General features: G+C 63.9%; 109 protein-coding genes, 1 tRNA gene and 1 pseudogene (2 of these 111 only partly in view). 73 read left to right on the top strand and 38 right to left on the bottom strand.

Annotated features, from left to right (window positions below):
- Positions 1-579 carry the 3' portion of an HDOD domain-containing protein gene (locus tag GC162_04610; protein MBI1367918.1) on the top strand. 915 nt of this gene lie to the left of the window's left edge, so the window shows 579 of its 1,494 coding nt (coding positions 916-1,494); its start codon lies off the left edge, out of view; it ends in the stop codon at positions 577-579.
- 63 nt (positions 580-642) lie between these two features.
- A complete protein-coding gene (locus GC162_04605) occupies positions 643-1,080 on the top strand; it encodes a hypothetical protein (protein MBI1367917.1) in 438 nt (145 codons plus the stop codon).
- Here the strand turns inward: GC162_04605 and GC162_04600 are convergent.
- Positions 1,077-2,294, bottom strand: coding sequence for an insulinase family protein (locus GC162_04600; GenBank protein ID MBI1367916.1), 1,218 nt, complete (start codon positions 2,292-2,294; stop codon positions 1,077-1,079). The two genes, GC162_04605 and GC162_04600, sit on opposite strands and share 4 nt — an antisense overlap.
- A 96-nt stretch (positions 2,295-2,390) precedes the next feature.
- Positions 2,391-3,635, bottom strand: coding sequence for an insulinase family protein (locus tag GC162_04595; GenBank protein MBI1367915.1), 1,245 nt, complete (start codon positions 3,633-3,635; stop codon positions 2,391-2,393).
- Between the two features lie 162 nt (positions 3,636-3,797).
- On the opposite strand from GC162_04595, the gene GC162_04590 reads away from it, so the two are divergent.
- From GC162_04590 to GC162_04565, 6 genes are all read left to right on the top strand, one after another.
- Complete coding sequence (locus tag GC162_04590) at positions 3,798-4,409, top strand: hypothetical protein (protein MBI1367914.1); 612 nt, start codon at positions 3,798-3,800, stop codon at positions 4,407-4,409.
- A gap of 64 nt (positions 4,410-4,473) precedes the next feature.
- Entirely contained in the window at positions 4,474-5,376 is a 903-nt protein-coding gene (locus GC162_04585) for a TIM barrel protein (protein ID MBI1367913.1), read from the top strand.
- A 59-nt stretch (positions 5,377-5,435) separates the two neighbouring features.
- Complete coding sequence (locus GC162_04580; protein ID MBI1367912.1) at positions 5,436-6,221, top strand: PEP-CTERM sorting domain-containing protein; 786 nt, start codon at positions 5,436-5,438, stop codon at positions 6,219-6,221.
- A gap of 22 nt (positions 6,222-6,243) precedes the next feature.
- Positions 6,244-7,272, top strand: a complete 1,029-nt coding sequence (locus GC162_04575) for a PEP-CTERM sorting domain-containing protein (GenBank protein ID MBI1367911.1) — start codon at positions 6,244-6,246, stop codon at positions 7,270-7,272.
- 136 nt (positions 7,273-7,408) lie between these two features.
- Positions 7,409-8,620: an amidohydrolase gene (locus GC162_04570; GenBank protein ID MBI1367910.1), complete on the top strand. Its 1,212-nt coding sequence runs from the start codon at positions 7,409-7,411 to the stop codon at positions 8,618-8,620.
- Between the two features lie 29 nt (positions 8,621-8,649).
- The gene (locus GC162_04565; GenBank protein MBI1367909.1) at positions 8,650-9,801 is read left to right on the top strand and encodes a YbdK family carboxylate-amine ligase; all 1,152 of its coding nucleotides are present in this window, start codon (positions 8,650-8,652) and stop codon (positions 9,799-9,801) included.
- A gap of 3 nt (positions 9,802-9,804) precedes the next feature.
- On the opposite strand, the gene GC162_04560 is transcribed toward GC162_04565, so the two are convergent.
- On the bottom strand, positions 9,805-10,998 hold the full coding sequence (locus GC162_04560; protein ID MBI1367908.1) for a hypothetical protein: 1,194 nt from the start codon (positions 10,996-10,998) through the stop codon (positions 9,805-9,807).
- 28 nt (positions 10,999-11,026) lie between these two features.
- Complete coding sequence (locus tag GC162_04555; protein ID MBI1367907.1) at positions 11,027-11,731, bottom strand: RsmE family RNA methyltransferase; 705 nt, start codon at positions 11,729-11,731, stop codon at positions 11,027-11,029.
- 158 nt (positions 11,732-11,889) lie between these two features.
- Between GC162_04555 and GC162_04550 the strand changes: the two genes are divergently transcribed.
- Positions 11,890-12,960, top strand: a complete 1,071-nt coding sequence (locus GC162_04550; GenBank protein MBI1367906.1) for a hypothetical protein — start codon at positions 11,890-11,892, stop codon at positions 12,958-12,960.
- 17 nt (positions 12,961-12,977) lie between these two features.
- Complete coding sequence (trmB, locus tag GC162_04545; GenBank protein MBI1367905.1) at positions 12,978-13,649, top strand: tRNA (guanosine(46)-N7)-methyltransferase TrmB; 672 nt, start codon at positions 12,978-12,980, stop codon at positions 13,647-13,649.
- Between the two features lie 83 nt (positions 13,650-13,732).
- Here the strand turns inward: trmB and GC162_04540 are convergent, their stop codons facing one another.
- Positions 13,733-14,542: a hypothetical protein gene (locus GC162_04540; protein MBI1367904.1), complete on the bottom strand. Its 810-nt coding sequence runs from the start codon at positions 14,540-14,542 to the stop codon at positions 13,733-13,735.
- A 1,795-nt stretch (positions 14,543-16,337) separates the two neighbouring features.
- On the opposite strand from GC162_04540, the gene trxA (GC162_04535) reads away from it, so the two are divergent.
- From trxA (GC162_04535) to GC162_04520, 4 genes are all read left to right on the top strand, one after another.
- Complete coding sequence (gene trxA, locus GC162_04535; GenBank protein MBI1367903.1) at positions 16,338-16,748, top strand: thioredoxin; 411 nt, start codon at positions 16,338-16,340, stop codon at positions 16,746-16,748.
- A gap of 254 nt (positions 16,749-17,002) precedes the next feature.
- Complete coding sequence (gene folP, locus GC162_04530) at positions 17,003-17,860, top strand: dihydropteroate synthase (protein MBI1367902.1); 858 nt, start codon at positions 17,003-17,005, stop codon at positions 17,858-17,860.
- Positions 17,861-17,913: 53 nt separating this feature from the next.
- Positions 17,914-18,246, top strand: coding sequence for a thioredoxin (gene trxA / locus GC162_04525; GenBank protein ID MBI1367901.1), 333 nt, complete (start codon positions 17,914-17,916; stop codon positions 18,244-18,246).
- Positions 18,247-18,317: 71 nt separating this feature from the next.
- A complete protein-coding gene (locus GC162_04520; GenBank protein ID MBI1367900.1) occupies positions 18,318-19,412 on the top strand; it encodes a hypothetical protein in 1,095 nt (364 codons plus the stop codon).
- 34 nt (positions 19,413-19,446) lie between these two features.
- Here the strand turns inward: GC162_04520 and GC162_04515 are convergent, their stop codons facing one another.
- From GC162_04515 to GC162_04505, 3 genes are all read right to left on the bottom strand, one after another.
- The gene (locus GC162_04515; protein MBI1367899.1) at positions 19,447-19,755 is read right to left on the bottom strand and encodes a Rieske 2Fe-2S domain-containing protein; all 309 of its coding nucleotides are present in this window, start codon (positions 19,753-19,755) and stop codon (positions 19,447-19,449) included.
- Between the two features lie 280 nt (positions 19,756-20,035).
- Positions 20,036-21,034 carry an aldo/keto reductase gene (locus GC162_04510; protein MBI1367898.1) on the bottom strand — a complete coding sequence of 333 codons (999 nt, stop codon included), beginning with the start codon at positions 21,032-21,034 and terminating at the stop codon, positions 20,036-20,038.
- Positions 21,035-21,086: 52 nt separating this feature from the next.
- Positions 21,087-22,580, bottom strand: coding sequence for a hypothetical protein (locus GC162_04505; GenBank protein MBI1367897.1), 1,494 nt, complete (start codon positions 22,578-22,580; stop codon positions 21,087-21,089).
- Positions 22,581-22,744: 164 nt separating this feature from the next.
- Here GC162_04505 and cyoE point away from each other — a divergent pair, with 164 nt between their 5' ends.
- Positions 22,745-23,776, top strand: coding sequence for a protoheme IX farnesyltransferase (gene cyoE, locus GC162_04500; GenBank protein MBI1367896.1), 1,032 nt, complete (start codon positions 22,745-22,747; stop codon positions 23,774-23,776).
- 365 nt (positions 23,777-24,141) lie between these two features.
- Positions 24,142-24,864 (top strand): DUF3179 domain-containing protein, encoded by a 723-nt coding sequence (locus GC162_04495; GenBank protein MBI1367895.1) that lies wholly within the window; start codon positions 24,142-24,144, stop codon positions 24,862-24,864.
- A gap of 68 nt (positions 24,865-24,932) precedes the next feature.
- On the opposite strand, the gene GC162_04490 is transcribed toward GC162_04495, so the two are convergent.
- The 3 genes from GC162_04490 to GC162_04480 all read right to left on the bottom strand — a co-directional run bounded on the left by GC162_04490 (position 24,933) and on the right by GC162_04480 (position 28,009).
- Entirely contained in the window at positions 24,933-25,295 is a 363-nt protein-coding gene (locus tag GC162_04490; GenBank protein ID MBI1367894.1) for a nuclear transport factor 2 family protein, read from the bottom strand.
- Positions 25,296-25,489: 194 nt separating this feature from the next.
- Positions 25,490-26,335 (bottom strand): PEP-CTERM sorting domain-containing protein, encoded by an 846-nt coding sequence (locus tag GC162_04485; GenBank protein MBI1367893.1) that lies wholly within the window; start codon positions 26,333-26,335, stop codon positions 25,490-25,492.
- A gap of 363 nt (positions 26,336-26,698) precedes the next feature.
- Positions 26,699-28,009 carry a polysaccharide deacetylase family protein gene (locus GC162_04480; GenBank protein MBI1367892.1) on the bottom strand — a complete coding sequence of 437 codons (1,311 nt, stop codon included), beginning with the start codon at positions 28,007-28,009 and terminating at the stop codon, positions 26,699-26,701.
- Between GC162_04480 and GC162_04475 the strand changes: the two genes are divergently transcribed.
- Positions 27,954-28,748: a hypothetical protein gene (locus tag GC162_04475; GenBank protein ID MBI1367891.1), complete on the top strand. Its 795-nt coding sequence runs from the start codon at positions 27,954-27,956 to the stop codon at positions 28,746-28,748. The two genes, GC162_04480 and GC162_04475, sit on opposite strands and share 56 nt — an antisense overlap.
- A gap of 39 nt (positions 28,749-28,787) precedes the next feature.
- Positions 28,788-29,495 carry a DUF1080 domain-containing protein gene (locus GC162_04470; GenBank protein ID MBI1367890.1) on the top strand — a complete coding sequence of 236 codons (708 nt, stop codon included), beginning with the start codon at positions 28,788-28,790 and terminating at the stop codon, positions 29,493-29,495.
- Between the two features lie 471 nt (positions 29,496-29,966).
- Here the strand turns inward: GC162_04470 and GC162_04465 are convergent, their stop codons facing one another.
- A complete protein-coding gene (locus GC162_04465; GenBank protein MBI1367889.1) occupies positions 29,967-31,361 on the bottom strand; it encodes an MFS transporter in 1,395 nt (464 codons plus the stop codon).
- A gap of 2 nt (positions 31,362-31,363) precedes the next feature.
- On the opposite strand from GC162_04465, the gene GC162_04460 reads away from it, so the two are divergent.
- The 14 genes from GC162_04460 (at position 31,364) to GC162_04395 (ending at position 47,703) form a co-directional block, all read left to right on the top strand.
- The gene (locus tag GC162_04460) at positions 31,364-32,773 is read left to right on the top strand and encodes a phosphatase PAP2 family protein (GenBank protein MBI1367888.1); all 1,410 of its coding nucleotides are present in this window, start codon (positions 31,364-31,366) and stop codon (positions 32,771-32,773) included.
- A 371-nt stretch (positions 32,774-33,144) separates the two neighbouring features.
- Positions 33,145-33,855: a cytochrome C gene (locus tag GC162_04455; GenBank protein ID MBI1367887.1), complete on the top strand. Its 711-nt coding sequence runs from the start codon at positions 33,145-33,147 to the stop codon at positions 33,853-33,855.
- On the top strand, positions 33,843-36,953 hold the full coding sequence (locus tag GC162_04450; protein MBI1367886.1) for a 4Fe-4S dicluster domain-containing protein: 3,111 nt from the start codon (positions 33,843-33,845) through the stop codon (positions 36,951-36,953). The genes GC162_04455 and GC162_04450 overlap by 13 nt, the downstream gene beginning before the upstream one ends.
- Before the next feature lie 14 nt (positions 36,954-36,967).
- Entirely contained in the window at positions 36,968-38,449 is a 1,482-nt protein-coding gene (locus tag GC162_04445) for a hydrogenase (GenBank protein ID MBI1367885.1), read from the top strand.
- Positions 38,442-39,059, top strand: a complete 618-nt coding sequence (locus GC162_04440; GenBank protein ID MBI1367884.1) for a DUF3341 domain-containing protein — start codon at positions 38,442-38,444, stop codon at positions 39,057-39,059. Before GC162_04445 ends, GC162_04440 begins: the two co-directional genes overlap by 8 nt.
- A 2-nt stretch (positions 39,060-39,061) precedes the next feature.
- On the top strand, positions 39,062-40,231 hold the full coding sequence (locus GC162_04435; protein MBI1367883.1) for a c-type cytochrome: 1,170 nt from the start codon (positions 39,062-39,064) through the stop codon (positions 40,229-40,231).
- Positions 40,232-40,253: 22 nt separating this feature from the next.
- Positions 40,254-41,492 (top strand): quinol:cytochrome C oxidoreductase, encoded by a 1,239-nt coding sequence (locus tag GC162_04430; GenBank protein ID MBI1367882.1) that lies wholly within the window; start codon positions 40,254-40,256, stop codon positions 41,490-41,492.
- An 18-nt stretch (positions 41,493-41,510) separates the two neighbouring features.
- Positions 41,511-41,828 carry a hypothetical protein gene (locus tag GC162_04425; protein ID MBI1367881.1) on the top strand — a complete coding sequence of 106 codons (318 nt, stop codon included), beginning with the start codon at positions 41,511-41,513 and terminating at the stop codon, positions 41,826-41,828.
- 6 nt (positions 41,829-41,834) lie between these two features.
- Entirely contained in the window at positions 41,835-42,683 is an 849-nt protein-coding gene (locus GC162_04420; GenBank protein MBI1367880.1) for an SCO family protein, read from the top strand.
- Positions 42,664-43,881 carry a c-type cytochrome gene (locus tag GC162_04415; protein MBI1367879.1) on the top strand — a complete coding sequence of 406 codons (1,218 nt, stop codon included), beginning with the start codon at positions 42,664-42,666 and terminating at the stop codon, positions 43,879-43,881. Before GC162_04420 ends, GC162_04415 begins: the two co-directional genes overlap by 20 nt.
- A gap of 42 nt (positions 43,882-43,923) precedes the next feature.
- Complete coding sequence (locus GC162_04410) at positions 43,924-45,618, top strand: cytochrome c oxidase subunit I (GenBank protein MBI1367878.1); 1,695 nt, start codon at positions 43,924-43,926, stop codon at positions 45,616-45,618.
- Positions 45,619-45,918: 300 nt separating this feature from the next.
- Positions 45,919-46,548 (top strand): hypothetical protein, encoded by a 630-nt coding sequence (locus GC162_04405; protein ID MBI1367877.1) that lies wholly within the window; start codon positions 45,919-45,921, stop codon positions 46,546-46,548.
- Positions 46,549-46,561: 13 nt separating this feature from the next.
- On the top strand, positions 46,562-47,086 hold the full coding sequence (locus GC162_04400) for a hypothetical protein (GenBank protein ID MBI1367876.1): 525 nt from the start codon (positions 46,562-46,564) through the stop codon (positions 47,084-47,086).
- Entirely contained in the window at positions 47,086-47,703 is a 618-nt protein-coding gene (locus GC162_04395) for a hypothetical protein (protein ID MBI1367875.1), read from the top strand. The genes GC162_04400 and GC162_04395 overlap by 1 nt, the downstream gene beginning before the upstream one ends.
- Here the strand turns inward: GC162_04395 and GC162_04390 are convergent, their stop codons facing one another.
- Positions 47,704-48,264, bottom strand: a complete 561-nt coding sequence (locus GC162_04390) for a DUF1802 family protein (protein ID MBI1367874.1) — start codon at positions 48,262-48,264, stop codon at positions 47,704-47,706.
- Between GC162_04390 and metG the strand changes: the two genes are divergently transcribed.
- The 8 genes from metG (at position 48,136) to GC162_04350 (ending at position 54,923) form a co-directional block, all read left to right on the top strand.
- Positions 48,136-48,684 carry a methionine--tRNA ligase subunit beta gene (metG, locus tag GC162_04385; protein MBI1367873.1) on the top strand — a complete coding sequence of 183 codons (549 nt, stop codon included), beginning with the start codon at positions 48,136-48,138 and terminating at the stop codon, positions 48,682-48,684. The two genes, GC162_04390 and metG, sit on opposite strands and share 129 nt — an antisense overlap.
- Positions 48,685-48,708: 24 nt before the next feature.
- On the top strand, positions 48,709-49,302 hold the full coding sequence (locus GC162_04380) for a DUF1211 domain-containing protein (GenBank protein ID MBI1367872.1): 594 nt from the start codon (positions 48,709-48,711) through the stop codon (positions 49,300-49,302).
- A 45-nt stretch (positions 49,303-49,347) separates the two neighbouring features.
- Positions 49,348-49,746 carry a hypothetical protein gene (locus GC162_04375; protein MBI1367871.1) on the top strand — a complete coding sequence of 133 codons (399 nt, stop codon included), beginning with the start codon at positions 49,348-49,350 and terminating at the stop codon, positions 49,744-49,746.
- 165 nt (positions 49,747-49,911) lie between these two features.
- Complete coding sequence (locus tag GC162_04370) at positions 49,912-50,436, top strand: sigma-70 family RNA polymerase sigma factor (protein MBI1367870.1); 525 nt, start codon at positions 49,912-49,914, stop codon at positions 50,434-50,436.
- On the top strand, positions 50,433-51,806 hold the full coding sequence (locus tag GC162_04365; protein MBI1367869.1) for a hypothetical protein: 1,374 nt from the start codon (positions 50,433-50,435) through the stop codon (positions 51,804-51,806). The genes GC162_04370 and GC162_04365 overlap by 4 nt, the downstream gene beginning before the upstream one ends.
- Position 51,807: 1 nt before the next feature.
- Positions 51,808-52,491 carry a PTPA-CTERM sorting domain-containing protein gene (locus tag GC162_04360; protein MBI1367868.1) on the top strand — a complete coding sequence of 228 codons (684 nt, stop codon included), beginning with the start codon at positions 51,808-51,810 and terminating at the stop codon, positions 52,489-52,491.
- 60 nt (positions 52,492-52,551) lie between these two features.
- A complete protein-coding gene (locus tag GC162_04355) occupies positions 52,552-53,316 on the top strand; it encodes a prepilin-type N-terminal cleavage/methylation domain-containing protein (GenBank protein MBI1367867.1) in 765 nt (254 codons plus the stop codon).
- 128 nt (positions 53,317-53,444) lie between these two features.
- Positions 53,445-54,923, top strand: a complete 1,479-nt coding sequence (locus tag GC162_04350; GenBank protein ID MBI1367866.1) for a sulfatase-like hydrolase/transferase — start codon at positions 53,445-53,447, stop codon at positions 54,921-54,923.
- Between the two features lie 101 nt (positions 54,924-55,024).
- Here the strand turns inward: GC162_04350 and GC162_04345 are convergent.
- From GC162_04345 to GC162_04330, 4 genes are all read right to left on the bottom strand, one after another.
- Positions 55,025-55,097: transfer RNA gene (locus GC162_04345), tRNA-Gly, on the bottom strand.
- A gap of 85 nt (positions 55,098-55,182) precedes the next feature.
- On the bottom strand, positions 55,183-57,597 hold the full coding sequence (locus GC162_04340) for a hypothetical protein (protein ID MBI1367865.1): 2,415 nt from the start codon (positions 57,595-57,597) through the stop codon (positions 55,183-55,185).
- Between the two features lie 408 nt (positions 57,598-58,005).
- Complete coding sequence (locus GC162_04335) at positions 58,006-59,436, bottom strand: PEP-CTERM sorting domain-containing protein (GenBank protein MBI1367864.1); 1,431 nt, start codon at positions 59,434-59,436, stop codon at positions 58,006-58,008.
- Between the two features lie 418 nt (positions 59,437-59,854).
- The gene (locus GC162_04330; protein ID MBI1367863.1) at positions 59,855-60,706 is read right to left on the bottom strand and encodes a helix-turn-helix domain-containing protein; all 852 of its coding nucleotides are present in this window, start codon (positions 60,704-60,706) and stop codon (positions 59,855-59,857) included.
- Positions 60,707-60,869: 163 nt separating this feature from the next.
- Here GC162_04330 and GC162_04325 point away from each other — a divergent pair, with 163 nt between their 5' ends.
- Complete coding sequence (locus GC162_04325) at positions 60,870-61,967, top strand: gfo/Idh/MocA family oxidoreductase (protein MBI1367862.1); 1,098 nt, start codon at positions 60,870-60,872, stop codon at positions 61,965-61,967.
- The gene (locus GC162_04320) at positions 61,964-62,878 is read left to right on the top strand and encodes a TIM barrel protein (GenBank protein MBI1367861.1); all 915 of its coding nucleotides are present in this window, start codon (positions 61,964-61,966) and stop codon (positions 62,876-62,878) included. Before GC162_04325 ends, GC162_04320 begins: the two co-directional genes overlap by 4 nt.
- Before the next feature lie 140 nt (positions 62,879-63,018).
- Here the strand turns inward: GC162_04320 and GC162_04315 are convergent, their stop codons facing one another.
- From GC162_04315 to GC162_04305, 3 genes are read right to left on the bottom strand one after another with little or no spacing between them, the layout of a single operon-like run.
- The gene (locus GC162_04315; GenBank protein MBI1367860.1) at positions 63,019-64,143 is read right to left on the bottom strand and encodes a hypothetical protein; all 1,125 of its coding nucleotides are present in this window, start codon (positions 64,141-64,143) and stop codon (positions 63,019-63,021) included.
- Between the two features lie 3 nt (positions 64,144-64,146).
- On the bottom strand, positions 64,147-64,959 hold the full coding sequence (locus GC162_04310) for a hypothetical protein (GenBank protein ID MBI1367859.1): 813 nt from the start codon (positions 64,957-64,959) through the stop codon (positions 64,147-64,149).
- Between the two features lie 3 nt (positions 64,960-64,962).
- A complete protein-coding gene (locus GC162_04305; GenBank protein ID MBI1367858.1) occupies positions 64,963-66,663 on the bottom strand; it encodes a hypothetical protein in 1,701 nt (566 codons plus the stop codon).
- Between the two features lie 881 nt (positions 66,664-67,544).
- Between GC162_04305 and GC162_04300 the strand changes: the two genes are divergently transcribed.
- A complete protein-coding gene (locus GC162_04300) occupies positions 67,545-68,201 on the top strand; it encodes a hypothetical protein (GenBank protein ID MBI1367857.1) in 657 nt (218 codons plus the stop codon).
- Positions 68,202-68,293: 92 nt separating this feature from the next.
- Here the strand turns inward: GC162_04300 and GC162_04295 are convergent, their stop codons facing one another.
- From GC162_04295 to GC162_04285, 3 genes are read right to left on the bottom strand one after another with little or no spacing between them, the layout of a single operon-like run.
- Positions 68,294-68,812 (bottom strand): hypothetical protein, encoded by a 519-nt coding sequence (locus tag GC162_04295; protein ID MBI1367856.1) that lies wholly within the window; start codon positions 68,810-68,812, stop codon positions 68,294-68,296.
- Between the two features lie 48 nt (positions 68,813-68,860).
- Positions 68,861-68,998 carry an entericidin A/B family lipoprotein gene (locus tag GC162_04290; GenBank protein MBI1367855.1) on the bottom strand — a complete coding sequence of 46 codons (138 nt, stop codon included), beginning with the start codon at positions 68,996-68,998 and terminating at the stop codon, positions 68,861-68,863.
- A gap of 23 nt (positions 68,999-69,021) precedes the next feature.
- Positions 69,022-69,306, bottom strand: a complete 285-nt coding sequence (locus GC162_04285) for a hypothetical protein (GenBank protein ID MBI1367854.1) — start codon at positions 69,304-69,306, stop codon at positions 69,022-69,024.
- Between the two features lie 370 nt (positions 69,307-69,676).
- Here GC162_04285 and GC162_04280 point away from each other — a divergent pair, with 370 nt between their 5' ends.
- From GC162_04280 to GC162_04265, 4 genes are read left to right on the top strand one after another with little or no spacing between them, the layout of a single operon-like run.
- Complete coding sequence (locus tag GC162_04280; GenBank protein MBI1367853.1) at positions 69,677-69,841, top strand: DUF1328 domain-containing protein; 165 nt, start codon at positions 69,677-69,679, stop codon at positions 69,839-69,841.
- Between the two features lie 49 nt (positions 69,842-69,890).
- Positions 69,891-70,178 (top strand): DUF883 family protein, encoded by a 288-nt coding sequence (locus GC162_04275; GenBank protein MBI1367852.1) that lies wholly within the window; start codon positions 69,891-69,893, stop codon positions 70,176-70,178.
- Positions 70,179-70,182: 4 nt separating this feature from the next.
- Positions 70,183-70,503, top strand: coding sequence for a hypothetical protein (locus GC162_04270; GenBank protein ID MBI1367851.1), 321 nt, complete (start codon positions 70,183-70,185; stop codon positions 70,501-70,503).
- Positions 70,484-70,747: a hypothetical protein gene (locus GC162_04265; GenBank protein MBI1367850.1), complete on the top strand. Its 264-nt coding sequence runs from the start codon at positions 70,484-70,486 to the stop codon at positions 70,745-70,747. Before GC162_04270 ends, GC162_04265 begins: the two co-directional genes overlap by 20 nt.
- Here the strand turns inward: GC162_04265 and GC162_04260 are convergent.
- Positions 70,734-72,467, bottom strand: a complete 1,734-nt coding sequence (locus GC162_04260) for a peptidase M14 (GenBank protein MBI1367849.1) — start codon at positions 72,465-72,467, stop codon at positions 70,734-70,736. The two genes, GC162_04265 and GC162_04260, sit on opposite strands and share 14 nt — an antisense overlap.
- A complete protein-coding gene (locus tag GC162_04255) occupies positions 72,464-74,101 on the bottom strand; it encodes a hypothetical protein (protein MBI1367848.1) in 1,638 nt (545 codons plus the stop codon). The genes GC162_04260 and GC162_04255 overlap by 4 nt, the downstream gene beginning before the upstream one ends.
- 145 nt (positions 74,102-74,246) lie before the next feature.
- Between GC162_04255 and GC162_04250 the strand changes: the two genes are divergently transcribed.
- The 15 genes from GC162_04250 (at position 74,247) to GC162_04180 (ending at position 90,312) form a co-directional block, all read left to right on the top strand.
- Positions 74,247-76,103 carry a PAS domain-containing protein gene (locus GC162_04250; protein ID MBI1367847.1) on the top strand — a complete coding sequence of 619 codons (1,857 nt, stop codon included), beginning with the start codon at positions 74,247-74,249 and terminating at the stop codon, positions 76,101-76,103.
- A 143-nt stretch (positions 76,104-76,246) separates the two neighbouring features.
- On the top strand, positions 76,247-76,582 hold the full coding sequence (locus GC162_04245) for an anti-sigma factor antagonist (protein ID MBI1367846.1): 336 nt from the start codon (positions 76,247-76,249) through the stop codon (positions 76,580-76,582).
- Positions 76,579-78,357 (top strand): type II secretion system protein GspE, encoded by a 1,779-nt coding sequence (locus GC162_04240; protein MBI1367845.1) that lies wholly within the window; start codon positions 76,579-76,581, stop codon positions 78,355-78,357. Before GC162_04245 ends, GC162_04240 begins: the two co-directional genes overlap by 4 nt.
- The gene (locus GC162_04235; protein ID MBI1367844.1) at positions 78,354-79,595 is read left to right on the top strand and encodes a hypothetical protein; all 1,242 of its coding nucleotides are present in this window, start codon (positions 78,354-78,356) and stop codon (positions 79,593-79,595) included. Before GC162_04240 ends, GC162_04235 begins: the two co-directional genes overlap by 4 nt.
- A 2-nt stretch (positions 79,596-79,597) precedes the next feature.
- Positions 79,598-80,665, top strand: a complete 1,068-nt coding sequence (locus GC162_04230; protein MBI1367843.1) for a hypothetical protein — start codon at positions 79,598-79,600, stop codon at positions 80,663-80,665.
- On the top strand, positions 80,662-81,336 hold the full coding sequence (locus tag GC162_04225; GenBank protein MBI1367842.1) for a hypothetical protein: 675 nt from the start codon (positions 80,662-80,664) through the stop codon (positions 81,334-81,336). The genes GC162_04230 and GC162_04225 overlap by 4 nt, the downstream gene beginning before the upstream one ends.
- Positions 81,333-81,902, top strand: coding sequence for a type 4a pilus biogenesis protein PilO (gene pilO, locus GC162_04220; GenBank protein ID MBI1367841.1), 570 nt, complete (start codon positions 81,333-81,335; stop codon positions 81,900-81,902). Before GC162_04225 ends, pilO begins: the two co-directional genes overlap by 4 nt.
- Positions 81,903-82,050: 148 nt before the next feature.
- Positions 82,051-83,970 (top strand): DUF1549 domain-containing protein, encoded by a 1,920-nt coding sequence (locus GC162_04215; protein ID MBI1367840.1) that lies wholly within the window; start codon positions 82,051-82,053, stop codon positions 83,968-83,970.
- A gap of 24 nt (positions 83,971-83,994) precedes the next feature.
- A complete protein-coding gene (locus GC162_04210) occupies positions 83,995-85,296 on the top strand; it encodes a DUF1501 domain-containing protein (GenBank protein ID MBI1367839.1) in 1,302 nt (433 codons plus the stop codon).
- A 78-nt stretch (positions 85,297-85,374) separates the two neighbouring features.
- Positions 85,375-86,304 carry a DUF4886 domain-containing protein gene (locus GC162_04205; protein ID MBI1367838.1) on the top strand — a complete coding sequence of 310 codons (930 nt, stop codon included), beginning with the start codon at positions 85,375-85,377 and terminating at the stop codon, positions 86,302-86,304.
- Positions 86,305-86,377: 73 nt separating this feature from the next.
- Complete coding sequence (locus GC162_04200; protein ID MBI1367837.1) at positions 86,378-86,794, top strand: HIT domain-containing protein; 417 nt, start codon at positions 86,378-86,380, stop codon at positions 86,792-86,794.
- A 125-nt stretch (positions 86,795-86,919) separates the two neighbouring features.
- A complete protein-coding gene (locus tag GC162_04195) occupies positions 86,920-87,459 on the top strand; it encodes a sigma-70 family RNA polymerase sigma factor (protein MBI1367836.1) in 540 nt (179 codons plus the stop codon).
- Complete coding sequence (locus GC162_04190; GenBank protein MBI1367835.1) at positions 87,456-88,886, top strand: hypothetical protein; 1,431 nt, start codon at positions 87,456-87,458, stop codon at positions 88,884-88,886. Before GC162_04195 ends, GC162_04190 begins: the two co-directional genes overlap by 4 nt.
- Complete coding sequence (locus GC162_04185) at positions 88,883-89,548, top strand: hypothetical protein (protein MBI1367834.1); 666 nt, start codon at positions 88,883-88,885, stop codon at positions 89,546-89,548. Before GC162_04190 ends, GC162_04185 begins: the two co-directional genes overlap by 4 nt.
- Entirely contained in the window at positions 89,545-90,312 is a 768-nt protein-coding gene (locus GC162_04180) for a prepilin-type N-terminal cleavage/methylation domain-containing protein (protein ID MBI1367833.1), read from the top strand. Before GC162_04185 ends, GC162_04180 begins: the two co-directional genes overlap by 4 nt.
- A 39-nt stretch (positions 90,313-90,351) precedes the next feature.
- Here GC162_04180 and GC162_04175 read toward each other — a convergent pair whose 3' ends face one another.
- Complete coding sequence (locus GC162_04175; protein ID MBI1367832.1) at positions 90,352-91,170, bottom strand: hypothetical protein; 819 nt, start codon at positions 91,168-91,170, stop codon at positions 90,352-90,354.
- A gap of 265 nt (positions 91,171-91,435) precedes the next feature.
- Between GC162_04175 and GC162_04170 the strand changes: the two genes are divergently transcribed.
- From GC162_04170 to accC, 7 genes are all read left to right on the top strand, one after another.
- Positions 91,436-92,242: an ABC transporter substrate-binding protein gene (locus GC162_04170; GenBank protein MBI1367831.1), complete on the top strand. Its 807-nt coding sequence runs from the start codon at positions 91,436-91,438 to the stop codon at positions 92,240-92,242.
- On the top strand, positions 92,239-93,210 hold the full coding sequence (locus GC162_04165; protein ID MBI1367830.1) for an iron chelate uptake ABC transporter family permease subunit: 972 nt from the start codon (positions 92,239-92,241) through the stop codon (positions 93,208-93,210). The genes GC162_04170 and GC162_04165 overlap by 4 nt, the downstream gene beginning before the upstream one ends.
- Complete coding sequence (locus GC162_04160) at positions 93,207-94,013, top strand: ATP-binding cassette domain-containing protein (protein MBI1367829.1); 807 nt, start codon at positions 93,207-93,209, stop codon at positions 94,011-94,013. Before GC162_04165 ends, GC162_04160 begins: the two co-directional genes overlap by 4 nt.
- Positions 94,014-94,024: 11 nt before the next feature.
- Positions 94,025-94,762: a hypothetical protein gene (locus tag GC162_04155; protein ID MBI1367828.1), complete on the top strand. Its 738-nt coding sequence runs from the start codon at positions 94,025-94,027 to the stop codon at positions 94,760-94,762.
- A 50-nt stretch (positions 94,763-94,812) separates the two neighbouring features.
- Positions 94,813-95,937 carry a M24 family metallopeptidase gene (locus GC162_04150; GenBank protein ID MBI1367827.1) on the top strand — a complete coding sequence of 375 codons (1,125 nt, stop codon included), beginning with the start codon at positions 94,813-94,815 and terminating at the stop codon, positions 95,935-95,937.
- A 67-nt stretch (positions 95,938-96,004) separates the two neighbouring features.
- Positions 96,005-96,478 (top strand): acetyl-CoA carboxylase biotin carboxyl carrier protein, encoded by a 474-nt coding sequence (gene accB, locus GC162_04145; protein MBI1367826.1) that lies wholly within the window; start codon positions 96,005-96,007, stop codon positions 96,476-96,478.
- A gap of 131 nt (positions 96,479-96,609) precedes the next feature.
- Positions 96,610-97,956, top strand: a complete 1,347-nt coding sequence (gene accC / locus GC162_04140; protein MBI1367825.1) for an acetyl-CoA carboxylase biotin carboxylase subunit — start codon at positions 96,610-96,612, stop codon at positions 97,954-97,956.
- A 96-nt stretch (positions 97,957-98,052) separates the two neighbouring features.
- Here accC and GC162_04135 read toward each other — a convergent pair whose 3' ends face one another.
- From GC162_04135 to hisF, 4 genes are all read right to left on the bottom strand, one after another.
- Complete coding sequence (locus GC162_04135; protein ID MBI1367824.1) at positions 98,053-99,717, bottom strand: hypothetical protein; 1,665 nt, start codon at positions 99,715-99,717, stop codon at positions 98,053-98,055.
- A gap of 3 nt (positions 99,718-99,720) precedes the next feature.
- Positions 99,721-101,346: a hypothetical protein gene (locus GC162_04130; protein ID MBI1367823.1), complete on the bottom strand. Its 1,626-nt coding sequence runs from the start codon at positions 101,344-101,346 to the stop codon at positions 99,721-99,723.
- Positions 101,347-101,396: 50 nt separating this feature from the next.
- The gene (locus GC162_04125) at positions 101,397-102,512 is read right to left on the bottom strand and encodes a PilT/PilU family type 4a pilus ATPase (GenBank protein MBI1367822.1); all 1,116 of its coding nucleotides are present in this window, start codon (positions 102,510-102,512) and stop codon (positions 101,397-101,399) included.
- Between the two features lie 164 nt (positions 102,513-102,676).
- Positions 102,677-103,474: an imidazole glycerol phosphate synthase subunit HisF gene (gene hisF, locus GC162_04120; protein MBI1367821.1), complete on the bottom strand. Its 798-nt coding sequence runs from the start codon at positions 103,472-103,474 to the stop codon at positions 102,677-102,679.
- Between hisF and GC162_04115 the strand changes: the two genes are divergently transcribed.
- Positions 103,455-105,275, top strand: a complete 1,821-nt coding sequence (locus tag GC162_04115; protein MBI1367820.1) for a hypothetical protein — start codon at positions 103,455-103,457, stop codon at positions 105,273-105,275. The genes hisF and GC162_04115 overlap by 20 nt on opposite strands.
- 40 nt (positions 105,276-105,315) lie before the next feature.
- On the opposite strand, the gene GC162_04110 is transcribed toward GC162_04115, so the two are convergent.
- Entirely contained in the window at positions 105,316-105,570 is a 255-nt protein-coding gene (locus GC162_04110) for a hypothetical protein (GenBank protein ID MBI1367819.1), read from the bottom strand.
- A 135-nt stretch (positions 105,571-105,705) separates the two neighbouring features.
- Between GC162_04110 and GC162_04105 the strand changes: the two genes are divergently transcribed.
- On the top strand, positions 105,706-107,034 hold the full coding sequence (locus GC162_04105; protein MBI1367818.1) for a hypothetical protein: 1,329 nt from the start codon (positions 105,706-105,708) through the stop codon (positions 107,032-107,034).
- A gap of 33 nt (positions 107,035-107,067) precedes the next feature.
- Here GC162_04105 and GC162_04100 read toward each other — a convergent pair whose 3' ends face one another.
- Positions 107,068-107,505: a universal stress protein gene (locus GC162_04100; GenBank protein ID MBI1367817.1), complete on the bottom strand. Its 438-nt coding sequence runs from the start codon at positions 107,503-107,505 to the stop codon at positions 107,068-107,070.
- A 3-nt stretch (positions 107,506-107,508) separates the two neighbouring features.
- Positions 107,509-107,787, bottom strand: a complete 279-nt coding sequence (locus tag GC162_04095) for a hypothetical protein (GenBank protein ID MBI1367816.1) — start codon at positions 107,785-107,787, stop codon at positions 107,509-107,511.
- A 256-nt stretch (positions 107,788-108,043) separates the two neighbouring features.
- Between GC162_04095 and GC162_04090 the strand changes: the two genes are divergently transcribed.
- On the top strand, positions 108,044-109,396 hold the full coding sequence (locus GC162_04090; protein MBI1367815.1) for a PEP-CTERM sorting domain-containing protein: 1,353 nt from the start codon (positions 108,044-108,046) through the stop codon (positions 109,394-109,396).
- A gap of 22 nt (positions 109,397-109,418) precedes the next feature.
- Here the strand turns inward: GC162_04090 and GC162_04085 are convergent, their stop codons facing one another.
- From GC162_04085 to GC162_04070, 4 genes and pseudogenes are all read right to left on the bottom strand, one after another.
- Positions 109,419-109,709 carry a hypothetical protein gene (locus tag GC162_04085; protein ID MBI1367814.1) on the bottom strand — a complete coding sequence of 97 codons (291 nt, stop codon included), beginning with the start codon at positions 109,707-109,709 and terminating at the stop codon, positions 109,419-109,421.
- A gap of 968 nt (positions 109,710-110,677) precedes the next feature.
- On the bottom strand, positions 110,678-111,532 hold the full coding sequence (locus tag GC162_04080; GenBank protein MBI1367813.1) for a hypothetical protein: 855 nt from the start codon (positions 111,530-111,532) through the stop codon (positions 110,678-110,680).
- A 39-nt stretch (positions 111,533-111,571) separates the two neighbouring features.
- A complete protein-coding gene (gene dnaB, locus GC162_04075) occupies positions 111,572-112,999 on the bottom strand; it encodes a replicative DNA helicase (GenBank protein ID MBI1367812.1) in 1,428 nt (475 codons plus the stop codon).
- 97 nt (positions 113,000-113,096) lie between these two features.
- Positions 113,097-113,138, bottom strand: a pseudogene (locus GC162_04070) (hypothetical protein).
- 11 nt (positions 113,139-113,149) lie between these two features.
- Here GC162_04070 and GC162_04065 point away from each other — a divergent pair.
- Positions 113,150-114,835, top strand: a complete 1,686-nt coding sequence (locus GC162_04065; GenBank protein ID MBI1367811.1) for a hypothetical protein — start codon at positions 113,150-113,152, stop codon at positions 114,833-114,835.
- A 71-nt stretch (positions 114,836-114,906) separates the two neighbouring features.
- Here the strand turns inward: GC162_04065 and GC162_04060 are convergent, their stop codons facing one another.
- On the bottom strand, positions 114,907-115,343 hold the 3' portion of the coding sequence (locus GC162_04060; protein ID MBI1367810.1) for a hypothetical protein. The gene runs 109 nt beyond the window's last position; 437 of the gene's 546 nt are visible here — the last part of the coding sequence; the start codon falls outside the window, past its right edge; it ends in the stop codon at positions 114,907-114,909.

Raw genomic sequence — 115,343 nt, 5'->3', positions numbered from 1 at the left:
CAATCGCAGCATGACGTGGAGCAGTTGGCGGTGCAGAACAAGCAGCTTCACGAGAAGGCGACGCGCGACGCTTTGACCGGGGCGGCCAATCGCGGCTACTTCAACGAATTCCTCTGCCAGCAGTTCGAGCAGGCCACGCGACAGACCCAACCCGTCTCGCTGATCCTCCTCGATGGCGACCGGTTCAAGTCCGTCAACGACACGCACGGCCACCTCGCCGGCGACAAGGTGCTCATGGCCCTCGCCCGCACCCTACAGAACAACGCCCCCGAGCACGCCCTGGTCGCACGCTACGGCGGCGAGGAGTTCACCGTCATCCTGCCCAACACGACGCGCTCCGAAGCGGCGCAGATCGCCGAGAAGCTCCGCATCGCCATCGAGAACACCGACATCGACGCCGGCGAAAACCTCACGCTGCACATCACCGCCTCGATGGGCGTGGCGTGCTACGACGGCGTGCGCTTCTTCAAGCGGCCCGAGCAACTGATCAAAGCGGCGGACCAGGCGGTCTACGCGGCCAAGTCCAGCGGGCGCAACTGCGTCCGTGTCTTCGCCCCCAAGGTCGCCGCCAAGGCCTGATACCCGATGCCGCCATGGCTCGCGGCGTCTTTACCAGTCGATCGCACATGCGACTGACGCTGAATGGTGTTGAGCAGAGCCATGAAGAATTTCGCCGTGGGCTGTGATCCCGCCGCCGCGCCCAATCTCACCACACAACAGTGGCAGGAATTGACGCGCATCATCGACGCCATCGCCGCCCAGTCCCATCTGCGCGGTCTGGAGGAGGAGCGGCGCATCGCCAAACGCTCCCGCTTCGTCTTCCCCGTCCGCATCACCTGGACGCACGAGTCGCACATTGGCAGCGGCTCGTGGGCCATGGCGCACAACATCTCCCGTAGCGGCATGGGCATGCTCGCACGACGCATGTTCCGCAAGGGCGAACGCGTCGTCGTCGAACTCCCCTCGCCCGACGGAGCCGTGCGACGTTTCGAAGCCATCGTCGTCTTCTGCCGCTACGTCTCGGATATGTACCACGACTTGGGCGTGAGCTTCATCGGCCCCGCCGACGCGCCCAACTAATCGCCCGGCGTGAGCCGAACGAGCGTGCGTGGCCGGAACGGATACTTCTCGATCAGCGCCCGCACCGCATCGACGTCGACCGCTTTGATTCGTTCCAATTCCGCCTCCAGCGATTCGTAGCGCTGGAGATAGATCCACTGCCCGCCGAGCCCCATCATGCGCCCCGCCGGCCGCTCGTTCTGAAGCATCAGATCCATCGCGATCTTGCTCACCGCCCGCTCGATTTCGTCGCTCTTGAGCTTCGCCGCCGCTTCGTCCAGCGCCTTTTCGAGAATCCCCTCGACGCGCGCCGCCTGACCCGGCGGACAACTGATGTAGTACATGAACACCCCCGTCCGGTCGAACGGATGATGCGCGACCTCCGCCTCGTCCGCGAGTCCCGGGTCGATCAGGTCCCAGTAGAGCCGGCTCCCGTCGTTGTCGCCGAGCACGTTCGCCAGAACCGCCGCCGCGTAACGCATCTCGTCCTGCGCCGACGGCGCTTCGCTCACGCCCAGCACGTAGTGCATGTTCGCCGACTTCTTATGCAATAGCTCCTCCGCCGCGGTGGGTTTCGCCGCGACGTATTTCCGCGCAATCTTCATTGGCTTCCACGAGCCGCACGCCTTGTCGATCATCTCCGCGCATCGGTCGAAGTCGATCTTCCCGGCCAGCGACACCACGATGTTGTTCGGGCTGTAGCGCTCGTTGAAGTAGTCCATCATCTGATCACGCTTCAGAGCGCGGATCGAATCGGTCGTGCCCAGAATGCGGAAGCCCAGCGTGTGCTCCCCGAAGTAGCGCTCCATCGCCTTCTCGTACGCTACCCAGAACGGCCGATCGTCGTACATGCCGATCTCTTCGAGGATGACGTTCTTTTCCATGTCAAAGTCCTCGACGCGCAGCGACGGGCGGAGAATGTCGCCCAAAAGATCGATCGCCTGCGGCAGATATTCGGGCAGCACATGCGCCCAGTACGCCGTCGTCTCCTGGCTGGTCGATGCGTTGTAGTTGGCGCCGATACGGTCAAAGTCGCGATTGACGTCCGCGGCGGTGCGGCGCTCCGTGCCCTTGAACATCATGTGTTCGAGAAAATGGCTTACGCCCATGACGGATTTCACCTCGTCGCGCGAGCCGGTCTTGACGAAGAACCCGACCGCGCAGGTGTGCGCCGCGTCATTGACTTCTCCGATGATCGTCAGGCCGTTGGGGAGCGTGGTGTGTCGAAATTGCATCGTGTATGTCCTGATGAATGCGTGTTTAGCCGCGAGCCGGAGGCGAGCGCCCCCCGCGGCCGAAGCGCTCGCCTCCGGCTCGCGGCTAAACGGGCGTTACACATCGAGCTTATCCGGTCCGATGTTCAATGTCGTAAAGTCGCCCGCGCGATGGGCGGCGACGAAGTCGTTGACCTTGTCGAGGGTGACCGCGTCGATTTCGGCGGCGACGTCGTCGAGGGTGCGCGGCCGGCCGCGCAGGAACTGATCGCCGGCGATGGCGGAGGCGCGGGCGCTGGTGGATTCGCCCTGCATGACGAGCCGGGCCTTGAGGCCGACGATCGCGCGGTCGAATTCATCCCGCTCGACGCCGTCGGCGAGTCGGATCAGCTCGCCGCGCAGGACGCTGAGCGTTTCGGCGGCGCGCTGCGTGGTGGTCCCGGCATAGGCGTACACGACGCCGCGCTCGCGCTGGGCGCCGTAGCTGGCGTACACGGAATAGCAGAGCCCGCGCACTTCGCGCACTTCGGTGAACAGCCGCCCGCTCATGCCCCCGCTGAGCACCGCCACCGCCACGCGCTGCGTCATCGACATCGGGTCCAGCTCGCCGACCGTGTCATACGCGAGCCCGATGTGCTGCTGCGTCGTGTCGGCTTCGATATGGTGATATGTATGCGGCGGGGGCGCATTGGGCGTCGCCAGCTTCGCCGACCCGCTCCAATCGCCCAGCAGCTCGCCGATCTGATCGCGCACCTTCTCGAACTCGACGTTGCCGGCCAGTCCGATGATCGCGCCGTCGGCGACGCACCGCTGCTTGTAATGCGAAACGACCTGTGCGTGCGTGAGGTTTTCGAGGTGTTCGAGCAGCCCCATCGTCGATCGGCCCATCGGATCGCCCACGTGCTGGCGCTTCAGTTCGATCATCACCTTGTGCTGCGGATTGTCTTCGAGCGAGTCGATCGCGGTGATCGCAAGCTGGCGCGACGGCTCGAAGGTCGTCTCGTCGAGCCGCGGCCGACGAATCATGTCCAGCAGCAGCGGCAGGGCGGCGTCGATGCGATCGCCCATCATGGTCGCGCCGAGCCGCATGTGATGCGTGAGCACTTCGCCCGAGCGATGCACGCCGAGCTGGTCCAGTGCATCGGAGTGCTGCCGGGCGTCCAGTTCGCCGGCCCCGCGAAAGATCATCTCGCTGAGAATCGCGCCGACGCCCTGGCGATCGGCCGGTTCGGTCGTGATGCCCGCCGGCGTCAGGAGCGTCATCGCCGCACTGGCCACCGATGCGATCGGCTCGACGACGAGCGTCAGCCCGTTGGCGAAGCGGTGTTGATGAATCGTGGGGGCCTGCGTGCGTGTCGTCACGAAAATCTCCAGAAAAACGTCCGATATTCACAGCCCCGGCTTGCGGGGAGCGTCATTGTATCGGGGTCGTCCGGGCATGTCAGTACATCCGGGCGGGGGCCGTAAAGTCGCGCGGTTATCCGGCCGATGTGTCGAGTGGAGGCATCCCGATGGGGTTACGCTATGCGCCTATTCGCCGATACGCTTCTGGCTCTGACGCTGATCGCCGTGCTTGGTGGTGTGGTGGTCTATCAGCGCGAGCAGGGTGACCATCTTCAGCAGGTCGTCGCCGTTCAACAGGCGATCCATGCCATCGAAAGTCAATGCCTGTACCGCGCGGCCGTGGGCGATGTGCCCGCATCCAATCGCGGGTACGCCATGCATGTCGAGCCGGCCTGGTTCGATCATCGCCCGCTTAATGCCTTGTTCGGTCATCAGGCCATGCCCTGGATCGATCACGTCGATGAAGCCGATCGGGAACTGTTCAATCCGCAGCGCATTGTCGCCGACGGAAAGCTCGCCGCGTTCTGGTACAACCCCTACCGCGGCCTGATCCGCGCCCGCGTCCCGATGCAGCTTTCGCAGGAGTCGACGCTCGAAACCTACAACCTTGTCAACGGCACGTCGCTGCGGATCGAAGACGTCGACTGGTCGGACACGAAATTCGACCATGCGCGTCTCGCCGCCCGCCGCGATGCCCGCAAGCACAAGGTCACGCTCATCGACGACCCGCAGGCACGCGCTCCGTCGGCCCCGCCGTCCACCGCCGCGGCCGAAACACCTTCGATTCCCTGAGCATTTGTCCGTTTCATTGACGCGGCTTATCGTGTGATGAGGTCATCGCACGAAGGAGCCGCTTATGTCGCCCGCATCCCGCGCATCAGAGGGACTGTCCCGCCGCCATCTGCTCGCCGGTGCCGCCGGCGCCGCCGCCGCGACCTTCGCTTCATCGTCCAACGCCGCCGCCGCACCGGCCGGTCGCGTCGTCAACGGTCGCATCAAGCAGTCGCTCGTGCACTGGTGCTATGCCAAGGCGTGGGAGCCGGAGGCCATGGCGCGGGTCGCCGTGCAGCTTGGCTGTCAGAGCATCGAACTCATCAGCCCGCAGCACTGGCCCATCCTCAAAAAATACGGCCTGACCTGCGCGATCGCCTCCTGCGGCACCGGGTTCACCAAGGGCTTCAACAATCCCAAGTACCAACCGCAGGTCATTGAATCGACGCGCACCGCCATCGACGCCGCCGCAGACTTCGGCTGCAAAAACGTCATCAGCTTCACCGGCTTCCGCGAGGACATCCCCGACGACGTCGGCATGGACAACTGCGTCAAGGGCTTCAAGGAAATCATCGGCTACGCCGAGAAAAAAGGCGTCAACCTCTGCCTCGAAATGCTCAACAGCCGCGTCGATATCACCATGAAAGGCCACCCCGGCTATCAAGGGGACCACACCGACTACTGCATCGAAATCATCCGCCGCGTCGAGTCGCCGAACATGAAGCTGCTGTTCGACATCTACCATGTGCAGATCATGGACGGCGACGTCATCTCGCGCATCCGTCAGTACAAGGATTTCATCGCGCACGTTCACACCGCCGGTAACCCCGGCCGCAAGGAACTCGACGACACGCAGGAAATCAACTACCCGCCGATCATGCGGGCGCTCCTGGAAGTGGGCTACACCGGCTACGTCGGACAGGAATTCATCCCCACGCGCGATCCGCTCGAAGGCCTGCGCGAAGCGGTGTCGCTGTGTGATGTTTGAGCGTGGGACGGTGAGGTCGGGGTGCTTTTTTCTTGTGAATCGTCCGTGATGTTCGTATCATGCGGATTGCGGATCGAGGCCATTTTCACATTGTTTTGACAGGAGAAGCCATGAGACAGCTCCAATTTCATGTCATTTTGCTGTTGACCGCTTGCGCGATGCTGGCGATCGGATCGGTCGCGCGGGCGGGGACGGTGACGACGGAGGCGGTCGCGGATCATTACGGCAAGATCGACGATGCGAGCAATGTGCAGGGCGGCAACGGGGACGCGGAGACGCTGCTGATCAAGAACGCCACGGCCAACAGCCGCAAGGCGTGGGTCCGGTTCGATCTGACCGGGGTGGACATCGGCATGACGCACAGCGCGACGTTCCGCTTCCGCCAGGCGGATATCTCCACCAGCTACACCGGGACGTTCGGCATCTGGGGTCTTAACGCCGGGTTCACGCCGTCCGGCGGCGTGCTGGATGTGGATTGGGATGAGGACGCGCTGACGTGGAACAACGCGCCGGGCAACAACACGGCAAGCAAGAACAACTTCGCCGCCAGCGCCACCAAGATCGGCACGATCAACTTCAACACCGGCACCGAGAACACCGGCTTCATCTACTCGATCATCCTCCCCAATCTGTCGGATTTCTATCAGTCGTCCAACAGTTCCGTCACGCTCATGATCAGCGTCGACACGCAGTCCAATCAGTCGCCGGGCTTCAACATCGCCTCGTCGGAAAGCACGACCGACATCGGACCGGAGCTGATCGTCAAGCTCGTGCCCGAGCCGACGACGTTGAGTTTGGCGGGTCTTGCGGCGTGCGGCCTGCTGGTCCGCCGCGGTCGGCGCTGATCGCACGACACGCGCGACATCCATGAAGCATCCGTTCGGACAGCGGCGGGCAATCTCTCCGCGATGTTGCGGCGTCGCCACCTGTGCAGCTTTGACACACCACTTTGGTACACCAAATCTGACTCACCGGAATAAACGGACCCCTAACAGGTCGCCGAACGTGCGGCGTGCGAGCGCGCAAGTTGTTGCATCTATTGGTTTAGTGTGCGGACTTATCAGATCGTGCACGATTGGCATCGGATTTGTTTTTCACTTCTTCAGGTTCGCCATACGCGCGGACTTCGCCAGCGGATGGCTGCGCGCGGTTCCAATCTACCTGAAAGGTGAGTGTTCCATGTTTTGGTCTGCGATGACACGGCGTGTTTCGTTCGGGAAAGTCACGGCTGTTCTGGCGGCGCTGGTGCTCAGTGCGGCGGGGAACACGACGCGTGCGGCCACGATCTTCAGCTTCAGCGGGCCCAGCTCCAACGGCACCGTCAGCGGCACCGCCGTGTTCGACATCGTTGACGCGACCCATCTTCAGGTCAAGGTCACCGCGACTTCGCCGGGCAACGGGCAGGGCGTGGCGATCAGCGGACTCAACTTCTCGTTCTCCGGTTTGAACGTCGGCAGTCTGACGTCCGTCAAAGGCACCGCCATCAACTTCAAGACCAACACCATCACGCCTGATTCCGAATTCCTCAAGGATGCGCTCAACTCGGTGGGCAAATGGCAGGCGAATTCCGGCGGGTCCGGCCAGATTAACACGATCACGCTCGGCAATGGCCAGCCGTACAGCATGATCATCGCCGACGGGCGCACGCCCAACGGAAACCTCAAGAACTTCGAGCCGTACATCAAGGGCATGGCCACGTTCTTCTTCGACATCTCCAACGTCTCTCCGACCGCGGCGTTCAGCAACGTGACGTTCTTCTTCGGCACCGGTCCCGACACGAGCGGCACCGCGCCCGAACCGCCGCCGACCATCGTTCCGGTTCCCGAGCCCGCGTCGCTGGGGCTGCTGATGGCGGGTGCGATGGGGCTGGTGCTCCGCCGCCGCCGGGCATGCTGATCGCTCGTACCGCCGGCAGACGATTCTTCATCACGATCAACCTCCCCGTGCCTACGGGGAGGTTTTTTCATGCGCCCGCGGCGAAGCGGACAGCGGGCGCGTGAACGCTTATCATGTAACGAGCCGGAGGCGCTTCATGCAGACTCAGACGGCCTGGGCCACGCAGCTTGATCGCATCATCGACGAGCTTCAGTCGAAGATGATCGAGGTGCGCCGCCATCTGCACATGCATCCGGAACCCAGCGGGGAGGAATCCCAGACGACGCGCTTCCTGCGCGATCAGTTCGCGGGCGAAGATGTTTCGATTCGCCAGGGCCCCGGTGAATGCGGGCTAATCATCGATCCGGATCCGCCGATGCCTCAGCCGCGCATCGCGCTGCGGGCGGACATCGACGCGCTGCGGATCGAGGAGGCCAACCCCGTCAAGTATCGCTCGCTCAATGCGGGGATCATGCACGCGTGCGGGCACGACGGGCACACGGCCGTGGTGCTCGGAGCGCTGCTCGGCCTCATCGCGATGCACAATCGCGGGGCGCTGCCGTGGGCGGTGAACTGGCGCGGGATTTTTCAGCCGGCGGAGGAGACGTGCCGGGGGGCGCTGGCGATGGTCGAAGCGGGGGCGGTGACGGAGGTCGAGGCGATTCTGGCGGTGCACATGGACCCGAGCCGCGCGGTGGGAACGATCGGCGTCCGCGCCGGCGTGTTCACCGCCGACTGTGATGAACTGACGATCGAGATTCACGGCAAGGGCGGTCACGCCGCCCGGCCGCACGAGGCGCTGGACCCGATCGCGGCGGCGGCGCAGCTCATCAACGCGATCTACGCCTCCGTGCCGCGCGCGGTCGATGCGCATGTCCCGCTGGTGGTGACGTTCGGAAAGATTCACGGCGGGGCATCGTTCAACGTCATCCCCGATCGCGTGACGCTCGGCGGCACGGTGCGCAGCGCCGGTGCCGACGCACGTCAGCGCGCGATCGATCAGATTCAGCAGGCGGCGCGCGGCGTGGCGATGACGACCGGCACGCGCATCGAGGTCACGCTGGTGCATGGTCCGCCCGCGGTGTTCAACGATCCGAGCTTGACCGGCTATGTACGATTGGCGGCGGCGGCGGTCATCGGCGAGGAGCAGGTGCAGTCGATCGCCCGGCCGAGCATGGGCGGGGAGGATTTCGCCAACTATCTGGCTCACGTGCCGGGGAGCATGTTTCGTTTGGGTTGCGCGCCGACGGCGGAGGGATCGCCGGCGCTGCATTCGCCGCTGTTCGATCTGGATGAGCGGGCGCTGGCGATCGGGGCGAAGATTCTCGCGCGGGCGGTCGTGCAATGGGCCAAGGGTCCGCCGTCTTAGTTCCATTCACACACACAGGAGACGCGCCCATGGGTCGCCTGGAATTCAACACGAGTCCGAAACCCACGCTCGGCGTCGAAATCGAGCTGGGCCTCGTCGATGCCGAAACGATGGCGCTGTCGAGCGGCAACGCGCCGCTGCTGGAGATCATCGGCGATCAGTTCGGGCATGCGATCAAGCCGGAGCTGATGCAGTGCTACCTGGAGGTGAACACGGGCATCTGCCAATCGGTCGCGCAGGCGGAGGAGGATCTGCGCATGAAGCTCGCGGCCGTCGAGGCGGCGGCGGACGAACTGGGGCTGCGATTGCTCTGGTCCGGGACGCATCCGTTCTCGAACTGGCGTTCGCAGGTGGTCACGCCCAATCCGCGCTACGAAGGGCTGGTTGATCTCATGCAGGACACCGCGCGGCAGTTGGTGACGTTCGGGCTTCATGTGCACGTCGGCGTCGACTCGGGGGACAAGGCGGTGATGATCTGCGACCGGATTCTTTCGCATTTGCCGGTGCTGCTGGCGGCCAGCGCCAACAGCCCGTTCTGGGAAGGGCGCGATACGGGCCTGTGCTCGTGGCGATCGAAGATCATGGACGGACTGCCCACCGCCGGTCTGCCGCCCTTGATGCGCAACTGGAGCGAGTATGTCTGGCTGATCAATCACATGATCGACACGGGGTTCATCGAAACCATCCGTGAAATCTGGTGGGATGTCCGCCCGCATCACAACTTCGGCACCGTCGAGGTGCGCATCTGCGATGTGCCCGGCTCGCTGGACGACGCGATGGCGCTGGCGGCGCTGATTCAATGCCTCGTCACCGCGCTGGGCGATCAGATCGAACATGGAACGTATCAGCACGATTGTCACCCGATGCTGGTGAGGCAGAACAAATGGCGGGCGGCGCGGTTCGGGCTCGATGCGCCGCTGGTGAGCTCGACGGATTATCAATTGAGGCCGGCGCGACAGGTGTTGCGCGATCTGGTGCGGACGCTGGAGCCGACGGCGGGGCGGCTCGACTGCGTGCGCTACCTCAAGCACGTGCACGCCATCAGCGAAAGGGATACGCACGCGCAGCGGCAGCGCAAGATGTACGAACAGACGGGGAAACTTGGGGAAATGTTGCGTGCGATCACGGAAGGGACGCGCATGAAAAAAGCCCGCCCGGCTGAAGCGGGGCGGGCCGGTTGAGGATCACTTGCTCATGCCCGACGCGTACTGAAGGGCGAGGACGGAGTAGGCGGTGACGAGATTGTCATCGCGCTCCATCCAGCGATCGACGCTATTGTGCCACGATCCGTCGTCCTTCTGTAAGGACGCGAGCTTGTCGATGATTTCGTTGGCCCAGTCGTGGGTCTTGCCATCGGTGGTGGTGAGCGTGGGCTGGCCGTAGGCGGACAGGGCGCGGGTGATCAGGTACAGGTAGTAGTAATAGCCCTGCATGCCGACGCCGGGGTTGGAGTCGAGGGTGTAGTTGTGCTGGACCCAGTCGAATGCGTCTTTGACGCGGATGTCATCGTGGTCAAGCTGGGCGTAGAGATAGCTCATGAAGCCGGCGTAGGTCATCGACCCATAGGTGCGGAGGCGCTTGACGCCCTGCGCATCGGTGTACACGCCGGCGCCATTGTCGACGTCTTCGCCCTTTTCGTTTTCGGAGGTGCCGACCTTGGTTTCGAGATTGTCCAGATCATTGGAGAAGCGGCTCGAGGCATAGATGAATCCGCCGTTGGGTTCGATGTGCTCGCCGAAGGTCGTGTTGGCCTTGGTGCCCTGCAAGCGGGAGATGAACTCCATGGCCCGGATGTACGCGGGGTCTTTGCAGTCAAGTCCCGAGTCGTGCAGCCCGGCGATCATCGTGGCGGTGTTGGACATGTCGGGCCGACCTTCATCGCCGTAGCCCGCACCGCCGTACCAGCGGTGCGCTTCGGTGATTTCCTTGCCGCTGGGGTCTTTCTTGCCGTCGGCCCACTGGAGCCCGCGCAGGAAGTCCTGCGCCTTTTTGACGGCGGGGGCGACCCGCTCCTCATTGGGCAGCCGGCCCAGCGCCATGAGGCAGATGGAGGTGTTGTAGTTGGCGAGGATCTCGTCGTAAATCCCGCCGTCGGATTTCTGACGGGAGAGGATGTACTTGAGCCCCTTCTGAAGCGCGGCGTCGTCGCCGGGCTTTTCGTTGTTGTTGAGGAGGCCGGAAACGACGAGCGCGGTCACGGCCGGTCCTGGCTGCGGCGTCCAACTGCCGTCTTCGCCCTGATGCGCCTTGAGCCAGGCCTGTGCCTTGGCGATGACAGCGGCGGCTTTTTCCTTATGCGCATCGTCGACGGCGAACGCGGGTTGAATCATCGCCAGCAGGATCGCGGCGACAAGGGCGTGCAACAGACGGGGTTTCATGATCGATGCCTCCGGGCTTCGGTGCGATTCATGTCAGACCGCGCAGGATCGCCAGCGCGGCGGCGGCGGCGGTTTCGATGCGCATCACATGCGGACCCAAACGCCACGCGATGAAATTACGTGCCTTGGCGGCGGCGCGTTCGGCGTCGGTCCAGCCGCCTTCGGGACCAATCAATACTAGCACCCGGCGGGCGGCGCGAATCCGGGTGGGCAAATCGTGCACACCGGGGGCGTCGGCCGTGTCGGCGATGAGCTTTACGTCATGGTCCCTCGCGGCGAAGAGGTCGGTGAGGCGCGTCGGGGGGTTGATGTGCAAGAGGTGCGGTCGGCCGCACTGTTTGGCGGATTCGATCGCCATGCGGGCGAAGCGGTCGAGCTTGCCTTCGCGCGGGTCGACGATGCTGCGGTCGGTCAGCAGGGGAATGAGCCGATCCGCTCCCAGTTCGCTGGCCTTTTCGATGAGCCCGTCCGCGCGGGCCCCCTTGGGGATCGCCACCGCCAGATCGATCGCCGGCGTGAGCGGGGCGACATACTCGACGGCCTGACGCTCGATGACCAGCGAACGACCGGCTTCGCGGACGATGCCGGCGGCCACATCGCCCAGCCCGTTGAAAAGCGACACGCGATCACCGATGGCCAGCCGCAGGGACTTTCGGGCATGACGCGCCTGCTCGTCATCGAGTTCGATGAGCGTCGGCGTCAGGTCGGCAGCGTAGAATCGACGTGTGGACATGGAGATTATCGGCCCCGTCGTGCGCGTCGGTCCGCGATGCGGGCGCGGGGCGGCGATCAAGTGTGCGGCGGCAATCGCCGATGAGCCATAAAGTTATCGAGCTCGATTCCTCGTACGCGCCGGCATTGTAAACGACGCCGGCAAGGGGTGCATCGAACGTGGCGGAACCTTCTCCGGACATCGACGCGCAGCTTGACGCCATGCTTGAAGAAGCGGAAGCGGGCGGCGTCGCGCCGGTCGAGTCCGCCGAGGTCGATACGGATGAGGAACTCGTCGGTGAGATGCAGACGGTCGAACAGGCGATGCGGGAAGTCACCGAGTCGGCGGACATCGCGCCCGCCAAAGCGGTGAATGATGCGTCGCTCGACGGCGATCAGTTGGCGGATCAGATTCAGCAGATGCTCGATGAGGCGAGCGAGGCGGTGGAGGCGGGGATGGAGCCGGGCGCGGGGGCGGCGGAAGTCGCGGCCCGACCGGACGTGGAACTGCCCGCCGAATCGCAGACGCCCGAGCAGGTGATGGCGCAGATTGATGCGTCGCTGGTGGAGGAGTCGGACGGGATCATGGCGGGCGACTTCGAGTCGGTGGACGAAGTGGTCCACGGAGCGAAGCGCCAGCAGACTCAGGAAATGTCGGCGGCCGAGTCGGACGAGGACGCGATGCCCGAAGGGGAGATGCAGTCGGTCGACGATGCGCTCGACGACATGCTCGAAGGGCACATTCAGACGGCGGCGGCCGCTGCGGAAGAGGCGGTTGAGAAAAAGGCCTCGGAAGCATCGGAGCCGATGGCGGCCCGTGAATCGACGCCGGCGGACGAAGGCGTCAGCGCGGCGGCGGTGGCGGCGGAACTCGATGCGGACGAGCGGGCGGCGAAGCCGACGCCTTCACAGAAGACGGAGCCCCCGGCCGCGCCTGCGGCAACGGACGAGGAGGCGCCTTCGGATGCGGTGTCCGCGCGGCCGTCGGCGCTGTTGATGATGATGGCGATGATCAATGGCCCGCTGATGACGTGCAGCGACACGATCCGCAACTTCGTGGGATTCCTCGCGGTGACGTTGATCTTCTGGGGCGTGTGTCTGATTTCGCACGGCGTGGCGGGCATGCTTGTGACGATGATCGTCGTGATGCTGGGCCTGCCGATGGTGGGGCTGGCGTTTTACATGATGTTCCTGCGCGGCGGCGCGACGGACGAGCCGCCGGCGACGAACGCTCCCACGCCCGCCGCCTGATCGCCTACAATCGGGCGATGAATCTGAGCTTGTCTCATGGACGCGCGATGGACCCGCAGCGGTGGGGCCTGACGCTCGACGATTTGCCGCCGGTCGGCCCGACGCCCGCCGCGACGCGCTATGACCTGCGCACCTGGTTCGATGAACCGCGGCGCGGTCACCCGATCGAACTGGAAATCGGCTCCGGCAAAGGCACGTTCCTCGTTCAGCAGGCCGGCCAGCTTACGGATGTCAACTACATCGGCATCGAGTATGCCCGTCAGTTCTGGCTCTACGCCGCCGATCGCTGCCGGCGTCACGCGCTTGACAATGTGCGCATGCTCCACTGCGACGCGAAGATGTTCGTGACGTGGTATGTCCCCGATGCGTTGTTCCGACAGGTGCACATTTACTTCGCCGACCCCTGGCCCAAGACGCGGCACCACAAGCGGCGGATGGTCTGTGCCGAGTTCCTGCGCGAGCTGCACCGTGTGTTAGCTCCGGGGGGCATGATCCGCATCGTGACCGATCACAGCGACTATTTCGCATGGATGCAGGAGCACGCTCAGCAGGTCGCGGACCTGTTCGAACGGCTGCCGTTTGAGCGGCCCGTGGCGGCGGGCGAAGGCGAAATCGTCGGTACGAACTTCGAGCGCAAGTACCAGCGCGAGGGGCGGCCGTTTCATGGGATGACGCTCAGGAAGAAGTAAAACCCGCCGCAAGCGGCGTCGCTCAACGGCCCGATCCCACACTTGCCAAACCCACCGCGAAGATTGCCGCCATCGCAAATGCGTCAGCGGTTAGATTGGCTCATGAAATGGTCCAGCCAATCGATCAGCCAGGCGGCGAAGCTCCCCTTGGGCATCGAACCGGGGCGAACGATTTGTCCATCTCGGGTCATGACGGTCGGCGTGATGTCGGGCGCGTCCATCGTCGCAACCGGATTGGCGACGATGGCGTCGACGCCCTTGCGCTGCATTTTCCGCTGAGCGCGCTCGTCGAGTTGATCGGGCTCTTCGAGCGCGAAGGCGATGATGATCTGATCTTCGCGTTTGCGGCGAACGCACTGGGCGACGAGGTCCGGCGTCGGTTCGAGCGTGATCGTCATCTGATCCGACTGGCGCGGGAGCTTGGTCGCCGAGACGACAGCGGGACGGTAGTCGGCGACAGCGGCGGCCATGATCAACACATCGCACTGCGGCAGGAATTCGACGAGCAGATGCTCCAGGTCCGCCGTGCTGACATAGCGCTCGACGCGCACGGAACCGGACTCCGGGGCGGCTCCGGGCGCGATCGGACCCAAAAGGAGCGTCACGCCATGTCCGGCTTCGACGGCGGCTTGCGCGAGGGCCAGGCCCATGCGCCCGCTGGAGCGGTTGGCGAGGTATCGAACCGGGTCGATCGGCTCGTGCGTCGGGCCGGCGGTGATGAGGATGCGCCTGGAGGGGACCATCATGTCTCCGATTCGCACTTGCGGCTGCAACCGACTACTTGCGGTGTGGTAACTATGGTAGGATACCACAGGAAATAAGCCCGCGCGCCGATGGGCGCGACGGATCATCATGTCGTCATCTGGAGGTTTACGCATGTTCAGGGCACGCATTCGATCGCTGATGTTGATGGTTTTGCTCGCCGTGGCGCCGATGAGTTTGGCGGCTCCGCCGGCGGTCGTCGATCAGGTCCCCGAAGGCATGCCGATGTTCGTGGCGCTGCGCAGTCTCTCGGGCCTTTCCGCCAAGCTCGCGGCGCTGGACAAGGCGCTGGGCCTCAACAATCCGCAGATGCAGAACGCCCTGGTGTTCATGAAGGCGATGACGGGCATGAACGCCGGCGTGGATGACAATGGATCGGTCGGCATCATCATGACCGCCATCCCGCTGCCCGGTCAGCCCGGACCGCAGGAGCCGCCGGTCCTCGTGCTCGTGCCCATCACCGACTACAAGGCCTTTGTCGGCAACTTCGGCGTCGAGGCCGGCGACGGCTCGGCCGCCCAGGCGATCAACATTCAGGGCGAAGCGAACTTCGTCAAAAAGAGCGGCAACTACGCCCTGATCTCCCAGAGCCCCGACATCCTCAACGCCTACGCCGCCCCCGCGGCGCCGGCGAAGTTCGCCGAGCTGGCCGGGAAGTTCGGCGGGGCGTCGATGGAGCAGTCCGATGTGCTCATCTACCTGGACTTCGCCAAGCTTTCGCCGGTGCTCCAGCCCCTCGTCATGGCGGGGATCATGCAGGCGCAGCAGATGTTCGCCAACAACCCCGCGCTGGGCGAACAAGGCGCGATGGCCTCGGCCATGATGAGCATCTACGGCGACGTCATTCAGGCCTACCTGCGCGACGCCCAGTCGGCGGTCATCGGGCTCGACCTGGACGCGGACGGCATCGGCCTCTCGCTCGGCACGCAGTTCAAGGCCGACAGCGCACTGGCCAAGACGTTCGCCAACGCTCCCGCCGCGGAGCTTTCGCTCAATCGTCTGCCCAATCGTCCGTATCTGATGGCGTCGACGATGAACATGGGTTCGCTGCCGATGGCCCAGTGGATGGCGGGCATCAAGGACAAGCTGCCGGCGGGCAACGCCTTCGGGAACATCATGGCCAGCGCCGCCGAGATGCTCAAACTCGCCAAGGGCGAGATGCAGAGCGGCTACTTCCTCCCCGCCGCCGGCGCCGCCGGGCCGGGCCTCTCCAGCTTCTTCAACGCGGTGAGCGTCGTCGTCACCGATGACCCGGCCAAGATGCTCGATGCGTCCAAGTCCAGCATGCTGGCTCTGAACAATCTCGAGCTTGCGCCGGGCATGAAGTACATGAGCAGCTACAACGAGAACGTCATGCAGGTCGCCGGCAAGCAGGTCAATCAGTACAGTCTCAAGGTCAACCTCCCGCCGGAGGCGATGCAGCAGCTTGGTCCGGCGGCGATGCTGCTGGCCGGTGACATGGGCGGGTACATGGTCGCCACCGACTCGGCCGTCGTGACCACCAGCGGTTCCGACCCCGTGCTCATCAAGGAAGCCATCGAAGCCGCCGGCGGCGCGGGCACGCTCGATCAGACCAGCAACCTCACTGAAATCCGCAAGCACCTGTATGAGAGCCGCGTCGCAGAGACATACATCGGCGTGGGGTCGATCATGAACATGGCCAACATGTTCCTGACGATGTTCGCGCCCAATGCGACGCTCGAAGTGCCGCCGAATCTCCCGCCGGTGGCGGCGTCGATTTCGATGGACGCGGGCGGACTGGGCATGCGCGAGTACATCCCGCTGCCTGTCATCGTCGCCGTCAAGAACGCCATCACGAAGGTCATGCAGCAGGGCGCCGGCGGCAAGCCCGCCAGCGGTCTGAGCGAAGGACCCGCCCCGGCGGAGCCGCAGCCGGCGGCGGTCACCGAAGCGCCCGAAAAGCCCATGCCCCGTCCCGTCGGCGACGCCGAGGCGCCCGCCAAGCCCGTCAAGGAAACCATCACCGTCCAGCCCCGCGGTGAAAGCGAGAGCATCGTCACCCTGACCGACAACACCTTCGCCGCCCAGGTCAATGGGGCGGGCAAGCCGGTGCTTGTCGATTTCTGGGCGACGTGGTGCGGGCCCTGCAAGACGCAGGCGCCGATCGTCGCCGATCTCGCCGACGCCATGCACGAAAAAGTCGCCTTCGGCAAAGTCGATGTCGACAAGAATCCCCGCACGACCCAACTTTACGGCATCGAAGCCATTCCGACGCTCGTCATCCTCAAAGACGGCAAGGAAGTCGCCCGGTTCGTGGGCCTGACCCCCAAGGAAAAAATTCAGACCCGCCTCGCCGAAGTCCTCGCCGGCAAGTAATCGTCCGCTCGCCGACATGAATCCGTCGTCCGCCCGGCCCCCGCGCCGGGCGTCTGTATTTCATGACCCGCCCGCACCGCCGGCGGAATCGACTAGAGCGGTTTCACAAATCAAATAGCGTTCCCCACGAGCCGCGACCGTGAGGGAGCGGTCAAGGAACGTGATTGGGTGCGGGCTCGACCGCTTGCTGACGCGCGCGGCTCGTTAGGATGGGTGGCTACACATTTATTGAAACCGCTCTAACATGAAGCACGATGAAGCTCACGCTGCCGCATAATCGGACGCTTTCGCTCGATCGCCCGGTGATCGTGGGCATTTTGAATCTGACGCCCGACAGTTTCTCCGACGGCGCGGCCTACGGCTCGGTCGATGCGGCGGCGGGGCATGCGATGCACATGATCGACGAAGGCGCGGACGTCATCGACCTCGGCGGCGAGTCGACGCGGCCGGGCGCATCGCGCATCGACGCCGATGAACAGCTTCGCCGCGTCATGCCCGTGCTCGAAAAGCTCGCCCCGCAGGTTCAAGTGCCCATCAGCATCGACACCACGCGCCGCTCCGTCGCCGAGGCGGCGATCCGCGCCGGTGCGTCGATCGTCAATGACGTCTCCGCCGGCCGCGATGATCCGGCGATGCTCCCCTTCGTCGCCGAGTGCGGCGCCGCGGTCGTGCTCATGCACATGCTCGGCGAGCCCGCCACCATGCAGCGTGATCCGCATTATCAGAACGTCGTCACGGAGGTGCGCGACTTTCTGCTTGGGCGCGTCGATGCGGCGATGGCGACGGGCGTCGATCCGAGCCGTATCATCCTCGACCCCGGCATCGGCTTCGGCAAGACGACCGAACACAATCTGCGTCTGCTCGCCGACCTGCCCGCGCTGGTGCGGACCGGCTATCCGATTCTGCTGGGCGCTTCGCGCAAGCGATTCCTTGGTCAAATCACCGGTCGGGCCGAACCGGCGCAGCGCGCCGCGGCGACGGCGGCGACGACGGCGATCGGCGTGGCGGCGGGGGTGAAGCTCTTTCGCGTGCATGATGTGATGATCAATCGGCAGGCGGCGGATGTAACCGCGGCCGTCACGGGGCATCACAGAACGCATGCGGCGTCTTGATCGCCGCCGGGGCCGTCCGTACAATGGCCCCCACTAACGACAGGAGCCAAGCCATGGCCAGCAAAGCCGTTCAACAGTTTACCGACGCCAATTTCCAGTCCGAAGTGCTCGGGGCCGATGTCCCCGTGGTCGTCGATTTCTGGGCCGAGTGGTGCATGCCCTGCCGCATGCTCGCGCCCATCATCGACGAACTCGCCGATGACTTCGTCGGCAAGGCGAAGATCGGCAAGATCGACACCGATGCCAACCGCGACGTGACCCTCAAGTATCAGATCAACGCGATCCCCACGGTGATCGTGTTCAAGAACGGCGAGATCGCCAAGAAGTTCGTCGGCATGACCAACAAGGCCGATCTCTCCGCCGCCATCAGCGCCGCCGCCGGCTGAGCGCCGCCCGATCCATCGCCCATGAAGCCCACGGATTTCATCCGTGGGTTTCTTTGTAAATGGAGACGCCCATGCGCATTGCTCATGTCCCGCTTTGCATCATGTTGATCGCAGCGGGTGCGTCCGCCGACGCCCCCCTGACCATCCATACCGTCGCCGGCACGGGCGTCGAAGCCGACAACGGTCCCGCCGGCCCCGTCGCCTCCGCCAACATCGGCCAGCCCTTCGGCGTCGAATTCGCCCCCGACGGCGCCATGATCGTCTGCGAAGTCTCGCACCACCGACTCCGCCGCGTCGATCTCAAAACCGGGCAGGTCGCCACGATCGCCGGCAACGGCACAAAGGGTTACAGCGGCGACGGCGGACCGGCGACCCAAGCGAGCATGAACGAACCCTACGAAGTGCGCTTCGATGACGCGGGCAACCTTTTCGTCGTCGAGCGACTCAATCACATCGTCCGCCGCGTCGACGCCAAAACGCACGTCATCACCACCCTCGCCGGGACCGGACAACCCGGATTCGCCGGCGACGGCGGCCCGGCGACGAAGGCCCAGCTTCACGAACCCCACTCGATCGCGATCGACAACGCCAGACATCAACTCTACATCGCCGACATCAAAAACAACCGCATCCGTCGCGTCGATCTGAATACGGGGATCATCGAAACCGTGGCGGGCAACGGCGAGAAGAAGCTGCCGACCGATGGCCAAATCGCGGCGGATCATCCGATGGCGGGACCGCGGGCGCTGTGCGTGCAGGGACGCACGCTCTGGATCGCCCTGCGCGAAGGCAACAGCGTCTGGAGCATGAACCTCGACACCGGCAAACTTCAGCACATCGCCGGCACCGGCAAGAGCGGATACGCCGGCGACGGCGGACCCGCGCTGGCCGCGACCATGAACGGCCCCAAAGGCATCGTCGCCGACGATCACCATCATCTTTACATCACCGACACTGAAAACCAGGTCATCCGCGTCATCGACACGGCGAATCAAACCATCGACACGATCGCCGGCTCCGGCCCCAAAGCCCGCGGCGACGGCGGCGACGGCGGTCCCGCGACGAGCGCCAAACTCGATCGACCGCACGGCATCGGCCTCGGCCCCGACGGCCGCATCTACATCGGCGACACGAACAATCACCGCGTCCGCGTCCTCGAACCATGACGCCCGCTTCTCTCCAACGAAGGAGAGTCGCAACTTAATCCGCGCCCGTTTCGATGTGGATCGTCTCGTTCTCGATGCGCACCCGATAGCAGCGCAGCGGATCAACGGCCGGACCGCAGGTCGGCCGGCCGGTTTTCAGGTCGAACATCGCCCCGTGCCACGGGCACATGACCTGCCTTCCGTGCAGCGACCCGGAGCTGAGACTGATCTGCGCATGCGTGCACGTGTCGGACACCGCGTAGATGTCGCCATCGACGTTCGTCACCATCACGGCCTGCCCGTCGATCTCAATACGCTCCATCGCACCGGGCGGCACGTCAGCGAGCGGCAATTCAATACCCATCAAAACATCCTCAAAAACAAGCACGCAGACACGGAGACACCAAGGAAATCGCAAATTGAAAAATGACCATTGAAAAATGCAAATTGTCAGAGGCGTCGGGCCTCAATTCGCATTTCTCAATTCTCAATTTGCAATTCCCTGTCTTAGAACGTGTGTGAGAAGGGGGCGTTTAACGAGCCGCGACCGTGAGGGAGCGGTCAAGGCGCCGCTCATTGTTACCTGTTTCGACCGCTCCCTGACGGTCGCGGCTCGTTGATCCATGGTCTTCTCACACGCGTTCTTACATCGTTGACGCCGGTTCGAGGCCGAAGTTGTTGGCGTAAAGGCGCTGCGCCTCGTTGTACTCGGCGTCGGAAAGCTGCGGCGTGTCGGGGGCGGCGGCGAACTCGGCGAGGTTCTGCTCGTCGTAGATGTTCGGCAGCGTCGAGACGAAAACGGGATTGCGCAGGATGAACTGAAGCGTGGCCTGCGCCATCGTGCGCCCGCCGCCGGCGGTGAGGAACTCAAGCTGCTCGACTTTCTGAAGCCCTTCGGTGAGCCAGATCTTCGGACGGTGCGAGCGGTGGTCCCACTTGGGGAAGGTCGTCTCGGGCGTGAGGTTTCCTTCGAGCAGACCGGAAGAGTGGGGCACGCGCGTCATGAGCCCGACGCCGGCCTTGCGGGCCTCGTCGAGAATCGGCGAACCGACCGCCTGCTCGAGCAGATTGTAGATGATCTGCACGCCATGATACCCGCGCCGGATCGCCGCCATCGCTTCGTCGACCTGTCGGCCCGGGTCGATCTTGGGCCCCAGCGACACGCCCCAGTAGCGAATTTTCCCTTCGTCCTTGAGCTTCTCGAGCGCGGCGATGATGTCGTCGTTGTCGATGTGTTCGAGGCGGCTGTTGTGGCCTTCGTACAGGTCGATCACGTCCGTGTTGAGCCGCTTGAGCGATTCCTCGCACTGGCGTCGGATCGAACGGGTGTCGTAGTCATGAGCGCGCTCGCGGTGGCCGGGCCGGCCTTCGGTGTCGGTCAGGTCGTAGCCGAACTTCGTGGCGTAGACGACCTTGTCGCGCACATCGCCCAGCACGTCGGCGAGCAGCGTTTCGCCGTACCCGTCGCCATAGGTCGGCGCGGTGTTGAAGTGCGTGATGCCGTACTTGTGGAACGCGTCGGCGACGAGCTTGCGGCGGAGGGCTTCATCGGTGACGCCCCACCAGTCCGTCGAAACGGTCCACACGCCAAAGCCCACTTCGCTCACAGCCAGATCAGTGTTGGGAAACTTGCGGTAACGCATGATGCACCTACCTTACATGCGGAAGATTGAATATTGGACACGTACGTCTATTTTACGCTTCGACCCCCGCCGCGTTCAAGTGCTCGGTCTTGCCGTGCGGATCGGGAGCGAGAAAACGGTGCGAAAAGAGCATCATCGCCGTTGTGACCGCCAGCAGGGCGGCCCCGTTGGCCTGATGCAGGGTCGTGACGATCGGATCGGCCGCCACCGGGTGACCGGCTTGTTTGCTCATGTTGATCACGACCAGCGCCGCGATGCCCAGCCCGACCTGCACGCAGACGATCAGCGCCATCGCAATGCCCAAGCGCTTGAGCGTCCGGTCCGCCTCGCCGTGAACGCCCCACGCGCGCATGCCCGTGATGACGGCGAGCAGGAACACGGCCGAGGCCATCGAAATGTGCTCGAACACCGCCTTGCCCGTATGCCGCACGACGGCGCCGAGAATGAGCTGAACGATCATGGCGGCGAAAAGCGAAACGCTCAGCCAGCGATCGACGCCCGCGGCGTGATGCAGCGTGCGCTTCGTCGCGGTGCGCCACGCCCGGCTGGTCACGACGGCGAGGGTCACCATCAGCGCGAAGAAGATTTGCGCGAAGACGCCGTGGATGATGCGCAGGGCGATGGAGGCGTCGGTCTCGTTGGCGGCGGTGGCGACTTCGACGCCGCCGTTGGAGTGGGCCATCAATACGCGCGCCGCGCCCATGACGCCCTGCGCGACGACGGCGACGATGGCCAGCAGGGCCAGCGCCTTGACCCACCGCCGGCGGTCCACATGACACAGGTGCATCGCCAGCACGATCGTCGTCAGGCCGACCAGCGCGCCGTAGAGTCGATGGGCGTGTTCGTAATAGATGTTGCCGGTCATGCGGGCCAGCGGGTAGAGGAACATGTTCGTGTGATACGTGCGGGGCCAGTCGGGCACGGCCAGCCCGGCTTCGTGGCCCGTGACCAGTCCGCCGGCGATGAGCAGAAGCCCGACGGCGATCATCGCCACCAGCGCGAAGCGTCCCGTCCAATTGCGCGGCTCCGCCGGCGACGGCGCACGGAAGCGCGACCCGACCGCCGCCGCGAGGGACATGATGATCGCCGTGATGAAAAGCGTGCCGGGCGCCCAGGTGAGCGGCGACGGCGCATCGGCGGCGGCATTTTTCCCGCTGATGACCGCCCCGACGATGAGCAGGTTCAGCGCGGCCGTGATGAACCCCGCCAGCAGGCCGCCGGACCATCCCCGCCGCGTCGAGCGACCGGCGACGAACCCGCCGACGAGCAGGGCCGCCAGCAGCAGACCCGCGATGAGCATCGGACTCACCACGAACAGCGGCATCTTCGTCACGTACCCGATCGCCCACATCGCCACCGTCGTGCCGAACCCGATGGTCAATACATCGCCCCCGCGGGGGCTCGACGGCGAAATGTCCAAGGACGCGCTCATGGTGGACCCATATCGTAGACCGCCCGGCGACGCTTTGACAGTGCTTTCACCTCTCCCTCCGGGAGAGGTCGGCCCGCAGGGCCGGTTGAGGGGGCGCCCGATCACTGACTGCATCCGCAATGAAGCGCGCCCGACTGCGGAGCCACCCTCACCCCGGCCCTCTCCCGGTGGGAGAGGGAGTGGCAGCGCATCGCTTGCGCGTTCTCCCGACGCTTGCCCGATTCGGTCGATGAACCTACCATGCCCTTCTCACCGTCCCGACTCGGAAAAGACCCCAAATGAACCAGCCGCTGCCCGCTTCCGTCCCTGCCGTGCCCTCGGTGTCGATGGGGCTGCGCCATTGGGTGGACGTCTACAAGGAGCTGACCAAGTTCCGCCTCACCGCGCTGGTGATGGTCACGGCGGGCGTCGGGTTCGTGCTCGGATCGGTCGGGCCCATCGACTGGGCGAAGCTGGGCTATCTGCTTGTCGGGACGTTCTTCGCCTCCGCCGCCGCGAGCACATTCAATCAGCTTTACGAGATCGAGCGCGATGCCAAGATGCCGCGCACGTGTCGTCGTCCGCTGCCGTCGGGGCGCATCAGCCGGCTCCACGCCGTGGTCTTCGCCGTGCTCGCGGCGGGGTTCGGCGTGACGCTTCAGGCCGCGATGGTCAACCCGCTCGCCGCCGGTCTGACCCTGCTGACGATTCTCATCTACACGCTCATCTACACGCCGCTCAAACCCATCAGCACGGCCAACACGATGGTCGGCTCCGTCGTCGGGGCGATTCCGCCGATGATGGGCTACGCCGGGGCCGCCGGGCTGATCGATCGCGGGGCGTGGGTCCTGTTCGCCACGCTTTTCGTCTGGCAGATTCCCCACTTCCTCGCCCTCGCCTGGCTCTACCGAAAGGACTACGCGCTGGGCGGCTATCGCATGCTCCCCATCGTCGATCCCACCGGCTCGATCACCGGACGCACCGTCGTGATGTGGTCATGGGCGCTCTTGCCGATCGGATTGGCTTCGACCATGGTCGGGCTGACCGGCTACGTCTACGCCGTCGGCTCGCTGATCCTCGGGGCCTGGATTATCCGGCTCTGCCTTCAACTCAGTCACGATCTGTCCGACGCCCGCGCCCGCCGGTTGTTCCTCGCCACGCTCGTCTACCTGCCCGTGCTGATGACGCTCATGGTTCTCGACCGGTCGCAGATGTACTACGACATCCCGCTCGAAGCCATCCAGGCCGCCGCCGCGCAGCCGAGCACCGACCTCGCCACGCCCCCCGTCCTCGCCGCCGACCCGATCGTCAGCGAAACGATTTCGCGGTGAATGGGAATTGCAAATTGAAAAATGACCATTGAAAATTGCAAATTGATGCACGTGCCGAGCGCTCATCCGCATTTTGTAATTTGCATTTTTCAATTCTCAATTTTCAATGCCCCGCCTCTGTTCGAGTTTCCCCCATGATGCCTCTCCCCATTGACGATCCCAAAGCTCAGGCCGCCGCCGGGCGGCGCAGCTTCCTCTATCTCATGCTCGGTTTCGCCGCGCTGTTCACGCTCGTCATGGCGCAGCAGCTTTGGCGCATCTACACCATCCGCACCTCCGTCGTCGGCGATGGCGAGCATGTCGAATCGTATCACTTCGACCTCTCGAACCTCACCGTGCCGCGCGAGCAGCTTGTCGCCTCGGGCATGTCGCGCGATTCGCAACCGGTCGTCGACGGCATGGAACTCGTCGTCGAGCAAAACGTCGGCGACCTCAAGCACGCCGGTTACCACGCCACCACGCTCCCCATCCTCAAGGAACTCGACGAACGCAATTTCAAAAGCTGGACCCGCTTCGTCGTCTCGCATGACGAGGTGATCGGCGTCACGATCAACGGCGAGTCCCGCGCGTATCCGATCCGCTATCTCCGCTGGCACGAAATCGTCAACGATACCATCGGCGGCGCGCCCGTCGCCGTCACATACAACCCGCTCTGCGATTCGAGCGTCGTCTTCGATCGCCGGCTCAACGGCATAACGCTCAACTTCGGTTTCAGCGGGCTGCTCTACAACTCGAACCTTGTCATGTACGACCGCGATTCGATGTCGCTGTTCTGTCAGCTCAAAGCCGCCGCCATCGCCGGCCCGCTCGCCGGTCAATCGCTCACCGTCCTGCCCCTCTGGTACGGCACATGGAAAGACTGGTCCGAGCAGCACCCCGACACGAGCGTCTTCACCGGCAACAACATCTACAAGGAACGCTACTACCGCGATCCCCTCCCCGACTACTACGACAAAGGCGAACTCCGCTTCCCCGTCGCCCCGCTCCCGCCCCCCGGCGGCCGCGCCCTCATGGACATCGTCCAATCCCCCACAATGCGCGCCCGCTGGTTCGCCTGGTACGCCCTCCGCGGCGACAAAATCGAATGACGCCAGGTTCGATGAAACTCGAAACTCGAAACTCGAAACCAGAAACTCGAAATTAGAAACACATCAGTTCACCACTGATCCCCGCCGAAGAAGAATTCCTCGCGGGTGATCAGGTCGTTTTTGACGGTGTAGACGGTGATTTCCTCGAGCTGGACGCGCTGGCCGGTGGCTTTGCGGGTGATGTCGAAGATCGTCTTGGTGGCGAACTTGTCGGGGCCGTGGAAGAACGGGCCGACGACTTTTTCGCCGTGAATCTCGACGGTCGTGGCCCAGATTTCCGACTTCTTGATGACGGGTTCCTTGCCGACCGTCGCCTTGCCCGTCGGCTCCACCGACGCGATGTTCGGATCGTACAGCGTGTGCATCACGTCAAAGTTCTTGCCCGCGTTGCACATGTCCACGACTTTCTTGCCGATTGACTGAAGACTCATCGCGATACTCCTTGGCTTGCTCGGACACACATCGAACACGCCTCAAGCCCGCGGCGGAACATCCTCCGCGGCCCTTCCAACGACATTGTTCATCCCGCGGCGCATCCCGTCAACATCACTTTGCGCCGTCACGGCGCAAAAAAGCCCGCGCGGTAAAGCGCGGGCGTCATGGATGAAATCATGCAAGTTGAATCTTACCGCCGGCGGCGCATCATCAGCGCCGTCGCGCCGATCGCCAGCAGTCCCATCGACGCGGGCTCGGGGACGGTCGTGGCGTTGGGAACCGTGAACTGGCCGACGCCGACCCAGTCGCCTTCCGAGTGCGCGGTGAGCCCCTCGGCGTAGCTCGGTGACGAGTCGTTGCTGAGCGGGATCACGAAGACGACGTCATAGGTCGACATCCCGCCGCTGCTGGAGTTGAGCGCGACGGTGAGCGTGCCGTGGCGGGTGGTGTCCCCGACGTAGTCGAGCGGTTCGGTCGACAGGTCGACCGGACCGATGATTCCGCTGATGAGCCCCGAAGGAACGAAATTGCCCTGATTGGCGCGAATCTCATGATTCGATGCGGGGAACAGGCCCGTCTGCGCGAGCGTCGCCGGGGTCGAGAGCGTCGAAGCGCCGATTGTGAACGGCTGACCCACGAGGTTCTGGAAAGCGAAGCTGCCCAGTGCGCCCAGACTGAAGCTGAAGTCGGAGAGATTGATGGTCGAGCCGCCATTGAAAACCAGGTCGGTGATCTGCGGATCGCCGGTCGCGCTGACGAGGCCGAGCGTCGCGCTGGCGGTCCCCGTCACCTCGTCACCGGCCGTCGGCATGCCCTGCCCGAGACTGCTGGCGTCGAGCGTGTAGTCGATGATGTTGTCGCCGATCACCGGCGTGTCCACGGCGATGTTGAACGTCACATTCACCGTCGGCCCCGACAATCCCGCCTGCACCGATCCCGCCGCGAGCATCGCCCCCAGCAATGCCGCCGACACGATGCGACACGTCCGCGACCGTCCGCCGACCTTCCTCCGCGTGATTCCGGATGCACTACACATTTGCACATTCTCCTGTGTAAATTCACCATCGACCCCGCCATCACCCGATGGCGATCGCCGCACGAACCGCATCATCACCCGTCGCGCAACGGCACGACCAATGACAACCCGCCCGAGCCCTCGTCCCAAAGTTTCAGTGAGTATCTCGTTCGAATCCGTCCCGCCGATGCACGCACGAATTCGCAGACGCGCACCGGACAGGCCACCGAGTATGGCCTCATTCCCCGCAGATGTAAACCACAAATCCCGAAATTTTAAAATCTTTTTTCCGCCCTCGGAAATTCCCCGGAATTTACCGCGATTTTCCCGCATTCGCCGCCCGACCCCGCTTCAGCGGGGCAGCTCCCCCAATACGAGACAACATTACTTTTTGCGAATCGTGATCACCTGCCCGCCCGGCGTCGCGTCATACATCACCGCGCCGTCCTTCGACGCCGCTTCGATCGTCCGTTCGCCCTGCGTGATCGTGCATGTTTTCCAGTCCGCCGGGACATGCGTGATGAGCGTGAGCGGCTGATCGTAAAACTTCGGGTCCGCGCCGCTGCTCAGCGCGAGCCTGATTGTCGTTGCGTCGGCCCGCGTGACTTTCACCTGTGCGCTGTCGCGCTCGGTGGCGTACTGATGCGCGGGGATGTGGCGGGTGAGCCAGACCTTCTGCCGCCGCGTCGCCAGCCCATCGAGAAAGCCCGTGAACACATCGAGCGGCGTCGTGATCCAGTCCCCGCCGACGCCGTGGAACACGATGCACTCCATCGCCCCCGACTGGATCGCCTTGTCGACATGCGCGAGCATTTCGCCCGAAGTATGAAACGCGATCATCGCCCCGCGCCCGCCGAAGTCCGGGCGGTCGATCAGATGATTCTTCGCCAGGATCGCCGCCAGTTCGCCCTTCGTGCTGGGCCAGCGCTCGGGCTTGATCCCGCCCGGCTGCCCGTACGAAACGAGCCGCGGCCAGTTCATCGTCGGCGTCGTCTTGTGAATCGCCTCATTGCATCGAACGACTTCCTGTTCGATGTCCGACTTCGTGTCGCCCCCGCGATGCGTGAACGTGTGATTGGCCAACTCAAACCCCGCCCCCGGAATCGTCTCCTCCCACGCCTTGCGATTCGCCCCATACTGCCCCGACCCCGGATTGATGTAAAACGTCCCCGTCATCCGCCGCTTCTCAAGCTCCGGCACGACGATCTTCACATCCGTCGGACAACTGTCATCGAACATGAGCACGAAGGCACACGCCTTGTCATCCTTCCATTTCGCGATGCGCGTCGCCCCGATGTCGTCCGCCGCGCGGACGGCGGGGGTGTGTACGGCAAACAGCATGACGATCAGCGTGATGAACTTTTTCATGGTGCCACATCGTAGCGGATCGCCGGGGTGCATACTCATCCCGCTTTTCGTCCGCTTGTTTGCACCGCCGCCGCGCCGGCGATAGGTTGTTGTCGTCGTGAGGCCCTCCGGTTCATCCCGTCCCCTTTCGCCCGGCCGTCGCGCCGCCGGGTCATTCTTTCTCCTCATGTTGCTCGCCGCCGGCCCCGCCTTCGCCGCCGATCTGAGCGAAGGCGACACCGGCCTCGCCGCCAAACATCCCGGCGACGTCGGCCTCGAAAACGAACCGGCCGTGCTCCTGCACGATGACTTTGAGACCGGCGACCTCGCCGACAAGTGGGACAACATCTTTCAACAGAACCGCACGCAGTACACCACCGATGCGCCGCATGTCCATGCCGGCCGCCGCGCGCTTCAGTTCACCGTCCCCCAGCAGGCCGCCGAACTCTCCAACGCCGTCGAGAAACATCTGGGCGACGGCTACGACGTCGTGTTCCTCCGTTACTACTCGCAGTTCGAAGCGGGCTTCGACGAGCTGGGCTCCAGTCACAACGGCGCCCATCTCGAAGCGCTGGGCCCCGGCACGCCCGAGGCCTCCGCCGGCGTCAAGGCCGACGGACGCAACAAGTTCCTCATCGCCTTCGAAAACTGGCGCGAACGCGAAAACGAAACCTCCCCCGGCCGGCTCAACGTCTACGTCTACCACCCCGCTCAGCGATCCGAGTGGGGCGATCACTTTTTCCCGACCGGCTCCGTCCTGCCCTTCTCCTACAAAAGGGGCGACTTCGGCGACAAGTTCGTCCCCCGACCCGACATCACGCAGAAGCTCGACCAATGGTACTGCTACGAACTGATGGTGCGGGCCAACACGCCCGGCCAATCCGACGGCCGCATCGCCTGCTGGCTCGACGGCAAACTCATCGCCGATTTTCAAAACCTCCGGCTCCGCGACGTGCCCACGCTGAAAATCAACCGCGCCTCCGTCGGCCTGCATATCCATTCCAACACCCGACGCGCCAACAAAAAGTGGTACGACGACGTCGTCATCGCCACCGCCTACATCGGCCCCCGCGTCGAACCCAAGTGACGCGCATCCAAGAAAAATCCCCTCAACGAGGTCCCTCCCATGAAGACCCGCACGCCGCTTCCGACGCTCTTTGTGAGTCTGATCTGCGCCGCCGCCGCGCTCGCCGGGACCGATGACTGGGCGCATCAAGTCAAGCTCCCCGAGGGCGAAGTCGCCCAGTCGCTTTTCAATGGCGCGGACCTGAGCGGCTGGGAAGGCACCGACAAATACTGGTCCGTCGTCGATGGCGCCATCGAAGGCAAGAACACGACGCCCGTCCCCGCGAGCACCTACCTCTTCACCAAAAAATCCTACCGCAGCTTCCGCCTGCTGCTGGAAGTCAAGCAGACCATGGGCTCGGGCTATTCGACGATTCACTCCGCCGTCGCCGCGCTGGGCCAGGTCATCACCGACGCCGGTGACCCGCACGGATTCAAAGGCCCGCTCCTGATGTTCTGTCACGACTGGGGCATCTGGGACGCCCACCGCCGCAACCGCGTCGAACCCGCCAAACACGCCGGCTCCTGGCATCCGCCCGGCATCGAAAAGGAAGGCAACTGGAACCAGATCGAAATCCTCGTCATCGGCGACCGCATCCGCATGGCCGCCAACGGCAAGCTCGTCTTCGACTTCACCGACCAGCCCGACATGCTCAAGGAGTCCCCCCTCGGCCTCCAGCTCCACCAGAACAACGCCCACGTCACCTACCACTTCCGCGGCCTCGTCCTCACCGAAAACCCCAAGGACCAACTCGTCACCGCTCCATAACGCCGACCCAACCGCACCCCGACCCGCCCCGCGTGGCCACGCGGGGCTCCCTTTGAAGGAGCGCCGTCCCCATCAAGGAAGCTCACGTGGGAACGTGGGGCCGGTGGGGGGAATGTGGGTATGGATGGCGGGGGATTTTGTCAGATGGCGCACCGGCACGGCGCGATTGGCGCATGGGGATGTCGCAAGTGCGCGCGGTGTGCGCACGGGGTTTTGGTAAGTCCTTTAAAAGCGTCGCACAGGGGTGACGCGGCGGGTCCGGTGGTGCGCACAGGACCGCGCGGTGCGCGCGGGTAGTCGGGCGGATCGGCGCGAAAATGGGGTTTTTGGGTGTGAAAACGGGGGGCGCTCGGGGCGGGCGAATTCGGGGAGTCGGAGCGCGCCGGTGCGCGGGAAGTGGTGAAGTGGTGAAGTGGTGGCGATCCGGGGCTTCGCTGCGCTCAGCCCTCGACTTGGGGGCGGGCCGGGGGGTCAGGGGGCGGGGTGTGTGTGTTTGCGGGGGCGGTGGAGGAGGAGCATGAGGAGGGCGGCGAGGGAGGCGAGGCCGCCGGTGTAGTAGGTCAGGGGGGCGCTGTGGACGAAGAGGAGTCCGGAGGCGCCGAAGCCGAGGGTTCGGCCGATGCTGGTGGCGGACTGGTTGAGGCCGTGCACGGCCCCCTGGTCGCGTTCGTCGACGGAGAGGGACATGAGGCCGGTGAGGGTGGGGACGGAGAAGCCGGTGCCGATGGCCATGAGCGAAAGGGCGGCCCAGAGCGCGACGTGCGAAATCGGATGGGTTCCGAGCCAGATCATGCCGATGCCCAGGAGCGCGAGGCCCAGGAGCGCGGTGGTCTTTTCGCCGAGTCGTTTGACGGTGGGTCGGATCATGCCGCCCTGGACGAAGGCGCCGATGAGGCCGAAGATCGACAGGGCGACGCCGACGTCACCCATGTGCCAGTCGTACCATTTTTCGGTGAGGGGTTGAATGGTGGGGAACATGAGGGAGTAGGCGGCGGTGGCGATGACGCAGACGAGAATGAGCCAGAGGACGACGGGGACGGTGGCGAGATGGAGGATGGACTTGGGGTGTGCGAAGACGTCGTGTTCCTCGGCTTCTTCGAGGGTTTTGGGCAGCGTTTCGCGCAGGAGCAGGAGGATCACGGGCAGCGAGCAGATCTGCACGGAGCCGGCGAGCCAGCCGATGTTGACGGCTCCGAAGTGGACGGCGAAGTAGCCGCCGATGGCGGGGCCCAAAGTGAAGGCGAGACCGAAGGCGGCGCCGAGGACGCCCATGGCGGCGGCGCGTTTGCTTGCGTCGGAGACATCGGAGGCGACGGCGAGTCCGAGGACGGATTGGGCGGCGAAGAGGCCGTAGATGGTCCGGGCGATGAGGAGCCAGACAAGGCCGGAGAAGAGGAAGCCGTCGAGCCGGGTGGTCAGGGCCCACATGATGGAGGCGGTGGTGGTTCCGATGACGACGAGTGCCATGACGGGTCGTCGGCCCATGTGATCGGAGAGCTTGCCCCATAGGGGGGCGCAGAAGACGCGGGGGAGTGTGGCGGCGGCGAAGATGAACCCGGCCCATCGTTCGGTGCCATGCAATTGCTCGACGAAGGGCGTCACCACGGGCAGGACGATGCCGAAGCTCAGGCCTTCGAGAAAGACGACAAGGGCGGCGGCGAAGAGTGGGGGCATAGTCGGTAAAGGATAACGCAATCGCGGGCGATGTCGAAGCGGGTGGCTGATGACGCGTGCAAGAACAGGGCGGACGGGCAGTTGGGGCGCGAGGCGGCGAAGCGCGATTTTGCTTGTAAAACAGCGGGAAATGGGGTATATTAAGGTTCTGAATTCGGGACAAAAGACCGAGGGTTCCAGAAGGAAGATCATCTATGTATTCTCGTCGGCTCGCGATGGCGTGTGCGTGGGTTGTCGTGTGTCTGGGCATCGGAGCGGGCGCTCCCGCGGTCGTATACGACGGTGGGGCGGACCCGGTGCTGGCATGGAACAACGTGCTGCTGGACGCCATCAAAATTCAGGGCGGCGGGCCCGGGCCGATCGCGCGGCAGGGGGCGATGCTCCACACGGCGATCTACGACGCCTTCAACAGCATCGATGGAACGCACACGCCCTACCTGCTCAAGCTCGACGTGCCGGAGACAACGTCGTACCGGGCGGCGATCGCGACGGCGGCGCACGATGTGTTGGCAGCGACGTTCGATGTCAATGGTCTGCCGGCGCTCGGTGCGATGTTCGATGCGAAGCGCGATGCGGAGTTGGCGCAGGTCAGCGATGGGGCGGACAAGCTGGCGGGGATCATGCTGGGGCAAGAGGTGGCGGCGGCGATCCTCGCTTCGCGGGCGAATGACCAATCGAATCTGAGCAATCCGTATGTGGGCGGTTCGGGGCCGGGGCAATGGGAGCCGACGGAGATGGGGCCGGGCGGGAATGCATGGGGCCCGGAGTGGTATATGGTGACGCCCTGGGCGATCAGTTCGCACGACCAGTTTCGTCCGCCGGCCCCGCCGGAGTTGACGTCGCAGGAGTACGCCGATGCGTTCAATGAGGTGAAGGAGAAGGGGGCGCTCGTCGGCTCGACGCGGACGGATTACGAGACGCAGACGGCTTCGTTCTGGGCGAACGATCGTAATGGGACGTGGAAGCCGCCGGGGCATTTGAACTACATCACGCAGGTGATTTCGGCGAATGCGGGGCTCGACGTGGCGGAAAACGCGCGGCTGTTCGCGCTGGTGAACATCGCCATGGGCGACGCAAGCATCGTGGCGTGGGACGCCAAATTCGCCACGGACCTGGACCTTTGGCGGCCGGTCACGGCGATCCATGACGCGGACATCGACGGGAACGATCAGACGGTCGCCGACCCGGCCTGGCAGCCCCTCTCGGCGGACACGACGGTCAACGGGTTCACGCCCCCGTTCCCGGCGTACACGTCGGGGCATGCGACGTTCGCGGCGGCGATGGCGCAGGTGCTCGCCGACTTTTTCGGGTCCGACGTCATCGACCCGTTCACCATCGTATCCGGCGACCCGGGCTACAGCGGGGATGCACGGACGTTTACATCGCTGAGCGAAATGGCGCTGGAGGATGCCCAGAGCCGCATCTATCTGGGCGTGCATTATCAGTTCGACGCCCAGTGGGGCCTGTTGACCGGGTCGGCGGTGGGGCACTTTGTGTTCGAGCACATGATGCTGAGTCTGCGGGCGGTTCCGGAACCGACGAGCGCCGCGGCGATCATCATGGCGGGGCTGAGCTGGCGCGGGCGCCGCCGGGCTGAGTCATGAATGGCGTTCAGCGACACCGCTTCTGATCCACCCGCTGACGCCTGCAGCGTCGAAACTCGAAGCTCATAACTCCAAACGCGAAGCCAAACCCCCGAGGCGGCGGTGCCTTTGGTTCGGGTTTCGGATTTCGGGTTTCGAGCTTTTCAATGCCGCCGATGATGACGGTTCACACCCCCGTTGACCTGATCGCAGGAAAAACTATCCACAGCGGCTTGCTTGGTTCGATGAACTGAGTACTCTTAACGCTCCGTGATCAGGGGAGCACACGGATGCTTGACCGGCTGCTTTGACAAGCCGTCCGTTGACGGTAAAATCCTGTGCTCTCAGACTTGTGAAAAAAATCACAAATTGCCACGATTGGCGACGAATCCATGCCGCATGACGAAAACAGGCGACCGTTTGTCTTCCCACGATGGGCGAACTATGTCCTGCCGGTGGCGCTGGTGGCCATCTTCGCCGGGCTGCCCTACAACATCCTCCTCGTCGGGCTCATCGGCGCGCCGTCCACGACCGACGTCAACTACCAGCCCCATCAGCCCATTCCCTACAGCCACGAGCTGCACGTCAATCAGCTCGGCCTCGACTGCCGGTATTGCCACACCACCGTCGAGAAAGCCGGGTTCGCGGCGATCCCCTCCGCCAACATCTGCATGAACTGCCATCATGCGATTCGCAAGGTCGACGCCGCGGGCAAGCCCAATCCTAAACTCGCCCCGCTCTACGAGGCGTATCAGACCGGCATGCCCGTCGAGTGGGTCAAGGTGCATGACCTGCCCGACTACGCCTACTTCAATCACTCGGCCCATATCAACAAGGGCGTCTCCTGCGTGTCGTGCCACGATCGCGTGGACCGCATGGGTTCCGACGGCGTGTATCAGGCCAAGGAACTGAGCATGGGCTGGTGCCTGAAGTGCCATCGTGACCCGGCTCCGAATCTCCGCCCCGTCGATCAGGTCACGAACCTGATGTGGGGTTGGGACATGAAGAGCGAAGAGAAGCTCAAGATCGGCCAGGAGATGTTTGAGCACAAGAACATTCGAAACGCCAAGCAGATGTCGGATTGCTCTCTATGCCATCGGTAAATCCCAACAAAACAGGCCGGGCCTACTGGCGCAGTCTCGACGATCTGCAGGACACACCGCAGTTCCGTGAGCTTCTATCCAAGGAGTTCGCGGACTACACGCCTGAGCAGATTCTCGAATCCCCCTCCCGTCGCAGCTTCATGAAGATCATGGGCGCCTCGATGGCGCTGGCGGGCGCGGGCTCGATGAGCGGTTGCCGCCGCTGGCCCGAACAGAAGGTCGCCCCGTACAACATGCGCCCCGAGGGCCGCATCCCCGGCATCCCGGTGCATTACGCCACGGCGATGGAGCTCGGCGGCGTGGCGCAGCCGCTTCTGGTGACCAGCTTCGACGGTCGCCCGACCAAGATCGAAGGCAATCCGTCGCATCCGCAGTCCAATGGCGCCGCCGGCGTGTATGCGCAGGCGAGCGTGCTGGAAATGTACGATCCCGAACGCAGCCGCCGGGTCCTGAACGCGGGTAAGGACTCGACATACGACGCGTTCTTCAAGGCGGTCGGCAAGTTCGCGGACGGCGAAGGCTTGTCCGTGCTGTGCGAAGCGACCAGTTCGCCGAGCATCGCAGCCCTGCGGGCGAAGATGCCCAAGGTGCAGTGGTACGAATACGAAGCGCTGACGCGCGACAACGAACGGGAAGGCGCGAAACTGGCGTTCGGACAAGCGGTCCGGGCGCAGCTCCATCTCGACAAGGCGAAGGTCATCGCGTGTTTCGACGCCGATATTCTCGGCGAGCATCCCGCTTCGCTGGCGCATGCCCGCGCATGGGCGGCCGGCCGCAAGGGGCTCGACGCCACGATGAGCCGCATGTACGCGGTCGAAAACACGTTCACGATCACCGGCACGTGCGCTGATGAGCGTCTTGCCGTGGCGTCCGGCCGCGTGTTGGATGTGCTCAAGGCCGTGGCGTCGGAACTGGGGATTCAGGTCTCGTCCGCCACGCCGCTCGACGGCGACGCCGCGGCGTTCGTCAAGCGCCTCGCCGCCGAACTGAAGGCCAACGAAGGCAAGGGCCTCGTGGCGGCCGGTCCGACGCAACCGGCGGCGACGCACGCCCTGGCGGCGCTCGTCAACGAAAAGCTCGGCAACCTCGGCTCGACCGTGTCGTACCTTGCCGAACCCGACGAGACGCGCCCGTCACATGTCGAGGCGCTTTCGACGCTGACGAAGCTCATGAACGACGGGTCGGTGCCGACGCTCTTGATCATCGGCGGCAACCCGGTGTATGACGCGCCGGTCGATCTGAACTTCGCCGCCGCTCTGGCCAAGGTCAAGACCAGCATTCATCTGAGCACCTACGTCAACGAAACCTCCAAGGGCTGCGCGTGGCACCTGCCGCGATCGCATTACCTTGAAGCGTGGGGCGATACGCGGGCATGGGACGGGACGATCAGCGTGGTACAGCCCCTGATCCTTCCGCTCTACGGCACGCTCAGCGCGATCGAACTGCTCGCCAAACTGAGCGGCGAGGAAATCACCGACGGCCTGGCGATCGTCCGCCGCACGTTCAGTCAGTGGATCGGGTCGGATGTGTTTGAGCGCCAGTGGCGCAAGACGCTTTCGGACGGTCTGCTCGCCAACAGCGCCGCCGAGACGGTCAAGGTGTCGGTGTCGGACAAGGCGCTGGCGATCGTGTCCGCGACGGTGGCGGATACGGGGCTGGAGCTGACGTTCCGTCAGGATTATGCGGTGTACGACGGGCGTTTCGCCAACAACGGCTGGCTTCAGGAACTGCCGGACCCGATGACGAAAGTCGTCTGGGACAACGTGGCGATCGTCGGATGGAAGACGGCCGAGTCGCTCGGTCTCGCTCAGGGCGACCTGGTCGAACTGAAGGTCGGCGACCGCACGATGAACGCCCCCGTGTTCATCGTGCCCGGTCAGGCGGACGAGTCGATCACGATGTCGCTGGGCTACGGCCGGACCGCGGCCGGTTACGTCGGCAACGAGGTCGGGTTCGACGTTTACCAGGCCCGCACGGCGAGCCGGATGTACGCCATGCGCGTCGACCTCAAAAAGCTCGGCCGCAAGTACCAGATCGCCACGACGCAGGACTATTACGCCATCGACCCCACCGCCCGGCGCGAGCGCGAGCACCGCGTCAGCGGCGAGCTTTACCGCGAAGCGTCGGTCGAGGAATACGAAAACTACAAGCACAACATGCACAGCGGCAAGCACCACGTCATCGAGTTCCGCATCGATGAAGCGCCGCATGTGCCTTCGCAGGAAGAGCGCGGCAGGACGATGCCGCTGCAGATCATTGACGAGCCGGTGGACTATTACGAAGGTCAGCCCCGCTGGGCGATGTCGATCGACCTGTCGTCGTGCATCGGATGCAACGCGTGCGTGATGGCGTGTCAGTCGGAAAACAACATCGCGGTGGTGGGCAAGCAGGAAGCGGCCCGCGGGCGCGCGATGCACTGGATCCGCGTGGACCGCTATTTCAAGGGCGATCCCGACAACGCCAACAAGATGCATGCGGTGCATCAGCCGGTGACCTGTCATCAGTGCGAGAATGCCCCCTGCGAACAGGTGTGCCCGGTGGCGGCGACGACGCACGACTCCGAAGGCCTGAACGTGATGATCTACAACCGCTGCATCGGCACGCGGTACTGCTCCAACAACTGCCCGTACAAGGTCCGCCGCTTCAACTGGTTCGACTGGCACGCCAAGCCCGTGCATTCGAACATCACCGGCGGCACATGGCTGGGCATTCCCGATCAGCAGCAGCTTTCGATCGACAAAGTGCGTCAGATGCAGTTCAACCCGGAAGTCACGGTGCGGATGCGCGGCGTGATGGAAAAGTGCACGTTCTGCGTCCAGCGCATCAAGGCCGTGACCATCCCCGCCAAGAACGAGGGCCGCAATGTCGAAGACGGACAGATCGTCACCGCCTGCCAGCAGACCTGCCCGACGCAGGCGATCACCTTCGGCGACCTGTCCGATCCGAATTCGAAGGTTTCGCAGCAGTTCAAGAACGACCGCGCTTACGAAATGCTGCGTGACCTGAACGTACGGGCGCGCACGCGCTACCTGGCGCGGATCAACAACCCGGCAACTTCCGTCGGCTCGGGCGAACCCGCCGGCGAACACCACGCTTGATTTGACGAAAAACCATGACGACGCTTTCCACAGATCGAATCTCAGAGCCGTTCGTCGACAATACGACGGAGATTGTCATCGAACGGCCGCCGCAGATCATCGGCGGGTCCACGTTCGCCTCGATCACCGAGACGGTGTGCGGGGTGAGCGAGAACAAGGCGCCGGCGGCCTGGTGGCTCGCGCTGCTCGTGGCCGTCAGCTTGCTGGGCATGCTTCAGGGACTGATCCTTTTCCTGGTGCTGACCGGCGTGGGCGTGTGGGGCAACAACATCCCGGTGGCGTGGGGCTTCCCGATCGTGAACTTCGTGTTCTGGGTCGGTATCGGTCACGCCGGCACGCTGATCTCCGCCATTTTGTATCTGTTCCGCCAGTCGTGGCGCACGTCGATCAACCGGTTCGCGGAGGCGATGACGATCTTCGCGGTCATCTGCGCCCTGATCTGGCCGGGCATTCACATCGGCCGCCCGTGGCTGCCGTACTGGATGTTCCCGTATCCGAACCAGATGGGCATGTGGCCCCAGTTCCGCTCGCCGCTGCTTTGGGACGTTTTCGCCGTCGGCACGTACTTCTCCGTGTCGCTGGTGTTCTGGTATATGGGCCTGATCCCTGACATCGCCACGCTGCGCGACCGCTCCAGGTCGAAGATTCGGCAGATCGCCTACGGCGTTTTGTCGCTGGGTTGGCGCGGATCGAATCGTCACTGGCATCGTTACGAGCGGGCGTATCTCCTGCTCGCCGCCCTGTGCACCCCGCTGGTGCTCTCGGTGCACAGCGTCGTGTCGTTCGACTTCGCCGTGTCGCAGGTGCCCGGCTGGCACTCGACGATCTTCCCGCCGTACTTCGTCGCGGGCGCCATCTACGGCGGGTTCGCGATGGTGCTGCTGCTGGCGATTCCCTGCCGCAAGTGGTTCAAGCTCGAAAAGATCATCACCGCCCGGCATATCGACAACATGGCCAAGGTCATGCTGGCGACGGGGCTCATCGTGACGCTGGCGTACGCGACGGAGTTCTTCATCGCGTGGTACTCGATGAACGTCTACGAACAGTTCACGTTCGAGAACTACTACACCGGCCCGTTCAAGTGGGCGTTCGGCATGCTGATCTTCTGCAACGTGATCTTCCCGCAGTGCCTTTGGATCCGGCCGCTGCGCGAGAACATGGCGGTGCTGATGGCGGCGAGCATGTCGGTCACGATCGGCATGTGGTTCGAACGCTTCTGGATCATCATCATGTCGCTGACGCGGACGCATCTGCCGTCGGCCTGGGGCTCGTACTGCCCGTCGTGGGTGGACATCTGCATGTTCGCCGGAAGCTTCGGGCTTTTCTTCACGCTGTTCCTGCTCTTCGTGCGGTTCCTGCCGGTCGTGAACATGGCCGAAGTCCGCTCGGTCATGCCCGAAGCCCATCATCAGGGCGAACCCTGGGGCGAGCACGAGGACATGGACGAAGTGGCGGACCGCATGCACGGCTCGGCCCCGGAGGCCCACCATGGCTAAGCACTCCACCCTCACGCAGGAACCGCACGGCTCGGCGCACGCACGCGAAGGCGAAAAGCTCTTCGGCCTGCTGGCGCAGTTCGACGACGTCGACACGCTGCTCGCCGCCGCTTCGACCGTCCGCGACGCCGGCTTCCGCCGGTGGGAAGCGCATACGCCTTGCCCGATTCACGGGCTCGACAAGGCGATGGGTCACAAGTACACGCGCCTGCCGTGGCTGGTGCTGCTGTGCGGTCTGACCGGATGCGCGACGGGACTGCTGCTGACGTGGTACACGAACTCGACGAGCTTCGACGGCGTGCCGTATGCGATCCGCGGATACCTGTTCCATATTTCCGGCAAGCCGTTCTACTCGCTGCCGGCGTTCATCCCGCCGATCTTCGAGCTGACGATTCTTTTCAGTGCGTTCAGTTCGTTTCTGGGCATGCTGGCGATGAACCGGCTGCCGCGGTTTTATCATCCGGTGTTCAAGAGTGCGCGTTTCGCCCGTGCGACGCAGGATCGATTTTTCATCAGCATCGAGGCGGCGGACGCACAGTTCGACCGCGCCAAGACAGCCCAGCTTCTGCATGACGCCGGCGCGAGCGCCGTCGAGGAGCTGGAGGATTAAGCATGAGCGAACCCGTTTCCAATCCGACGCCCAAAAAGGTGCCGAGCGTTCTGATCTACGCGGCGGTGATTCTCATCACCGCGTCGTGGATTCCCCTGGCGCTGATCGCCAAGGCGCGGACGACCAAATCGTCCTCGCCGCGCATCCATATCTTTCAGGACATGGACAATCAGCCCAAGTTCAAAGCCCAGTCGGAGAACCCCCTCTTCGCCGACCGCCGCGCGATGCGCGACCCCGTCGCCGGGACCGTCGCCGCGGGCGAGCTGCATGAGGACGATCATCTGTACCGCGGCTACGAAACCGACGGGAACCTCAAGCCGGTCATGGCCAACGGCGACCGCAAGTGGTTTCACGGCCTGCCGGATTCGATGAAGCTGGACATGGCGCTCTTGAAGCGCGGGCAGGAGCGGTACACGATCTACTGCTCGGTGTGCCACGGACTCGACGGTTACGGCGACGGCATGGTCGCCCGCCGCGCCGCGGCGCTGGCGGCGATGCAGCCCTCGCAGGCGCCCGGCTGGGTCCCGCCGCGCGATCTGAACACGGTCGATCAGAAGACCGGCGGGCCGATGTACGCCGAACCGCTCTACCCCGCGGGCAAGCTCTTCGCCGTCATCAGCGAAGGCCTCTCGACGATGCCCAGCTACGCGTCGCAGATTCCCGTCGAAGATCGCTGGGCGATCGTGGCGTACGTGCATGCACTTCAGATGTCGCAGAACATTCCCGTGACGGACCTGCCGGCGGATCTGAAGGACGCGAAATTCAAGGACGCGCCGGTGGTCGAAGTGCCCAAGGAGACCGGGCCGAAGCTGACGGGCGATGCGCTGGTCGCCAAGGGCAAGGAGTTATTCTACAAGAATCCGCTCAAGCCCTGCTCGGTGTGTCATATGCCGGCGGCGGCGGGCGTTCCGACGCCGTGCCCGAGCTTCGAGCATGGCATCTTCGGCAAGAAGGAAAAGGTGGTCGTCAACGGCGGGGCGCCGCAGGAGATCACCATCGACGAAGCGTACCTGCACGAATCGATCGCCAATCCGCCCGCGAAGATCGTCGTCAATGAAGCCACCGGTCAGCCGTATCCTCCGCTGATGGTGCTCGCCGGTCCGCCGCTGACGGATGACGAGATCGAGGCATTGATCGCATTCATCAAGACGCTTGGCACTGAAAGCAAGTGACCGGGTATCTGGAGACCTGACCGTGAGTCATCACGCGAAAATCAAGTTCACCCCCGGCGAGCAGCACAAGCTCACCAAGGCCGGCTCGCGCTTTTTCGTGCTGGGTCTGCTGGCGGCGATCGTCGGGCTCGGCGGTTCGGCGGCGATGGTCGGCGGCGACTGGGGCCGCTTCGGATACATCTACCTCACCGGGTACATGTACTTTCTGACCATCACAGCGGCGGCGCTGTTCTTCGTGATCATTCAGCACCTGACCCGCGCCGGCTGGAGCGTGTCGATCCGCCGCATCATGGAACTGATGGCGATGAACATGCCGCTCATGGGCATCCTCGCCATCCCCATCCTCGTCATGCACGGCACGATCTATCACACCTGGGCCCACCCCGCGCCCGATGACCTTCTGATGAAGTGGAAGAGCGGCTACCTCAACTCCAACTTCTTCATCCTCCGCATCGTCCTCTACTTCGTCATCCTCTCGGCGATCGCATGGCTCTACTTCCGCCATTCGACCGCGCAGGATCGCGACGCCGACACGAGCCACACCCGCCGGCTTCAGTTCCTCGCCGGCCCGATGATCATGCTCTTCGCCCTCACCGGCTCCGGACTCGCCTTCGATCTGCTCATGACCCTCGACCCGCACTGGTTCAGCACCATGTACGCCGTCTACGTCTTCGGCGGGTCGATGCTCGGCTTCTTCGCCATCCTGATCCTCACCCTCCGCCTGCTTCAGAGCCAGGGCGTCCTCCGCGATGAAGTCACCACCGAACACTATCACGACCTGGGCAAGTGGCTCTTCGGCTTCGTGTTCTTCTGGGCCTACGTGGCGTTCAGCCAGTACATGCTCCAGTGGTACGCGAACATCCCCGAGGAAACCGCCTGGTTCGCGGAGCGCGGCGCGACGACTTTCGACGGCGTCGACACGGGCATCTGGGGCGGCGTGGCGCTGGCCCTGCTGTTCGGACACGCGTTCATTCCGTTCCTGGGGCTGCTGAGCCGCTGGTGCAAACGGATTCTTTCCGTGCTGACCTTCTGGGCGATCTGGCTGGCGGTGTTCCATCTATTGGACCTGTTCTGGCAGGTGATGCCCAACTACGAGGATCACGAGCACGGGTTTATCGCGCAGTTCGCGCCGGTGCTGCTGTGTGCGATCGGCGTGGGCGGGATCTGGATGGCGGGCATCGTCCGGCTCGCCTCCGACCGGTACGTCATCCCCGTCGCCGACCCCCGGCTCCACGAAGCGCTGGCTCACGAAAACTACTGATTGGCAGGATGAACCGATATGTCCGCTGAACACGAACACACGACGACGCCCGTCCGCAACATCGACGACATGAAGACGCTGCTGGTGGCGGTCGTCGGCGTGGTGACGGTGATTCTCGTCCTTGTCATCATGATCTGCACGCAGGCATGGTTCTACAAGCAGGACGAGGCCCGCAACGCCGAAGTGTCCTTCGGCGAGCGACCCGCCGACACGCAGGCGTACCTTGATGAGCAGCACGCGCACCTGGCCAATCTCCAGTACGTCGATCAGGGCAAGACGCGCGTGAAGATCCCGCTGGACCGCGCGATGGAAATCTACGCCGCCAAGGGCCAATAATCCCTAATGACCTTCAAGCGGAACATCCTGATCATCGCGATGCTCCTTGCGAGCATGAATTCGTCCGTGCGCGCCCAGAGCCAGGACCCGCGGCTCGCCGCGGATCTGGACGGCGTGAAGATCGAGCAGAAGCTCGGCGCGCAGATTCCGCTCGACACCGTCTTCAAGGATGAGACCGGCAAGGAAGTGAAGCTCGGCGACTACTTCAATCAGGGCAAGCCCGTCGTGCTCAATTTCGTGTACTTCAACTGCCCGCAGTTGTGCACGCTCGCCTTGAACGGCGCCCTCAACACGCTCAAGCAGCTTTCCTACACGCCCGGCAAGGAATTCAACTTCGTCACCATCAGCTTCGACCCCAACGACACGCCCGTGCTGGCGGGCAAGAAGAAGGCCAACTACATCGCCGCGCTGGGCAAGCCCGAAGCCGCGGAGGGTTGGCACTTCCTGACCGGCGATCCGCAGAACATCCAGCGTGCGACCGACGCGGCGGGGTTCAAGTTCAAATGGGTCGATGCGCAGGGCATGTTCGCCCATGGCGCCGCCCTGTTCATTCTGACCGCCGACGGGCGCCTGTCGCGCGTCCTGCCGGGCATCACCTATGACCCGACGACGACGCGCTTGAGCGTGGTCGAAGCGGGGGGCGGGAGCGTCGGCTCGGTGATCGACAACGCCATCATGTACTGCTTTGCCTATGACCCGGCCAAGGGACGTTACGGTCCGGCGGCGATGAAGATCATGCGCCTGGGCGCGGTGTTGACCGTGCTGGTGCTGGTGATCGCGATTGTGCTCTACCGTTGGGCCGAAGCCCGACGCAACAGGAAGACGAACTCCGCCCATGCACCCAATCCTGCTTAATTCCGTCGCGCCTCTGGCACGCATGCTGACGCTCGGCGCCGGCGACACCGGCTCCCTGATGCTCCCGCCCGAAGGGTCGGATCACGCCGGTCAGGTCGACCCGCTGTTCAATTTCATCAACGGCGTCACGGTCTTCTTCTTCGTGCTGATCATCGTCATCATGGTGTTCTTCGCACTCAAGTACCGCCGCACCCCGACGCGCACCAAGGCGGACGTGTCCTCCAATCACAACACGGGTCTGGAACTCGCCTGGTCCCTGCCGCCGCTGGTGATCTGCATCTATATCTTCTACGCCGGGTTCACCGGCTATCTGGACATCGTGACCGTCCCGGACAACGCGTATCAGATCAACGTGCATGCTCAAAAGTGGAAATGGTCCTTCGAGTATCCCAACGGGTACACGTCCGGCTATCTGCATGTGCCCGCCGGTCGCCCGGTCGTGCTGCGCCTCAGCAGCATCGACGTGCTGCACAGCATGTACATCCCCGACTTCCGCGTGAAGAAGGACGTTGTGCCCGGCCGGTACAACACGCTGTGGTTCCAGACCGAAGGCGCGACCGAAAGCGCCGACGCCCCGCTGCTCGTAGGCGACGCGCTCAATGCCTACATCCGCGGCGAGCTGACCAAGGAAGTCGAAGGCCAGCGGGCGAATAACGCCGATGCGTCCGGCGGCAAGAGCGTGCAGGACGAAGTGGAGGCGAAGTTCGCCAAGCTCAAGCCCAACCAGTTCGAGGAATACGCCCGCCATCAGCAGGAGGAAATCGCCGCCAAGACCGGCCGGCAGATCTTCTGTGCCGAGTACTGCGGGACGGATCACTCGATGATGCTCAGCAAGGTCATCGTGCATGAGAAGGGCTGGCTCCCGCCCAGGCCGATCAAGGGCACGCCCTGGCAGGAAGGCCGCAAGACGTTCATGGCCAACTGCACCGGTTGCCACAAGCTCACCGAAGACGGCCTGGTCCGCTCCGTGGCCGCCCCTGATTTCTCCAAGGGCATCTTCGGCAAGGACGAGAAGATGTCCGACGGCTCGACGGTGAAGATCGACGAAGCGTATATCCATGAATCCATCGCCGATCCGCAGGCCAAGATCGTCGCCGGCTATCCCAAACCCTCGCCGATGCCCGCCTTCGGATTCGCCCCCAGCCAGATCGACGAGCTGGTGTCGTTCCTGAAGAGTCCGTTCAACGAACCCGAATGAACCTTATGATTGCCTCCGGTAAAAATGGAGGGCGTTAAAACTATGACCACCACACAGGCAACGCTGACCGGCCTCTACGGCATGGAAGGCGAGACGAACTACATCAATCATCAGAAGGGCCTCTGGTCCTGGCTGTCCACGCTCGATCACAAACGCATCGGCCTGATGTACCTGGCGTGCATCCTCGGCGCATTCGGGCTCGGCGGGTTCTTCGCCATCATGGTCCGCACCGAGCATCTGACCGGCGGCGAAACCATCATGGGCGCCAATACCTACAACCAGATGTTCACGCTCCACGGCGCGGTGATGGTCTTCCTGTTCATCATCCCCGGCATCCCGGCGGCGCTGGGCAACTTCTGCCTGCCGCTGATGATCGGGGCCAAGGATGTGGCGTTCCCCCGGCTCAATCTCATGAGCTGGTACCTGTGGGTCACCGGCGCGACGTTCTTCGTGCTGGCCCTGGCGCTGGGCGGGCTCGACACGGGTTGGACCTTCTACACGCCGTACTCCAGTTCGCACAGTCCGTACATGGGCGTCATCCCCGCCGTCTTCGGCGCGTTCATTCTCGGATTTTCCTCGATTCTGACGGCTGTGAATTTCCTGGCGACGATTCATACGCTTCGTGCCCCCGGCATGGGCTGGTTCCAGATGCCGCTGTTCATCTGGGCGCTCTACGCCACGGCGATCATTCAGATTCTCGCCACACCCGTGCTGGCGATCACGCTCCTGCTGCTCATCGCCGAGCGTGCCCTGCAGATCGGCATCTTTGATCCCGCCCTCGGCGGCGACCCGGTCCTGTTCCAGCACTTTTTCTGGTTCTATTCGCACCCGGCGGTGTACATCATGATCCTGCCCGCCATGGGCGTCGTCTCCGAACTCATCGGCACCGGGAGCCACAAGAGCGTCTTCGGCTACAAGTTCATCGCCTTCAGCTCCATCGCCATCGCCATCCTCGGCTTCCTCGTCTGGGGCCACCACATGTTCGTCTCCGGCCAGTCGACCCTCGCCGGCACCATCTTCTCGCTCATCACTTTCACCATCGCGATTCCCTCGGCGGTGAAAGTCTTCAACTGGCTCGCCACGATGTACAAGGGCGCGATCGAACTGACGCCCGGCATGCTTTACGGCCTGTCGTTCATCTGGGTGTTCTCGATCGGCGGGCTGACCGGCCTGCCGCTGGCGACGATGGCGACCGACGTGCATCTGCATGACACGTACTTCGTCGTCGCGCACTTCCACTACGTCATGGTCGGCGGCACCGTGTTCGCCTTCCTCGGCGGGCTGCATCACTGGTGGCCCAAAATGTTCGGCAAGATGTACAACCAGTTCTGGTCCGTCGTGGCCTGGGTGTTCATCTTCGTCGGTTTCAACCTGACGTTCTTCCCGCAGTTCATCATGGGCAGCCGCGGCATGCCCCGCCGGTACTGGCACTATCTGCCGGAGTTTCACGCGTATCACGTCGCTTCGACGATGGGCGCGTACATGCAGCTTGCCGGTTTCCTGACGCTCGCGGTCGTGCTGATTTACTCGCTCATGAAGGGCAAGAAGGCCCCGGTCAATCCGTGGGGCGCGACCACGCTCGAGTGGCAGACCAACTCGCCGCCCCCGTTCACGAACTTCGACGAGGCCAACATGCCCGTCGGCGGCGAACCGTACGACTACGAGAACGTCGAGTACCGACCCGAAACCAACGACTACATCCGTGTTCGGCCCCAGTCCAGCGCCGAACATCATTAAGGTGGCACGATGAGCCAAGCGGAACTTTCCCCAGCCCAGGCGCACGACGCCGAGCACGCCCACCACGATCACCCCAAGTGGCTGGCGCACCATTTTGATACGCCCAACCAGCAGAACACCTCGGCCAAGCTGGGCATCTGGGTCTTCCTCGGCACCGAAATCCTCATGTTCGGCGGCCTGTTCTGCGCCTACTCGCTCTGGCGCGCCAATCACTACGAGGCCTTTGAGTTCGGGCACGTGTGGCTGTCCAAGTTCTGGGGCGCGTTCAACACGCTGGTCCTCATCGCTTCGAGCTTCACGATGGCCTGGGCGGTCCGTGCCATTCAGATCGGCAAGCCCAAGTTCTGCTTCTTTTTGATGGGGCTGACGTTCATGGGCGGCGTCGGGTTCATGATCGTCAAGTCGATCGAGTACACGCAGAAGTTCGAGCACGGTCTTGGGCCGGGCGCGTGGTACGTCGCTCCGGCGGAAGCCGCCGAGCTGGCCAAGATGCGCGAAGAAGCCGCCGGACCCCAAGCGCCCGCCGCCGCACCGGCCGCGCCCCCGGCGTTCGGGACCGGACTGGCCAAACCCGCCGCGTCGCCGAGCGGCATGGTCGATCCGGCGATGCGGACCGGGGCGCACGGACATCACGGCTCCGGCGAACCGATCATGGTCAACGGTCGTGAGGACCCCTACGCCGAGATGGGCCAGACGCCCGAGGACCTGACCATCGCCCGGCCGTTCTTCTCGATCTACTTCGCCATGACCGCCCTGCACGGGCTGCACGTCCTGGTGGGCATGGGCCTGATCGCATGGGTCATGATCCGCGTCAAGAGCGGGGAGTTCAGCCCCGAGTTCAACACGCCCGTCGATCTCGTGGGCCTCTACTGGCACCTTGTCGACCTCATCTGGATCTTCCTGTTCCCGCTGCTCTATCTGATTCACTAAGCGAGACGCTTTTATGTCCCACTCCGCTCATGACGATGCCCATCACGGCCAGCACACGTCGCATGCCGTGCCGTTCTGGCTCCTCGCGGCCGTGTTCGGCGCCCTGCTCGTGCTCACCGCCCTGACCGTCGGCATCACGTATTTCGACCTGGGTTACTACAACCTGCTGGGCGCGATGATCATCGCGCTCATCAAGGGCTCGCTCGTCGTGCTGTTCTTCATGCACCTTTGGTGGGACAAGCTCTTCAACGCCCTTGCCCTCATCACCGCGCTGATCTTTGTCACGCTCTTCATCTCGATCTCCGCGCTCGATACCTTCGAGTACAGTCCGAACATCGCGGCGTTCACGCATGACAATCCGTCGCACGTGGAAGACAACATCATGCGGGCGTCCGAAGCTGAGCTCGCCAAGCATGAATCCGCCAAGCACGAGTCGGGCAAGGAAGAGCACAAGCCCGAGATGAAGTCCCAAGAGAAGCCCGCCGAGCCGCCGGCGGAAAAGCCCGCGGAGCACGCCCCCGCACCGGCCGCACCCTGATGAAACCGCCGTTCCCCGCTGACGCCGACTTTCCCCTCGGCGACTCGGGCCTGCCGCGTCGTCCTGACCCATCCTCCAACGACGCCCTCCGCCAACTCGGCACGCGCCTGTTCATCGCCTCGCTGGCCATGCTTTTCGCCGCCAGCATCGTGGGCCTGTTCGTCTTCCGGTTCGTCAGCCCGCACGAGAACGCGCTGCCGCACATTCATCTGCCCCCCGCGCTGTGGTTCTCGACGCTGATCCTCATCGCCTCGACCGTGACGATTCACCGTGCCGCCAAGGCGGGCGACGCGCCGACGCGCCGCCGCCGTTTGTTCGCCGCATGGGCGCTGGCCATCGTCTTCATCGCCGTGCAGACCCCGTGCCTGATCCAACTCGCCATCGAGCACCACGCGGCGATTCATCACGGGCTGGCGCTCTACGGCTTGGCGCTGACCATGATCGTCATCCACGCCCTGCATGTTCTGGGCGGCCTCGTCCCGCTCTCGTTCGTCTGCTGGCGCGCATGGCAAAAACACTCGGTCAATCCCAACACCGTCCGCATGATCGCATGGTACTGGCACTTCCTCGATGTCGTCTGGATCACCCTCTTCGCCACATTCCTGATCGTGATGTAATCACGCGAACGCCCCATCGACCCGCGCGACGACCGCCGCAAAATCCGCATCGCTCATGGCGGGCTTCGCCTGCGTTTCGTCCACTTCGTCGCCCGCATTGAGCGGGACCCAACTCTTGCACCCGCCGTACTTCCAGTCGTTGACCACCGACCGCGGCGTATCGAGCTTCGACACGCGCACCGCGACGAGGTACAGCGGATGATCCGGCTTGTAGTTGAAGCGCATATCGATCTGCTCGCTCGTCCAGCAGTGCAGATCGTCGAGCGCATCGAACGCCGCCCGGCTCGGCACTTCCCAGATCTTCGCCGCCTCGCCGACCGCATGAAACGGAATCGCCGCCGGTTCGTCCATGACTTTCACCCGCTCGCGGTAAGCCGGCTTGATCATCATCGGTTTCTGATGCGCCCATGACGGATAGAGCACGAACTTGGGATGCTCGAGCCGAAACACGCCCGGGCCTTCGTCTTCGTGAATCCCGCCCTTGCGCAGCAGCAGCGTGAGCTTCCCTTCGGTGAGCAGGTCACAGACGATCGACCATTCCTTGAGCGCGACATGGATCATGCCCCAAGTTTAGCGACGCCGCCCGCGGCGTGCTATCATCCGATCTTTACGAAGGAGCCCCCGATGCCCGACCTCAAGCCCGAGATTCAATACGACGAATTCGCCAAGCTGGACCTTCGCGTGGCGACGGTGCTCGCTTGCGAGCCGCATCCGAACGCCGACCGACTGCTCAAGCTTCAGATCGACTTGGGCGAACTGGGTCAGCGACAGATTTGCGCCGGCGTGCGGGCCTACTATCCGCCGGAGGAGATGGTCGGCAAGCAGATCATCATCGTGGCCAATCTCGCCCCGCGCAAGATTCGTGGCGAAGAGTCCAACGGCATGCTCATGGCCGCCAGCGCCATGAGCGGCGAGGACATTACCGATGTCGTTCTGCTGACGCCGGGCAAGCCGGTGCCGCCGGGTTCGACGGTCGGGTGATTCGGCGCGACGGAGCGATGACGCATGCACACCGGTCGTCTTGAAGCGTTCAGTGATGGCGTGATCGCGATTCTCATCACGATCATGGTGCTGGAGATGAAGGTGCCGCATGGGGAGGACCTGGCGGCGCTGAAGCCGCTGCTGCCGGTGTTCGGGGCGTATGTGATGAGCTTCGCGTACTTGGGGATTTACTGGAACAATCATCACCACATGTTTCAGGCGGCCGAGCGCGTGAGCGGGCCGGTGCTGTGGGCGAATCTGCATTTGTTGTTCTGGCTGTCGCTGATTCCCTTCGCGACGGGCTGGATGGACGAGACGCATTTCACGCCGATCGCCACAGCGCTGTACGGTTTCGTGCTGCTGATGAGCGGGCTGGCGTGGGCGATCCTGCAGCATTTTCTGATCCGCTGCGAAGCGCACAACGCCAAACTGCGCGAAGCGGTCGGGCGGGACATCAAGGGGAAGGTTTCGCTGGTGATGTACGCCGCCGCCATTGCGCTGACGGGCCTGAGCCGGTGGGCCGCGATCGGGATTTATGTTGCGGTGGCGATCATGTGGTTCATCCCCGATCCGCGCATCGAATCGCGCCTGCAACAGGGCGACGACCCCATCGAATAATTTGGCGTTTCGTGTTGACGTTTCGCTGGGGCGCAACGCTTATATATGGAGAGATCGCGCATGTCGAGGCTGACAAAAGAGCAGGTGATGAATCATATCATCATGCAGCAACCAAGGTTGCGCGCATATATCCAGTCACTTGTCATTGACTGGCATGCGACGGAGGACGTGCTTCAGCAGACGAATATGACGCTCTTAAAGAAGGTGGAAGAAGCGGGGCGGGTGGAGAATCTGACGGCCTGGGCGTACCGGGTGGCGTTCTACGAGGCGGCGAATCATCGCCAGAAGCTCGGCCGGGACCACGTGGTGTTCGACGAGGCGATGGCCCAGCGCGTGGCGGAGGTGGCGGAGCAGCGGCTTGAAAAGCTCCTTACCACGACTACGGCAGCGCCATCTGGTACACCCGCATCGGCCACGAATCCGCCGCCGCGATGCTCAAGCTGATGGGCCAATCGCCGTAACCTGTTTGCCGATTGGAAGCTCTGGATCAACTCAGTCGCCCGCGCACGCCATGGTGCGGGCGATTTTCATTTTCCGGATGTACAAAATGTCCGCCTTGGGTTGTTATATCAATGAGGATCGGGCTCGATTCGAGTTGCGGAGCGTTGCATGCCTTTATCTGACAAGGCCTTGTTCGACCATCTGGTCTTTCGCCGCGTCTCGCTGATCGGCTATCTGCTGTCGATCGTGCGCGATGAAAATCTGGCGGAGGACCTTTTTCAGATGGTCTGCCAGCGGACGCTCGAGCACCGGGACCGGATCGAAAATGAGGACCATCTGGCCAAGTGGCTGACCGTCACGGCGCGGAACCTGGCGTACAACGAGCTGAAGCGCGGGCGGGGGCGGGTCGTCGGCGTCGACGCGCAATGGCTCGATCAGCTTGATCACGCATGGGCTCAGCGGCCGGACGTGAAGGACTCGGCTCGGACCGAAGCGCTGCGCGCGTGTCTGAATCAGCTCAGCGAGCGGTCGCGCCGCATCGTGCGAATGCGCTATGTGGACAACCTCACCGGGCAGCGCCTCGCCGACGCGGTCGGTCGCAGCTCCAACACCGTCAGCGTGGCCCTGTCTCGCATCCACCGGTATCTCGCCGACTGCGTCACTCGACGCCTCGAGAGCGAGGCCGACGCATGAGCGACTTGTCACCCCAGCCCACGGCCCAGATGTACCGGACATGCATCGCTCTGCTCGACGGCGTACTCGACGCAGCGTCGCAGCGGCAGGCGATGGAGATGATGCGAACCGACGCGCGGATGAGCCGTGCGTATGTGGAGTTGTGCTGGCAGCGGGCGGCGCTGATCGAATCAGCCAGCGGCGCGCGGGCGGTGCTTGCGGCGCCGACGGTTGCTTTGGATCGTCCGCGATTCCCGGTCGGCCGGCTGCTTGGACTGGCGGCGATGATCGCGCTTGCGGTCGGTCTGATGTATGTGTTCCTTCCCCCAAGCCCGCGATCCGAAGTTCGAGTGCCGACCGCCGCGAAAATCGCGATGCTCTCGGACAAGTCGGACGATGCGGTGTTCGATCAGGCGGCCGGCGCGCCGCAGTTGGGCGATGCGCTTTCCGCCGGGCCGGTGAAGCTGCTCGCCGGCAAGGTCCAGCTTCGATTCGAGTCGTCCGCCGTCGTCGATCTGACCGGGCCGTGCTCGTTCGAAATGACCGGTAAAAACAGAGCAATGCTGACGGCGGGGCGGCTCGTCGCGCTGGTTCGTCCTGAAGCGCACGGGTTCACGGTCGACCTGCCCGGCGGCGGGCGCGTCATTGATCTGGGCACACGCTTCGAGCTCGATTGCGATGTGTATGGGGCGGCGATACTCAAAGTGCGGGAAGGCATTGTTCGAGCCGAAGCGAATCACGGCAGTCAGATGCTCGTCGCGGGGCAGCAGGCGTACATTCGCGGTGACCTGCTCGTGATCCACAATGCGGACCAGCCGGCTTCGCCGATCACATGGCGCGGCCCGATCGACACAGTCGGCATCGAGTCGATCGATCGCGCCGGCGTGCTCGTCGGCGCTTTCAACGCGGGCGGCGCGGCGGGGCAGACCATTGCTGTGCCAATCGGTGATGTGACGATGGACTTCGTCGGCACGGGCAGCGCGCCGTTCGGGAAGGCGGCGATGGGCATGATCGGCGCCTCGACTCATACGCCGCTGCAATCGGTGCTCGACACGGTTTCCTTCGGCGATGCGAGTCTTCGACCGCTGATGCTCGAAGGGCTCACACCCGGACGTCGATATCAGGTGCAGGTTTTCTTCGCCGACGCACGCGCGGGCGGATTGGATCAGATTGCGATGGCGTTCATCGCTGTCGGCCGAGATCCGATGGTGCTCCATGCCGCCGGCGCCGCCCGCATGGGGCAAACCGCCTTGGGCGAATTCACCGCCGACTGGATGACTCAGAAAATCGACATCATGCCGCGGGGTCGCGCCAATGCGCATATCAATGCGTGGATCGTGCGCGACGTGACAGACATTTCCACTTCTCGAACACTTCAAAAAGGAGACTGACATGCAATCGGGCCAGTCTTTGACCGCTACCGTGACCGCTGTCCTCTGCCTCGCCATCGCGTCGATGTTCACCACGCCGGTCGATGCGGCCGTCATCACATGGGGCGCGGTCGATGGCACCGACGCCATCTCGGACATCAGCACCTCCGGCATTCTCGTGACCGCGGTCAACGCCGGCGGGGCGAGCAATCAGACGGTCAACGGCGTGACGTTTGTAACGTCGAATACGGCGCCGCTGGGGATGGCCGCCTCGGGCATGCTCATCGGCACCGTCGCCGGATTCTCGGCCGGCGACCCGATCTTTAACATGCTCAACTCCGTCAGCTTCGGCGGCGGCACGGGCACGACTTCGATCAACCTGGCGGTGACCAATGGGCTGATGTATCAGATTCAGCTTTTCTACGCGGACCGACGGAACGGGAACGAGAGTCGTGTGATGCGGTACGGTGACGGCAATGGCAACAACGTCGACGTGCTGGGCGGCACCAATGCCGGCAACGTCATGGGTCGCAACGTCCTCGGCACCTTCACCGCGATCGGCTCGACGCAGACGATCACGATGGCGCCGCAGGGCTTCGGCAATTCGCATATCAATGCCTATCAGCTCCGCCTAATCCCGACGCCGACGGCGCTGCTGGCGGGGTTGACGCTCATGGGCCTGTTGGCGATGCGGAAGCGCGATTGAGCCACCGAAAGCTCAGGGATGGCCATCCCTGAGCTTTCCTTACCAGCGAAATACACCTTCATGCGCAGGCGTGCATTCAGCTTGATCGAACTGCTCGTCGTCACGAGCATCATCGCGATGCTTGTCGCGATGCTCTTGCCGGCGCTGCGGGAGGCGCGCACCTCGGCGAAGTCCGTCGTGTGCCTGTCCAATCTCCGGCAGATCGCGCTGGGGCACATCGCCTATTCCGCGGACTACTTCGGCGTGCATCCGCCTTCGTCCACCAACGCCAGCGATCCGCACTGGCTCGAACTCATCAATCAATACGTCAGCACCGATCAAATCCGCTACTGCCCGGAAACCGCCGGCTACACGCTCCCCAATCCCTCCGGCAGCGGATTCGCACAAGTCTGGGGCTCGCGCACGCGCCGATGGTGGCTTAACGTCAATACCTACGGCGTCGGGTTTGACGGCGGCGGCAGCTACGGCGTCAACATCCATACCCACTCCACCACCGGCTGGGGCAACGACATCGATCGTCACTTCCGCACGGAAGGCATGTCCACCGAGCCGACCAACATCCCGCTGCTGGGCGACTGCATCTGGCACAATTCCTATCCGTTGAGCACCAATGCGCCGCCCACCACCGAGCCCGCCGCCACGGCGACGCAGCCCGTGCCGCTCGGCGTCTCGCTCATGGGCCGCTATGTCATCCGTCGCCACTACGGCGCGATCAACATGTCCTTCCTCGACGGCTCGGCCCGCCATGTCAACCTTGAAGATCTGTGGGACCTGACCTGGCATCGCGGTTACGTCCACCGCACGCAAATGCCGATTCCATATTGACCCGCCGGGCCGCTCGATCGGGTACTCTGTTGCGAATCGGCCGCCTCACCCGCCCGTGCCGCCGTCGCGGATGCAATGACGGTGAATGAGCGGCCGTTGTGCGTGTAATGTAATCTGAGAGGGTCGCGATGCAACGGATCGGATGGCTTTGTGTATTGTGTGTGCTGCTTGTCGCCTCGGTCCAGGCGCGTCAGCCGAACATCATCTTTTTCCTCGCCGACGATCTGGGCTACTCGGAGCTGGGCTGCTTCGGGCAGACGAAGATCAAGACGCCCAACATCGACAAGCTCGCGGCGGAGGGGATGAAGTTCACGAATCACTACGCCGGCAACGGCGTGTGCGCCCCGTCGCGCTGCGTGCTGATGACGGGGCAGCATCCGGGGCATACCTGGGTGCGCGACAACAAGGAGGTGCAGCCGGAGGGACAGACGCCCATTCCCGCCGACACCGTCACCATCGCCGAACTGCTCAAAGCCGCCGGCTACGGCACCGGCGCGTTCGGCAAGTGGGGCCTCGGTCCGGTCAAATCCGAAGGCGACGCCGTCGCGCAGGGTTTCGATCATTTCTACGGCTTCAACTGTCAGCGTCATGCTCACAACTACTACCCGAATTACCTCTACAGCGATGACGCCCGCGTCCCGCTCGACAACCCCGATCTGTTGCACGGCGCCCACTGGCTCAGCGGTCAGCTCGCCAAAGGCGCGGACGCGAATGATCCAAAGCTCTACGCGCAGTACATCGGCAAGCAGTACGCCCCGGACTTGATCGACGAAGAGGCGATAAAGTTCATCCGCGATCACAAGGATCAGCCGTTCTTCTGCTACATCCCCACCAGCGTGCCGCATCTGGCGCTGCAGGTGCCCGACGATTCGCTCAAGGAATATGAAGGCAAGTGGCCCGACCCGCCGTATGTCGGCAACAAGGGGTATCTGCCCAATCGCACGCCGCGCGCAGCGTATGCGGCGATGATCACGCGCATGGATCGTGATTTCGGGCGCATCATGGACCTGCTCAAGGAACTGAACCTCGACGATGACACCATCGTCATCTTCACCTCCGACAATGGGCCGACGTACAACCGCCTCGGCGGGTCCGACAGCGAATTCTTCGAATCCGCCGACGGATTCAAGGGCCTCAAGGGCTCGCTCTACGAAGGCGGCATCCGCGTGCCGATGATCGCACGCTGGCCCGGTCACATCCCCGCGGGCAAGGTCAGCGATCGCATCAGCGGTTTCGAGGATTGGCTGCCGACGTTCATGGAACTCGCCGGCGCCGCCGACAAAGTCCCCGGCAACGTCGATGGCATCAGTCTCATCCCCACACTGCTCGGCCAGCCCCAGCCCGACCGCCCATTCCTCTACCGCGAGTTCGCCGGCTACGGCGGTCAGCAGTTCGTGCGCATCGGCGAATGGAAGGCGATCCGTCAGGGCCTCGCCAAAGGCAAGATCGTCACCGAGCTCTACGACCTCGACAAAGACCCCGGCGAGTCGCACAACGTCGCCGCGGAACATCCCGACATCGTCAAAAAGTGCGAAGCCATCATGATCCAGCAGCACGTGCCGAGCCAGCTTTTCCCGATCAAAGCGCTGGACAAGCCCGTCGAGTAACGACGCTTAACCCACCGCCCCGTTGAACGCAACGGGGCTTTTTTATGCGCTATTGCAGATGCGACAATGAAGGACCACGCGCCAAAACCGCGTGAATCCAAAGCGGGCGACCGGGATCGAACCGGCAACATTCAGCTTGGAAGGCTGACACTCTACCAATTGAGTTACGCCCGCAGAGTGTGGGGGCATTGTAGCGGGTCGGGGCGTCAAATCACAATCGGTCGGGTCCGGTGGGCGGGCATGTTGCGAATCGGGTTGATCAGCGGCGGCGACGCGCGGCCAGCAGGGACAGGAGCGTCAGACCGGCGGGCAGCGCCATCGGTGACGGGACGAGCACGGCGAATTGGCTGTTGTGGTCGAGCACGGCCCAGACGACGTGATTGGTCGTGTCGACGCCCCAGCTTCCGAGCACCAGCGTGCTGCCGCCGGCGCCGGCCCAGCTTCCCTGTACGTTCGTCAGACCGACGTTCGCACCATGGTTGCCGAGGATGGCGTTCTTCCATGTGTTCGTGTTCGTGTCGAGCCAGGCGAGACGGATTTGCTGGGCGGCGGCGAGCACGGCTTCGTTGGCGATGGGGGCGTAGTTCATCTGGAGCACGAACTTCGTCGTGTCGATGCCCGTCAGGTTGATCACATCGGACGCGAGATTGCCGCGGTTGATTTCGCCCACGGTGCTCGCCACGGTGCGCCACTGCATGCCCAGCGATTTGACGGCGAGCGTCGTATTCGAGCCGCCGAGCAGGTCGGCCTTGGTCAGCGCGCTGCTGGTGATGGCGGATCCATAGCCGGTGTACGAGGCGGCGGCGGCGACGGCGCGGGAAAGTTTCGTGTCGGTCCCGCTGGCGAAATCGCCGTTGCCATCGGCGTCGATGAACACTTTGCTCGACCCATTGTTGGCGAGCGAGCCGGTGATGTTGAGCAGGCCGAGCTTGACGGTGGTGTTGCCGGTGTAGGTGTTGGTGTTTGAGAGGATGAGCGTGCCGGCGCCGGACTTGGCGAAGCCGCCGGATCCGGAGCCGACGATGGCGGCGCCGCTGAAGGTCAGCGTGGTGCCGGCGTTGGCGATATCGATGGTGGCGCCGCCCGTATTGACCGTGAAGCCGCGGTTGGTGGCGTCGGTGGCGCCGGTGTACTGGAGCGTGCCGCCATTGAAGGTAATGGTCGCGCCGGAGTTGTTGGCGTTGCCGAGGGAACTGGCGGTGCCGTTGTTCTTGATCGTTGTGACGGAGAGGACGCCGCCGTTGATGTTGGTGTTGCCGGAGTAGGTGCTGCCGGTGCCGGAGAGCGTCTGGGTTCCGGAGCCGATTTTCGTGACGTTGCCGGATTCGTTGATGGCGCCGCTGAAGACGCCCGAGCCGTTGTCATTGCCGAGGGTGAGCGTGGTGGCGCTGCTGCTGGTGAGGACGGTGCCGGAGCCGGTGAGGGCGTCGATGGTCTGGCTGTTGGTGTTGAGGTCGAATGTTCCGCCGGTGACGTTGACGTCGACGGTGGTGAGGAAACGGTTCGCGGCGCCGGAGAGACGGAGTGTTCCGCCGGTGACGTTGATCGGGCCGGTGAAGTTGTTGGCTCCGCTCATGGTCAGAGCGCCGGAGCCGGTCTTGTTGAACCCCCCGGAGCCGGAGATGACGCCGCTGTAGGTCGAACCGCCGACGACGGAGAGCGTGCCGGTTCCCATGCTGATGTTGCCGGAGCCGGCGAGCGATGCCACGGTGAGATTGTTGCTGTTGGCGTCGAGAAAACCGGGGGAATTCACGGTCAAATCAGTCGACGACGAGAGCGACACGCCGCTGTTGAGGAAGAGCGTTCCGCCATTGACGGTGGTCTTGCCGGTGTAGGTTTGGGAAGTGGCGAGGGTGAAGGTGCCGTTGCCTGCTTTGACCAGGTCGCCGCCGCCGCTGATGACGCCGCTCCATGTGTTGGAGCTGTTGGCGGAGCCGACGGTCAGGGCGCCGCTGGTGGTGGAGATGGAGCCGGACCCGGAGAGCTGGTCGAGCGAGACGTCGCGGCTGTTCATGTCGAGTGTGCCGGCGGCGCCGATGGACATGCTGTTGCCGGAGGCGATGGCGTTGGCGGCGGTGATCTTGATGGTGCCGCCGGTGATGGTGGTCAGGCCGGTGTAGGTGCTTGCGGCGCTGAAGTCGACGAGACTGGTGCCGGTTTTGGTGATTCCGAAATTGCCGCTGATGCCGCTGTTGAAGGTAAAGGTGGCGGTGCCGTTGCCTTTGATGGCGAGATTGGCGGTGAGTGCGGCGGGGATGTTGAAGTTGAAGGTTCCGCCGTTGGCATCGAGCGCGATGTAGGGGCTGCCGGAGGGGGAGCCGGCGTCGAAGCTGAGGGTGCGGCTGTTGGCGCGGGAGACGGTGTAGGTCGAGGTGCCCGTGCCGGTGTTGGTGAATTCGAGTCCGACGAGGTGGAAGACGTCGGTGGTGCCGGCGCCGACCGTATTCTGTGCGGTGTAGTTTGACGCGGCTCGGGTGAACTGGAGGATGGTATCGGTGCCGGTGAGACCAGGCGCGGTGTTGCCGACCCAGTTGGTGCCGGTGGCCCAGTTACTTGACCCGGTGACGTTCCATGTAAAAGTCGCAGCGCGCGCCGATGCCGCCCACGCAACCGACAACCCCAGCATCATCGCGCCATGGCGCATCACACGTTTCTTTGGCGTGCCCTTCATCATGTTCTGACTCCCATTCCGCGAGCGGCATTGCGTCCGCTCGCATCGTTCGTTCTTTCCGCGCTCCGCTCGTCCGACCGATCGCCTCACGGGCACTGCCCATGCGGCAGGCGCACCGCAAGCGGCGATGCGCTCAACCAATCACAACGATGTCAGGATGCCCGGAAGTACCGGAACGGTCTCATGCATGCCTCCGGCGGCGCGGACGCCGCCTTGAGCACAACCTTTTTCCCCTCGAAGCGCCGGCAACTACAAGGTTACCGTCGTTCTGCGCGTTCGAGTACGGGGATACTGTACCGACCGCAGTGAACCATCGTCAAGGAAAATCTGTCACCGGTGACGGCGCATGAAAAAGAGCGCCGATGGGAATCGGACGCTCCTTGCGACGAGAAGTATCTGTGTTTACAGCGGTTAGGCGACACCACGCGAGTTGCGGGGGCGGCGTGTCAGGGCCAGACCGGCGAGGCCGACGATCAGACTGATCGTCGACGGCTCGGGGACGATGACCGGGCCCTGGTCGGGGCCGAGGATGCCCTGCCCGTTGAGCTTGGAGTTGGCGAGCATCTCAAAGTCATCGTTGGCGTACATCGCGCCGATGGTGCGGGTCCATTCGCCCAGGTGAATGTCATCGACCGCTTTGACGATGCCCAGCCAGTTAGCGCCGACGTCCTGATTGTTGGCGTTGCGCGTATGGTTGGCATGGAGCGTGAAGTCCCGGCCGACTTCGAAGATGACCTTCTGAGCCAGCGAGATCATGCTCATGTTCAGACCGCCCGGGTCGTAGTTGGGCACGGAGCCGTCGTCGAGCATCTTGACTTCCTGCTCGGGGCCGGAGCCGACCTTGACCACGATCGTCAGATCATTGACCGACGCGGTGCCCAGCACGACGTCCTGCCCGATGAGCACATGGATCGGATCCATCGCGGCGTTGAATTCCAGGTGAATCTCGCTGCTGGAGTTCATCGTCAGACTGTGCAGATTGTACGTTCCGGAGTGCAGGGTCAGCGTGTTGTTGTTGCCCAGATCGATGTCCTTGTAATCGCCGACGGCCAGGTCGGTGGACATGTTGGCGGTCTTGACGATGCTGGTCACGCCGGGCGTGGCGGCGGTGACGCTCATGAGCGGGACGGCGGCGAAGGCCTGCGGCTCAGCGACGAATGACGGGGCGGTTTGCACAGCGGTGCCGAGGATTTGAGCCGTCGGACTGCCGGTGGGGCGGAGCGTCAGGGTCGTGCCATAACGGACATTGCCGGCGACGGTGGTGCCGGCGCCGAGGTCGACTTTCTTTTCGGCGTCGACGTTGCCGAGGTTCTGGATCAGGCCGTTCTGCCCGGTGGTGAAATCGCCTTTGGTGAAGACGGAACCGTTGACGGTGACGCCGGAGTTGAAATTGACGTCGCCGTGGGCATGGATGTCGCCGTTGAAGGTGGCGTTGGTGCCGCCCTGCACATCGCCGTCGGCGGGGTCGACGCCGAGTCCGCCGCGGGCGTTGACGACGCCGTTGATGGTCGCGCCGCTGACGGTGGTGACGTTGCCGTTGACGGTGATGTTTCCGTTGACGAGGGCGTTGGTGCCGACGTGCACGCTCGCCAGTCCGCGCAGTCCCAGCGTCATCGAGCCCGAGAGCAGATCAATGCTCTCGTAGTTGGGCCCCGGGTTCGTCGCCAGCGATGAATCGAGATTCGATCCGACGAGTCCGCCGAGCACCATGGCGTCCGTGCCGATGTGGACATGACCGTCGGTGAGAATGACGAAGTCGCTGATGACTTCGGCCCGGCCGATCGTGACGCATAGAAGGGAGAGAATGAACCCCGAAACCAGCCCGCGCATGTGACGGACCATAGAAACCAACCTTCGGCCCCAGCCGATTAGGAGGCCTCCGAAGCGGTTGCTCGGAGATGCCTCAAGTGCCAACCCACCGACCGACGACGGGACCACGCTGGCCCCGATTCATCAGCGGTGATGTGTGGGATGCACGCACCTTCTCGCTGCACGAACCGCGCGGAGAAGGGGCCGACACGCAGGTCAATCAACAAAGGCCGTGCCAATTCTTCGAGTCGCTTGGGAGGACGGAAATCAAGTTGAAAACAGCGATTTCCCGGCCATCAGGACGTTGCAAAGGCATCGGATCGTACCGTTGCGGCTCAGCCGACTTGGTACCGTCGCGCGGTGCGGACAGGCCCGAAACGGCACATGCGACGACCATGCCATCACGCCGGCGATCGGGCGCGGGAGGGCGGAGTGGGTGTCCGGACGGGCGTCAGGAATGCATCGCCCGGCGGGAGGCGAGGCGTTTGCAGTATTCGCGGGGGCTTAAGTTGTGGCGACGCTTGAAGGCGACGGAGAAGTTGAACGGGTTGGGATAGCCCACCGCTACGCCGACGCGTGCGATCGACCAGTCGGTGGTGCGGAGCAGGTCGGCCGCCTTGCGCATGCGCAGGTCCGTCACGTGACGCATCGGCGAACTGCCCAGCTCGCGCTGACAGACGAGGCGCAGCTTCTCGGCGCTCATCGCCGCCTCTTCGCACAAATCATCCAGCGTCCATGCCCGTGTCAAATCCGCCGACACCGCCATCCAAAGCTCCGCGAGCTGCGACGTCGGCTCGGTGGGGTGAATCATCTCGTGTGCGTGAAAGGCGATCAATTCGGCGAGGCATCGAATCACCGTGGAGCGACCGGCGGAAACGCATTCGCGCTGTAGCTGGCGGTACGTCCAGAGCAGATCGTCGATGACGCAGTCGGGCTGAAGGTAGGAATGGCGCTTGCCGCGCGGCACGCCGCCGTCGGAGCCGTTGATGAAGCGCACGAACAGATGCTGCTGCGATTCGTTGGTGTTGCCTTCGTATCGCCAGCCCCACTCGCTGCCGAGCGGATTGACGTAGGCGGTGCCATCGGGCAGTTCGACCCAGCGTTTGTCGATGAGAACGAGCGGGCGACCGACGGCGGCGATGTGCAGATGGCTGTGCTTGCGATCCTCATCGAACGAGGTGCGCGTGCGCGGCCCGCGGACCTGGGTGATGCCCACCCATTGAATTCCCACGGCCGCCAACTCGGGGTAATTTTCTGCCATCACGCGGGATTCGCTCAGATGCAGCAGGGGATTGGGCTTCATGGCTGTGGTATTTCGCAAATAAAGTGTTGGCTTTGAAGAATGTCAATTTCCGATGATTATGGCTAATATCATGGCACCATAGGCCGCGGGACACGAAGGTGTCAAATGGATATGGCAAATATCCCGGATCGATCGGATCGGTTCGGGACGTAAAGGAATGGACATGACGACTGTGGGCATTCTGGGCCTTGGCATGATGGGCCTGACGCATCTTGATATCTACCGGCAGCGCAGCGATGTACGCGTCGCGGCGCTGTGCGATATCGATGCGGACCGGCTTCACGGCCGGACGCGGGCCTACGGCAATATCGACGGGCAGGCGCAGGGCGGCGTCGGGGATCTTTCGATCCAGCGTTACGAACGGGCGGAGGACCTGATCGCCGATCCGCAGATCCAAGTGGTCGACATCTGCCTGCCGACCGATCTGCATGTGCCCTACGGCATCGCGGCCCTGGAAGCGGGCAAGCATGTCATCATCGAAAAGCCCCTGGGCCGATCGGCGGATGAAGCTCAGCGCTTGGCCGACGCAGCCGCCGCTTCGACCGGCTTCGCCTTCGCGGCGCACTGCATGCGGTTCTGGCCGGGCTGGACCTGGCTCAAGGAAGCGATCGATGCGAAGCGCTATGGGAAGGTGCTCGCCGCCACGTTCCGCCGCGTCGCCACCGCGCCCAGCGGGACGTTCTACATGGAAGGCGAGCGGAGCGGCGGAGCGCTGCTCGATCTGCACATCCACGACACCGACTTCATTCACTACTGCTTCGGCAAGCCGCAGGCCGTGCAGAGCGTCGGCTACTCGAAGATCACCAGCGCGATCGACCATGTTCATACGCGTTACCTCTACGACGACATCCCGCTTGTCGTTGCCGAGGGCAGTTGGGCCATGGCGGAGGACTTCGGGTTCTCGATGGCGTACTGCGTGAATTTCGAGCGGGTGACGGTGACGTTCAATTCGTCGGCCCGGCCGGTGATGATGCTTTACGAACCGGGCGTCAAGCGTCGCGAGATCGAAGTCAAGGGCATGGGCTACGCCGCCGAGATCGATTATTTCCTTCAGTGCATCGCCGCCGGTCGGGCGCCCGAAACGATCACGCTTCAGGACGCCGCCGATGCTGTGCGGATCACCGAAGCCGAGCACCTGAGCATCCGCGAAGGCGGCGCGTCCGTGCGTGTCACGCTCCACCCCGAACCCGCAGCGATCGGCGGCCCGGTCCGCGCGATGCGCTTTAGCGAACAGGCGGCGGCGAAGGGAGCGCGGGCATGATCAAGGGCATGAGCTACTGGTCCATGAAAGACGGCCTGGCCAACACGCATTCGATCGCCGATGCGCTCGACCAGGCCCGTGCGCATGGTTTTGGCGCGCTCGAACTGTGCATCGGCGCGACCGGCGTGATCACGCCCTCGACCAGCGAAGCTAACTGTCTTGCAATCCGCTCGTTGTGCGAATCGTCCGGCCTCGTCGTCGAGACGCTCGCCAGCGGGATGAGCTGGGGTGTGAACCCGATCAGCAATGACCCCGCCGTGCGCGAAAAAGCCATCGAACTACACGCCGCGGCGCTGCAGCGGGCGGCGTGGCTCGGCTGCGAGGCGATGCTCTTCGTGCCCGGCGTCGTCGTGAGCCCGATCGCATCGAAGGAAAAAGTCCGCTATGACCATGCCCTGACCCGCTGCCGCCACGCCGTCGCGCGACTGCTCGAAGCGGCCGAGAAGGTGCATGTCGATCTGTGCCTCGAAAATGTGTGGAACGGCCTGTTCTACTCGCCGATCGAGTTCGCCCAGTTCATCGACAGTTTCGCCTCCGATCGGCTCGGGGCGTACTTCGATGCGGGCAATCTCATGGGCGTGCATCAGCATCCGCCGCACTGGATCGAGCTGCTCGGATCGCGCATCAAGCGGGTGCACATCAAGGACTTCAAAAACGAATTCGGCTGGCAGGGGCGCTACACGTTCTGCGGCATCGGCGAAGGCGACGTGCCGTGGGCCGAGACGTTCAGCGCCCTGCGCGCCGTCGGCTACGACGGAACTGTCATTGCCGAGGTGCTGCCTTGGAACGACAAGCTGCTCGCGACGACCTCGGCGGCAATGGATCGCCTGCCGGTTCAATGGACCAAGTACACCGCACCGGCGACCGTGACCGGAGCGACATTCAGGAAATCAACGCCCGCGCCGCAATGAACCTTGGCGGGTATTGGCTCGAATGTATCGGGCCGGCGGCAAGGGCGATGACCGTGCGTTCGATCGATGCAAATCGGTCGAACGCCTTTTTTTGCGCTCGGCGTGCGATGGGGTGATGTCAATCCCATCATCACACTTCACTAATCGATGTCTTCCTTTGGAAGCGGCGGCTTGGGTTTAGGCGCGTTGGGGTCCGGCGGCGGCGGCTTGGGCGCATTGGGATCCGGCGGCGGAGGCGGGGGCTTGCCCAGACAATCGACTTTGCCCGGTATCGAAATGCGCCATTCCTGCGACGCGTCATACGCTGTCCAGCCCGCCGCGACGTCCGCTTCGTCCGCCAGCCGGCGGGCTTCGATGTAGGCGTCGTAGCTGTCGGCCCAGACGACGAACTTGAGATAATTGCCCTGCTGTTTGGTCAGGCGGACGAGGCGCATGAACGTCGAGCTGGGGCTGGCCAGTTGCTCGGCCGTCTCGCCCGCCGTCTCGCGCCGTTCGGGCACGATGTACGGGCGGAAGTTGATGACCTTGAGCCGAACGTAGAAGTAACGATCGCCCAGTTTCGCCGCGTCAAAGGCATTGAGCAGCTTCTCGCAGTCGATGAGGCCCTGCTCATTGGGCGTGATGTGCATGCGCTTGAGCGCATTTTCGACGACCGTCCGCAGCGCCTCGTCATCCGCCGGCGTGACCCGGCCGTCTTTGACGATCAGCGTCACCGGTTTGGCGTTCTCGGGGGCCTGTCGGGGATTGGGCAGCGTGACGATCTTCGTCGCCGGCGCCGCCGCCGCGGGCGTCGCCTCAAGCTGCGCCCGCAGCTTCGCCATCTGCGCTTCCATCGCGTCGAGCTTCGTCTTCAGATCGTCCGCCGTCTTCGTCCTCTGGGCCAGTTCGTCCTTGAGCTTGTCGGAGTTGACTTTCGCCGTCTTGGCCGCTTCGATCTCCGCCTTGAGCTGTTCGGTGAGCTTCTTCACATCGTCGATCGCCGCGACGTCTTCGGGCCGCTTCGTGTCAAGCTCCTTCCATCTGGCACGCAGCGCATCGACGGTCTTCTGAAGCTCCTCTCGCTGATTCTTCGCGTCGGCGAGGGCTTCGGGCGTAATGACCATCGCCGGGCTTTCCTCGCCGGAGCGCAGGATCCGCTTGACCGCGTCGCTGACGCCAAGCTGCGTCATGATCAACAGGATCACGAGGATGCCCACCACGTTCGTCATCGTGTCCAGCAGTGAGTCCAGCGACCCCTGGTCTTCTTCCTGAATGCGACGTCCCATGCGCTAGCCCGCCTTCTTTTTCTGGAAGAGCGTCAGGTCGATCTGCCCCTGGCCCGAGATCGGCAGCTTGCCGTTGCGCGTCTGATTCACACGCGCCACATCCGACGCCGTGTTGTACGTCCAGATTCCGTCCGGCCTCACTAGCAGAATCAACACGCCCTTGTCGTCGGCCCGCACTTTGGCCATGAAGTCGGCGTACGCCTCGCTCGTGGATAGATCATTGCGGCGGACCCGTGTGTCCGAACCATCGAGAATCACCACATCGTTCCGCGCACACTCGGCGAAATAGGGATGGATGTCGTCGCCTGATCCACCGGGCTGGATTTTGACCTGCGCCGGCGGCGGCGGGGCGGCCCGCTTGGCCAGCTCCGCCTGCAATCTGGCGATCTCCGCGGCGAGCGCCGGCTGATCCTTCTGCATCTGCGCGATCCGCTCACGCTGGCGATTCATTTCCGCCAGCAGCTTCGCGCTCGCATCGTCGGTCGCCATCGCGTCGTGTGCCGCCTGCTGGACCTTCAGTTCCGCGCGGGCGCGTTCGAGTTCCTGCCGAATCGCCTCCGCCTGCGCGACAAGCTGTTTGATCAGCGTCAGGTCGGAGTTCAGGTCGGTCATGTCCTGCTGAACCTTCTTGTTTTCCTCCGCCCGCTGCTCCGCTTCCTGAATCTGCTTCTCCGCATCCTTGACCGCGTCCGGGTCGAGCTGCCCCAACGCCATCGCCGTGATGAGCAGCGTCAGCACGCCGATCACGCATGCGAGAATCGACAGGAACGGGAAAAGCGAAACCGCATTTTCTTCTTCGCGGTTGCGGCGGGACATGGGTCAGTCTCCGTTGCTCGCCGGCTTCTTGGCGAAGGGCCACCAGCCGCGGCGCGGCGAGCCCTGAAACACGATCTGCTTCTCGCCCAGTTCCCCAAGCACCCGGTTGAGCGCCGTGATGCCCTCGGTCATCGCCTCAAAGTGACCGCGCAAGGAGTCCGCCGAGACGCGCATCGACGCGCTCGTGTCCTTCTCGACACGCTCCGCCCGTTCGGTGATCTGGGCCAGCAGTTTCTGCATCTGCTCAAGCTGCTCGCGGTGCGCCCCGGCCTGGCTCGTCTGCGATTCGTCGATCTCCTTGAAGATCTTGGTCCAACCGTCGACGACTTCGTTCGTCAGCGTCGAGCCGATCGACTCGAGCTTCTCCGTCCAGCTTCGCAGTTCCGCGTGATGCGCCGTCATGGCCTGCTCGATGGCCTTGCGGATCGCCTTGGAGCTTTCGGCGGCGGCGATCTGGCCCTCGTCGTCATTGATGCGCTTGAGCAGATTCTCGTTGCAATATTCGTCGATGCTGTTGAGCAGATCGTCTTCGCTCTTGCGCAGCGCGGTGGTGAGGATCGAGATGAACAGCGACATGACCAGCGCGACGAGCGTCGTATCGAATGCCGTGCTCAGCCCGCCGGTCACCGCGCCGAGTTTTTCCTTCAGGGCGGCGATGTCGGTCGCCTTGCTCATGTCGCCGCTGAATCCGCCGACGGCGGCGCTGATGCCGATGACCGTGCCGATGAAGCCCAGAATCGGAATCGCCCATGTGAACACCTTGACGAGCGCATAACTGGAATGCACCGCGTTGGCGTCGATGTCGCCCTGGCTTCCAAGCAGACTCGCCACTTCCGGATTCGACCGACGCACGCGGAAATGCTCGAGCCCGCGCAGCACGCGGTTAATCAGAAAGCTCTGACCCGGATCGGAGGGGAGCGAGCGAATGTGACGCGTGAACTGCGGAACGGTGTCGACGGTGATCTCGTCGGCGATTTCCGTCGGCAAAAGGTCAAAGAGCATGGCGTCCTTCTGGCGTCGCATGTTCATGTGCTTGAACACGAGGATCGCCAGCGACCAGTACATCAGGAACACTTCGGCATAGTTGACCCATCCGCCGTCCGTGAGAATCGTGCCCAGGTAAGTGGTGTGCAGGGGCCAGATGATCAGGTAGGACACGACGGTCAGCCCGGCGGCGATGGCGGCGGTGAGCCAGGCGGAAACGTTGGTGCCGTCGGCGCCGGACTGGGTCAGGTTCTCGATCGAACTGGTGGACATCGCCGGGTCATGCTTGGGCATCGCGGGGGCGGCGGCGGTTGGCGTGCTGGCGCGGCGCGGCGCGGCCGGGCCGGACATGGCGCTGGCGGCGGCGGCCAGTTCGTCGGTCGGGTCCTTGATCTTGGGCCTTGCATCGGGAATGTCGGCGGGGGTGAACTTGGGCACCATCACCTGATTCTTGCAATAAGGACACCGGGCGCGCTTTCCGCCGGCCTCCTCGGGCACCTTGAGATTCTTGCCGCACGATGGGCATGCGAATTTGAAATACATGCTGGTCTCCGTCGACGTTGGGAGGCGCTGGTTGGGGCCGAACGCCTGGAACCCCGACCGGGCGTCTGGAGCTGGCAAATCGCCGCTCCCACGTGAAATCATCTCCCGCCGCGGGCGGGCAGACAATGTAGTGTATCGTTTTAGGGGCCAATTCCCAAGGCGTCGGGGCATTGCCATTTATCAGGCGAGGCCGGTACACTGTCCCGGCGGTGTGTGCGGAGGTTCGCGGAGTTGTATCTATGACCCAACAAGCCGTGGCACACGCCTTGATCGTCTCGGCGCAGCCCGCAGAACGCCGCCGCCTTGTCGCATGGCTCGAAGGCCGGGACGTGACCACATGGACCTGCGCCGACCTGGCCCGCGGCGTCGCCGAGTGCCGCCGGCAGAAACCCGATGTCATGTTCGTCGATGTGGGCCTCGCCAGGGGCGGCGTCCTCGATTTGCTCGCGCGCCTGCCCGGTTACAAGAAGACGTCGATCGTGCTCATCGCGGAAGACCCTTCGATCCGTCAGCTCGTCGAACAGGCGGGGGGACGCAAGGTCATGTGCCTCATGCGCCCGATCGCCGAGGCGGACCTGAATCGCATCCTCCGCTCCGTGCTTCATCTCATCGTCCCCGGCCCGGCCAAACGCGTCCGCAAAATCAAGGACCGATTCGAATTCCTCATCGGCAACTCCGATGCCATGCGGTCGATCTACAATATGATCGCCAAGGTCGGCCCAACCGACGCCACCGTGCTCATCTGCGGCGAGAGCGGCACCGGCAAGGAACTCGTCGCGCAGTCCATCCATCAGCGCAGCGATCGCAAGACCCAACCCTTCCTCGCCGTCAACTGCGGGTCCATTCCCGAGAACCTCATCGAAAGCGAACTGTTCGGCCACGAACGCGGCGCTTTCACCGGCGCCGACCGCATGCGCCGCGGCGTCTTCGAACGCGCCAAGGGCGGCACCCTCTTCCTCGACGAAATCGCCGAGATGCCCATGGAAATGCAGGTCCGGCTCCTGCGCGTTCTCGAGGAGCACAAGGTCACGCGCGTCGGCGGCGAAAAGCAGATCGACATCGACGTGCGCGTCATCGCCGCGACGAACCGCGATACCGCCGCCGCCGTCGAGGACGGCACGTTCCGGGAGGACCTCTTGTATCGCATCGCCGTCTTTCCCCTGAACCTCCCGCCGCTGCGCGAGCGCGATGACGATGTGATCCTGCTCGCCAATCACACGCTCTCCGAATTGAACACCAAGCACGAAAAGGACAAACACCTCTCATCCCTCGGTGAAGAGCGCTTGCGCGAATACCACTGGCCCGGCAATGTCCGCCAGCTTCGCAATCTCGTGCATCGCTCGTTCATTCTCGAAGACGACACGATCGACCTGGAGCCGCTCGCCGGCCTGCTCGAGCAGAACAGCGTCGCGCCCGAATCCTGCGGCGCCGCCCCCAATGACGGTGCGTCCTGTCCGCCCGAGCCCCCGTCCAAAAAAGCTCAAAAGCCCGGGAAAAAGACGGATGTAGTCACGCGCGATAACGATGAAGCGGACGAGCGGGTGATCGAGGTCGAGGTGGGCACGCCCCTTTCGGATGCCGAGCGCGAACTGATTCTCTCGACGCTCGAACATTGCGAAGGCAACAAGAAGGACGCCGCGCAAAAGCTCGGCATCAGTCTCAAAACGCTCTACAACCGGCTCAAGGAATACGGCCAACCCGATGCGTCGGACTGATCCGCCCGCAAAAAAATCGGCGGCGGTGATGCTGGAGCAGCAGGGTATTTATCCAGCACCACCCGCCCGCCGGGATCGGATTCAATGACACATCACGGATTGCTCGAAGGCGTCTGGCCCGTCGTGGGCGTCGTCGGCTTCGGCTCGCCGCTGTCGCTGAAGCTCGCCTTCGCATCGTCGTAGGCCTTCTGCAGATCGTTCATCGCATCGTCGAACGCCTGCTTGGTCTTGTCCCATGCCTCGCCGCTGGCGTCCTTCATTTCCGCGAATTTCTGCTTGGCGACGTCATACTTCTCCGACATCGTCGTCTTGGTCTTTTGCCACGCCTCGGACGTGTTGTCCTTGGCCGAGTCCGACCAGGCGCTGATCTTGTCGCCCCATGCATCGAGCTGCCGCTGCATGGCGTTCATCGCGTCCGACGACTTTTCCTTGATGTAGTCGCCCGTCGTCCGTGCCGCTTCGTTCGTCTGCTGCTTCACGTCGTCTGCCGTGACGCTCGGCTTGGGCGTCGCCGGCTGCTCGGGTTCGTTTTCACATGCCCCCAGCGGCAGGCACAGCGCCAGCCCCAATAGCCAAAGGCAACGATTCGTATGTTGCTTCGTGCCGGTCATGTTCGTGCTCCTTGCAAAATGGGTGTCTCGGCGAAATGCCTTGGGTCATCACTCGGACGCATCCTGGATCGCTTCGCCGCCTTTCTCGATATCCTTGCCCGCCCCGTGGATCGTGTTGCAGCTCGCCAGCGCCAATAGCGCCAGCGCCGCGAGCATCATCACAATCTGTCTTCTAAGTCGTTGCATGTCAGGACTCCTTGAGCCGGCGTTCACTGTTCCCGCCCCGGACTGCGCTGGAAGGTTGATCGGTGCATCTTCAAAACCAAGGCGTGCCTTCGATCGTCCAGCTCCACCGATCCGAAGGGCACCGCAAATCGTCTGCCGTCGACCGTCAATTCGAGATACGCCACCATGCCGTTGTTCATGTCAACGATGATGTCGGTGAGCGTTCCCGCTTCTTGACCGTCTTTGTCGCAGACGCGCATCCCGATCATCTCTTTGAGGGAGTGAGCATGGTCGGGATGTCCGTCGAACTTGTCCTTTCTGTCGATCATGGTTGTTGGCTTCTATGCACATCCGGGAGAGCAATTCGCAAACTGCATGCCGCAAATCTCCGTGCGATTCACAAGCATCGACACAACATAGGGATGAACGATATTGTCGCAACGGACGGCGCCTGCGATGATTGAAAACGTCTTGGATTGTCGGGCATTTTGTAAATTTTACACGCGGCGCGGGTAAATCTTTCAATGGCATCGTCATCGGGCTGTGCGCCAGTGATGCGACTCATATCGAGTACGCGTCGCGCAATCGCACGGACGATCGTCAGATACGTTCATCCCCGCACGGCCCGGCGCGTTGACTGGCATGCGCCTTGCGATGTGAATCCCAGCGACCAAAACTTTCACCCGAAAGGAGCTCATCATGCTTTACTGGGCATTCATCTTTCTGGTCGTGGCGATTGTCGCCGGCCTCCTGGGGTTCACCGGCATCGCCGGCGCGGCCGCTTCCATCGCCAAGATTCTCTTTGTCATCTTTCTGGTGATCTTCGCCATCGCGCTGATCAGCGGACTGCTCGCAGCCCGATAGTTCATGACCGACGAAGCATCACCGCATCCGTCACCAAGAAAGGAAGACCATGACCAATCATCGAAGCAAACATGAAGTCGAAGACGATGCGCTGACCGATCAGGTGGCGCATCTCAAGAGTGATCTGACGACCCTCAAGAGCGACGTCGGCGGAATCGCCCGGGCGCTGGCCTCCCAGGGCCGGGCCTCCGCCGGCGCCGTTTATGACGACATGGAGCGGCGCGTCAACGACGTCGCCGACCAGGGTCGCACCTACGTCAAGCAGCGTCCGCTGACCGCCGCCGCCGGCGCGTTCGGCGTGGGGCTGCTGGCGGGTTTCCTCATGTCCCGGCGGTGATGCCATGATGCATGCGCTGGGTCGATTCACTGTGAAGGTCGCCGACCTGGTCGAGGCGGAGGGGCGGGCCGCACGCCGCGAAGTGTGGCGCCTCGTGGAGATGGTGCTGGTCGGCATCACGGCGATGGTGCTCTTTCTGACGGGCATCGCGGCCGTCGGCGGAGGCGCTTACCTGGCGCTCATCATGCTCATGCCCCCAGCGGCGGCGCTGACGCTTGTCGGCGCCGCCTTGCTGGCGGGAGCCCTTGTCGCCCTTCGTCTCATTCACCGCTTTTCCGATCGCGTCGAGACGAGGCACTATCATCATGACTCGCACGCCGCCTGAAAGATCGAAGCACGCACCCGTCCGTCGCACGCAACCCGCGGGCGACGAATTGACGCGCACCAAAGCCGCGCTGCTCGATGAGGCGGCGAGTCATGATGCGCAATTTCAGAAGTGGGTGAGCGATCGCCCGCTCGGTGTTGTCGCGGCGGCGCTGATGACCGGGTTCACGCTCGGCATCAGCCCCGCCGCGCGGCGCGCCGCACTGCACGCCGCGCGACTCGTCCTGCGCGTCACTTTCCGCTGAGCGTCGTCATGGCGTCGGCCCCGCCCTTGATCGACTGAACCGTCACCGTCACCGGGCCCTTGCCTTCGATGAGCCAGCGCACGTATGTCACATCGTTGCCGCCGATCGATTCGAGCTTCACGACGCCCGGCTGACGCGTCTGCTCGGTCGGCCGCTCAAAGAACATGTTGTCCGACACCAGCGCGGTGATCACCTTCAGCCCCTCCGCCGAGATCGTCACGCGATCGGGCGGATTGATGTGATGCCTGACATCGACGGCCAAACGCGTGGGCGTCAGCTTCGTGTTCTCGATGATCGCCGTCACCTCGCGCACCCCGCCGGGCATGTCCCGCACCGTCACCGACTGCACCTTCACCAGCGGCATTTCGTCGGCTTGGTAAAGCGTGAACGCCATGTTGCGATGGCATTCCTCTTCGAGCATGAACGAAGGCGGCTGGCGGAGCCAGTCCTTCTTGAACCCGCCCACTTCGATGCGCCCGTACTGCGGGTGATCCACTTCGTGCCAGGGCACGACGCCGTCACCGAAGAGCAGCAGCTTATTGAACGCCCGCTGATCCTCGCGCGAGCCGAAGAAACCCTCCGACGCCCGGCGGAAGAAGTTGAAGCCGGTGAACATCTCGTTGGTGAAGCTCACGATGCCGCGCATCGAATAGAGCCAGTCCAGTTCCGCGCCATGCGTCTCGTAAAGCTGCGTCGCCGTCTCGATGTACCGGTAGCCCGGCAGCATCAGTTCGCCCTTCGCCCCCAGCGCGTCATACACGCGCAGATCCGCCGGCTCATAACGGTCGCCCTTGACCGTCGGCCCGCGCAGGATCATGCCTCCGGCGTTGTGATATGACTGCGCTCCGGCGATGTTCAAATGGCCGGCGATGAAGTCGGCGACCATGCGATTCTCCGGCACCGACAAGGGATACCGATACGCCCCCGGCTGCTCCTGACTCGGGGCCCATAGCCACGGCCAATCGCGGTTCGGATCGTAATACCCGTCGCCGTCCTCGTTGACCTTCCCGTCGCCGTCGTTGTCGAAGCCCTCTTCGCCCAGCAGCGTGTACTGCCCCTTCTCGCCGTCCTTGACGCGCACCATCATCTGCGGGTACTCGTCATCGGGTTTGAACTTGCCGTTGGGATCGCGCACGCGCATCTGCGTGATGTTCCCGTCCCCGTCCAGATCATCCGGCCCGTCCTCGTCGATGAGACCGTCGCCATCGTCGTCAACGGGGCGCTGCCCGCTGCGGGGCGAGTGCGTGTCGTTGGGTTTGTGCATATGCGCATCGCGCGAATCGGGGCTCATCATCGGCAGAATGTAGAACGTCCGCTCGCGCAGCAGCCGCCCGATGAACGCACTGCGGTCCGACATTTCCAGGAGGTACCACGCCGTGTAGAGCGCCGCCTCCGTGCCCTGAATTTCGTTGGCGTGAATCCCGCCGTCGATCCAGAACGCGGGCTTATCGGCGTCGGCGCCGGTGGTCGGGTCGGTGATGATCATGACCCACATCTGCCGCTTCTGATACGACGCGCCGAGACTGATAAGCTGGCACTGCTTGGGGAACGCCTTGGCCAGCGACTGCATGATCTGCGTCGCAGCGGCGTAGTCGTGGTACATGTTCCACCGCACATTGACCTTCGGATCCGCCGGAGCGCCCTGCGGTTGATACGGCTTGTCCGCGCCCAAAGCCGCGCTGATCATCACACATACGCTCAATAGTCCATACTTCATCATGGCAGCGTCACCTTCGTCGAAGTTGAACCCGTGGTCGGACTGTACACGCGCATCGTTGCCTCGCCCGCGTCGCAATGAATCAGCCAGGCGAGCTCCTCGTGTCCGCCCGAGCCGGCGATCGGGCCGAACTGCCGGCGGGAAAAGCCCTGCAAAAACGTCGCGCCTTTGGGCAGTTCAATCGCCGCCTGAAGCGGATTGGGCTCACGGCTGATGCGCCCCATCTCGCTCATCGTCGGCAGATACCCGTCATTGATGATCAGCGCCGTGAGCCGATACACGCTCCCGCCCAAGGGTTCGACCTTCACATGGTCGATCTTCACGCGCGGCATCAGGTCAATGAGCTTTGCGATCGCCTTCATGTGCTTGTCCGCCAGCGCGTCCAGTTCGCCCGCCGGCGGATTGATGGCGACAAACGGCTTGAACCCGCCCACTTCGACCTTGCGATCCGGGAAGTCCGGGTGCTGGATCGGCGTCCAGTTCACGAAGCCGTCGATCTTCTCCTTGTCCATCCAGTGCAGCAGATTCATCTCGTCCGCATCGCGGCCGTCCTTTTTCTTGTCTTCCTTCTTGTCGTCCTCCTTCTTCTGCTCGATCGTCGGGGGCCACCAAGCGCGGGTGCCGAAGGACCATCGGCCGAAATCCTCATAGCACCACGGCACGAACGCGCCCTTGCCCGATCCCGCCGGCGGCGGATTCTTACCGCCGTGAAGGTCGCTGTAGATCTCCGCGAAATGACCGGCGTACATCGCATCCTTGCCCGGCATCGTCATCGACTCGTCGCGCTCGCCCCGGCCCTTCCACGGATGAAACAGATTGTCGTCCGGGCTGAACGTGAACACGGCGGCGATGTTGTTGTGATCGAACGCGAAGTCGGCCACTGCCCGCGTCTCGACTTCGCTGACCTGATGCGGGCCGGCGCCTTCCTTGAAGTAGGGGTAGTCATTGGGGAAGTTGCGATTGAAGTTCACGCCCCCCGGGCCGTCTTCGTTGAAAAGCTCATCGTGATCGTTGTCCACGCCTTCGACATAGAGCTTGTACTTGCCCGCTTCACCCTTGGATGCGTCCGCCTTGATCATCAAGCGCGGGTCATCCGGATGGGCGATCCATTCGCCAGTCGGGTCCTCGATGCGCATCATCGTGATGAACCCGTCATGGTTAAGGTCTTCAGGCCCGTCCTCATCGACGGCGGCGTCGCGGTCGTCGTCGGTCGGGCGGTGATTGGTCGATCGCTCGACATACGGCTTGGTGAAGAACGCCTCCGAAGCGTCGGGCGTTGGACGGGGGATGATGTAGAACGTGAAGCGCTTCAGTAGATCGCCCTCATCGGCGAGTCGGCGGGCCAGTCGCATGGCCAGTTCGGATCCGAATAATTGCGGCGCCTCGACGGAGCCGACGATCAACAAGGCGGGCTTCGTCGCCGGTTCGCCGTCGGCGATGGTCAGGGCGTACACCTCGCGTTTGCCGAGCGTCTGGCCCAGCGCGTCGACTTTGACGTGCGGATGTTTGGCCAGGTCGGCAACCTGCTGCGCGAATGTCTGATAATCGGTGTAGCCGGGGAGTGCGCCCGTATCGGCGGCGGGGGTGCGGGAAGCGGCGACGCACAGACAGATGAGAACATGGGCAAAGCGCTTCATGGGAGACCTCAAAATCGGGTGTCAATTCAGCCGACTGTACCCGCACGGGCGTCATAAACCAACATGGCGACGGTTAATTGGGCTGGAAAACTGGCCGATATCCCCATGAGTATCTCCGGCTAACGACGTTCGAGAGGAACGGACCATGGGTGAGAAGCAAACGGCGGGTACGGCGGCGGCGACGCATCATCGTCTGCTGCTGCGCGGCGAATCGACCATCGCGTCGATCGGCATCGCGCTGGCGGCCATTCTGCTCTGCGCCATCGGTGCTTCGGCATGGTGGACGACGCGCACGCATCGCGAGGAAGCCCGCGAGGCAGAGGCGCAGCGCATCCGCACCATCGCATCGCTATTGACCAACAGCGCCGAAACCATGCTCAACTCCGACGAACTTTCCTCGCTACGGCGTCTGGTCATCGACACGGCGCGGCAGCAGAAACTCAGCGCATGCAGCATCGTGCTTCCCGACGGGCAGATCATCGCCGACTCCGAGCCGTCGAAGATCGCCCGGCAGGAGATGCCCGACACATGGAGCGCCGGCCTGAATCCGCCCAAGGCGTCCGAACGGACGGCGGAGTCCGAACTGAAAGTCACCGCGCCGCTGACGATCACCGGGCGCGGCATGGCGGAGCTTCAGGTGAGCGGGCCGCTGGAGGTGGCGTCGAATCAGCTTTGGCCCGTGCAGGCGGGACTGGGCGTCATCGGCGCCGTGTCGCTCGCCGCCGTGCTGCTGGTGTATCGCCATTCGCGGGCGCGCCTGCGGGCGGTGGGCGCGATTCGTGAAGCATTGCTCGCCATCGTCGCCGGCGAAGACGCCTCGTCCGCGCTTTCGATCAGTTCGGACCTGGGCGTCGAAGCGACGGCGTGGAACCGGATTCTGGAACAGTCCGATACGCTCAAGCAGCAGAAAGTCGCTGAAAAAGCCCGTGAATCGCTCGGTGACCGGCGCCGGTCCAAGAGCGATCTGGATGACGCCGCCGACGTGATGCCGCAGGGCATTTTGCTCGTGGACGAGAAGATGCGATGCAAGTACGCCAACGGAGCCGCCGCGGTGTTCTTGCAGGCGGATCGCGACAAGCTCACGGGCACGGACGTGCGGCAGTACATCAGCGCTGAATCGGTGCGGTCGATGCTCGACGCATGGCTGACCGGCAAGTCGCGTCAGCGCACGACGCTCGAAGCGGAGCGCGGCGACGGGGCGACGGGGGCGGCGGGCGTCCTGCGTTGGAGCATGCGACCGGTGCGCCGCGAGGACGGCGGGTCGGCCATGATCATCATCGAAGACATCACCCAGCAGCGCGTCGCTGAGGAAGCGCGTCACGCTTTCGTCGCCCATGCGACGCACGAACTGCGCACCCCGTTGACGAACATTCGGCTGTACGTCGAAACGGCGCTGGACGACGGCGAGAACGACGCGGCGCTGCGGGCCAAGTGTCTGAACGTGATCAACAGCGAATCCCGCCGGCTGGAGCGCATCGTCAACGATCTGCTCTCGACGGCGGAGATCGAGGCGGGCTCGTTCTCGCTCAAGAAGGACGATGTCCATCTGAAGGAGATATTCACCGACCTTCAGGCCGATTACGAGGCGCAGGCGAAAGACAAGAAGATCGAACTTGTGTTCAACCTGCCGCCGAAGCTGCCGGTCATTCAGGCGGATCGGGACAAGATCGGGCTGGCGCTGCACAACCTGATCTCCAACGCGCTCAAGTACACGCCCGCCGGCGGAACCGTGCAGGTCACCGTCGAGGCGGACGAACATCAGATGACGGTCGACGTGGTCGACACGGGCATCGGCATCAGCGAGGAAGACCAGTCGCGGCTGTTCGAAAAGTTCTACCGCGCTCACGACAAGCGCATCGCCGAGATCACCGGTTCGGGACTGGGCCTGGCGCTGGCGCGCGAGGTGGTGCGCCTGCACGGCGGCGACATCGTCGTGCACTCCAAACTCGACCAGGGCAGCACGTTCACGATGAACGTGCCCTTCGGACAGGAAGCGGCGTAAGAGAGAAAATGACCAATGACCAAGCACCAATGACCAAGGTAGGAACGGCCCGCGGCCATTCATTTTGACATTGGGTATTTGAACATTCCCTTGGTCATTGGTGCTTGGTCATTGGTCATTCCCGTTGATTCGGGAGGTGGAAGATGAAGATTCACGAACAGCGCCACGGAGCGGTGACCGTGCTCCGGCCGGAAGGTCCGCTCGTTGAGCAGGACGTGGTGCCGTTCCGTCAACAGCTCAACAATGTGCGGCGGGAAAGTCTGGGACGCGTCGTCGTCGATCTGTCGATGACGCCGTTCGTCGATTCCAAGGGGCTTGAAACGCTGCTGGAGGTCACCAAGGAACTCAACGATTCGGGGCAGGCGTTGCGTCTGTGCGGGCTCAACGACACGGTGCGCGAGGTGCTGGACATCACGGACCTGGCGCCGCTGTTTGAGCATTACGAAGACGTGAACTCGGCGGTGAGGAGCTTTCTGTGAGCCAGGGCGTGGGGAAAATCCGCATCGGCGAGGCGCTTCTGGAAGCGGGCGTGCTCAGCGAGGAGCAGCTCAAGGAGGCGCTGCGCGAGCAGAAGCGCAGCGGCAAGCTGCTGGGCGAAATGCTCGTCGACGGCGGATACATCACCGGCGCGACGCTGGTGCGCGTGCTGGCGGCGCGGTTGAGCGTCAAAGGCGTCGTGTTGCGTCACGGTCTGATCGACCCGCCGCTCATCAAACTTATCGGCGAAGAGGAATGCGAGCGGCTCAAGCTCATTCCGATGTTCCGCGTGCACGACACGATGACCGTCGCCATGTCCGAGCCGCAGAGCTTGCCGACGATCGACCGGCTTCGCCAGATCACCGGATGCAAGATCCGCCCCGTACTCGCGCTCGAGGCGAACATTCTCGAGTACATCAAGAAATACGCCGGCGGCGACGTGGACGTCGATGCGTTTTTGACATCGCTCGTCGAGTCGGACGTCGAAGTCGTCGAGCGCGAAGCGGTCGATGAAGGGCCGGCGACGGACCTGGACAAGATGGTGGCGGGCAGCCCCATCGTGAACCTCGTCAACGTCGCGCTTTTGACCGCCATCAAGGACAAGGCCTCGGACATTCACATCGAGCCCGACAAGCGGGGCACGCGCATCCGTTACCGGATCGACGGCGTGCTGCGCGATCTGATGAAACCGCCGGCGGGGATGCATGCGGCGATCATCTCGCGCGTGAAAATCATCGGAAAGATGGACATCGCCGAGAAGCGACTTCCGCAGGAAGGGCGCGTGCGCATCGTCGCCGAGGGGCGCGAGATCGATTTGCGCGTTTCGTCGATGCCGACGCTGCTGGGCGAGAAGCTGTGTCTGCGCATTCTCGACAAGTCGAATCTGTGCGTACGCATGGAGGATCTGGGCTTTCGGCCGCAGGGGCTGGAGGTCTTTCAGCGCATGCTCAAGAAGCCGCACGGTCTGGTGCTCGTCACCGGTCCAACGGGCTCGGGCAAAACGACAACGCTGTACTCGGCGTTGGAGCTTTTGCGCAGCCCGGAGCGGAACATCATCACGGTCGAGGACCCCGTCGAGTATCAGCTTGACCTGATCAATCAGGTGCACGTGCAGGCGTCGATCGGGATGACGTTCGCGCGGGCGCTGAAGACGATTCTGCGTCAGGACCCGGATGTGATCATGGTGGGCGAAATCCGCGATGAGGATACGGCGCGCGTGGCGGTGCAGGCGGCGCTGACGGGTCACCTGGTGCTGGCGACGCTGCATACGAATGACGCGCCCGGCGCGGTGGCGCGACTTTTGGACATGGGCATCGAGTCGTATCTGCTTTCGACGGCGCTCAACGGCGCGGTCGCACAGCGACTTTGCCGCACGATCTGCCCGCACTGCCAGACGAAGTATTACCCGGCGGAGCATGTGCTGGCGGACGCGGGATTGAGCGACAAGACGGGCAAAGCGTTCCGTAAAGGCGCGGGGTGCAACGCGTGTCACAACAGCGGGTATCAGGGCCGGCTGGGCATTTACGAAGTGCTGGAGATCACGCCGGAGTTGCGGCGGATGGTGCATCACGCGGCGCCGTCGCACGAGTTGCGCGAGAAGGCCAAGCATGAAGGCATGCTCTCGCTGCGCGAGGAAGGCGTGCTGATCGCGCTGGATGGCAAGAGCAGTCTGGAGGAAGTGCTGCGCGTGACGGCGAGCGATGATGAAGTGTTCGAGGAGAAGGGCAAGGCGGCTGACACGACGGCAAGCGCGGCCCCGGCGGAGGCGACGTCATGAAACTGGCGTACGAAGCATATGACAAGGGCGGCAAGGTCGTGAAGAACACGATCGAAGCCGCCGACGCCAATGTGGCGACGGAGAACCTCAAGCGGCAGGGGCTGTACGTCACGCTGATCCGTCCGGCGACGGCGGCGACGGAAGCGAGGACAAGTGCGAAGCCCGGCGGCAAGCGATCGAAGAAGCGCGTCGGCAACGGGCGTCGATTGAAGAATCTTTCGATGTTCATGCGGCAGATGTACGTGCTGGTGTCGACGGGGACGCCGCTTGTCGAAGGACTCGTCGCGATCGAGCGTCAGACGAAGGACGTGCAGTGGCGGGGGATCATCGAATCGGTGCGCCAACGCGTCGAAGAAGGGCAGGCGCTGTCGATCGCCATGTCGGACCATCCCGAATATTTCGATCCGATTTGCCGGAGTCTGGTGGCGGCGGGCGAGACGGCGGGCAAGCTGCCGACGATGCTCGATCGGCTCGCGTCGGTGGCGCGCAAGCAGCAGCATGTGCGCTCCAGCGTCATCGGCGCGATGATCTATCCGGCGATGCTGCTGATCGTCGCGCTGGGCGTGCTGGCGCTGATGCTCATGTTCGTGCTGCCGCGTTTCGGCGGGCTGTTCGAGACGCTGGACATGCCGCTGCCGCCGACGACACAGGCGCTGATGTATCTGAGCAAATTTCTGCTGGCGTACTGGTGGTCGGTGCCGCCCATGGTCGCCGCGATGATTTTTGGATTGAAGTACTGGCTCAAGACGCCGCAGGGCGTTTACGCCATGCACACGATCGTGCTGCGCCTGCCGATGTTCGGCAAGATTTCGCAGAGCTTCGCCACGGCCCGGATCGCGCGGCTGATGGGCATCCTGCTTGAAAGCTTCCTGCCGCTTCTGGAAGTGCTGGCGCTGGTCAAGGAATCGACGACCAACACGCATTATCGGAATCTGCTGCAAAGGGCCGAGGACGCCGTGACGCGCGGCGAGCCGATCAGCACGGCGTTCAACAACGACAAGCTGATCAACCCGATGGTGTACGAAGCGATCCGCAGCGGCGAATCGAGCGGGCAGGTCGGGCCGCTGCTACTGAATATCGCGGGCTTTTTGGACGAAGATAACGAAGTGATCGTCAAGTCGCTGACCAGCATTGTCGAGCCGATGATCCTGATCGTGCTCGGCGCCCTGGTGGGCTTCGTGGCGGTGAGCATGTTCCTGCCGCTGTTCGACATGACGGCGATGACCGGAGCGCACTGACGATGGGGTGGCGAAGGACCAAATCCAGAACGGCGATCGGACTCGACGTCGGCGCACGGCTGATCAAGGCGGTGCAGATGGTCGGCAAGCGCGGGTCGTGGCAGGTGGCGGCGGCGGCGTCGTTCGAGCGCAGCTCGCAGGACCGCCTGCCGGATCAGGCGGAGCTCTCGCGCCTCGCCGAGGTGCTCGACCGGCAGGGTTTCACAGGCAGGCAGATCGTGCTGGCGGTGCCGGACGACAAGCTGTTGAGCGGTATTCTGGAATTGCCGCCGCGCGATTCGGGCGCGCCGGTGGAGCAGATCGCACGGATGGAGCTGGCGTCCATGCACCGTGTCGATCCGCAGTCGTTCGAGCTGAGCTACTGGGAATTGCCGGAGACATCGCGGGCGCGGGAGACGGCGCGCGTGATGGCGGCGGCGTGTGCGCACAATGATGCGGAAGAGCTGATGGACCTGTTCGAGAACGCGGGTTTCGAGGTCGTCGCGCTGGACACCTCCGCCGGCGCGATCGCCCGCGTGTGCGACATGACGCACGAGGGCAACGAAGCGATCCGGCCGGTGCTGGACATCGGCTGGCGCGCCGCCCGGCTGGTCGTGCTCTTTAAAGGCGTGGACATCTACGAACGCCAGCTCACCGACGCGGGGGTCAAGAGCTTGTGGGAATCCTTGGCGAGCCGGCTCGAACTCGAATCCGACGTCGTCGATTACCTGCTCACGCAGATCGGGCTCAACGACGATCCGAACGCCGAGACGGCGATGCCGCTGGACGATCTGCATCAGGCGATCCGCGAGCATTTCGAGTCGATGGTGCACGAACTGGGCATCTCCTTCTCGTACGCGCTGCACCAGTACAACGACGCGGCGATCACCTCGCTGACGCTCGTCGGCGGCGGGGCGTCGATTCCGGGTCTGGCGGATCATCTGAGCAAGGCGCTGGACATGCCGGTGAAGCTTCTGACGCCGGGGCAACAGGCGACGTGCCCGCCTTCGCTGATGACGGCGGGGAGTACGGGGACGCTCACGTCGGCGATGGGCCTGGCGTTGCACACGCGTGAGGCGAAGGGCAAATGACCGCGATCAACCTCATTCCGACGTACCGCATCGTGTCGCGCCAGCGGCGCAAGCGCCTGCGCGGTTGGGTGACGGCGCTGACGGTGTACACGCTGCTGCTGCTGCTGGCGTGTGCGGCGGCGCGTGTGGTGTGGGGTCAGAGCGACCGGGCGCTGTCGGGGGAAGTGGCGGATCTGGAAGCGACCATCAAGAAGACGAACGCGGACCTGGCGGCGCTCAAGCCGCAGCTTGCCGAGGCGCAGCTTCAGCTGGAGGCGAGTCTGGCGGTGGCGGTTCAGCCGGACTGGTCCGTCATGCTGGCGCTGCTCGGCAAGGAACGGGGTCAGAGCGTGGTGCTGGATCGGATTTCGATCAAGCCGGTCGAGCCGGTCAAGCCCGTAGCGACCGCGCCCGAAAACGGGCGCTTGGGCGCGGCGGTGTCGGCCGCTCCCGAAGGTTCGAGCAAGAAGGACAAGGAAAAGGACACGCGCAAGCCGATGAACTTCGCCGTGGAGATCACGGGGCTGGGGCGCGAGCAGACGGATGTGTCGCAGTTCGTGCTGCGGCTTGAGCAGACGGGCTTGTTCCGCCGCGTGCAGCTTCTGGACACGGCCCGCTATCCGTTCGGGCAGGGCATGGCGGTGTCGTTCCATCTGATGTGCTCGATGGGCGACGGGGAGGCGACGCCATGAGCGATGTGAAATCCAACGCATGGCAGATCGACGCGGCGGCGCTGGGGGCGTGTCTGCTGCTCACCGGCGCGGTCTACTTCGTGGGCCTCAAGCCCATGCTCGATCGGGAAACCGAGCGGGCCTCGCAGCAGGAACGCCTCATCGATCTGCATTCGCAGTCCGCCCAGCTCGCGACGCATCTGAACGACTCCCGCGCGACCCTCACGCGCATGCGCAAGAAGATCGAAGACAGCGCCATCCAGCTTCAGTCCACCGCGCACCTCAACAAGCGCCTCGCCGATGTGACCGCGCTGGCGACCGAGTGCGGTCTGCAAGTCAACGAGATCCAGCCCGGGTCCATCACGCGCGGCGAGCGCTACGAAACCGTCCCCATCAATCTCGCCGGCACCGGCTACTACAGCGCCTGCGCCAACTTCCTGCACCGCCTTCAGGCCGCCTTCCCCGACACCGGCGTCTCCGCCTTCGAAATGACCGGCAAACCCGCCGACCCCAAACAGCCCGCCGGCTTCACCTTTAATCTGATCTGGTACGCCGCCCCGACCTCGGGCAAGCCGGCCGGCAACTGAATCGGCCCTGGTTTGGGCGTAATTTCGAGCCCTATAAGCGTGATCTCTGTTAAGCGACCGCATCCGATCCGGCGCAGCGACGGTGGCTGTGTCGATCGTGCGGGCGAGACGCCGATCTGCACCTAGGATAACTCGTGAATCCTGCAATATGGCGAAGGACCCCCGCGTTATGCCGATGAACCGGCTGAGGGGCCGATTCGGTTCTCGATCATGGAGCTTAACCATGCGTTCAAGCACGATGACGGTTTTGGCCGTTTGGGCGGTCGCTGTGCTGGCCACATCCGCGGGCGTCTTCGCCAAGGACCCAGACAAGCTTAAGACCCTCGCCCTCGCTCAGCAGGTCGATAAGCTCGTCGTCGAGGGACTCACCGAACACAACCAACAGCCCAACCCGCCCGTCAGCGACGAAGTGTTCCTCCGCCGGGCGTACCTGGACATCGCCGGCCGCATCCCGACGCTGGAGGAAGCCCAGCGGTTCCTCAGCTCCAAGGACATTACCCGTCGCTCCCAGCTCATCGACGAACTGCTCGACTCCGAGGGCTACGTCAGCAACTACTACAACTATTGGGCGGACATCCTCCGCGCCCGCTCGCGCTTCGAGACGGCGAAGGTCGACGGCGAACCGTACATGGCCTGGATCAAACAGTCGCTCAGGGACAACACGCCCTACGACAAGTTCGTCTATCAGATGCTCGATTCGGAAGGCGCGATCTACGAAAACGGCGCGGCGGGGTACTACCTGCGCGACTCGGGCATGCCGCTCGACAACTTGTCCAACACTGTCCGCATTTTCCTCGGCACGCAGGTCGGATGCGCCCAGTGTCACGATCATCCGTTCGACAAGTGGACGCAGCGCGAGTTTTACGAGATGGCGGCGTTCACGTACGGCGTGCAGACCCGCTCCAAGCCGGACTTTCAGAAGATGCGCGAAGTCCGCAACCTCGCGGAAAAACAGCTCGACGCCAATCAGCAGGCCCGGCTCCGCAATATCCTCCGCCCGCTGACTTACAGCGTGCATGAGGACGCCCGCCGCAAACTGCACCTGCCCGACGACTACAAGTATGACGACGCCAAGCCCGGCTCCACCGTCGAGCCCGCCACGATCTTCGGCGCGTCGATCAAACTCGAGGGCAACACCAGCCCGCAGGACGCCTTTGCCGCGTGGGTCACGTCCAAAGACAATCCGCGCTTCGCACTGACGATCGCCAATCGGCTGTGGGCGAAAGTGATGGGCATCGGCGTCATGCCGGCGGTGGACGACATCAAGGACGATTCGCCGAACGTGAACCCGAAATTGATGGACTTTCTGACGCAGCAGATGGTCGCGGTGAACTTCGACATGAAGGCGTATCTGCGTATTCTTTACAACACGCGGACGTATCAGTCCCAAGCGTCCCGCGAGGAACTGAAGCTCGATGAACCCTACTACTTCCCCGGCCCGGCGCTAAGGCGCATGACGGCGGAGCAGGTGTGGGATTCGCTTCTGACGCTCAAGGTCGATAATGTGGACACGCGTGTCGGGCCCGCGTCGTTTGCCGGCCGGTCGGCGGGCGTGGCGATGATGGCGACCATGACCCCGCAGCAGCTTGTCGACATCGGCAAGGACCCGCAGAAGATGCGCACGATGGTCATGACCAACTCGGACGTGCGCGAGCAGATGAAGCAGCGGTTCAAGCAGGGGCGGGGCGGCGTGGACATGGTCCGCGCCAGCGAGCTCACCTCGCCCGCGCCGGCGGGGCATTTCCTCCGCACCTTCGGTCAGAGCGACCGCGAGCAGGTCCAGGCCGCGTCGGTCGAACCGTCGATCACGCAGGCGCTGACGATGCTCAACGGCCCGATCGACAAGGAGATCACGCGCTCCGACAGTTTGCTCGTCACCAACTTCAAGAAGGCCGCGACGGATCAGGAGCGGATGCATGTGATCTGGCTCTCGATCCTCGGTCGCGAACCGAGCAGCTCGGAGGCCGCTGCCGCGATGCAGTGCATCAAGAGCGAGGGCCAGTCCGACGGGTACACGGACATTGTCTGGGCGCTGCTCAACACGCGCGAGTTCATCTTCGTTCAGTAACCGATTGCGAGGTTTGTCATGCGGATGCACGACACGATGCGTTTGATGGACGACGTTTCCCGCCGGCACTTCGTCGCCGGGGCCGCGGCTGCGTTTCTGGGCGTGAGCTTCGTGCCCGGACTTGAGAAGGTCATGGGCGCGCCCGCGGCGGACATCCCGGCCAACCCGCCCGGCGGCGGCAAGGCCAAACGCTGCATCTACATCTTCCTCACCGGCGGGCTGAGCCACATCGATACCTTCGATCCCAAGCCCGGCACTTCCGAGCAGGGGCCGACCAAGGTGATCCCCACCAACGTCCCCGGCATCGCGCTGACCGAATATCTGCCGGGCCTCGCCAAGCAGATGGACAAGATCGCGCTGATCCGGTCGATGACGACGAAAGTCGGCGCTCACGAGCGCGGCCAGTATTTCATGCGCACCAGCTATCAGCCCATCGCCACGATCCGTCACCCCGCCATGGGCGCGTGGGTCATGAAGCTCGGGCCGGCGACGCACCTGACCCTGCCCGGCAACGTCATCGTCAACCCCGACTCCGGTCACCCCGGGGCGGGCTTCCTCGATTCGCGCTTCGCCCCGCTGGCGATCGGCGATCCGGATGCGGGATTGCAGAATTCGCATCTGCCCGCCGGCGTGACGCAGTCGCGCTTCGAGAACCGCCTCAGTCTCACCAACCAGTTCGATCAGTCCTTCCGCGCCCGCTATCCGCAGAAGGATGTGCAGGCGTACACCGACTTCTACCAGGATGCGGTGAAGCTGATGAGCTCAAAGGACCTCGAAGCGTTTGACCTGGACAAGGAATCGAAGTCGACGCGCGATGCGTACGGCGACAACAAGTTCGGGCAGGGCTGCCTGCTGGCCCGCCGCCTCGCCCAGCGCGGCGTCCGCTTCATCGAGATCGACAACGGCGGATGGGACACGCATCAGGACAACTTCGACCGCCTCGGCGACAAAATGCCCGAGATCGATCAGGGCCTGTCCGCGCTGCTGGCCGACCTTGCCGCGCAGGGCATGCTCGAGGATACGCTTGTCGCCGTCTGCTCCGAGTTCGGGCGGACGCCCAAGATCAACGAGCGCACCGGGCGCGATCATCACCCGCGCGTGTTCACGACGCTGCTGGCCGGCGGGGGCGTCAAGGGCGGGCAGGTCCACGGTAAGTCGGACGACAAGGCCTTCGCCGTCGCCGATCAGCCCGTCGAAATCCCCGACTTCAACGCGACGATCGCCTGGGCGCTGGGCCTGCCCATTTCCGTGCAGACCAAGTCCGCCTCCGGCCGACCGTTCACCGTCGCGGCCAAGGGCCAGCCCGTGACATCACTCTTCGCATGACCCCGTTGAGCGACGCCGCTTCTTGCCGTGAGCTTGTCGAACGGGCGGCGTGCTCTGCCTTCATTGAGTCAAACATTCATGTTGCATCTTCGCCGTGTTGTCGCCGTGGTCATCCTGCTTCTTGTTCACACGGCCGCGCATGCGGAATCCAAAACCGTCCGCCTGCTGACCGTCGGCAACAGTTTCGCCGACAACGCTCTGTCGTTCCTTCCGCAGATCGCCGAGGCGGGGGGCGACAAGCTGATCTTCGCCCGCGCGAACCTCGGCGGGTGTTCGCTGGAGCGGCACTGGGGCCTCGTCGAAAAATATGAGGCGGACCACGATGACAAAACCGGCCATCCCTACAACGGCGGCAAGTTCAGTCTGGCCGAGATGCTCAAGCAGGATGCGTGGGACGTCGTCACGATTCAACAGTACAGTTTCATCAGCCACGACCTGAGCACGTACGAACCCTTCGCGAAGAATCTCAACGATTACATTCATCAGCACGCCCCGCAGGCGAAGGTGCTCATTCAGCAGATCTGGGCGTACCGCGTCGATGACCCGCGCTTCAATGGGCAAGACGACGGCAAGCAGCCGCGCACGCAGAAGGCGATGTACGAGCAGGTGCGGGCCGCGTATCACGCAGTCGCGAAGGAATTGAACATCGGCATCCTGCCCAGCGGTGACGCCATGTACATCGCCGACTCCGATCCGACATGGGGCTACGCGCCGGACAAGACATTCGACTTCGCCCACGCCGCCGCCCCCGCGCTGCCGGACCAGACGCACTCGCTGCACGCCGGTTACAGCTGGAGCAGGAAGTCCGGCACCGAAAAGCTCGGCATGGACGGCCACCACGCCAGCTCCGCCGGCCGATATCTGATCGGTTGTGTCTGGTATGAAGTGCTCTTCGATCGCAACGTCGAGAACAACCCCTTCGTTCCCCCCGGTCTCGACGCCGACTACGCCCGCTTCCTGCGCCAAACCGCGCACAAAGCGGTGATGCAGGTCAGGGACGCGAAGTAGAAAGCACGCCGCCCGTTCGACAAGCTCACGGCAAGAAGCGATGTCGCTAAACTGGTGGGATTGGAGGTGACGCATGTCCGATGCGAACTGCATTTTCTGCAAGATTGTGGCGGGGCGGATTCCCTGCACGAAGGTTTATGAGGATGCGCGGGTGCTGGGGTTTCTGGATGTCGGGCCGCTGAGTGAGGGGCATTGCCTGATCGTTCCCAAGGCGCATGCGGTGCGGCTTGAGGAGCTTGCGGCGGCGGATGTCCAGGCGTGCGCGGCGGCGGCGGCGAAGGTCGGCAAGGCGGTCGTGGCGGCGACGGGGGCGCCGGGGTGGAACCTTCTGCAGAACAACGGCCCGGCAGCGGGGCAGGTCGTCATGCATGTGCACTTTCACATCATCCCCCGCCGTGACGGCGACGCCCTGGGCTTCCGCTGGCCGGCGGGGAAACTCGCCTCGGAAGACGCCCAGCGGCTTGCCGCAGCGATCACGGGCAAGCTCTGACGCATCGCAAGTGGATGTGCCGTCGGCACTAAAAATTTTCGGCACATCGCTGTTAGCTTTCGCGCCCCCGGCGGTATTAAGGGGGTGGCGAATCGGGCATCGCGCCTGATCGGCCGCTCGGAACGATGCAAATGCCGCCCGCCGCTTCCGATACCGAACGCTTCATCCGCCACCTGACCAGCGTGCAGGACGGCGTGTACGCCTACATCCTCTCGCTCGTCGGCGACGCCGAGGCCGCCCACGACATTCAGCAGGAAACGCACGTCGTCCTCTGGCGCAAGTTCGCCGAGTTTGCTGAGGGGACGAGCTTCCCGGCGTGGGCCCGGCAGATCGCGCTGTATCAGGTCAAGGCATGGCGGCGCGACGCGGCGCGCGATCGGCTGCTGTTTGATGATGCGCTGCTCGAGTGCGTGGCGGGCGAGGCGGAGGCGTTCAGCGCCTCGGTGACGCCGCGGTCCGTCGCGCTCGATCGCTGCATCGAGAAGCTGCCGGCCGAGCAGCGTCAGCTCATCAAGCTGCGCTACACCGACTGCGATGCACCGATTCAGCAGGTCGCCGATCGCATCGGCAAATCGCTCGCCGCGGTGTCGATGTCGCTGTCGCGCATTCGCCATGCACTGATGGAATGCATCGAGCGCGCCTTGGAGCAGGGGGGTGACGCATGACGCCGACACCTCGTGAGATGGATCGGCTGCGCGTTCTGCTCAACGCATTGAGCGACGGTCAGCTTGATGCGGCGGGTCGGTTGGCGCTGCGCACGATGCTCCGCGACGATGCGGCGGCGCGGCTGTATTACCTCAAGCACATGGCGCTGCACGCGGCGCTGCGCGCCAGGAACCAGACGCTTCGCCTCAAAGCAGGCGCAGCGTCGGCGTGGCGCGCAACGGAGGATTCTCGCATCAACTTCATGCCGACGCTGAGCCGCGCTTCGCGGCGAAGCGTCTGGTACGCCTCCGCCGCGCTGATCGCACTCGCCGTCACCGCATGGTTCCTGTTCGTCCCCGAAACCCGGACGCCGACTCCGCAGTCCTCGCATGCCCCCGCATCGGTGGCCATGCTCTCCGACGCCTCCTCGGATGCGGTCTTTGAAAGCGGCGATCAGGCGTTGGGGGCGGACCTGATCGCCGGACCGATTCGGCTCGTGTCGGGCAAGGCACAGATCATGTTCAAGTCGACGGCCGTCGTCGATCTGACCGGGCCTTGCGAATTTGAGATGACCGGCCCCAACAGCGGGCGACTGTCGCGCGGTGCGATCAGCGCGCTGGTTCGCACCGAAGCGCACGGGTTTTTCGTCGATTTGCCCGGCGGCGTGCGACTGGTCGATCTGGGCACGCAGTTCGCCGCCGACGTGGATGCGGCGGGCGATGCACGCATCGAAGTGACGCAGGGCCGCGTGCGAATCGACCTGCTCGGGGCCTCGGGCTTGATGCGATCGGTGGCACTCGCCGCCGGCGACCGGGGGCGAAGCGAACGGACGGTCGCCGGCGCCAAGGTGTATGTCGACCGCGCGATCGCCGTCGTCAACGCATCCTTCGAGAAGGACGGCGACGGCCCGCACGGTCGCGCGCCGAGCGGCTGGCAAGCGACCCTCCCCGCCCGCACGTACGTTCACGATCACGCCAGTGACGATGCGCAGGTCGACGGCGCGGTCGATGGACAATACGTCGGCACGATCAACGCCGCTGTTCCGGGACGCGATGATCGCAACGGCCCGCCGCCGGCGCTCTATCAGAACCTCGACGCCCGCGCGGTCCCCGAATGCGTCTACACGCTGAGCGTCGCCGTCGGCCGCCGCGCTGACTATGACAAGCTCAAGCAGCCGCCGACGCGATGGGGCCTGCGCATCGAAGACGCGCAGACCGACGAAGTACTCGCCGAAGCCGTCGGCATAGCGGAGCCGGCGGGTGTGATGGCGGATCAGAGCGTGCAATGGACCGCCGACGCCGCCCACGCAGATCACCCGCTTCGTATTCGGCTGCTGAACATGATTCCCTACGGCGCCTCAGGCGGCAAGGTGATCTTCGATCATGTCCGTCTGAACATCGAATCTCAAATGAATCAGAACCCCACATTCAAGGAGAATCTGCCATGAAGTTCAATCTCACCACATTGCTCATCGTGCTCGTCACGCTTGCCCTGAGCGCCTTCGCACCGGCCGCGACGATCACCAACACCGTCTACAGCTCCAACACGACGCTCAGCTCCGGCCTCGGCGACTTTTTCCTCGAAGGCACCGCGGCCGCCACGTGGACCATCAACCCCGGCGTCACCGTCACGACCACCGCCAGCACCAATCGATTTTTCATTGACTCCAACACCAACCCCGACGGCACCAGCACATTCATCGTCACCGGCGGCGGCACGCTCGACATCACCTCCAACAACCAGTTCGCCATGCGCCTCGCCCATACCGATGCCGGCACCAACGGCGTCCTGACCATCAGTAGCGGATCCTTCGTGACCTTCTCCAATGGCGGCACGATTCTGGAGGGCCGCAATGACGGTGGACTCATCAATCTCAACGGTCTGGGCTCGCGCCTCTTCGCCAACTTTACCTACAACACCTCGACCAATGAATTCAACGGCATCCGCGTCCGCGTCAACGGCGCGCTGCCGATCCTCACGGGGTCCGGCGCCAATCTCGAAATCACATCCGTGGGCGGAGGCACGCTCCTGACCGTCATCCCCACCCCCGCCGCGCTGCCCGCCGGGCTGGCGCTGATGGGCCTTTTGACCCTGCTCCATCGCAAATGAAAAACACGCCGCGCCATCCCGCTGCCTTCACGTTGATCGAACTGCTGGTCGTCGTCGCCATCATCGCGCTGCTCATTTCCATTCTGCTCCCGTCGTTGCGGCAGGCGCGCTATGTGGCGAAGCTGACGGTCTGCTCCTCCAATCAGCGGCAGATCGGCATGGGCTTTCACATGTACGCCGGGGACAACACGACGCTCTACCCCGCCCGGCCGCGCATCGTCAACAACACCAACCTCAAGCCCGAGCAGCTCAAATCCAGCGGGTCCGACTATCGACCGATGATCGCCCGGTACGTGGACATCAACAAGCTCTTCAACGAGCCGCTCGCCCCGCGCTGGTTCGACTACGAGCAGACCGGCACGACCGACATCACCGGCGGCTACGCCGTCTGGGCCGGGTGGAAATACATCGGCAACGAAGACGGCTCGACGCGCCTCGGCGACACGTTCACCTACAACGGCAACAAGTTCTCCGTCATTATCAGCGACTGGGAAACGCAGAACTTCACCAATCAGAAATCCGAATCCGGCCACAACGACCAGCAGCAGTCGCTTTCGGAGAACACGACGACGCTCTTCTCGCGATGGGACGGGTACCGACGCGGCTTCATGGACCGCAACTTCACCTTCGACGATCTGCACGTGGAGCGTTTCTACAACGTCGACTACGACCACACGACCGCGCTAAGCCGCCCGATGAAGGCGGTCTGTCCGTGGAACACGAAGATCAATACGGGGACATGGCGCACCTGGCTGCCGATGTGATGCTCTTCTGACCCCTCCCTTCGAGGGAGGGTTTGCGATTCAGCTCAGCCGCGCCACCGCATACACCGCGACTCCCAGCGCGATCGCGGCCATGATCCAGCTCGTGATCGACAGCACCGTCATCTGGCGCGATTGACGCTCCATGAGCTGCTGCATCCGCTGCTCGGCCGACTGGGCCTGCTCGGTGACGCTGCGAAGGGCGGCGCTGGAAGCGCGGGTCGATTCGGAAAGGTCCTCGAGCGTGTGGTTCATGGCGGAGAAGCTCCCGAGTAGCTGGGCGTCGTTCTGCGTCGCGGCGTCCATGTGCTGCTGGATGCACCCCATGATCTGCGTGTGCTGCTCGCTGACGCGCGTCAGGGCGCTGATCGACTGGGCGAAGTGCGAGGCGTGACGGTTCTGCTGCTCGACCTGCATCTGCATCACTTCCAGCATCCGCGCCTGATTGCGCGAATGTTCCGGCAGCGACTGCAGCGCCTCCGGCAGATGCTGCATCAACTCAAGCAGCCGCGCGGACCGCTGCGACTGCGTCGACAGATGCTCGCGCACCGTTTTCATCAGGTCCACGACCTCCATGTACCCCTTCTGTAGATCCACGATCGCCGCATCGCGCTTCGCCCCCGGCAAGAGCGAAAAGAATCCCCGCGGTCGATGGTCGCCATTGCCGTTGGAACCGTTGCCGTTGACCGGCTCGCGCCGCTCGGCGGTCGCCTTGATCACCGGCGGGTCGGCCAGCTTCGCCAGCGAATCGACGAGGCGTTCGGGGCTACGCTCGGCGGATTTGAAGATGTCGATCGCCACGGGCTTGCGCGGCCGGGCGCGATGGAAAAAGCGGGAAAGTCGGGCGGTCAGCGTTGCCATAAGCGGCCTCCATTGCCTGAATTGCGTACTTTTGACAGTCTCCGGGTCCGCCCATACGATGCGCCGCATGATCCGCCTCGCTCAATGGCGCAGCATCGCATCCGCAGCGGCCCTCGGGGCGGCCCTCTTCCTTTTTATCGGTTGTTCACGCGATTCCGCACCAGTCCCCCCCGCCCCCGGAACCCCCGGAATCTCCGCAACCCACGGTAGTAGCGCCGCGACGACTGGGCAGCGCATCGTCTGTCTTTCCCCCGCCATCACGCAAATGCTCACCGATCTGGCTGTCGACGACCGCATCGTCGGCGTCGGGGCCTACGATCCGGTCGCCCCCGCCGGCGTCGCGCTCGTCGGCGACCTCTACCGCATCGACTACGAAAAGCTCCTCGCCCTCGACCCCACCGACATCATCGTGCAGATCAACAACCCCGACCTGCCCGGCAAGGCGATTCCCGCCAAGCTCGTCGACCTCGCGGCGGATCATCATTGGAAGCTGCATCAATTTCGCATCGAGTCGGCGGATGACGCGCTGAACGTGCTCTCATCGCCGACCGGCGAATGCGTCGGGACCATCATTGACGCGCCCGATCGGGCGGCGGCGCTGGCGGGACATGTGCACGAGCGGCTTGAAAAGCTGGCGCTGGTCACAGCCCTGGAGGATCAGCCGCGGGTGCTGCTGGTCGTGGCGACCAGTCCGCTGACCTGCGTCGGGCGCGGTACGTTCTTGAATCGGCTCCTGGAATGGGCGGGCGGTCAGAATGTTCTCGCTGACAGTGATGGACTCTACCCCGTCATCGACCGCGAGAAGCTCACCGCCCTCAACCCGGATGTGATCGTGCTGTTTTTGCCGTCGCAGGGCAATGCGGCGATCGCGTCGCACGCCGGGGCGACCGAAGGCGCGAACCTGCTGACACTGCCCGCTTCGATGCACGCGAAGCAGATCGTCATCGATGACCCGCGGGCGCTGTTGCCCAGTTCATCGATGGGCCGCACGGCGTTGGAGTTGGCGGAGCATCTGCACCCGGGTCTGGCGGATCAGCTTCAGAAGATGCGCCAGTTGGGGAACGCATCATGAGCGGGCGCGACCGGGTGGTGCTCGCGGTGCTTGCCGCGCTGCTGGCGGGCGTGTGTCTGGCCCGGCTCATGGTCGGCGACACGTTCGGCTGGCCCGGCGGCGACCTTTTGAACATTCGACTCGACCGCATGGCGATCGGCCTGACCGTCGGCGTCGCGCTCGCCGTCGGGGGCGTCCTGCTTCAGGCGCTCCTTCGCAATCCGCTCGCCTCGCCCTACGTGCTGGGCGTCTCCAGCGGCGCGGCCGTGGGCGTGATGATCAGCTTCGCCGGCTGGCTTTCATTTCTCGCTACCGCCGCCACGCACACCGCCGCGCTCGCCGGCGCGATCGGCACGATGGTCATCGTCTACCTCTGCGCTCAAAAACGCGGCCGGGTCGACCCGATCGGACTCCTCCTCGTCGGCGTCATCGCCAACGCCATCAATGGCGCGATCATTATGTTCGTCAATTACATCAACCCCCTGGGCATGCGCGGCGACATGATCCGTTGGATGATGGGCTACATCGACGACAACATCGAAGCCCCCCGCATCGCGCTCATCGGAATCGTCACGCTCGTCGGCGTCGTCATCGCCTGGGTCATGGGTCGGGCCATGGATGTGGCGACTTTCTCCGACACCGAAGCGCACAGCGTCGGGCTCAACCTCGCCAAACTTCGCCTCGTGCTCTTCGCCGTCGCCGGCGTGCTGACGGCCGGCGCGGTCATGCTCGCCGGCCCCGTCGGGTTCGTCGGCCTGATCTGCCCGCACATGATCCGCGCCCTTGTCGGTCCGACGCATCGCACGCTCATCGCCGGCTCCGCACTCGCCGGCGCGATCATGGTCGTCGCCGCCGACACCCTCATCAAGCTCATCGCCGTCCGTTACAACATCGGCCTGATGCCGCTGGGTGTGCTGACGGCGATCATCGGCGGGCCGGCGTTTTTGTTCATGCTGCGCCCGCACCTGGGCCGGGGGATGGAAACATGAATGAAACCCCTATGAAAATCCAGGAAATGCACTTCGCGTATCGGCCGGGTCGGCCGGTCATCGAAGGCATCGGAGCCGAGGTGCACGCGGGGGAGGTTCACGCATTGATCGGCCCCAACGGGTGCGGCAAGACGACATTGATGCGGCTCATGCTCGGCGCGCTCGTCCCGACGTACGGAAGGGTGCTGCTCGATGATCGCCCCGTTGCGAAAACGCCCGCGGCGCAGCGGGCGAGCGTCCTCAGCTATGTGCCCCAGCGTTCGACCGCCAGCTTCGCGTTCTCCGTGCGGCAGGTCGTGGCGATGGGCCGCTTCGCGCTGTCGCGCGATGAGGCGGCGATCGACGCGGCGATGCACGCATGCGACCTCGATGATTTGAAGGACGAGGCGTATGCGGAACTGAGCGTGGGGCAGCAACAGCGGGTCCTGCTGGCGCGGGCGATGGCGCAGGCGGCGGGGGGCGGGCGGATCATGCTCGCCGACGAACCGACGAGCGCGATGGATTTGTCGCATGCGCACCGGACGATGACGATGCTGCTGGATCGGGCGAAGCGCGGCATGGCGATCGTCGCGGTGGTGCAGGATCTGAATCTCGCCGCCCGGTATGCGGATCGGGTCTGGCTCATGGACCGCGGCAAGCTGGTGCGGGCGGGCGCGTGGCGCGACGTGCTGCGGGCGGACGTGCTGGAGAAAGTGTACGGCGTCAAAATCCGCGCCATGAACGATGCGGAGACTTCCGGGGGTTCCGGGGGCGAGCGGCCGGTGTTTGATGTGCGTTTGCCGCTGGCGTCGGTGCGGGGTTAGAATCACACGTGATGCATCACCTGTTTGCCAGCACGATGCCGCTGACGCTCGCGGAGGGTTGGGTCGAGTTCATCATCCCGGTGGTGTTTTTCATTTTCTGGATCATCAGCGCCATCAATAGTCAGGCGAACAAGAACGCTCCGAAGACCCCGCCGCGTTCGCGCGGGTCGGGAGATGCGGGTCGCTCGACGTCGGGGGATCGGGCCAAGTCGGTGCGTGAGCGGCTCAACGAGTTGGCGGAGATGCGGCGTCGTCAGCTTCAGGAGATGGCGCGGCAGAAGGAGCAGGGTCAGTCGCCGGCCCGTCCGGCGCCGCGGGCGCAGGAGAAGCCGCGCTCGGTGATCGTGCTCGAAGAGGTCGCGCCCACCGAAGACGAACTCGCCCGTCAGCGCCAGCAGGCGGTGCAGCGGGCGGCGGACGAACTTCAGCGCCGGAACCTTGAGGCAATCCGCCAGCGCGAGGAGCAGCAGCGCCAGCTCGAGCGCCAGCGCCGTGCGGCGGAAGCGAAGCGGGCCGCCCAGTTCGATCGCGATGAAGCATCACGCATGGCGGTCCACCGCGACGCCCCGGGTGCCGACGAGCAGGTGCACCGCCACGTCGCCGACGCCGCCATGCCCGAACGCCGCAAGGTCCACCCCCTCGTCGCCAAACTCGACCGCCAGCGTGCCCGCGAAGCGATCATCCTCATGGAAGTCCTCGGCAAACCCCTGTCGATGCGCAACCCGTGGGAAATCCCGATGGAGCGCTGACCGCTTCGTCGAGTCGCCCCCCGGCTGGTCAACCGGTATAATTCCGCCCCATGAAATCGACCAAGACATCCTCACGCCGCTGGCCCAAGCATCTGGCGGCCCGGCTGGCGCTGCTGCGGGAAAAGATGCGGGACCACCAGCTCGACGGCCTGCTGGTTGTCGAGCCGCGCGATATCCGATACCTGACCGGGTTCAGCGGGGAGGACGCCTGGGCGCTGGTCACGCACCATGATGTGGTCATCTTCTCCGACCACCGCTTCCATGAAGAGCTTATCGACCTGTTCGCCTACGCCCGTTCGATCATGCGCAAGAATTCGCTCAGCGAAGAGCTGGGCAAAGTCGTCGGCAAGAAGAAGCTCAAGGCGGTGGGCGTGCAGGGCGAGCATCTGACGCTCACGCAGCAGAAAGCCGTCGCCAAGCAGATCGGGGCGAAGGCGATGAAGCCCGTCACCGGCTGGCTCATCGAGCAGCGCGCGGTCAAGGATGCGCCTGAGCTGGTGCTCATCAGGAAGGCGATCGCCATTCAGGAGGCGGCGTTTCTCAAACTCAAGAAACAGATTCGCGTGGGGATGACGGAGCGGCGGATCGCGGCGCAGCTCGAATTTAACATGCGCAGCGGCGGGGGCGACGGGCCGTCGTTTTCGACGATCGTCGGCGCCGGTCCCAACAGCTCGATCAACCACTACCTGCCTCAGAACGTCAAGCTCAAGAAAAATTCTCCGCTGCTCGTCGACTTCGGCGCGTTGTACAACGGGTATCACAGCGACATGACCCGCGTGCTGGTCGTGGGCAGGTTCCCGAAGAAGATCGCGGAGATTTACGAGATCGTGCGCGCGGCGCACGCGGCGGCGATCGACGCCATCGCCCCGGGCAAGACCTGCGCCGAGATCGACGCGGTGGCGCGGAACCTCATCAAGAAGGCGGGGTACGACAAGCAATTCCGCCACGGGCTCGGTCACGGCATCGGGCTTGAGATTCACGAACAACCCCGCTTCGGGGCCAAGAGCAAGGACGTGCTGGAGCCGGGGCATGTGGTGACGGTCGAGCCGGGCATTTACATACCGGGCCTCGGCGGCGTGCGGATCGAGGACGACATCCTCGTGACGGACAAGGGTCATCGGAACCTTTGCAGCTTGCCCACGACGATGGAATCGGCGATGATTAACGCGAGGTAAACACGCAATCCGAACTTTCGACGGCGGGCGATCCGGACCGCAGTCCGACTTTTGGTGAAACGACGACATGATTGACCTGAAGACACTCAAACAGCTCATCAAGCTGATGACGGACAACGAACTGTCGGAACTGGACCTGCGCGACAAGGACGAGCAGGTGACGCTCAAACGGGGCGCGACCGGCATCGTGCAGCAGCTTGCGCCGGCGCCGATGATGGCGGCCCCGATGCCGATGGCGGCGGCCCCGGCTGTCGCGGCGGGCGGCGCCGCCCCGGCGGCGGCCAAGCCGGTCGATGACGGGCTGATTCCGATTCCCAGTCCGATGGTGGGCACGTTCTACGCCGCCCCGTCGCCCGATGCCGAGGCGTTCGTGAAGGTCGGCTCGCCGGTCGACGCCAATACGGTCGTCTGCATCGTCGAGGCGATGAAGGTGTTCAATGAAATCAAGGCCGAGGTCAGCGGCACCATCGAAAAGATGCTCGTCAACACGGGCCAGGCCGTCGAATACGGCCAGCCGCTGTTCATGGTGAGGCCCCATTGAGTTCAAGCGGTCAGGCGTCAGCGGTCAGGTGTGAGCCAACACCTGAGGCGTCGCCCAGTGCCGCTCGGATGTCGCCGTCGCTTCTTGTCATTGCTGATCCCTGACACCTGATACCTGAAACCTACTCAACCATGTTCAGCCGCATTCTTATTGCAAATCGAGGCGAGATCGCGCTGCGGATCATCCGGGCGGCGCGTGAGCTGGGGATTCAGACCGTGGCGGTGTACTCGGAGGCCGATCGCGAGTCGCGGTATGTGCGGCTGGCGGATCAGGCGGTGTGCATCGGGCCGGCGCCTTCGTCCGGCAGCTACCTGAACATCGCCTCCATCATCGCCGCCGCCGAAGTCGCAAACGTTGACGCCATTCACCCCGGCTACGGGTTCCTCGCGGAAAACGCCCACTTCGCCGAGGTCTGCCGCTCGTGCAAGATCGAGTTCATCGGCCCGAGCGTCGAAGCGATGCAACTGCTCGGCGACAAAGTCGCCTGCAAGAAGCTCGCGGTCAAGCACAAGGTCCCGACCTTCCCCGGCTCCAAGGACAAGGTCGGCGACGAAGACGAAGCGATCACGATCGCCCGCGAGATCGGCTATCCCGTCATCATCAAGGCCGCCGCCGGCGGCGGGGGGCGCGGCATGCGCGTCGCCCATAACGACATCGCCCTCCGCTCGGGACTGCGCTCGGCCATGACCGAGGCCGAGGCGGCGTTCGGCGACGGCCGGGTCTACATCGAAAAATTCCTCGAACGCGCCCGGCACGTCGAGGTGCAGATCGTCGGCGATACGCACGGCAACGTGGTGCACCTCTATGAGCGCGACTGTTCCATGCAGCGCCGCCATCAGAAACTCATCGAGGAAGCGCCCTGCCCCGTCCTGCCCAAGGATGTGCGCGAGTCGCTGTGCAAATCCGCGGTCCGGCTCTGCAAGGCGGCGGGCTACTACTCCGCCGGCACCGTCGAGTTCCTCGTCGACGACGCCACCAAGAAGTTCTACCTGCTCGAAGTCAACACGCGCGTGCAGGTCGAGCATCCGGTCACCGAAGCGATCACCGGCGTGGACATCGTCAAGACGCAGATTCAGGTCGCCGCGGGCATGAAGCTGCCCTTCAAACAGTCGCAGATTCAGATCAGCGGGCACTCGATCGAGTGCCGCATCAACGCCGAGGACGTCGACCGCAACTTCGCCCCTCAGCCGGGCCTGCTCGACACGTTCAACCCGCCCGGAGGCCTCGGCGTCCGCGTCGATACGCACTGCTGCGCCAACTACCGCGTGCCGCCCAATTACGATTCGATGATCGCCAAGCTCATCGTCCATTCCCCCACGCGCGACGAAGCCATCGCCCGCATGCTCCGCGCCCTGCGCGAATTTGAGATCGGGCCCATCAAGACCACCATCCCGCTGCACCAGCGCCTCATGAACAACTCCAAATTCGTCCGCGGCGACGTCGATATCGACTTCGTCGGACGACTGCTGTCGCGCTGACAAGCCGACGCGTTTAGCGACGCCGCTTGCGGCGTGCTTTCCGTGTTGACCCGTAAGAAGAACCCGCCGCGAGCGGCGTCGCTAAACGGGGGGCGATCATTCGACTTTGAGCGGGGGGTCGACGCGGGTGCTTTTGGCGCCGCCGAGGTCGAAGCGGGCGATGGAGACGCCGATGGGCGCCTGGAAGTACAGGACGATTTTATCTTCGGCGCTGGCGGAGCCCAGTTCTTCGATCTGGCTCAGGGCGCGGAGCGTTTCATTGGGGTTGATCGAGAGGATGAGCCCGCCGGGCTGGACGATGGCGTAGCCGATGGCGAAATAGACTTTGCCGTCGGAGTCGACGATGGTGGGCGCCTGCGTTTTGGCGGTGGCGACCTGCATGATCTGCCCGAGGAGACTCTTGGCGTCGCCCTGCTGGCCGAGGTTGGCGCGGACGATCTTGGCGCTCTCGGCGTGGTGGATTTTGTTGACGGCCAGGCCCTCGCCGGGGCGGCCCTTTTCCTTGCGGATGCGTGCCCGGCCGGCCACGACCGAGTCGCCGTCCGTCGTGACGTTGTTGGAGTTGAGCACGTTGCGGTTGATCGTGAAGGGCAACACGTCCGACACGACCAGCAGGGGCTCTTCCTCCGAGCCGCCGGCGGTCGGATTGGTGTTCGTATTGGGATTGGTCGCCACGGGGACGGTGTTGACGTAGTAGATCAGCCCGTCCGCCGCCGCCACGTCCGCCGCCGGCTTCTCCGGCAGCATCAGGCGCGTCTCCTTCATGTTCAGGTACAGCGGCGTGGCCTTGGCGGGAATCTGAAACACGAAGTGAATCTTCGTATCCGCCACCGACGGGGCCGAGTACGCATACTCGCCCTGAAGCGCCAGCGCCTTAAGCTCGCCGTTCTGAATGTACGCCACGGGAAAGACGGTCCGCGTCGTCCCGGCCGGGGCGTAGGGATCGTCGTAGGCGAGCATGATCTGCCGTCGGGCCACGCGGAACGTCGCGTCGCCGTCCGCCGCACCGGCGCGGCCCTGCACCTGAAGCTGCACGTCCGTGCCGATGATCACCGTCTGCACATCGGGCGTCTGCTGAATCCGTGCGGCGAGCGACTTGGGCAACTCGCCGGCGAGCGCGAAATAGCCCTTGTCGCTCATGAGCGACACGTTGTCGGGACGCAGGGCTTTGCGGCTGGGTTCGAAGGCGGGTTGGGTGAACAGCGACGCTTCGATGGCGATGTTCGGATGGTACGTGCCGAGCCGGGCATGCCCGGTGATGGGTGCGAAGGCGCCGCGGCTCAGGAAGGTGAAGAACCCGCTGGCGACCGAGTCGACGGGGATGAGCAGTTTCTGCGTCCGCTCGGGCTGTCCCGCTTCGTTGAGGTCCCATCCGCTGTAGCCGAGCAGACTCGAGATGCCGGTCATTTGCAGGCCGATGACGAGCATGCCGCAGGTCAGCACGCCGGCGAGGAACCCGAGGAATCCCCCGACGCCGCGCTGGACCATGTTGTGAAAGTCCTGATTGCCCGTGATGAACTGATCGAAGGGAACGCGCAGGGCGATCAGGGCGCAACCGAACGGCAGCAGCAGGCCGACGCCCCATGCCGAGTCGGGCATGCGATTGAGGAGCCAACCGTACACGAGCGGCTCCCAGAGCGCGAAGGCGATCACGCCGGCGAGGATCGTGATGAACAGGTGCAGCAGGGCGGAGAAGACGCCCTGCGAGCCGTACCAGTAGATCATGAATCCGAGGATGAGGATGATGGCGAGGTTGAGCATGGCTTAGCTTCCCTCCTGCTGCTGACCCATGGCGCGCATGACTTCGCTGATGCTCGTGTGTCCCTGCACGACGGCGGCGAGGGCGGCTTCCTGGAGATAGATGATCTTGTTGCGGCGCAGATGCGCCCGGAGCTGTTCCAGGTCGCCGGCTTTGAGCAGCGGGCGCGCGTCGTCGTCGATGACCATCACCTCGAACGCCGCGAGCCGCCCGTGATATCCGAGGCCCTGACAGTTCGGGCACGGCTCGGGCTTGCCTTTGATGAGCACTTTCCCGCCGGATTTGTACAGTTCCTTGATCCGGTCCGCCGGGAGGTTCATCTTGCGAAGCGCCTCCGCGTCGGGCGTGTACTTCTGCCGGCAGACGGTGCAGAGCTTGCGCATCAGGCGCTGCGACACGATCGCCGCCAAACCCTGCGACACCACGCCCGGATCGCCCACGGCTTTGAGCCACATCTTCAGCGCCATGAACGTATCGTCCGCCCGGATGCCCGCGTAGATGCGTACGCCTTCCGCCCCCGCCTTGGCGATCACCTGAGCCGTCGATGCATCCGGCACCGACGCCACCATCACCACCCCCGGCTCACGCAAGAGCAGCGACGAAAGCGCCTTGCTGAGCTGGTCCGGCTCGACGACCTTCTGCGTGAGCCCTTCAAGCTCCGCCTCGATCGCCGACTCCATCGTGTGAATGTCCTGCGTGTACGGATCGTGCTGGCCCACGAGCGTGTAGAGCGTCGTCGTGCGGCCCTGATGCGCCGGCGTCGCCACCAGCACCGTCCCGCGCTGCGTGCCGATCACACCCTTGAGCCGCTCCAACTGCGATTCGAGCATGCCCAGTTCGCCCAGCGGGCGGATCACGCTCTTGCGCGGATCGACGAGGATCGTGCAGGTCAGTCCCTGCGTCGAACCGGCCGTCGAAACCGAAAGCTCGTGCGCTCCGCCTTCGAGCAGTTCGATCCTGGTTTTGCCCGTCTGTTTGCGCCGGCGGTCGGTCGTGTCCATGCCGCACTGCGCCTTGAGGTAGTCGATCATCGCCACCGCCGGCGCCGCGTCGAGCTTCGTCAGCTTGTACCCCACGCCGTCGATGTGCACCTGCACGGCGAACTCGCCTTCGGTCCCGGCGATGTCCAGCCGCTCGCCGCGCCGGGCGATGGCGGGCGTGATGATCTGTTCGAAAAGAAGATGCGGCGCGTACATCGGGTCGTCGGATTTGGGCACCTGCGCCAGTCCCGCCGCGGGCTTGGGGAACTTCATCGTCGCCTGCGCCAGCGCCTTTTCCTCCTGCTTCTTCGTGAACGCCGCCAGCAGCGTCTCCTTGTCGAAGCGCCACCGCTTGGCCTCGTCCACGTTGCGATTGCGCGTCACGATGTACGCCGCCGCCGCACCGCCCAGGACGCAGACGCACAGCAGGAACCCGACGATGAAAAACGGAATCATCACCAGCGCCAAAAACGCCAGCGCGCCCGAACCGGCCTGGATCGCGTTCCACTTGCGCCGGCCCTGGTAGTAGAACATCGCGTCCTTGTCCACCAGCGCCGCCCACTTGCCCCAACCAAACAGCAACACCGTCATGAGCACCACTTTCGTAATGCTCATCGGTACGATCGCGTCCGCCGCCAGCGTGTGCATCATGTTGCTACTCGATCTGACTTCCGGCTACTGACCTCTGACCGCTGTCTTCCTCATCCCGTCCCGCGCGTCGTGATGCCCTTGAGCCGCATCTTCAGTTCGTCCACGTTCCGGGCCGCCTCCATCGCCGTCCGCGGGTGAATGTACTCCCTGTTGACCAGGTCCACAAGAGAGGAATTCAGGTCGATCATCCCTTCGCCCTCGTTGTTGCGGATGACTTCCGTCAACTCGACTTCGCGGCCCTCGAGAATCAGTTTCGTCACGATCGGCGTGTTGAGCAAGACCTCCACCGTCGGCACGCGGGGCAGCTCCGGCTTGATCGTCTTGAGGAGCCGCTGATACACGATCGCCTTCATCGAATACGCGAACATGTCGCGGATCAGCTCGCGCTCCTCCGGCTCGAACAGGTTGTAGATGCGCCCGAACGCGCCGGCGCAGCTTGATGCGTGCACCGTGCCGAAGACGAGGTGGCCCGTTTCCGCCGCCTGCACCGCCGCCTCGAACGTCTCGCGGTCGCGCAGTTCGCCGATGAGCACCACGTCGGGGTTCTCGCGCACCAGCGCGCGAAGCGCCGTGGCGAAGTTCGGCACGTCGATGCCGATCTCACGCTGATTGACCAGCGCCTTGGCGTCCTTGAACATGTACTCGACGGGGTCTTCGATCGTCAGTATGTGGCACGGGCGGGTTTCATTGATCTGCTGGAGCATCGCCGCGATCGTCGTCGACTTGCCCGAGCCCGTCACGCCGCAGAGCAGGATCATGCCCTGATGCGCCTCGGCGATCTTGCCCATGATCGGCGGCAGGTGCAGGTCGGCATAGCCGAGAATCTTGGAGCTGATGCGACGGGCGGCGATGGCCTTGCGGCCCATCGTGTGGAAGATATTCACGCGGAAACGGTTGTCCGCATCCAGCGCGTATGCCATGTCCACCGAGCCGGCATGATGAAGCTGCTGCCACTGCTCGTCGTTGAGCATGTCGCGGATTTCCGCGTCGAACTCCTCGTTCGTGAACGCCGGGGCGTCGGCGCTGCGCAGCGACCCGCGCAGCCGGAACTTCACCTGCTGCCCCGGCCGAATCAGAATGTCCGACGCCTCCATCTTCACCGCCGCCTCCCAGAACTTGCGAAGCCGACCGGTCGGTTGCATTTGCGGTGCGGGTGTGTCACTCATTTGGACGGTTCCTGTAATGATTCGATTCCAAGAAGAAGAAATTGGTCATTAGGCATTAGGTAATGGTCATTGGCCATATCGGAGAATCTCGCGAGGTCGCGTCCTGCCCTTCATTGACCATTGACAAATACCTAATGCCTAATGACCAATTTCCGCTGCCTTCATCACCCAACCGCCTCAATCACCCTCACCGGAATCCCCCGTTCCGCCAGGTACGCTTTGGTCTGTGCGATGGTGTATTCATTGTAATGAAAAATGCTCGCCGCCAGCGCCGCATCCGCCCCCGCGCCGCCATCCGCCAGCGGCCTGAGCACATCGACCATATGCTGCGGCGACCCGCACCCCCCCGACGCCACGACCGGCACATCGACCGCCGCCGTCACCGCCGCGGTAATCTCCAGGTCGTATCCATCCTTCGTCCCGTCCGCGTCCATCGACGTAAGCACAATCTCGCCCGCCCCCAGTTCGACGACGCGCTTGGCCCACTCGATCGCTTCAATCCCCGTCGGCGTCCGCCCGCCGTGCGTATGCACCTCGAACACCGTCTTGCCGTCGCGCGTGACACGTTTGGGGTCGATGTTCACGACGGTCGCACATCGACCGAACCGCCGGGCGGTTTCTTCGATGATGGCGGGGTTGACGACCGCGGCGGTGTTGATGCTGACCTTTTCCGCCCCGGCTTGGATCAGCGCGGTGACGTCGTCGATCGTGCGGATGCCCCCGCCGACGGTGAAGGGCATGAAGCACTGCTCAGCCACGCGTCGGACGACATCGAGCATGATGTCGCGCTTTTCGTGGCTCGCCGTGATATCGAGGAACACCAGTTCATCAGCGCCCTGCTCGTCGTACCGCCGCGCGACCTCCACCGGATCGCCCGCATCGCGCAGCCCCAGAAAGTTCACCCCCTTGACGACCCGGCCCGCCTTGACGTCCAGACACGGAATGATGCGACGCGTGAGCATGGGAATATTTTATCAGATTTCCCGCCGGCGATGGGACTTAGATCAATCTTGGCCGATCAGGGAAAATACTGTTGCGTTCCTGACAAAGTACTGCGACAATGCGGTCGTCCGTTCCCTGAGCGGGCAGAGAAAAATTGGTTCGCGCAACGATTTCGAAAATTGGAGACGTGCCATGATTGCCAGCCGGACGCGGATGGTTTGTACTTGTTTGATGGCCCTGGGCATGGGGTCGATCGTGTCGTCTGCGAACGCCGCGGCGGTGGCGTTTGATGGGGGGACCAACGGCACTGGTACGGACATGGATAGCGGCGTTAATTGGACGGGTGATAACAAGCCGCTGACGAACGACGCGGCGATCCTCGACAGTACGTCCGTCTCAATGAGCAAACCTCTTCCCGCACAGTTGACTACGACTAGCGCCAATCAGACCTACGGCAACCTGATCTTCAACGCGACCACCAACTCGACCATCACGATTAACACTGGCACGGGCACCAATGCCACCATCACTCTGACCGGCAACGCTGGCTCAGGCGCCCTGACCGCACGCGGCGGTGACGCCGCCGACCTGCTCCTCATTGGCTCCACCACCACTTCCAACACGCTGACCTTCACCGGCAACGTCGGTGTCGGCACCGGTCGCCTCAGTCTCGTCCTCGCCAAAGACGGCAACTTCGACGTCCTCAACTCCGGCGCGGCCGCCAATGTCGGCGTCGTCGTCTCCGGTGCGTTCAACCTCGCCAAAACCGGCGCGGGCAAACTGACCCTCAGCGGGACCAACACCTTCGGTGGCTCCGGCAAAACCTTCACCCTCGCCGCCGGCACCCTCAACATCAACAACGCCTCCGCCCTCGGCAGTTCCTCCAACACCTTCGTTATCTCCGGCGGCACCCTCGACAACACCTCCGCCGGCAACATCACCACCTCCAACTATGCTCAGACCTGGAACGCCAACTTCACCTACGCCGGCTCCATCGGCAACAACCTCGACCTCGGCACCGGCGCCGTCTCCCTCGGCTCCGCCGCCGGCACGACACGCTCCGTCACCGTCTCATCCAACACCCTGACCGTCGGCGGCATCATCAGCAACGGAACCACCGCCAACTCCCTCACCAAGCTCGGCTCCGGAACCCTCGTCCTCGGCGGCGCCAGCGCCTACACCGGAACCACCACCGTCTCCGCCGGTACGCTTCGCCTCGGCGCTTCCGCTTCGCTTACCTCCGCCGTGATCGACGTCGCCTCCGGCGCGACCTTCGACGTCTCCAACGTCTCCGGCGGATATACCCTCGCCTCCGGCAAAACCCTCAAGGGCAAAGGCACGGTCCTCGGCAACATCACTCTCGCCGGCGGGTCCAACCACTCCCCCGGCAACTCCCCCGGCAAGATGACCATCACCGGAACCTACACCCAGCAGCAGAACGCCACCCTCAACATCGAAATCAACGGCACCGATCAGGGCGACCTTTCCCCCGTCGACGGCGTCGGCTATGACTTCGTCTCCATCTCCGGCGCCGCCTCCCTCGACGGCATCCTCAAAGCCATCCTCACCGATGGCTTCACCCCCACCTTCGGCTCCGCCTTCAACGTCCTGACCGCCTCGTCCATCACCCTCGGCTCCCACTTCACCCTCGACACCACCATGGCCTCCTTCGGCCCCAACTACTTCGAATCCCGCATCATCTCCGGCGGCAACGGCCAAATCCTCCAGCTCGTCGCCGTCCCCCTCCCCGCCTCCGGCCTCATGGGCCTCGCCCTCCTGACCACCATGGTCCTCCCGCGCCACCGCACCTTCCGCCATTGACCTCTCCCCTAAGGCGCGGGGACTTCAGTCCCCGCGCACCTCAGTGCAGCACGCCCCACAGTGCCGCGCCGCTCAGGATCATCAGCGCGATCATCGCGGCGCAGCCGGGCGCTTTGGCGAACTTCTCCGGCGAAGTGGCGCGCAGGCCCGCTTCGATTTTCTCCACTTCCTCTTTGGCTTCCTTGAGGCCGACGCCGGTGTGTTCGCGGTAGATTTTGATCGCCTGGATTTTGCGGCCGGCGAACAGGTCGGCTTCGATCTGGTCCAGAAGTTTCTGCATCTGCTCATCAGACATGGTGCGGCTCCGCAAGTGGTTCACAACCCCAACACGGCTCACATTACCAGCGATTTCCCGCTGATTTGGACCATGTTATCCGGTCCGCCGGTTAATGCACGCGCGAATCCGCCCGATGAAAAAGAATGAGGCGCGATGCGGCGCTTCGATCCAGGAGAAGATGCGATGTGCGAGATCAAGGGTTTTGTTTCACGGGTGGGCATCGGGCTGGTGCTGATCACGGTGCTGTTCATCAGCGCGGCCGGCTGCGCGACGTCGGGCGTCGGCGTCGGTTACTCGGCGTACGCGCGGCACGACTATGACAAGGCGCTCAAACATTGGCAGCCGCTGGCGGCGGCGGGGGACCGGGAGGCGCAGTTCTTCATGGGGGTCATGTGCTTCGAGGGCCGGGGCGTGCCGCTCGATCACGCGGCGGCGGCGGCGTGGTATCGCAAGTCGGCGGCGCAGGGTTTCGCGCCGGCGCAGAACAATCTGGGACTCATATGCTATTCAGGCGACGGCGTGACGCGCGATGTGGACGAAGCGCGGCGGTGGTACGCCGCCGCGGCGGATCAGAATTACGCGCCGTCGCAGCACAACCTCGCGGTGATGCTGCTGGCCGGTCAGTCGGGCGGGCGCGACGTGGCGGGGGCGCTGCGGCTCTTCCGTGCGGCGGCCGATCAGGGACATGCCCCGGCGCAGTACATGCTCGGCGCGATGATCGATGCGGGCACGGGCGTCAAGCCCTCGCCGCACGAGGCGGCTCACTGGTATCGGCTCGCGGCGGAGCAGGGTCATGCCGCATCGCAGCACAGTCTGGGCGTGCTCTACGAGCGCGGCCGGGGTGTGAATCAGAGCGACAGCGAAGCGGCGCACTGGTACGCGCTGGCGGCGAAGCAGGGGTACGCGGCTTCGCAGAACAATCTGGGACTCATGTATCTGTCGGGCCGAGGGGTGAAGCGCGATGAGGCGGCGGCGGCGAAGTGGTTCGCCCGCGCGGCGGATCAGGGTGTGGCGCAGTCGCAATATGCGCTGGGGTGTCTGTATCACAAGGGTCAGGGCGTCACGCAGGACGACGGGGCGGCGGCGATGTGGATCGAGCGCGCGGCGGATCAGCATCTTTCGGCGGCGCAGTGCATGATGGGCGTGATGTATCTGAAGGGTCAGGGCGTCGAAGTCGACGAGCCGCGCGCGGCGAGCTGGTTCGCCCGCGCCGCCGAGCAGAACAACGGTCGCGCCCAGTTCCGCCTCGCCCAGATGTACGAACACGGCAAGGGCGTTTCGCCCGACGCGGTGACGGCGGCGATGTGGTACCGCCTCGCCGCATCGCAGAACGATCCGATGGCGAGCGAAAGTTTCACGCGCCTCGCCAACGCCATGACGCACGACCAGACCGCCGAGGCCGACGCCTTGGCGCGCCGCTGGCTCGAAGTGCACAGCGCATCGTCGAGTCAGCTCGCGGCGTTTGGGGATGATCAGCCCTGAGCGAAACGGTGCGTGCGCGGTCTGGTTGCCGCATCATCGATTGGGCGGCACGAGCATGACGGGGCAGGTCGATTTGCGGGCGACGCCGGTGCTTATGGAGCCGATAAGCGCTTCGTAGACGGCGCCGTGGCCGTGGGTGCCGATGACGATGAGCTGGGCTTGGGAGCGCCGGGCTTCTTCGAGGATGCGATCGACGGGCGGGCCCTGCATGAGATGAGCGGTGACGCAGAGGCCCTGCTCCTTGAGCCGCGCGGCGATGCTTTGAAGTTCGCGGTGGCCCTGCTGGATGCGACTGGCTTCGCTCACCATCGCCGTCTCCAGACTCACCTCGTCGCTCGCCATCGCCAGGTCCGGCGGCTCCACATGCACGAGCACCACCGCCGCGCCGAGCCGCTTCGCCAGCGCCGCCCCCGTGTCGACCACGTGACGGGACGAAGTTGAAAAATCCACCGCGATCAGGATCCGTTCCATCGATCAACCGTCCTTTCGTGCATCGTCCGCATCACCCGACCCGCCCCATCGCCAGCGCGGCCTCTGGCCCTTCCAGAAACAGATCGCCGTCAGCACGCCGATCATCACCGCGATGAAGATCCAGAACGCGGTCAACCCGTGCTGGATGAAATACGCCGCCCCGACGCCGATCATGATAAGCCAGACGACCAGCACAGCCCATCCCTCCCACCGGGCGGGCAGTCCCCAGCCCCAGCCATAGCGCTTGGCGTAGAACCAGAATTCCGGTCGCGTGTCGTTCATGAAACCCGCCTTCGGTTGATCATAGATCGTGCCGCCGGGCGGCTGATGAATCAGCGGCGGCCGCTTCGGTGTCCGTTCCGGATCCCGCCCGTTTTCCTCAAAATTGGCTTGAAATCCGTGATATTTGTCATTCTTTCCAAATTTTCGCAAACTTGTCTTGATGACGCCGACGGATGCCGTTAGTATCCGCCTGACGGGACAAACTGCCGGGACAAATCGCCTTCCTTTGTTGAACCTATCCGTCGGGAGATTCGCCATGACCACCGCCGCTCGTTGCTCGAACCGTTTCGCGCTGATCGCCGCTTTGTTGCTGGCTTTGATCAGCCGCCACGCCTTCGCCGTGTCCAAGGCCTTCACCGTCCCCATCGACGAAAACACCCACTGGGTCTTCCTCCACTCCGGCACCGAGACGGACTTCCAAGGCGTGTTGACCTCGTTCGGCCCGTTCGTGCAGGACATCATCTTTCAGGCCACTAATCGAACCCTCTTCGGCCAGCAGGCCGACCTCGCCCTGACCGTCGACCAGCCCAGCTTCTACGTCTCCAACGCCGATGGACTTTTCGACATCGTCGGCGGCGACCCCGATGCGTCGCATGACTTCACCCACTTCCTCGATCCCCATCCGTTCACTTCGACCCAGCTCATCCCCGAAGGCGGCTCGATCCATTTCATGGGCCAACTCGAAGGCGAGAACGAAATCCCCGATGAATTCGGCGGGGGATTCGAGACGTTCGCCGGATCATTCGATCTGACCATCTCCTATCTGGGCCGCGAAAAGGTCACGACCCCGCTGGGCGTCTTCGGCACCGACAAGTTCAAGACCGTCGAAGTCATCTCCTACGTCGACAGCGGCGGCGACAAAACCACCGAAACCGGCACGACCTTCAACTGGATCGTGCAGAACCAGGGCATCATCAAACGCACCGAGTCGTACGTCGACGAGTACGACTTCGGCAATGACGGGTCGATCGACGGCATGGACTCCGCGACGGATTTGTTCGAAATCGTCAGTCTGACCGGCGACACCGTGCCGACCGATCCGCCGAGTTTCATGAAGCCGCAGTACACCTCGAACGGCGGGGCGACGCAGGCGGCGGTCAACGATGCGCTCGACGCCGTGGCGGCGTCGGCGACGAGCACGCCCTTCACCGGCCCGCCGGCGATGGGCACGGCGTTCGGCGTGGTGTCGTCGCTGGTGCAGCTTGCCGATGACGATGTGCAGGCCGCCGTGCATGCCCTCGAAGCCGACGGCGCTTCTCCCGAGCAGGCCTTCGTCCGACTCGAAATTCACTACGACGAAGCGTCCCTCGCCGCCATCGGCCTCTCCGAATCGCAGCTCGCCCCGTACTGGTGGGACGATGTGCATGACAAGTGGGTCGTCGTCGGCACCACCATCGACGGCCAGGTCGGCGCCGGCATGCTCGCCGTGAACCCCGAAGACGAACAGCACATCGGCTACTACGGCATCGACTTCGACAATGACTTCATCTGGTTCAACGTCAACCACGCCTCCCTCTACGGCCTGCTCACCCCCGCCCCCGAACCGACGACGCTCATCCCCTTCGCTGCGGGCCTGCTCCTTCTCAAACACCGCCGTTCGCGCCGATAGCCGGGCCGCGACGCGGCCCCGGTCATTGCCCCAGGTCGCCGCCGCCCAGCACAAAGATGCAAACAAGTATGGCGGGCAGCTCGATCGAGTAGATCGCCATTGTCGCGGCGACGAGCGAGATGCATCTCCACCACTCCGGCAGTCCCAGCCGGATGCTGAAGACGATCGCGCCCACGACGGGCGCAATCGTCACGAACCCGACGATGAAAAAGTCGTATCGATGAGGCGTCTGATCCCACACCGCCAGCGGCAGCAGGCACCACGGTGCGACCATGCACACGATCCACCATGTCCATTGCCTTTTCCGTGTCATGATCCCTGCGGACTCCGCGCCGGCGTGCCTGTCGTGAGCTTGTCGAACGACCCACCCGCCGGGGCATTCTCATGTCAATTCGCACACCGCCCGGCCTTCACACAGTTTCGTAGGTCCGGGCCTGCCCGGACCAATTGACGAACCCGTATGCATCATAGGTCGGGGCGTGGATTGGCGGCGGACATTTCATTCGCGTCGTGCCTCTTCATGGCTTTCGTGTCCGGGCTGGCCCGGACAACATCTGAACCGGACCTAGGTGACTGCGCCGCAGAACACGGCGCCGACCAGCAGCCGCTTTCCGCGCCGGTGGTCGCGGCTGCGGGGTTCGTTCAAACGTTGAAGCCGTTTGCCTTCGATGATCATGCTGATGCCGAGCATGATCAGCAGGGCAGGCATCAAGAGGTCGATCATCACAGAGACCCCGAAAAATTGGTTGCGTCCACCGGACCGCTTGTTCGTGATTGGTGATATCAGATCATCGCGCCGTGCTCAAGTTCAATTTTGACCATCGAATTAAAACCCCGGGCTGAGGGCAGCCCGGCTCGGACTTGCCGCGCAAAACGGAAGTTGATCGTAAGCCGCGGGGAGTCGGAGCCGGCGTGCTTGTCGTGAGCTTGTCGAACGGCCCTCACGCGGGGGTGTGGGTCGAAATGGGATGTCGCAGAGGTTGGCGCATCGTGGTGTCGCTTTTCGCGCACGGGGATGGCGAATCGGACGCGACGGTGCGCATGAGTTGATATAAGTCGTGGAAAGGCGCGCATGGGGGTGACGGAGCCGGTCGCGCCGGTGCGCACGGGCGTGCGGAGGCGCGCGTTGTGACGGCGTGGTGCGCGAAAAGGTGCGATTTTGAGATGGGAAGGGGGGCGCACGGGGAGGGCGAAAAGCGGTGGGGTTGCCGCGCCGGTGCGAATGGGGATTTGACGTGGGGGGGTCCCGCCTCGCTGAAGCGAGGCGGGCCGGGGGGTGGGTTATTCGAAGCGTGGGCGGCGGGCCCAGTGCATTTTTTCGGCGAGGGTCTTCCAGTAGCCGGAGTTGGGGTTGGCGATGACGTTGAGGCGTTTGGGGTAGGCGCGGATGGTGAGGACGGAGCCGGCGTGGAGCGGGGCGGAGACCTGGCCGTCGAGGACGACGGTTGTGCCATCGTTGACGCGGAGGACGCGGAGTTGGATGAGGTCTTCGGTGGACAGGACGGTGGGGCGGAAGGAGAGGGTGTGCGGGCAGACGGGGGTGACGACGAGGGATTCGACATCGGGGGCGACGATGGGTCCGCCGGCGGAGAGGTTGTAGGCGGTGGAGCCGGTGGGTGTGGCGACGATGACGCCGTCGCCGGAGAAGATATTGGCGGCGGCGGGGCGGTGGTCGGGGTTGATGGTCAGTTCGAGTTCGATCATGCGGTAGGGCGGGCCGGCGGTGACGACGCAGTCATTGGTGCCCAGGGATCGGAAGTGCGGCTTGTCGGCCCCAGTTTCGGTGATGGTGGCTTCGAGCATGACGCGTTGACGAGCGGGGAGCTTGCCGGCGGCGATGTCGTCCCATCGATCGCGGACTTCGTCGAGTCGGAAGGGTGCGAGGAATCCGAGTTTGCCGAAGTTGACGCCGACGACGGGGATGCCGGCGTCGACGATGCGGCGGGCGAGGCCGAGCATGGTTCCGTCGCCGCCGAACACGACGGCGAGGTCGGCTTCGTGGGTGATGGGGTCGGTTTCGTACACGTCCAGTTCGCCGACGATGTGCGCGCGGCCCTCGAGGAACGGGCGGAATTTCGCCAGGGCCTTGTGGACCTCTTCCTTGTTGAGATTGGCGATGATCAGGACGCGTTTCATGGCGGATAGTCTACGCGGGCTGATCGGGATGTGCGAGGGCTACTCGATGTCGCTGTAGCCGCGGGCGAGATTGTTGAAGCGCGTCGTCTTTCCGTCGAACTGGAGGGGGACGGTGCCGGTGGGTCCGTTGCGCTGTTTGGCGATGATCAGTTCCGCCACGCCGACTTTGTCGGGGTTTTCGGCCCGCCATTCGTCATCGTGATGGTAATAGTCTTCGCGGTGGAGCATCATGACCACGTCCGCATCCTGTTCGATCGAGCCGGATTCGCGAAGATCGCTCAACATCGGCTTCTTGGACTCGCGGCCCTCGGGGTTTCGATTCAGCTGCGACAGACAGATGACCGGGACATTGAGTTCGCGCGCCAGCGCCTTGACGCCGCGGCTGATCTCGCCCACTTCGTTCTGCCGGCTCTCGGCGCCGGGGCTGGTCATCAATTGCAGGTAATCGATCATGATGGCCTTGATCTGATGGCGCGAGTAGAGTCGGCGGGCCTTGGCGCGAAGCTGAAGGACGGAGAGGCCCGGCGTGTCATCGATGAACATCGGGGCGTCGGACAGCTCGCCGCCGGCGGACTGGAGCCGGCCGATGTCGTCGGCGTTGAGCATGTTGCGACGCATGCGCTGTGCATCGACGCCCGACCGCGAACTGAGCAGACGCTCGGCGAGCTGCTGCTTGCCCATTTCGATGCTGAACACCGCCACGGGCTGACGATTATCCACGGCGATATGCTCGGCGATGTTCAAGGCCAGCGCGGTTTTGCCCATCGACGGGCGAGCCGCGAGGATGATCATCTCGCCGCGCTGAAGCCCGCTGAGCATTTCGTCAAGCTGGTAGTATCCGGTGTGCAGCCCCGTGATCGACCCGCCCGCTTCGCGACGCGCCTCCAGTGCCTCGAATGTCTGATGCACCAGATCGCTCAGCGCCGCCGCCTCGTCGGTCGTGGCGAACTGCGCGATGTCGAAAATCAGCTTCTCGGCCTTATCAAGGATGAGGTTCGGCGGCTCGGCGGACTCGTAGGCCTCATGCAGAATCGTCCCCGCCGCATTGATGAGCCCGCGCAGCTTCGCCTTGTCGCGCACGATCCGCGCGTAGTGCGGCGCGTTCGTCGACGTCGGCACCGACTCGGCGAGCTGCACCAGATAATCGATCCCGCCCACCGCTTCGTCCGCCTGCCGGTCGCGCAGACGCTGCATGAGCTGCACGAGGTCGATCGACTGGTGCTGGTCGTAAAGCTCCAGCAGGCATTCGTAAATCTGGGCGTGACGCGGCTGATAGAAATCAGCGGGGCTTTTGATGGCCTGCATCACCTCGCCGACGATGTGCACGTTCTCCGTCCCCGCCATGATCAGCGAACCGATCAGACTCATCTCCGCTTCGATCGAGTGCGGCGGAAGCTTGTCGAAAAGCTTGCCGATCTCAATGCGCTGCGGTTCGAAATGTTGGCGCGTCCGTGCGAGGCGTGTCATGGGGAGCGTTATCCATCCGTGGTGATTTGATGTCAATCCGGGACGACCCTGTGCAATACCTGTCGGTATCGCATCGCTCGATTATAGCGCTGCACATTCAAGTGGATCGCGCGGTACAATGGGGTGACCTTGCCGTACAGGGAGCTTTTCATGTTGCGTGTCCGTAACGCCCTGCTGATCGTGCCGCTGCTCATCGCCGCCGCGACGGCGCAGATCAAGAGCGGCCCGATCCACGATCCGCTCACGCCCGAGCCGCCCAGCAAGCAGATCAAGAGCGGGCTCGCCGACCCGCTCACGCCGCCGAATCTCGACGACGCCTCGCCCGGCGACGCGCCGGCGGGGGCCAACGCGACGGGCGATGCGACCGACCCGAACCTCTTCGTCGTCTCTAATTCGCAGGAGGCCGCGCTTCTGGCCCGCATGCGCAAGGCCATGTTGATGCCCGGTCCCGCGGCCGACGAAGCCGCGGTCAAAAAGCAGCTCAACGACCTGGCCGATGATGCGTCGCAGCTTGCGATGATCACCCAGACCGGCCCGCTGCATATGCACGCCCTGTCGATGCAGATGCAGGCCCTGTACGCCATCGTCCAGCGCTGGCCCGCCGACCCGGCGGTCGACCGATCACTGTCGCGCCTGCGCTCCGCCGCGCGTCGCACCAAGGCGCTCGATCAGCCGGAGGCGGCGGCCGTGGGCGATTTCTGGCTCCTGACCGCGGACCTTTTTGACATCAATCGCTCGGGTCTGACGCTCGACGAGCGCCGCCGTCAGACGCAGCAGTTGTTCGACGGTTTCCTCGAAGAGCATGGCACCGGCGCGACCTCCGACGCCGTCCGCGCCATGCTCGCCCAACTCAATCCCCCGCAGGCGCCCGCACCTCCCGTTAGCGGCAGCCGCGAAGCGGCGCCAACACCCGCACCAACGACACCGCCCCCGACGCCCACCCCAACCCCCGCCCCCGTGACGCCCCCCGTCACCGGCGCCAATCAAACCGCCGACCTCGGCCCGATGCCGCCCAAGCCCGTCGCCGCCCCCGAAGCCGCCGGCCCGATCATCACGCCCGCCTTCGAACTCGGTGACAAAAAACAGGAAGGGCACGTCACGACCGTGATTCTCCGCTCGCGTTTTCAGCCCGGTGAAAACACGCTGCGCATCCTCACACCCGACAAACCCTTCGACGCCGCCAAGCCGATGCGCGTGCTCTTCGTCCTGCCTGTCGAGGCCGGCCGCGGCGAACAGTTCGGCGACGGGTTCACCACCGTCCAGCGCCTCGACCTGCAAAGCAAGTACAACCTGCTCGTCGTCGCGCCGACGTTCACCGCGCTGCCCTGGTACGCCAATCATCCGTCCAGCGCCGACCTGCAGCAGGAAAGCTACATGGTCAAGGCCATCGTCCCCGCCGTCGATGAGCTTTATCCGCAGGCCAAGCAGCGCCTGCTGCTGGGCTTTTCCAAGAGCGGTTGGGGCGCGATGAGTCTGGCGATCCGCTTCCCCGATCTGTTCGACGCCGCCGCCGCATGGGACGCGCCGCTCATGAAGGAAGCGCCCGACAATTACGGCATGGGCCCGATCTTCGGCACTCAGCAGAACTTCGACCTCTACGCCCTGCCCCGCGCCTTCCGTGACAAGGCCCGTATCCTCCACCGCCGCGAACGCCTCGCCCTGCTCGGGTACGACCATTTCCGTGACGACATGCAGCGGGCGCACACATTGCTCGATCAGCTTCAGATCCCCCACGAATTCGCGGACGGCCCGGAGCGCCGCCACCACTGGGACTCCGGCTGGGTCGAACAAGCCGTCGAAATGCTCATCAAAATCGCTGATCAACCCCCCATGTAAAGCCGCGACCGCCGGTCGCGCTCCGCCAAACGTGGACAACCCTACAAAGAGCGCGACCGCCGGTCGCGGCTTTACACGTCGGGCATTCGCATGGGGGTCACCCATGCGTACGGCCGCGCTCCGACACCGCGACGGATGTTGTGGCGTTCGATGTAATCGACGATGTGATTCCAATACGCCGCGTCGTACACGAATGAGCACCATTTGCCCTTTGCCCAGATCGGTCCGACATGCCGCGTGTGCTGATGCACCGCCTTGGTCGTCTGATCCGCGAGCCATTTCGTCGTGCGGTCGATATCCGTCCCCGAATACGTGATCAGCAGATGCGTGTGCGTCGGTTCGATCGAAGCGGCGGCGATTCGCCACGGCGACTCCTCACAACATCGCGCGATGGTTTGCGACACCCACAACAACATCATCGCGTCGAGCCGAACCGGCGGGTGCTTCATGCGCTCCGCCGCCATGCGCTGCCGCACCGCATCGCCGGCATGCAAAACATGGGGCTCGA

The sequence above is a fragment of the Planctomycetota bacterium genome (genome assembly GCA_016125255.1).
Classification (GTDB): Bacteria; Planctomycetota; Phycisphaerae; order Phycisphaerales; family Zrk34; genus RI-421.
This window is presented reverse-complemented; position numbering and strand designations above follow the sequence as displayed.

Coding starts and splice junctions, on each gene's coding strand:
- GC162_04605 (MBI1367917.1), top strand. CDS start 643: ATGGTGTTGAGCAGAGCCATGAAGAATTTCGCCGTGGGCTGTGATCCC.
- GC162_04600 (MBI1367916.1), bottom strand. CDS start 2,294: ATGCAATTTCGACACACCACGCTCCCCAACGGCCTGACGATCATCGGA.
- GC162_04590 (MBI1367914.1), top strand. CDS start 3,798: ATGCGCCTATTCGCCGATACGCTTCTGGCTCTGACGCTGATCGCCGTG.
- GC162_04585 (MBI1367913.1), top strand. CDS start 4,474: ATGTCGCCCGCATCCCGCGCATCAGAGGGACTGTCCCGCCGCCATCTG.
- GC162_04580 (MBI1367912.1), top strand. CDS start 5,436: ATGCGGATTGCGGATCGAGGCCATTTTCACATTGTTTTGACAGGAGAA.
- GC162_04575 (MBI1367911.1), top strand. CDS start 6,244: ATGAAGCATCCGTTCGGACAGCGGCGGGCAATCTCTCCGCGATGTTGC.
- GC162_04570 (MBI1367910.1), top strand. CDS start 7,409: ATGCAGACTCAGACGGCCTGGGCCACGCAGCTTGATCGCATCATCGAC.
- GC162_04565 (MBI1367909.1), top strand. CDS start 8,650: ATGGGTCGCCTGGAATTCAACACGAGTCCGAAACCCACGCTCGGCGTC.
- GC162_04560 (MBI1367908.1), bottom strand. CDS start 10,998: ATGAAACCCCGTCTGTTGCACGCCCTTGTCGCCGCGATCCTGCTGGCG.
- GC162_04555 (MBI1367907.1), bottom strand. CDS start 11,731: ATGTCCACACGTCGATTCTACGCTGCCGACCTGACGCCGACGCTCATC.
- trmB (MBI1367905.1), top strand. CDS start 12,978: ATGAATCTGAGCTTGTCTCATGGACGCGCGATGGACCCGCAGCGGTGG.
- GC162_04540 (MBI1367904.1), bottom strand. CDS start 14,542: ATGCGTGCCCTGAACATGCGTAAACCTCCAGATGACGACATGATGATC.
- trxA (MBI1367903.1), top strand. CDS start 16,338: ATGCCCCGTCCCGTCGGCGACGCCGAGGCGCCCGCCAAGCCCGTCAAG.
- folP (MBI1367902.1), top strand. CDS start 17,003: ATGAAGCTCACGCTGCCGCATAATCGGACGCTTTCGCTCGATCGCCCG.
- trxA (MBI1367901.1), top strand. CDS start 17,914: ATGGCCAGCAAAGCCGTTCAACAGTTTACCGACGCCAATTTCCAGTCC.
- GC162_04520 (MBI1367900.1), top strand. CDS start 18,318: ATGCGCATTGCTCATGTCCCGCTTTGCATCATGTTGATCGCAGCGGGT.
- GC162_04515 (MBI1367899.1), bottom strand. CDS start 19,755: ATGGGTATTGAATTGCCGCTCGCTGACGTGCCGCCCGGTGCGATGGAG.
- GC162_04510 (MBI1367898.1), bottom strand. CDS start 21,034: ATGCGTTACCGCAAGTTTCCCAACACTGATCTGGCTGTGAGCGAAGTG.
- GC162_04505 (MBI1367897.1), bottom strand. CDS start 22,580: ATGCAGTCAGTGATCGGGCGCCCCCTCAACCGGCCCTGCGGGCCGACC.
- cyoE (MBI1367896.1), top strand. CDS start 22,745: ATGAACCAGCCGCTGCCCGCTTCCGTCCCTGCCGTGCCCTCGGTGTCG.
- GC162_04495 (MBI1367895.1), top strand. CDS start 24,142: ATGTCGCGCGATTCGCAACCGGTCGTCGACGGCATGGAACTCGTCGTC.
- GC162_04490 (MBI1367894.1), bottom strand. CDS start 25,295: ATGAGTCTTCAGTCAATCGGCAAGAAAGTCGTGGACATGTGCAACGCG.
- GC162_04485 (MBI1367893.1), bottom strand. CDS start 26,335: ATGTGTAGTGCATCCGGAATCACGCGGAGGAAGGTCGGCGGACGGTCG.
- GC162_04480 (MBI1367892.1), bottom strand. CDS start 28,009: ATGTTGTCCCACTTGTCGGCGAGGTCGCCGGTCTCAAAGTCATCGTGC.
- GC162_04470 (MBI1367890.1), top strand. CDS start 28,788: ATGAAGACCCGCACGCCGCTTCCGACGCTCTTTGTGAGTCTGATCTGC.
- GC162_04465 (MBI1367889.1), bottom strand. CDS start 31,361: ATGATCTTCCTTCTGGAACCCTCGGTCTTTTGTCCCGAATTCAGAACC.
- GC162_04460 (MBI1367888.1), top strand. CDS start 31,364: ATGTATTCTCGTCGGCTCGCGATGGCGTGTGCGTGGGTTGTCGTGTGT.
- GC162_04455 (MBI1367887.1), top strand. CDS start 33,145: ATGCCGCATGACGAAAACAGGCGACCGTTTGTCTTCCCACGATGGGCG.
- GC162_04450 (MBI1367886.1), top strand. CDS start 33,843: ATGCCATCGGTAAATCCCAACAAAACAGGCCGGGCCTACTGGCGCAGT.
- GC162_04445 (MBI1367885.1), top strand. CDS start 36,968: ATGACGACGCTTTCCACAGATCGAATCTCAGAGCCGTTCGTCGACAAT.
- GC162_04440 (MBI1367884.1), top strand. CDS start 38,442: ATGGCTAAGCACTCCACCCTCACGCAGGAACCGCACGGCTCGGCGCAC.
- GC162_04435 (MBI1367883.1), top strand. CDS start 39,062: ATGAGCGAACCCGTTTCCAATCCGACGCCCAAAAAGGTGCCGAGCGTT.
- GC162_04425 (MBI1367881.1), top strand. CDS start 41,511: ATGTCCGCTGAACACGAACACACGACGACGCCCGTCCGCAACATCGAC.
- GC162_04420 (MBI1367880.1), top strand. CDS start 41,835: ATGACCTTCAAGCGGAACATCCTGATCATCGCGATGCTCCTTGCGAGC.
- GC162_04415 (MBI1367879.1), top strand. CDS start 42,664: ATGCACCCAATCCTGCTTAATTCCGTCGCGCCTCTGGCACGCATGCTG.
- GC162_04410 (MBI1367878.1), top strand. CDS start 43,924: ATGACCACCACACAGGCAACGCTGACCGGCCTCTACGGCATGGAAGGC.
- GC162_04405 (MBI1367877.1), top strand. CDS start 45,919: ATGGCCTGGGCGGTCCGTGCCATTCAGATCGGCAAGCCCAAGTTCTGC.
- GC162_04400 (MBI1367876.1), top strand. CDS start 46,562: ATGTCCCACTCCGCTCATGACGATGCCCATCACGGCCAGCACACGTCG.
- GC162_04395 (MBI1367875.1), top strand. CDS start 47,086: ATGAAACCGCCGTTCCCCGCTGACGCCGACTTTCCCCTCGGCGACTCG.
- metG (MBI1367873.1), top strand. CDS start 48,136: ATGCTCGAGCCGAAACACGCCCGGGCCTTCGTCTTCGTGAATCCCGCC.
- GC162_04390 (MBI1367874.1), bottom strand. CDS start 48,264: ATGATCCATGTCGCGCTCAAGGAATGGTCGATCGTCTGTGACCTGCTC.
- GC162_04380 (MBI1367872.1), top strand. CDS start 48,709: ATGCACACCGGTCGTCTTGAAGCGTTCAGTGATGGCGTGATCGCGATT.
- GC162_04375 (MBI1367871.1), top strand. CDS start 49,348: ATGGAGAGATCGCGCATGTCGAGGCTGACAAAAGAGCAGGTGATGAAT.
- GC162_04370 (MBI1367870.1), top strand. CDS start 49,912: ATGCCTTTATCTGACAAGGCCTTGTTCGACCATCTGGTCTTTCGCCGC.
- GC162_04365 (MBI1367869.1), top strand. CDS start 50,433: ATGAGCGACTTGTCACCCCAGCCCACGGCCCAGATGTACCGGACATGC.
- GC162_04360 (MBI1367868.1), top strand. CDS start 51,808: ATGCAATCGGGCCAGTCTTTGACCGCTACCGTGACCGCTGTCCTCTGC.
- GC162_04355 (MBI1367867.1), top strand. CDS start 52,552: ATGCGCAGGCGTGCATTCAGCTTGATCGAACTGCTCGTCGTCACGAGC.
- GC162_04350 (MBI1367866.1), top strand. CDS start 53,445: ATGCAACGGATCGGATGGCTTTGTGTATTGTGTGTGCTGCTTGTCGCC.
- GC162_04340 (MBI1367865.1), bottom strand. CDS start 57,597: ATGATGAAGGGCACGCCAAAGAAACGTGTGATGCGCCATGGCGCGATG.
- GC162_04335 (MBI1367864.1), bottom strand. CDS start 59,436: ATGGTCCGTCACATGCGCGGGCTGGTTTCGGGGTTCATTCTCTCCCTT.
- GC162_04330 (MBI1367863.1), bottom strand. CDS start 60,706: ATGAAGCCCAATCCCCTGCTGCATCTGAGCGAATCCCGCGTGATGGCA.
- GC162_04325 (MBI1367862.1), top strand. CDS start 60,870: ATGACGACTGTGGGCATTCTGGGCCTTGGCATGATGGGCCTGACGCAT.
- GC162_04320 (MBI1367861.1), top strand. CDS start 61,964: ATGATCAAGGGCATGAGCTACTGGTCCATGAAAGACGGCCTGGCCAAC.
- GC162_04315 (MBI1367860.1), bottom strand. CDS start 64,143: ATGGGACGTCGCATTCAGGAAGAAGACCAGGGGTCGCTGGACTCACTG.
- GC162_04310 (MBI1367859.1), bottom strand. CDS start 64,959: ATGTCCCGCCGCAACCGCGAAGAAGAAAATGCGGTTTCGCTTTTCCCG.
- GC162_04305 (MBI1367858.1), bottom strand. CDS start 66,663: ATGGCAATGCCCCGACGCCTTGGGAATTGGCCCCTAAAACGATACACT.
- GC162_04295 (MBI1367856.1), bottom strand. CDS start 68,812: ATGACCGGCACGAAGCAACATACGAATCGTTGCCTTTGGCTATTGGGG.
- GC162_04290 (MBI1367855.1), bottom strand. CDS start 68,998: ATGCAACGACTTAGAAGACAGATTGTGATGATGCTCGCGGCGCTGGCG.
- GC162_04285 (MBI1367854.1), bottom strand. CDS start 69,306: ATGATCGACAGAAAGGACAAGTTCGACGGACATCCCGACCATGCTCAC.
- GC162_04280 (MBI1367853.1), top strand. CDS start 69,677: ATGCTTTACTGGGCATTCATCTTTCTGGTCGTGGCGATTGTCGCCGGC.
- GC162_04275 (MBI1367852.1), top strand. CDS start 69,891: ATGACCAATCATCGAAGCAAACATGAAGTCGAAGACGATGCGCTGACC.
- GC162_04270 (MBI1367851.1), top strand. CDS start 70,183: ATGATGCATGCGCTGGGTCGATTCACTGTGAAGGTCGCCGACCTGGTC.
- GC162_04265 (MBI1367850.1), top strand. CDS start 70,484: ATGACTCGCACGCCGCCTGAAAGATCGAAGCACGCACCCGTCCGTCGC.
- GC162_04260 (MBI1367849.1), bottom strand. CDS start 72,467: ATGATGAAGTATGGACTATTGAGCGTATGTGTGATGATCAGCGCGGCT.
- GC162_04255 (MBI1367848.1), bottom strand. CDS start 74,101: ATGAAGCGCTTTGCCCATGTTCTCATCTGTCTGTGCGTCGCCGCTTCC.
- GC162_04250 (MBI1367847.1), top strand. CDS start 74,247: ATGGGTGAGAAGCAAACGGCGGGTACGGCGGCGGCGACGCATCATCGT.
- GC162_04245 (MBI1367846.1), top strand. CDS start 76,247: ATGAAGATTCACGAACAGCGCCACGGAGCGGTGACCGTGCTCCGGCCG.
- GC162_04235 (MBI1367844.1), top strand. CDS start 78,354: ATGAAACTGGCGTACGAAGCATATGACAAGGGCGGCAAGGTCGTGAAG.
- GC162_04230 (MBI1367843.1), top strand. CDS start 79,598: ATGGGGTGGCGAAGGACCAAATCCAGAACGGCGATCGGACTCGACGTC.
- GC162_04225 (MBI1367842.1), top strand. CDS start 80,662: ATGACCGCGATCAACCTCATTCCGACGTACCGCATCGTGTCGCGCCAG.
- pilO (MBI1367841.1), top strand. CDS start 81,333: ATGAGCGATGTGAAATCCAACGCATGGCAGATCGACGCGGCGGCGCTG.
- GC162_04215 (MBI1367840.1), top strand. CDS start 82,051: ATGGCGAAGGACCCCCGCGTTATGCCGATGAACCGGCTGAGGGGCCGA.
- GC162_04210 (MBI1367839.1), top strand. CDS start 83,995: ATGCACGACACGATGCGTTTGATGGACGACGTTTCCCGCCGGCACTTC.
- GC162_04205 (MBI1367838.1), top strand. CDS start 85,375: ATGTTGCATCTTCGCCGTGTTGTCGCCGTGGTCATCCTGCTTCTTGTT.
- GC162_04200 (MBI1367837.1), top strand. CDS start 86,378: ATGTCCGATGCGAACTGCATTTTCTGCAAGATTGTGGCGGGGCGGATT.
- GC162_04195 (MBI1367836.1), top strand. CDS start 86,920: ATGCAAATGCCGCCCGCCGCTTCCGATACCGAACGCTTCATCCGCCAC.
- GC162_04190 (MBI1367835.1), top strand. CDS start 87,456: ATGACGCCGACACCTCGTGAGATGGATCGGCTGCGCGTTCTGCTCAAC.
- GC162_04185 (MBI1367834.1), top strand. CDS start 88,883: ATGAAGTTCAATCTCACCACATTGCTCATCGTGCTCGTCACGCTTGCC.
- GC162_04180 (MBI1367833.1), top strand. CDS start 89,545: ATGAAAAACACGCCGCGCCATCCCGCTGCCTTCACGTTGATCGAACTG.
- GC162_04175 (MBI1367832.1), bottom strand. CDS start 91,170: ATGGCAACGCTGACCGCCCGACTTTCCCGCTTTTTCCATCGCGCCCGG.
- GC162_04170 (MBI1367831.1), top strand. CDS start 91,436: ATGCTCACCGATCTGGCTGTCGACGACCGCATCGTCGGCGTCGGGGCC.
- GC162_04165 (MBI1367830.1), top strand. CDS start 92,239: ATGAGCGGGCGCGACCGGGTGGTGCTCGCGGTGCTTGCCGCGCTGCTG.
- GC162_04160 (MBI1367829.1), top strand. CDS start 93,207: ATGAATGAAACCCCTATGAAAATCCAGGAAATGCACTTCGCGTATCGG.
- GC162_04155 (MBI1367828.1), top strand. CDS start 94,025: ATGCATCACCTGTTTGCCAGCACGATGCCGCTGACGCTCGCGGAGGGT.
- GC162_04150 (MBI1367827.1), top strand. CDS start 94,813: ATGAAATCGACCAAGACATCCTCACGCCGCTGGCCCAAGCATCTGGCG.
- accB (MBI1367826.1), top strand. CDS start 96,005: ATGATTGACCTGAAGACACTCAAACAGCTCATCAAGCTGATGACGGAC.
- accC (MBI1367825.1), top strand. CDS start 96,610: ATGTTCAGCCGCATTCTTATTGCAAATCGAGGCGAGATCGCGCTGCGG.
- GC162_04135 (MBI1367824.1), bottom strand. CDS start 99,717: ATGCTCAACCTCGCCATCATCCTCATCCTCGGATTCATGATCTACTGG.
- GC162_04130 (MBI1367823.1), bottom strand. CDS start 101,346: ATGATGCACACGCTGGCGGCGGACGCGATCGTACCGATGAGCATTACG.
- GC162_04125 (MBI1367822.1), bottom strand. CDS start 102,512: ATGAGTGACACACCCGCACCGCAAATGCAACCGACCGGTCGGCTTCGC.
- GC162_04115 (MBI1367820.1), top strand. CDS start 103,455: ATGATGCGACGCGTGAGCATGGGAATATTTTATCAGATTTCCCGCCGG.
- hisF (MBI1367821.1), bottom strand. CDS start 103,474: ATGCTCACGCGTCGCATCATTCCGTGTCTGGACGTCAAGGCGGGCCGG.
- GC162_04110 (MBI1367819.1), bottom strand. CDS start 105,570: ATGTCTGATGAGCAGATGCAGAAACTTCTGGACCAGATCGAAGCCGAC.
- GC162_04105 (MBI1367818.1), top strand. CDS start 105,706: ATGCGGCGCTTCGATCCAGGAGAAGATGCGATGTGCGAGATCAAGGGT.
- GC162_04100 (MBI1367817.1), bottom strand. CDS start 107,505: ATGGAACGGATCCTGATCGCGGTGGATTTTTCAACTTCGTCCCGTCAC.
- GC162_04095 (MBI1367816.1), bottom strand. CDS start 107,787: ATGAACGACACGCGACCGGAATTCTGGTTCTACGCCAAGCGCTATGGC.
- GC162_04090 (MBI1367815.1), top strand. CDS start 108,044: ATGACCACCGCCGCTCGTTGCTCGAACCGTTTCGCGCTGATCGCCGCT.
- GC162_04085 (MBI1367814.1), bottom strand. CDS start 109,709: ATGACACGGAAAAGGCAATGGACATGGTGGATCGTGTGCATGGTCGCA.
- GC162_04080 (MBI1367813.1), bottom strand. CDS start 111,532: ATGAAACGCGTCCTGATCATCGCCAATCTCAACAAGGAAGAGGTCCAC.
- dnaB (MBI1367812.1), bottom strand. CDS start 112,999: ATGACACGCCTCGCACGGACGCGCCAACATTTCGAACCGCAGCGCATT.
- GC162_04065 (MBI1367811.1), top strand. CDS start 113,150: ATGTTGCGTGTCCGTAACGCCCTGCTGATCGTGCCGCTGCTCATCGCC.